This window comes from Streptococcus infantis, from assembly GCF_047463655.1.
Taxonomy (GTDB): Bacteria; Bacillota; Bacilli; order Lactobacillales; family Streptococcaceae; genus Streptococcus; species Streptococcus infantis_Z.
The window spans coordinates 115226-230568 of the sequence record NZ_JASHDM010000002.1; the positions used below are offsets into that span (position 1 = coordinate 115226).

115 protein-coding genes, 4 pseudogenes and 2 other annotated features (1 of these 121 cut by a window edge) are annotated in these 115343 nt (G+C 40.1%); of the genes and pseudogenes, 17 read left to right on the plus strand and 102 right to left on the minus strand.

Annotated elements, in window-relative coordinates:
• Positions 1-405: the beginning of a hypothetical protein gene (locus tag QM877_RS02870; RefSeq protein ID WP_414275777.1), read on the minus strand. Its footprint begins 1206 nt before the window's first position; the window shows 405 of its 1611 coding nt (coding positions 1-405); it begins with the start codon at positions 403-405; its stop codon lies off the left edge, out of view.
• A 157-nt stretch (positions 406-562) separates the two neighbouring features.
• On the opposite strand from QM877_RS02870, the gene QM877_RS02875 reads away from it, so the two are divergent.
• Positions 563-1753 (plus strand): cation diffusion facilitator family transporter, encoded by a 1191-nt coding sequence (locus tag QM877_RS02875; RefSeq protein ID WP_414317521.1) that lies wholly within the window; start codon positions 563-565, stop codon positions 1751-1753.
• A 40-nt stretch (positions 1754-1793) separates the two neighbouring features.
• On the opposite strand, the gene scrK is transcribed toward QM877_RS02875, so the two are convergent.
• Together scrK and QM877_RS02885 are read right to left on the minus strand one after the other, a co-directional pair.
• On the minus strand, positions 1794-2681 hold the full coding sequence (gene scrK, locus QM877_RS02880; RefSeq protein ID WP_414317522.1) for a fructokinase ScrK: 888 nt from the start codon (positions 2679-2681) through the stop codon (positions 1794-1796).
• Between the two features lie 307 nt (positions 2682-2988).
• Positions 2989-4872, minus strand: a complete 1884-nt coding sequence (locus tag QM877_RS02885; RefSeq protein WP_414317523.1) for a sucrose-specific PTS transporter subunit IIBC — start codon at positions 4870-4872, stop codon at positions 2989-2991.
• Between the two features lie 363 nt (positions 4873-5235).
• Between QM877_RS02885 and QM877_RS02890 the strand changes: the two genes are divergently transcribed.
• Both QM877_RS02890 and QM877_RS02895 read left to right on the plus strand, forming a co-directional pair.
• Positions 5236-6690 (plus strand): sucrose-6-phosphate hydrolase, encoded by a 1455-nt coding sequence (locus QM877_RS02890; RefSeq protein ID WP_414317524.1) that lies wholly within the window; start codon positions 5236-5238, stop codon positions 6688-6690.
• Entirely contained in the window at positions 6671-7636 is a 966-nt protein-coding gene (locus QM877_RS02895) for a LacI family DNA-binding transcriptional regulator (RefSeq protein WP_414317525.1), read from the plus strand. The genes QM877_RS02890 and QM877_RS02895 overlap by 20 nt, the downstream gene beginning before the upstream one ends.
• 244 nt (positions 7637-7880) lie before the next feature.
• On the opposite strand, the gene QM877_RS02900 is transcribed toward QM877_RS02895, so the two are convergent.
• The 26 genes from QM877_RS02900 to QM877_RS03025 all read right to left on the minus strand — a co-directional run bounded on the left by QM877_RS02900 (position 7881) and on the right by QM877_RS03025 (position 30969).
• Positions 7881-8072 carry a hypothetical protein gene (locus QM877_RS02900; protein ID WP_414317526.1) on the minus strand — a complete coding sequence of 64 codons (192 nt, stop codon included), beginning with the start codon at positions 8070-8072 and terminating at the stop codon, positions 7881-7883.
• Positions 8073-8308: 236 nt separating this feature from the next.
• Positions 8309-9583, minus strand: a complete 1275-nt coding sequence (locus tag QM877_RS02905; protein ID WP_414317527.1) for a hydroxymethylglutaryl-CoA reductase, degradative — start codon at positions 9581-9583, stop codon at positions 8309-8311.
• Positions 9583-10755, minus strand: a complete 1173-nt coding sequence (locus QM877_RS02910; RefSeq protein ID WP_414317528.1) for a hydroxymethylglutaryl-CoA synthase — start codon at positions 10753-10755, stop codon at positions 9583-9585. Before QM877_RS02910 ends, QM877_RS02905 begins: the two co-directional genes overlap by 1 nt.
• A gap of 176 nt (positions 10756-10931) precedes the next feature.
• Positions 10932-11381: a threonine/serine exporter family protein gene (locus QM877_RS02915; protein ID WP_049503410.1), complete on the minus strand. Its 450-nt coding sequence runs from the start codon at positions 11379-11381 to the stop codon at positions 10932-10934.
• Between the two features lies 1 nt (position 11382).
• On the minus strand, positions 11383-12141 hold the full coding sequence (locus QM877_RS02920) for a threonine/serine exporter family protein (protein WP_281335347.1): 759 nt from the start codon (positions 12139-12141) through the stop codon (positions 11383-11385).
• Between the two features lie 88 nt (positions 12142-12229).
• A complete protein-coding gene (gene pknB, locus QM877_RS02925) occupies positions 12230-14113 on the minus strand; it encodes a Stk1 family PASTA domain-containing Ser/Thr kinase (protein WP_414317529.1) in 1884 nt (627 codons plus the stop codon).
• Positions 14110-14850 carry a Stp1/IreP family PP2C-type Ser/Thr phosphatase gene (locus QM877_RS02930; protein ID WP_414317530.1) on the minus strand — a complete coding sequence of 247 codons (741 nt, stop codon included), beginning with the start codon at positions 14848-14850 and terminating at the stop codon, positions 14110-14112. Before QM877_RS02930 ends, pknB begins: the two co-directional genes overlap by 4 nt.
• A gap of 15 nt (positions 14851-14865) precedes the next feature.
• The gene (rsmB, locus tag QM877_RS02935) at positions 14866-16179 is read right to left on the minus strand and encodes a 16S rRNA (cytosine(967)-C(5))-methyltransferase RsmB (protein WP_414317531.1); all 1314 of its coding nucleotides are present in this window, start codon (positions 16177-16179) and stop codon (positions 14866-14868) included.
• A complete protein-coding gene (gene fmt, locus QM877_RS02940) occupies positions 16172-17107 on the minus strand; it encodes a methionyl-tRNA formyltransferase (RefSeq protein ID WP_414317532.1) in 936 nt (311 codons plus the stop codon). Before fmt ends, rsmB begins: the two co-directional genes overlap by 8 nt.
• Positions 17108-17119: 12 nt before the next feature.
• The gene (locus tag QM877_RS02945; protein WP_414317533.1) at positions 17120-19510 is read right to left on the minus strand and encodes a primosomal protein N'; all 2391 of its coding nucleotides are present in this window, start codon (positions 19508-19510) and stop codon (positions 17120-17122) included.
• A gap of 84 nt (positions 19511-19594) precedes the next feature.
• Entirely contained in the window at positions 19595-19909 is a 315-nt protein-coding gene (rpoZ, locus tag QM877_RS02950) for a DNA-directed RNA polymerase subunit omega (protein WP_006146546.1), read from the minus strand.
• 24 nt (positions 19910-19933) lie between these two features.
• Complete coding sequence (gene gmk, locus QM877_RS02955) at positions 19934-20560, minus strand: guanylate kinase (protein WP_000775049.1); 627 nt, start codon at positions 20558-20560, stop codon at positions 19934-19936.
• Between the two features lie 136 nt (positions 20561-20696).
• Positions 20697-22310, minus strand: coding sequence for a ribonuclease Y (locus tag QM877_RS02960; protein WP_414317534.1), 1614 nt, complete (start codon positions 22308-22310; stop codon positions 20697-20699).
• A gap of 216 nt (positions 22311-22526) precedes the next feature.
• Positions 22527-22781 (minus strand): Txe/YoeB family addiction module toxin, encoded by a 255-nt coding sequence (locus QM877_RS02965; protein WP_414317535.1) that lies wholly within the window; start codon positions 22779-22781, stop codon positions 22527-22529.
• A 3-nt stretch (positions 22782-22784) separates the two neighbouring features.
• Complete coding sequence (locus QM877_RS02970; RefSeq protein WP_373075837.1) at positions 22785-23039, minus strand: type II toxin-antitoxin system Phd/YefM family antitoxin; 255 nt, start codon at positions 23037-23039, stop codon at positions 22785-22787.
• A 133-nt stretch (positions 23040-23172) separates the two neighbouring features.
• Positions 23173-24270, minus strand: coding sequence for a nucleotidyltransferase (locus QM877_RS02975; protein WP_414317536.1), 1098 nt, complete (start codon positions 24268-24270; stop codon positions 23173-23175).
• Positions 24271-24279: 9 nt separating this feature from the next.
• The gene (locus QM877_RS02980) at positions 24280-25020 is read right to left on the minus strand and encodes a class I SAM-dependent DNA methyltransferase (protein ID WP_414317537.1); all 741 of its coding nucleotides are present in this window, start codon (positions 25018-25020) and stop codon (positions 24280-24282) included.
• Between the two features lie 109 nt (positions 25021-25129).
• On the minus strand, positions 25130-25483 hold the full coding sequence (rsfS, locus tag QM877_RS02985; RefSeq protein ID WP_414317538.1) for a ribosome silencing factor: 354 nt from the start codon (positions 25481-25483) through the stop codon (positions 25130-25132).
• Between the two features lie 12 nt (positions 25484-25495).
• Complete coding sequence (locus tag QM877_RS02990) at positions 25496-25996, minus strand: cysteine hydrolase family protein (protein WP_075229324.1); 501 nt, start codon at positions 25994-25996, stop codon at positions 25496-25498.
• A complete protein-coding gene (gene yqeK / locus QM877_RS02995; RefSeq protein ID WP_414317539.1) occupies positions 25997-26590 on the minus strand; it encodes a bis(5'-nucleosyl)-tetraphosphatase (symmetrical) YqeK in 594 nt (197 codons plus the stop codon).
• A complete protein-coding gene (locus QM877_RS03000) occupies positions 26590-27219 on the minus strand; it encodes a nicotinate-nucleotide adenylyltransferase (protein ID WP_004251404.1) in 630 nt (209 codons plus the stop codon). Before QM877_RS03000 ends, yqeK begins: the two co-directional genes overlap by 1 nt.
• 48 nt (positions 27220-27267) lie before the next feature.
• Complete coding sequence (gene yhbY / locus QM877_RS03005; RefSeq protein ID WP_000060171.1) at positions 27268-27579, minus strand: ribosome assembly RNA-binding protein YhbY; 312 nt, start codon at positions 27577-27579, stop codon at positions 27268-27270.
• A 213-nt stretch (positions 27580-27792) separates the two neighbouring features.
• The gene (gene yqeH / locus QM877_RS03010) at positions 27793-28899 is read right to left on the minus strand and encodes a ribosome biogenesis GTPase YqeH (protein WP_414317540.1); all 1107 of its coding nucleotides are present in this window, start codon (positions 28897-28899) and stop codon (positions 27793-27795) included.
• Between the two features lie 2 nt (positions 28900-28901).
• Positions 28902-29429, minus strand: coding sequence for a YqeG family HAD IIIA-type phosphatase (locus QM877_RS03015; RefSeq protein WP_414317541.1), 528 nt, complete (start codon positions 29427-29429; stop codon positions 28902-28904).
• A gap of 16 nt (positions 29430-29445) precedes the next feature.
• Complete coding sequence (locus QM877_RS03020; RefSeq protein WP_414317542.1) at positions 29446-30351, minus strand: magnesium transporter CorA family protein; 906 nt, start codon at positions 30349-30351, stop codon at positions 29446-29448.
• Between the two features lie 51 nt (positions 30352-30402).
• Positions 30403-30969 carry a mechanosensitive ion channel family protein gene (locus tag QM877_RS03025; protein ID WP_049549263.1) on the minus strand — a complete coding sequence of 189 codons (567 nt, stop codon included), beginning with the start codon at positions 30967-30969 and terminating at the stop codon, positions 30403-30405.
• 150 nt (positions 30970-31119) lie between these two features.
• Between QM877_RS03025 and sstT the strand changes: the two genes are divergently transcribed.
• Positions 31120-32325 (plus strand): serine/threonine transporter SstT, encoded by a 1206-nt coding sequence (gene sstT, locus QM877_RS03030; RefSeq protein WP_049549262.1) that lies wholly within the window; start codon positions 31120-31122, stop codon positions 32323-32325.
• Positions 32326-32389: 64 nt separating this feature from the next.
• The gene (locus tag QM877_RS03035) at positions 32390-33364 is read left to right on the plus strand and encodes an aromatic acid exporter family protein (RefSeq protein ID WP_414317543.1); all 975 of its coding nucleotides are present in this window, start codon (positions 32390-32392) and stop codon (positions 33362-33364) included.
• Positions 33365-33509: 145 nt separating this feature from the next.
• On the opposite strand, the gene QM877_RS03040 is transcribed toward QM877_RS03035, so the two are convergent.
• From QM877_RS03040 to typA, 3 genes are all read right to left on the minus strand, one after another.
• Complete coding sequence (locus QM877_RS03040) at positions 33510-39638, minus strand: G5 domain-containing protein (protein ID WP_414317544.1); 6129 nt, start codon at positions 39636-39638, stop codon at positions 33510-33512.
• Between the two features lie 367 nt (positions 39639-40005).
• Entirely contained in the window at positions 40006-40251 is a 246-nt protein-coding gene (locus tag QM877_RS03045) for a DUF3165 family protein (protein WP_414317545.1), read from the minus strand.
• 19 nt (positions 40252-40270) lie between these two features.
• Positions 40271-42112 carry a translational GTPase TypA gene (gene typA / locus QM877_RS03050; RefSeq protein WP_060956097.1) on the minus strand — a complete coding sequence of 614 codons (1842 nt, stop codon included), beginning with the start codon at positions 42110-42112 and terminating at the stop codon, positions 40271-40273.
• A gap of 161 nt (positions 42113-42273) precedes the next feature.
• Here typA and QM877_RS03055 point away from each other — a divergent pair, with 161 nt between their 5' ends.
• Entirely contained in the window at positions 42274-42999 is a 726-nt protein-coding gene (locus QM877_RS03055) for a pseudouridine synthase (RefSeq protein ID WP_414317546.1), read from the plus strand.
• Between the two features lie 180 nt (positions 43000-43179).
• Here QM877_RS03055 and QM877_RS03060 read toward each other — a convergent pair whose 3' ends face one another.
• From QM877_RS03060 to QM877_RS03085, 6 genes are all read right to left on the minus strand, one after another.
• Positions 43180-43563 carry a rhodanese-like domain-containing protein gene (locus QM877_RS03060; RefSeq protein ID WP_414317547.1) on the minus strand — a complete coding sequence of 128 codons (384 nt, stop codon included), beginning with the start codon at positions 43561-43563 and terminating at the stop codon, positions 43180-43182.
• Between the two features lie 5 nt (positions 43564-43568).
• Positions 43569-43793, minus strand: a complete 225-nt coding sequence (locus QM877_RS03065) for a YqgQ family protein (protein ID WP_000646475.1) — start codon at positions 43791-43793, stop codon at positions 43569-43571.
• 49 nt (positions 43794-43842) lie between these two features.
• On the minus strand, positions 43843-44310 hold the full coding sequence (locus QM877_RS03070) for an ECF transporter S component (RefSeq protein ID WP_414317548.1): 468 nt from the start codon (positions 44308-44310) through the stop codon (positions 43843-43845).
• Positions 44288-45061 (minus strand): bifunctional hydroxymethylpyrimidine kinase/phosphomethylpyrimidine kinase, encoded by a 774-nt coding sequence (locus QM877_RS03075; RefSeq protein ID WP_414317549.1) that lies wholly within the window; start codon positions 45059-45061, stop codon positions 44288-44290. Before QM877_RS03075 ends, QM877_RS03070 begins: the two co-directional genes overlap by 23 nt.
• Complete coding sequence (truA, locus tag QM877_RS03080; protein WP_316108489.1) at positions 45051-45800, minus strand: tRNA pseudouridine(38-40) synthase TruA; 750 nt, start codon at positions 45798-45800, stop codon at positions 45051-45053. The genes QM877_RS03075 and truA overlap by 11 nt, the downstream gene beginning before the upstream one ends.
• Before the next feature lie 85 nt (positions 45801-45885).
• Positions 45886-46341, minus strand: a complete 456-nt coding sequence (locus tag QM877_RS03085; protein ID WP_414317631.1) for a GNAT family N-acetyltransferase — start codon at positions 46339-46341, stop codon at positions 45886-45888.
• Positions 46342-46411: 70 nt separating this feature from the next.
• On the opposite strand from QM877_RS03085, the gene QM877_RS03090 reads away from it, so the two are divergent.
• Positions 46412-47074, plus strand: a complete 663-nt coding sequence (locus QM877_RS03090) for a prepilin peptidase (RefSeq protein WP_414317550.1) — start codon at positions 46412-46414, stop codon at positions 47072-47074.
• On the opposite strand, the gene trpA is transcribed toward QM877_RS03090, so the two are convergent.
• From trpA to QM877_RS03160, 14 genes are all read right to left on the minus strand, one after another.
• Positions 47043-47825, minus strand: coding sequence for a tryptophan synthase subunit alpha (trpA, locus tag QM877_RS03095; RefSeq protein WP_414317551.1), 783 nt, complete (start codon positions 47823-47825; stop codon positions 47043-47045). The genes QM877_RS03090 and trpA overlap by 32 nt on opposite strands.
• On the minus strand, positions 47818-49041 hold the full coding sequence (gene trpB / locus QM877_RS03100) for a tryptophan synthase subunit beta (RefSeq protein ID WP_084925140.1): 1224 nt from the start codon (positions 49039-49041) through the stop codon (positions 47818-47820). The genes trpA and trpB (QM877_RS03100) overlap by 8 nt, the downstream gene beginning before the upstream one ends.
• Positions 49019-49618: a phosphoribosylanthranilate isomerase gene (locus tag QM877_RS03105; RefSeq protein ID WP_414317552.1), complete on the minus strand. Its 600-nt coding sequence runs from the start codon at positions 49616-49618 to the stop codon at positions 49019-49021. The genes trpB (QM877_RS03100) and QM877_RS03105 overlap by 23 nt, the downstream gene beginning before the upstream one ends.
• Positions 49605-50372 carry an indole-3-glycerol phosphate synthase TrpC gene (trpC, locus tag QM877_RS03110; protein WP_414317553.1) on the minus strand — a complete coding sequence of 256 codons (768 nt, stop codon included), beginning with the start codon at positions 50370-50372 and terminating at the stop codon, positions 49605-49607. Before trpC ends, QM877_RS03105 begins: the two co-directional genes overlap by 14 nt.
• Positions 50369-51373 (minus strand): anthranilate phosphoribosyltransferase, encoded by a 1005-nt coding sequence (gene trpD / locus QM877_RS03115; protein WP_414317554.1) that lies wholly within the window; start codon positions 51371-51373, stop codon positions 50369-50371. The genes trpC and trpD overlap by 4 nt, the downstream gene beginning before the upstream one ends.
• 10 nt (positions 51374-51383) lie before the next feature.
• Entirely contained in the window at positions 51384-51950 is a 567-nt protein-coding gene (locus QM877_RS03120; protein WP_414317555.1) for an aminodeoxychorismate/anthranilate synthase component II, read from the minus strand.
• On the minus strand, positions 51947-53308 hold the full coding sequence (gene trpE, locus QM877_RS03125) for an anthranilate synthase component I (protein ID WP_414317556.1): 1362 nt from the start codon (positions 53306-53308) through the stop codon (positions 51947-51949). The genes QM877_RS03120 and trpE overlap by 4 nt, the downstream gene beginning before the upstream one ends.
• A 71-nt stretch (positions 53309-53379) precedes the next feature.
• Positions 53380-53612 (minus strand) — a binding site (T-box leader).
• On the minus strand, positions 53603-54781 hold the full coding sequence (gene trpB / locus QM877_RS03130; RefSeq protein ID WP_004251478.1) for a tryptophan synthase subunit beta: 1179 nt from the start codon (positions 54779-54781) through the stop codon (positions 53603-53605). (Overlaps the previous feature by 10 nt.)
• Positions 54782-54967: 186 nt before the next feature.
• Positions 54968-55198, minus strand: a binding site (T-box leader).
• A gap of 60 nt (positions 55199-55258) precedes the next feature.
• Complete coding sequence (locus tag QM877_RS03135; RefSeq protein WP_414317557.1) at positions 55259-56485, minus strand: DegT/DnrJ/EryC1/StrS family aminotransferase; 1227 nt, start codon at positions 56483-56485, stop codon at positions 55259-55261.
• 39 nt (positions 56486-56524) lie between these two features.
• Positions 56525-57217: a sugar transferase gene (locus tag QM877_RS03140; protein ID WP_414317558.1), complete on the minus strand. Its 693-nt coding sequence runs from the start codon at positions 57215-57217 to the stop codon at positions 56525-56527.
• Positions 57218-57322: 105 nt separating this feature from the next.
• Positions 57323-59065: an ABC transporter ATP-binding protein gene (locus tag QM877_RS03145; protein ID WP_414317559.1), complete on the minus strand. Its 1743-nt coding sequence runs from the start codon at positions 59063-59065 to the stop codon at positions 57323-57325.
• Entirely contained in the window at positions 59055-60800 is a 1746-nt protein-coding gene (locus tag QM877_RS03150) for an ABC transporter ATP-binding protein (protein ID WP_414317560.1), read from the minus strand. The genes QM877_RS03145 and QM877_RS03150 overlap by 11 nt, the downstream gene beginning before the upstream one ends.
• 54 nt (positions 60801-60854) lie before the next feature.
• Positions 60855-61490: a DUF421 domain-containing protein gene (locus QM877_RS03155; protein ID WP_414311393.1), complete on the minus strand. Its 636-nt coding sequence runs from the start codon at positions 61488-61490 to the stop codon at positions 60855-60857.
• Positions 61487-61942 (minus strand): DUF3290 family protein, encoded by a 456-nt coding sequence (locus tag QM877_RS03160; protein WP_414311394.1) that lies wholly within the window; start codon positions 61940-61942, stop codon positions 61487-61489. Before QM877_RS03160 ends, QM877_RS03155 begins: the two co-directional genes overlap by 4 nt.
• Before the next feature lie 132 nt (positions 61943-62074).
• On the opposite strand from QM877_RS03160, the gene QM877_RS03165 reads away from it, so the two are divergent.
• Both QM877_RS03165 and QM877_RS03170 read left to right on the plus strand, forming a co-directional pair.
• The gene (locus QM877_RS03165; RefSeq protein ID WP_414317561.1) at positions 62075-62902 is read left to right on the plus strand and encodes an exodeoxyribonuclease III; all 828 of its coding nucleotides are present in this window, start codon (positions 62075-62077) and stop codon (positions 62900-62902) included.
• A gap of 11 nt (positions 62903-62913) precedes the next feature.
• Positions 62914-63300, plus strand: a complete 387-nt coding sequence (locus QM877_RS03170) for a bleomycin resistance protein (RefSeq protein ID WP_414317562.1) — start codon at positions 62914-62916, stop codon at positions 63298-63300.
• Positions 63301-63362: 62 nt separating this feature from the next.
• Here the strand turns inward: QM877_RS03170 and QM877_RS03175 are convergent, their stop codons facing one another.
• The 3 genes from QM877_RS03175 to QM877_RS03185 form a co-directional block, all read right to left on the minus strand.
• A complete protein-coding gene (locus QM877_RS03175; protein WP_045763132.1) occupies positions 63363-63767 on the minus strand; it encodes a PaaI family thioesterase in 405 nt (134 codons plus the stop codon).
• 69 nt (positions 63768-63836) lie between these two features.
• The gene (locus QM877_RS03180; protein ID WP_414317563.1) at positions 63837-65318 is read right to left on the minus strand and encodes a UDP-glucose--hexose-1-phosphate uridylyltransferase; all 1482 of its coding nucleotides are present in this window, start codon (positions 65316-65318) and stop codon (positions 63837-63839) included.
• Between the two features lie 18 nt (positions 65319-65336).
• Complete coding sequence (locus QM877_RS03185) at positions 65337-66515, minus strand: galactokinase (protein ID WP_414317564.1); 1179 nt, start codon at positions 66513-66515, stop codon at positions 65337-65339.
• Positions 66516-66682: 167 nt separating this feature from the next.
• Between QM877_RS03185 and QM877_RS03190 the strand changes: the two are divergent.
• Together QM877_RS03190 and QM877_RS03195 are read left to right on the plus strand one after the other, a co-directional pair.
• A pseudogene (locus tag QM877_RS03190) lies at positions 66683-67689 on the plus strand (LacI family DNA-binding transcriptional regulator).
• A 65-nt stretch (positions 67690-67754) separates the two neighbouring features.
• Positions 67755-67880 carry a hypothetical protein gene (locus tag QM877_RS03195; protein WP_414317565.1) on the plus strand — a complete coding sequence of 42 codons (126 nt, stop codon included), beginning with the start codon at positions 67755-67757 and terminating at the stop codon, positions 67878-67880.
• 18 nt (positions 67881-67898) lie between these two features.
• On the opposite strand, the gene QM877_RS03200 is transcribed toward QM877_RS03195, so the two are convergent.
• The 3 genes from QM877_RS03200 to QM877_RS03210 all read right to left on the minus strand — a co-directional run bounded on the left by QM877_RS03200 (position 67899) and on the right by QM877_RS03210 (position 70991).
• Positions 67899-68936 (minus strand): zinc-binding dehydrogenase, encoded by a 1038-nt coding sequence (locus QM877_RS03200; RefSeq protein WP_414317566.1) that lies wholly within the window; start codon positions 68934-68936, stop codon positions 67899-67901.
• A 198-nt stretch (positions 68937-69134) separates the two neighbouring features.
• Complete coding sequence (locus QM877_RS03205; protein WP_414317567.1) at positions 69135-69977, minus strand: aldo/keto reductase; 843 nt, start codon at positions 69975-69977, stop codon at positions 69135-69137.
• 123 nt (positions 69978-70100) lie between these two features.
• Positions 70101-70991 carry a cation diffusion facilitator family transporter gene (locus QM877_RS03210; RefSeq protein ID WP_414317568.1) on the minus strand — a complete coding sequence of 297 codons (891 nt, stop codon included), beginning with the start codon at positions 70989-70991 and terminating at the stop codon, positions 70101-70103.
• Between the two features lie 281 nt (positions 70992-71272).
• On the opposite strand from QM877_RS03210, the gene QM877_RS03215 reads away from it, so the two are divergent.
• Together QM877_RS03215 and QM877_RS03220 are read left to right on the plus strand one after the other, a co-directional pair.
• A complete protein-coding gene (locus tag QM877_RS03215) occupies positions 71273-71818 on the plus strand; it encodes a TetR/AcrR family transcriptional regulator (RefSeq protein ID WP_414317569.1) in 546 nt (181 codons plus the stop codon).
• 32 nt (positions 71819-71850) lie between these two features.
• Complete coding sequence (locus tag QM877_RS03220) at positions 71851-72213, plus strand: glucuronide permease (RefSeq protein ID WP_414317570.1); 363 nt, start codon at positions 71851-71853, stop codon at positions 72211-72213.
• 66 nt (positions 72214-72279) lie between these two features.
• Here the strand turns inward: QM877_RS03220 and QM877_RS03225 are convergent, their stop codons facing one another.
• The 5 genes from QM877_RS03225 to QM877_RS03245 form a co-directional block, all read right to left on the minus strand.
• Positions 72280-73800, minus strand: coding sequence for an ABC transporter permease/substrate-binding protein (locus QM877_RS03225; RefSeq protein WP_414317571.1), 1521 nt, complete (start codon positions 73798-73800; stop codon positions 72280-72282).
• Positions 73793-74521 carry an ABC transporter ATP-binding protein gene (locus QM877_RS03230; protein WP_281335692.1) on the minus strand — a complete coding sequence of 243 codons (729 nt, stop codon included), beginning with the start codon at positions 74519-74521 and terminating at the stop codon, positions 73793-73795. The genes QM877_RS03225 and QM877_RS03230 overlap by 8 nt, the downstream gene beginning before the upstream one ends.
• Positions 74514-75368: an SDR family oxidoreductase gene (locus QM877_RS03235; RefSeq protein WP_281335693.1), complete on the minus strand. Its 855-nt coding sequence runs from the start codon at positions 75366-75368 to the stop codon at positions 74514-74516. The genes QM877_RS03230 and QM877_RS03235 overlap by 8 nt, the downstream gene beginning before the upstream one ends.
• An 18-nt stretch (positions 75369-75386) precedes the next feature.
• The gene (locus QM877_RS03240; protein ID WP_414317572.1) at positions 75387-75836 is read right to left on the minus strand and encodes a MarR family winged helix-turn-helix transcriptional regulator; all 450 of its coding nucleotides are present in this window, start codon (positions 75834-75836) and stop codon (positions 75387-75389) included.
• 690 nt (positions 75837-76526) lie between these two features.
• Positions 76527-77039 carry a GNAT family N-acetyltransferase gene (locus tag QM877_RS03245; protein WP_414317573.1) on the minus strand — a complete coding sequence of 171 codons (513 nt, stop codon included), beginning with the start codon at positions 77037-77039 and terminating at the stop codon, positions 76527-76529.
• A gap of 143 nt (positions 77040-77182) precedes the next feature.
• On the opposite strand from QM877_RS03245, the pseudogene QM877_RS03250 reads away from it, so the two are divergent.
• Positions 77183-77407 (plus strand): annotated as a pseudogene (locus tag QM877_RS03250) (hypothetical protein); the annotation flags it as partial.
• A 39-nt stretch (positions 77408-77446) separates the two neighbouring features.
• Here QM877_RS03250 and QM877_RS03255 read toward each other — a convergent pair.
• The 26 genes and pseudogenes from QM877_RS03255 to QM877_RS03380 form a co-directional block, all read right to left on the minus strand.
• Entirely contained in the window at positions 77447-78010 is a 564-nt protein-coding gene (locus QM877_RS03255; RefSeq protein ID WP_414317574.1) for a hypothetical protein, read from the minus strand.
• Between the two features lie 62 nt (positions 78011-78072).
• Positions 78073-78333 carry a hypothetical protein gene (locus tag QM877_RS03260; protein ID WP_414317575.1) on the minus strand — a complete coding sequence of 87 codons (261 nt, stop codon included), beginning with the start codon at positions 78331-78333 and terminating at the stop codon, positions 78073-78075.
• 111 nt (positions 78334-78444) lie between these two features.
• On the minus strand, positions 78445-78762 hold the full coding sequence (locus QM877_RS03265) for a hypothetical protein (RefSeq protein ID WP_414317576.1): 318 nt from the start codon (positions 78760-78762) through the stop codon (positions 78445-78447).
• 250 nt (positions 78763-79012) lie between these two features.
• Positions 79013-79480: a hypothetical protein gene (locus tag QM877_RS03270; protein ID WP_414317577.1), complete on the minus strand. Its 468-nt coding sequence runs from the start codon at positions 79478-79480 to the stop codon at positions 79013-79015.
• A gap of 198 nt (positions 79481-79678) precedes the next feature.
• Complete coding sequence (locus QM877_RS03275) at positions 79679-80218, minus strand: T6SS immunity protein Tdi1 domain-containing protein (RefSeq protein WP_414317578.1); 540 nt, start codon at positions 80216-80218, stop codon at positions 79679-79681.
• 167 nt (positions 80219-80385) lie between these two features.
• Positions 80386-80919, minus strand: coding sequence for a T6SS immunity protein Tdi1 domain-containing protein (locus QM877_RS03280; protein WP_414317579.1), 534 nt, complete (start codon positions 80917-80919; stop codon positions 80386-80388).
• A 356-nt stretch (positions 80920-81275) separates the two neighbouring features.
• Positions 81276-81662 (minus strand): hypothetical protein, encoded by a 387-nt coding sequence (locus tag QM877_RS03285; RefSeq protein WP_414317580.1) that lies wholly within the window; start codon positions 81660-81662, stop codon positions 81276-81278.
• A 92-nt stretch (positions 81663-81754) separates the two neighbouring features.
• On the minus strand, positions 81755-82183 hold the full coding sequence (locus QM877_RS03290) for a hypothetical protein (protein WP_414317581.1): 429 nt from the start codon (positions 82181-82183) through the stop codon (positions 81755-81757).
• A gap of 106 nt (positions 82184-82289) precedes the next feature.
• The gene (locus tag QM877_RS03295; protein WP_414317582.1) at positions 82290-82634 is read right to left on the minus strand and encodes a hypothetical protein; all 345 of its coding nucleotides are present in this window, start codon (positions 82632-82634) and stop codon (positions 82290-82292) included.
• Between the two features lie 41 nt (positions 82635-82675).
• Complete coding sequence (locus QM877_RS03300; protein ID WP_414317583.1) at positions 82676-82996, minus strand: DUF6881 domain-containing protein; 321 nt, start codon at positions 82994-82996, stop codon at positions 82676-82678.
• 169 nt (positions 82997-83165) lie between these two features.
• The gene (locus tag QM877_RS03305) at positions 83166-83528 is read right to left on the minus strand and encodes a hypothetical protein (protein WP_414317584.1); all 363 of its coding nucleotides are present in this window, start codon (positions 83526-83528) and stop codon (positions 83166-83168) included.
• Positions 83529-83643: 115 nt separating this feature from the next.
• On the minus strand, positions 83644-84120 hold the full coding sequence (locus QM877_RS03310) for a hypothetical protein (protein ID WP_414317585.1): 477 nt from the start codon (positions 84118-84120) through the stop codon (positions 83644-83646).
• A gap of 161 nt (positions 84121-84281) precedes the next feature.
• Complete coding sequence (locus QM877_RS03315; RefSeq protein WP_414317586.1) at positions 84282-84401, minus strand: Imm70 family immunity protein; 120 nt, start codon at positions 84399-84401, stop codon at positions 84282-84284.
• A gap of 325 nt (positions 84402-84726) precedes the next feature.
• Positions 84727-85200 carry a hypothetical protein gene (locus QM877_RS03320; protein WP_414317587.1) on the minus strand — a complete coding sequence of 158 codons (474 nt, stop codon included), beginning with the start codon at positions 85198-85200 and terminating at the stop codon, positions 84727-84729.
• 277 nt (positions 85201-85477) lie between these two features.
• The gene (locus QM877_RS03325; protein ID WP_414317588.1) at positions 85478-86176 is read right to left on the minus strand and encodes a hypothetical protein; all 699 of its coding nucleotides are present in this window, start codon (positions 86174-86176) and stop codon (positions 85478-85480) included.
• 430 nt (positions 86177-86606) lie between these two features.
• Positions 86607-86735 carry a hypothetical protein gene (locus tag QM877_RS03330; RefSeq protein WP_414317589.1) on the minus strand — a complete coding sequence of 43 codons (129 nt, stop codon included), beginning with the start codon at positions 86733-86735 and terminating at the stop codon, positions 86607-86609.
• A 172-nt stretch (positions 86736-86907) separates the two neighbouring features.
• Complete coding sequence (locus tag QM877_RS03335; protein WP_414317590.1) at positions 86908-87378, minus strand: hypothetical protein; 471 nt, start codon at positions 87376-87378, stop codon at positions 86908-86910.
• 1 nt (position 87379) lies between these two features.
• A pseudogene (locus tag QM877_RS03340) lies at positions 87380-87616 on the minus strand (polymorphic toxin type 44 domain-containing protein); the annotation flags it as partial.
• 272 nt (positions 87617-87888) lie between these two features.
• A complete protein-coding gene (locus QM877_RS03345) occupies positions 87889-88296 on the minus strand; it encodes a hypothetical protein (RefSeq protein WP_414317591.1) in 408 nt (135 codons plus the stop codon).
• An 8-nt stretch (positions 88297-88304) separates the two neighbouring features.
• On the minus strand, positions 88305-88466 hold the full coding sequence (locus QM877_RS03350) for a TipC family immunity protein (protein WP_414317592.1): 162 nt from the start codon (positions 88464-88466) through the stop codon (positions 88305-88307).
• 16 nt (positions 88467-88482) lie between these two features.
• Positions 88483-89094, minus strand: coding sequence for a TipC family immunity protein (locus QM877_RS03355; RefSeq protein ID WP_414317593.1), 612 nt, complete (start codon positions 89092-89094; stop codon positions 88483-88485).
• 198 nt (positions 89095-89292) lie between these two features.
• Positions 89293-89721, minus strand: a complete 429-nt coding sequence (locus tag QM877_RS03360; RefSeq protein WP_414317594.1) for a hypothetical protein — start codon at positions 89719-89721, stop codon at positions 89293-89295.
• Positions 89722-90073: 352 nt separating this feature from the next.
• Positions 90074-90457 (minus strand): hypothetical protein, encoded by a 384-nt coding sequence (locus QM877_RS03365; protein ID WP_414317595.1) that lies wholly within the window; start codon positions 90455-90457, stop codon positions 90074-90076.
• Positions 90458-90809: 352 nt separating this feature from the next.
• Entirely contained in the window at positions 90810-91355 is a 546-nt protein-coding gene (locus QM877_RS03370) for a T6SS immunity protein Tdi1 domain-containing protein (protein ID WP_414317596.1), read from the minus strand.
• A 173-nt stretch (positions 91356-91528) separates the two neighbouring features.
• Positions 91529-91732 carry a hypothetical protein gene (locus QM877_RS03375; RefSeq protein WP_414317597.1) on the minus strand — a complete coding sequence of 68 codons (204 nt, stop codon included), beginning with the start codon at positions 91730-91732 and terminating at the stop codon, positions 91529-91531.
• 25 nt (positions 91733-91757) lie between these two features.
• Positions 91758-92165 (minus strand): hypothetical protein, encoded by a 408-nt coding sequence (locus tag QM877_RS03380; RefSeq protein WP_414317598.1) that lies wholly within the window; start codon positions 92163-92165, stop codon positions 91758-91760.
• Between the two features lie 643 nt (positions 92166-92808).
• Here QM877_RS03380 and QM877_RS03385 point away from each other — a divergent pair.
• Together QM877_RS03385 and xerC are read left to right on the plus strand one after the other, a co-directional pair.
• Positions 92809-94017 carry an ATP-binding protein gene (locus QM877_RS03385; RefSeq protein ID WP_414317599.1) on the plus strand — a complete coding sequence of 403 codons (1209 nt, stop codon included), beginning with the start codon at positions 92809-92811 and terminating at the stop codon, positions 94015-94017.
• 463 nt (positions 94018-94480) lie between these two features.
• Positions 94481-94855 (plus strand): annotated as a pseudogene (gene xerC, locus QM877_RS03390) (site-specific integrase); the annotation flags it as partial.
• A 107-nt stretch (positions 94856-94962) separates the two neighbouring features.
• On the opposite strand, the gene rpsI reads toward xerC, so the two are convergent.
• The 8 genes from rpsI to pbp2b all read right to left on the minus strand — a co-directional run bounded on the left by rpsI (position 94963) and on the right by pbp2b (position 102714).
• Positions 94963-95355, minus strand: coding sequence for a 30S ribosomal protein S9 (rpsI, locus tag QM877_RS03395; protein ID WP_000075973.1), 393 nt, complete (start codon positions 95353-95355; stop codon positions 94963-94965).
• Positions 95356-95373: 18 nt separating this feature from the next.
• Positions 95374-95820 (minus strand): 50S ribosomal protein L13, encoded by a 447-nt coding sequence (gene rplM, locus QM877_RS03400; protein WP_001044622.1) that lies wholly within the window; start codon positions 95818-95820, stop codon positions 95374-95376.
• A gap of 159 nt (positions 95821-95979) precedes the next feature.
• On the minus strand, positions 95980-96687 hold the full coding sequence (locus QM877_RS03405; protein ID WP_045762676.1) for a TIGR02206 family membrane protein: 708 nt from the start codon (positions 96685-96687) through the stop codon (positions 95980-95982).
• A 120-nt stretch (positions 96688-96807) separates the two neighbouring features.
• Positions 96808-97419: an NUDIX hydrolase gene (locus QM877_RS03410; protein ID WP_414317600.1), complete on the minus strand. Its 612-nt coding sequence runs from the start codon at positions 97417-97419 to the stop codon at positions 96808-96810.
• Entirely contained in the window at positions 97406-98779 is a 1374-nt protein-coding gene (locus QM877_RS03415) for a UDP-N-acetylmuramoyl-tripeptide--D-alanyl-D-alanine ligase (protein ID WP_414317601.1), read from the minus strand. The genes QM877_RS03410 and QM877_RS03415 overlap by 14 nt, the downstream gene beginning before the upstream one ends.
• A gap of 53 nt (positions 98780-98832) precedes the next feature.
• The gene (locus tag QM877_RS03420; RefSeq protein WP_414317602.1) at positions 98833-99876 is read right to left on the minus strand and encodes a D-alanine--D-alanine ligase; all 1044 of its coding nucleotides are present in this window, start codon (positions 99874-99876) and stop codon (positions 98833-98835) included.
• Between the two features lie 173 nt (positions 99877-100049).
• On the minus strand, positions 100050-100646 hold the full coding sequence (gene recR, locus QM877_RS03425) for a recombination mediator RecR (RefSeq protein WP_251938494.1): 597 nt from the start codon (positions 100644-100646) through the stop codon (positions 100050-100052).
• Between the two features lie 10 nt (positions 100647-100656).
• Positions 100657-102714, minus strand: a complete 2058-nt coding sequence (gene pbp2b, locus QM877_RS03430) for a penicillin-binding protein PBP2B (RefSeq protein ID WP_414317603.1) — start codon at positions 102712-102714, stop codon at positions 100657-100659.
• A 175-nt stretch (positions 102715-102889) separates the two neighbouring features.
• Between pbp2b and QM877_RS03435 the strand changes: the two genes are divergently transcribed.
• Positions 102890-103735, plus strand: a complete 846-nt coding sequence (locus tag QM877_RS03435; RefSeq protein ID WP_414317604.1) for a MurR/RpiR family transcriptional regulator — start codon at positions 102890-102892, stop codon at positions 103733-103735.
• Positions 103736-104200: 465 nt separating this feature from the next.
• On the opposite strand, the gene QM877_RS03440 is transcribed toward QM877_RS03435, so the two are convergent.
• The 5 genes from QM877_RS03440 to QM877_RS03460 all read right to left on the minus strand — a co-directional run bounded on the left by QM877_RS03440 (position 104201) and on the right by QM877_RS03460 (position 115059).
• The gene (locus tag QM877_RS03440) at positions 104201-111631 is read right to left on the minus strand and encodes an SIALI-17 repeat-containing surface protein (RefSeq protein ID WP_414317605.1); all 7431 of its coding nucleotides are present in this window, start codon (positions 111629-111631) and stop codon (positions 104201-104203) included.
• A 322-nt stretch (positions 111632-111953) separates the two neighbouring features.
• Positions 111954-112838 carry an ROK family protein gene (locus tag QM877_RS03445; RefSeq protein WP_414317606.1) on the minus strand — a complete coding sequence of 295 codons (885 nt, stop codon included), beginning with the start codon at positions 112836-112838 and terminating at the stop codon, positions 111954-111956.
• A gap of 15 nt (positions 112839-112853) precedes the next feature.
• A complete protein-coding gene (locus QM877_RS03450; RefSeq protein ID WP_016466210.1) occupies positions 112854-113771 on the minus strand; it encodes a dihydrodipicolinate synthase family protein in 918 nt (305 codons plus the stop codon).
• Between the two features lie 164 nt (positions 113772-113935).
• On the minus strand, positions 113936-114586 hold the full coding sequence (locus QM877_RS03455) for a DUF624 domain-containing protein (protein WP_414317607.1): 651 nt from the start codon (positions 114584-114586) through the stop codon (positions 113936-113938).
• Between the two features lie 20 nt (positions 114587-114606).
• Positions 114607-115059, minus strand: a complete 453-nt coding sequence (locus QM877_RS03460) for a YhcH/YjgK/YiaL family protein (RefSeq protein WP_414317608.1) — start codon at positions 115057-115059, stop codon at positions 114607-114609.
• Positions 115060-115343: the final 284 nt, after the last annotated feature.

Below are 115343 nucleotides of genomic sequence, written 5' to 3' on the forward strand. Positions count from 1 at the left end.
AAGTATCCCTGCTGTAGACAACAAATAAGCAATTACTGAAAACGAGAAATACTTCATCAAAATCATTTGAAGTATAACAAGTAGGGGAAGAACAAAATAAAGTTTCTTCCTGAAAAAAGAATCCAAGTATACACTAAAGCTCAAGCAAAAACTAAGGGCTAGGAAAATAAAATAAACATTCCAAGTTGTAAACAATTGCTGAAGGAATACTAAAGCAGATGACAACATAATCCCAATGTAAGGGAGCAACATATTATCACCAGATAGTATGGTTTGATTGACCATGATATCATCTACGACTGGATATTCAAAGCCTTTCATCAATCTATATCCATAAAAAATAAAAAATGGTAGCACAATCAAACCAATGCGAATCATTCTATCTGTGATTTGTTTTTGGGTCATGGAAAACTCTCTCTAAAATTATGATTACTTTATATTCTATCATATTTCAATCAAAAAATCTGTTGAATCAATGCAAATCTCCCCAACCACTCCATTTGAATTTTCCTTGGAAAACCAGTATAATGAAAGAATACTAAAATGCTAGAAGGGGAGTTAGATGAATCAATCGGTTTCAAACTTAAAATTGGCTGAGCGTGGTGCCATTATCAGCATTTTGACTTATCTTTTCTTGTCTGCAGCTAAGCTAGCAACCGGACACTTGCTCCATTCATCCAGTTTGGTGGCAGATGGTTTTAACAACGTTTCAGATATCATTGGAAATGTTGCCCTCCTCATAGGGATTCGATTGGCCCGACAGCCAGCAGATAGAGACCATCGTTTCGGTCACTGGAAAATCGAGGACTTGGCAAGTCTTATCACCTCTATCATCATGTTCTATGTTAGTTTTGATGTCTTGCGAGATACCATTCAAAAGATTATCAGTCGCGAAGAAACTGTGATTGACCCACTTGGAGCGATTTTGGGAGTGGTTTCTGCAGTGATTATGTTTGGAGTCTATCTCTACAACACTCACCTCAGCAAACAATCCAAATCTAAGGCACTGAAAGCAGCTGCCAAGGACAATCTATCAGATGCCGTCACCTCACTTGGAACCACCATCGCCATCCTAGCCAGCAGTTTTAACTTCCCTCTCGTGGACAAATTGGTTGCCATCGTTATCACCTTCTTTATCCTCAAGACTGCCTATGATATCTTTATTGAGTCATCCTTCAGTCTTTCAGATGGTTTTGATGAACATTTGTTGGAAGATTACCAAAAGGCTATCATGGAAATCCCTAAGATTAGCAAAGTCAAATCACAACGCGGTCGTACTTATGGTAGCAACATTTATCTGGATATTACTCTCGAGATGAACCCGGATCTATCTGTTTTTGAGAGTCACGAAATTGCTGATCAGGTCGAATCCATGCTGACAGAACGCTTTGGTGTCTTTGATACAGACATTCATATCGAACCAGCACCGATTCCTGAAGATGAAATTCTAGATAATGTCTATAAAAAATTGCTCATGAGAGAGCAACTAATTGACCAAGGAAATCAATTGGAAGAGTTACTGGCTGAAGATTTCATTTATATTCGCCAAGACGGACTAGAACTAGACAAGGAAGCCTATAAGGAGGAAAAAGAATTAACCTCTGCTATCAAGGAACTTCACTTAACGTCCATTAGTCAGAAGACAAAACTCATCCGCTATCAGATAGGTGATACTATTCATACAAGTATCTGGCGCAGACATGAAACTTGGCAAAATATATTCCATCAGGAAACGAAAATTGAAAAAGACTAAAGAAAGAGGCCGGGACAAATCTCGACCTCATTTTTTATACTTATTTTGCAACGCTCTTAGCAAGAACGAAGTTTCCAAGTGTAGCCGAACCATTACCTGCAACAGCTGGTGTTACGATATAGTCACGTACATCTGGAACTGGTAGGTACCCATTGAGAAGAGATGTGAATTTCTCACGTACACGGTCAAGCATGTGTTGCTGGGCCATAACCCCACCACCAAATACGATAACGTCTGGTCGGAAAGTTACAGTTGCGTTTACAGCTGCTTGAGCGATATAGTAGGCTTGAACATCCCATACAGGACTGTTGAGTTCGATGTTCTCCCCACGAACACCTGTACGAGCTTCCAAACTTGGACCAGCTGCATAGCCTTCCAGACATCCCTTATGGAAAGGACAAACACCCTTAAACTCTTTTTCAATATCCATTGGGTGTCTAGCCACATAGTAGTGCCCCATTTCAGGGTGTCCCACACCACCGATAAACTCACCACGTTGGATAACACCAGCTCCGATACCTGTACCGATTGTATAGTAAACCAAGTTTTCGATACGGCCACCAGCATTATTACGAGCAACTACCTCACCGTAGGCAGAACTGTTTACGTCTGTTGTGAAGTACATTGGCACGTTTAGAGCGCGACGAAGAGCACCAAGCAAATCAACATTTGCCCAGTGAGGTTTCGGTGTAGTTGTAATAAAACCATAAGTTTTTGAGTTTTTGTCGATATCAATTGGACCAAATGATCCAATCGCAAGGCCTGCAAGATTATCAAATTTTGAAAAGAACTCGATAGTTTTATCGATTGTCTCGATAGGAGTTGTTGTTGGGAATTGTGTTTTTTCTACAATATTAAAGTTTTCATCACCGACAGCACAGACAAATTTTGTACCGCCCGCTTCCAAGCTTCCGTATAGTTTTGTCATGATTAACCTCTTGTATTTATTTTCTTTATTATAGCATATTTCCAGACTGAAAATTGCTCAATATTTTAGATTTTCCTCTGTAAATTTTACCATTCAATCAAAAACGAACAAACATGACATTTGTTCGTTTTTTGATCTATTAAATCGAAAGTAGTGTACTCAATGAAAATCAAAGAACAAACTAGGAATCGAGCTGCAGGTTGCTCAAAGCACAGCTTTGAGGTTGTAGATAGAACTGACGAAGTCAGTAACACATACATACGGCAAAGCAAGTATGACGCAGTTTGAATTTGATTTTCGAAGAGTATTAAGCTTTAACTTCGATGATTGCATCTCCCTTAGCAACTGATCCAGAAGCAACTGGATTTACTGAAACAAAGTCCGCAGTGTTTGTCACGATAACCATTGTTGTGTTATCAAGACCTACAGCAGCAATCTTAGCTGAGTCAAATGTTCCAAGAACATCTCCAGCTTTAACCTTGTCACCTTGAGCAACTTTTTGGTCAAATCCTTCACCGTTCATTGAAACAGTGTCGATACCCACGTGGATCAAGATTTCAGCTCCGTTTGCAGTTTTCAAACCATAAGCATGTCCTGTTGGGAAGACGATTGTCACTTCAGCATCAGCTGGTGCATAAACAACATCTTGACTAGGTTTTACAGCGATACCTTGTCCCATAGCTCCACTTGAGAAGACTGGGTCATTAACATCTGAAAGGGCAACTACGTCACCAACGATTGGTGTTTGGATGACACCTTCGCTAGGTGCAACAACAGTACCAGTTACTGCTTCGTCAGCCAAACGTTCAGTTGTAGCTTCTGAAGCCACTTCTGCTTCATCTTCATAACCAAACATGTAAGTAAGAGCAAAACCAAGAGCGAATGATACAGCTACCATAAGAAGGTATTGTGGAAGTTGTCCGTTACCAATGTAAAGCATTGTACCTGGGATGATTGTGATACCATTACCAGTACCAGCAAGACCAAGGATAGATGCCAATCCACCACCGATTGCACCAGCGATCAATGAAAGGAAGAATGGTTTACGGAAACGCAAGTTAACCCCAAAGATAGCAGGCTCAGTAATACCTAGGAAGGCAGAAAGAGCAGCTGGGAAAGCAAGTGTTTTAAGTTTTGGATTTTTAGTTTTAACACCAACGGCTACTGTTGCAGCACCTTGAGCAGTCATGGCAGCTGTGATGATAGCGTTGAATGGGTTAACATGGTCAGCAGCAAGCAATTGAACTTCAAGCAAGTTGAAGATGTGGTGAACACCTGATACGACGATAACTTGGTGAACTCCACCAATCAAGAAACCACCAAGACCAAATGGCAAGTTAAGGATAGCTTTTGTTCCAAGAAGGATATAGTTTTCAACAACGTGGAAGACTGGTCCGATAACAAACAAACCAAGAATTGACATTACGAGGAGTGTTACGAATGGTGTTACCAAGAGGTCAAGAACATCTGGAACAACCTTACGAACAGCTTTTTCAAATTTAGCTCCGACAACCCCGATGATGAAGGCTGGAAGAACTGAACCTTGCAAACCAACAACTGGGATAAATCCGAAGAAATTCATAGCAGTTACTTCACCGCCAGAAGCAACAGCCCAGGCATTTGGAAGTGAACCAGATACGAGCATCATACCAAGAACGATACCAACGGCTGGGTTACCACCGAATACACGGAAGGTTGACCAAACAACCAAACCTGGCAAGATGATAAAGGCTGTGTCAGTCAAAATTTGAGTGTAAGTTGTCACATCTTCAGGAAGTGTCATTCCAAGAGCATTCAAGAGCCCACGAACACCCATGAAGAGACCAGTTGCTACGATAACTGGAATGATTGGAACAAAGACGTCACCAAAAGTACGGATGGCACGTTGGAACCAATTTCCTTGTTTAGCAGCTTCTGCCTTCATCTCATCCTTAGATGTCGTTGGCAAACCAAGAGCTACGACTTCATCGTACATCTTGTTAACTGTACCAGTACCAAAGATGATTTGGTATTGACCTGAGTTAAAGAAAGCACCTTGAACTTTTTCCAAGTTCTCGATAGCATCTTTGTTGATCTTCGCTTCATCTTTCACCATAACACGAAGACGAGTCGCACAGTGGGCTACACTGTTAACGTTCTCACGTCCACCTAAGGCTTCGATGACTTTTTTTGCAATTTCTGTATTGGTCATTTGCAAAAATCTCCTTATAAAAAAATTTGTTCTTGTTTGAAAGCGATTTTACTCGCCTCACGAATATTATTTTATCACGTTTAAAAAATATGTCAAGCGTTTTGCAGAAAAAATTTTGCTATTTTTTATTTTTTGATTGTTTTTGCTATTTTTTTCATCAACACAGCCATAAAACCCTCTAAAATCAAGGTTTTTACTTTAAAGTTTTCAAAAACTTCCATATTTTCATCATTTTTCATAAAATTACGTTCCTAGATTCTGTCAATCGTTTGACATTTTTTTCTTTAATTTAGTGTAAAAGACTTGCTTTTTTATAAGGAAACGTTTACTATTAAGATAGTAGAATTTATGGAGGAAATAGAAATGGAATGGACTACTGAACGTCGTTACAGACGTTATGAAGATTGGACACAAGAAGAAAGAAAAGAAATCCAAGAAAAGATGGCGCAATCCCCATGGCATGTCAGCTATCACATTGAACCAAAGGAAGGACTTCTCAACGATCCAAACGGTTTTTCTTATTTTGATGGTAAGTGGATTGTCTTTTACCAAAACTTCCCCTTTGGAGCAGCCCACGGCTTGAAATCTTGGGTTCAACTTGAGAGTGACGATTTGGTGCACTTTACTGAAACAGGTGTTAAAATCTTACCTGATACTCCACTGGATAGCCACGGCGCTTACTCAGGATCTGCTATGCAGTTTGATGATCAATTGTTCCTATTCTATACAGGAAATGTCCGTGATGAAAATTGGGTACGCCACCCTTATCAGATTGGTGCCTTGATGGATAAGGATGGAAATATTAAAAAGATTGATAAGGTCTTGATTGATCAACCTGCTGATGCTACTGACCACTTCCGCGATCCACAGATTTTTAACTTTAAAGGACAATACTACGCTATCGTTGGTGGTCAAGACTCGGAGAAAAAAGGTTTTGTCCGTCTCTACAAAGCGGTCGATAACGATTATACAAACTGGCAAGAAGTTGGTGATTTGGACTTTAACAACGACCGTACCGCTTATATGATGGAGTGTCCGAACCTCGTCTTTGTTGGAGAACAGCCCGTCCTTCTCTACTGCCCACAAGGTTTGGATAAAAAGGTTCTTGACTATGACAACATCTATCCAAATATGTATAAAATCGGTACTTCCTTTGATCCTGAAAATGCTCGTATGGTAGACGTTTCTGAACTTCACAATCTTGATTATGGGTTTGAAGCATACGCTACTCAGGCCTTCAATGCTCCTGATGGACGTGCCCTAGCAGTTAGCTGGCTTGGTTTGCCAGATGTGTCTTATCCATCTGATCGTTTTGATCACCAAGGGACTTTCTCATTGGTCAAGGAACTTACCATTAAAGATGGCAAACTCTATCAGTATCCTGTAGCTGCTATCAAAGAACTCCGTGCTTCACAAGAGGAATTTTCAAATCGTTCTGAAACCAAAAACACCTACGAGCTCGAGCTTAACTTAGCAGCTAATAGTCAAAGTGAAATCGTTCTTCTTGCTGACAAAGATGGCAAAGGACTCTCTATCAATTTTGACCTTGTCAATGGTCAAGTTACTGTTGACCGCAGTCAAGCAGGTGAGCAATATGCTCAAGAATTTGGAACTACTCGCTCATGTTCAATTGACAACCAAGCTACTACTGTAAATATCTTCATCGATAATTCAGTCTTTGAAATTTTCATCAATAAAGGAGAAAAAGTATTTTCTGGTCGTGTCTTCCCTCACAAAGATCAAAATGGAATCCTCATTAAATCTGGAAACCCAACTGGAACTTACTACGAATTAGAATATGGTCGCAAAACTAACTGATGTCGCAAAATTAGCTGGTGTCAGCCCAACTACTGTCTCACGTGTTATCAATAAAAAGGGCTACCTGTCAGAAAAAACCATTCAAAAGGTCAATGACGCTATGCGTGAACTGGGCTATAAACCCAATAACTTAGCTCGAAGTCTTCAAGGAAAATCAGCCAAGTTAATTGGGTTGATTTTCCCAAAAATCAGCCATGTTTTCTATGCTGAATTGATTGACAAACTGGAGCACGAACTCTTCAAAAACGGCTATAAGACCATCATCTGTAATAGTGAGCACGATTCGGAAAAAGAACGTGAATATCTTGAAATGCTAGAAGCTAATCAAGTGGACGGCATTATCTCTGGTAGCCATAACTTAGGGATTGAAGACTACAATCGCGTAACAGCTCCTATCATTTCTTTTGACCGAAACCTATCACCAGACATTCCTGTCGTTTCCTCTGATAACTATGCTGGTGGAGTCCTTGCAGCTCAAACTTTAGCGAAAACTGGAGCTAAGTCTGTCATTATGATTACAGGTAATGATAACTCCAATTCTCCAACTGGACTTCGCCATGCAGGATTTGCTTCTATCTTCCCCAACGCTCCCATTATCAATGTTTCCAGTGACTTTTCACCCCTTCGAAAAGAAATGGAAATCAAAAATATCTTGACTAAGCAAAAACCAGATGCTATTTTCGCATCAGACGATTTAACAGCCATCTTGGTTATGAAGATTGCTCAGGAACTTGGTATCTCTGTTCCAGAACAACTTAAGGTTATCGGTTATGATGGAACTTATTTCATTGAGAATTTCTACCCTCACCTCACTACCATTAAACAACCCTTGGAAGAAATTGCTCGCCTGACAGTTGATTTACTACTTCAAAAAATCGAAGGAAAAGAAGTTGCCACGACTGGTTATTTCTTACCAGTCAGCCTCTTACCAGGTAAAAGTATTTAAACAAAAAGAGTCTGAGACAAAATAGTTCTCAGACTCTTAATTTAGTATACTATCAATAAATAATATTATAGAAGCAATAATAACTATAATTTTACCTATTTGGATAAGCTTATTTTGAGATTTAAATATATTTTCTAACAAAAATATTTGGATCACACACATTATAGGAATTAAATTTTTTGAAATTGAGAAGTACCCAAACAAATAGACTATAAATAATAAAAATAAAACTATATTGTATTTCTTATTCAAAACAGTTATCACCAATTGCCTTAATTCCCAAAATAGTAGACCCCATGTCAACTACAGCATATCCAAATTTTGTAGCTGAAGCCACCTCATTAGCATGAACAACTGAAACACCTTCTGTAAGTGCTATATTCAATATTACTGTACTAAGTAATGCAACACTTACCATTTTTATTTTTTTATTCATAATCAAAAATCCTCCTCTCTATATTTTTTTGATTACCAATCTTAATAATTTACAGTTATATTATAATAAAAATCAAAGCGTTATCAATGCATACATCTTGGTTTTTTGAACAAAAATAGAAAAACTGTCAAACACTGTCGTTGAATTAAGAAACTCAAATACGATTCTGTATTTGAGTTTCTTTTATTTGAAAAAACAGTAAAAAGCGCTAAAAATCAAACCAGTATGAGTTTTTCTTATGATCTTAAATGTTTCAATAGCGTTTGCGCTTTTTCTAAATTAAAAGTTTTTTCAGCAATCAAGCTTTCTACCAACTTAGGTACTTCAGCCTCTGTGGCTCCTGCTAGAAGAGCCAAGGATTTTGCTTGTAGTTTCATATGTCCATGCTGAATCCCTGTGCTGACAAGAGCTTTAAGAGCTGCAAAGTTTTGTGCAAGACCAATTGACACGATAATTTGGGCCAATTCCTTAGCTGATGGATGACCTAGCAACTCATGGCTAAGAACTACACGAGGATTAAGACCAATTGATCCACCCTTGGTAGCAACTGGCATCGGCATGGTCATCTCTCCAATTAGTTCTTCAGTTTCCAAATCCATAGTCCAACGACTGAGACCTCGATAAGCACCATCATGACTGGCATAGGCATGCGCTCCTGCTTCGATGGCACGCCAATCATTTCCAGTAGCAATCAAGAGAGCATCTATTCCATTAAAGATTCCTTTGTTATGGGTAGCTGCTCGATAAGGATCAGCCTGAGCAAACTGACTGGCCAAAACCATTTTTTCTGCTAGTTCACGAGCCTCATCCTTCTGGCGACTCAAATAACGAAAGGCAATACGACAGGTGGCAGTTACTAGAGAATCTGTTGCATAGTTGGATAGAATCCCCATTAAACTTTGCCCTTGACTTAGAGCCTCTAAACTTGGTTTTAAAGCTTCAAGCATGGTATTGAGCATATTAGCTCCCATGGCTTCCTGAGTATCGACATGGAGGTAAACCACTAAAAAGTCAGACTCACCAGAAATTTTTTCAACTGTTAGCTCTCTCGCTCCACCACCACGTTTGACAATAGAAGGATAGGCTTGGTTTGCTTGTTCGAGTAAATCCGTTTTTTGACTTAGAATGGCCTGACGAGCTTTATCCCTATCTGGGACTTGATAGAGAGCCACTTGACCGATCATTTGGCGTTGGTGAACCTGAGCAGTAAAACCGCCTGCTCTTTTGATAATTTTGCTAGCAAAACTGGCTGCAGCAACTACAGATGGTTCTTCGGTCACATAGGGAACGGTATACTCCTGACCATTTACCAGAACTTCTGGAACTACTGAGTAAGGAAGCGAGAAGGTCCCCACCACATTTTCACTCAATTGGTCCGCAACTGCTAGACTGAGATTTTCATTTTTCCCCAAACTTTCTTGGGCTTCCATAGAAGTCAGCGCTTGAGACTGGACTAACTCTAGGCGCTCTCGGGCTGATTTTTTAGCAAATCCATTCCAATTTTTTTTCATTATTTTTCAACCTTGCTGTAGCGACGTTGGTGGTCTACAATCTCAACCAGAGCATAGTCTTGTCCTTCATAGCCTGACATAGTTGCAGAACCAGACTCATCCAATTTCGCTTCTTCAAAAAAGATTCGCTCATAGTCTGCAACACTTAAAGTTTGGCGTTGATCTAATAACTCTAGGCGGTTAGTCAACAATTGTTTCTCATAACCTTGAACCAATTCCACACTAAAGAACTCAGATACAGCACCACTACCATAGCTGTAGAGGGCAATCTTATCACCTGCTTTGAGACTATCAGAATTTTCAAGAAGAGACAAGAGACCTAAGAAGAGTGAACCTGTATAGATATTTCCAACTTTTTGGCTATAAATAATAGATTCATCAAAGTGCTTTTGAAGCAAGTCCTTTTTCTCTTGAGGCAAGGATTTGTCTAGGATTTTTTTCAATCCTTTGAGAGCTAGCTTCGGATATGGCAAGTGGAAACATACAGCCTCAAAATCGTCCAAGTTACAGTCATAACGCTTTTGGTACTCTTCCCAAGTCGTTTTTAAGCTATCAAGATACTGCTGTGTTGAGTAAACTCCATTTACAAATGGTGTTGTCGAGTAATTTGGACGCCAAAAGTCCATGATATCACGAGTCTGTGCAACGTTATCGTTGTTGAAGGCCATAACACGTGGATTTTGGCTAATCAACATAGCAACACAGCCTGCACCTTGAGTTGGTTCTCCAGGAGTTTCAACACCATACCTTGCAATATCACTGGCTAGTACCAAAACTTTTGATTTTGGAGAATTTTCTACGTGTAACTTAGCATAGTGAAGGGCCGCTGTTGCACCATAGCAAGCTTCCTTGATTTCAAAACTACGAGCAAATGGTTGAATCCCAAGCAAACCGTGTACAAAGACAGCTGCAGCTTTACTCTGGTCAATCCCAGACTCTGTCGCTACAATAACCATATCAATCTCTTGCTTATCTTCTTCAGTCAGGATAGAATTTCCTGCACTGGTAGCCAAGGTAACAATATCCTCTGTCAAAGGAGCAATACTCAATTCTTTTAAAAGGAGTCCTTTACTCAATTTTTCAGGATCAATTCCTCGGGTTTCTGCTAAATCTTGTAATTTCAAAACGTATTGACTGGTCGCAAAACCAATCTTATCAATACCGATTGTCATATTTACCTCTATTTTTATCATTCATTGTAAAAAATCGTTCACCTCTATTTTATCACAATTGAGGTCAAATGAGCGAAAAAAGACTTGATTCACCAAATCAAGTTCATTTTTAAAACCTTATCTCATTTTTAGGTTAGTCCAACAAACAGAACTTTAGGGCTACAAAAAATCGAGTCTTAGCTAGCTCGATTCTTTTTGAGATAATGATACAATTTCAACAAAACTGTCCCACTGGCCATTCCAATAGAGATAACGAGAGCTAGCATCATGACTAACATGGCACTAGAAATGGCATGACCGTAGTCACCTGTAACGAAGAAGGATGTGGTTCGGTAAGATAGATAACCTGGTACTAGTGGTGCCAGAATGGCTAGGGCAAAAACCACTGCTGGCGTTTTGTAGAGAATACTCATAATCTGGCTGACACAAGAACCAATCACCGCAGCAATAAAGGTTGCCAAAATAACATTGGTTGGTTCCTTGAGTATCAGATAGAGTAGCCAGATAGACATTCCTAAAACTCCACCAGGGATAAGCATGGAACGCTGGACATTTAAAACGATTAAAAAGGTAATAATGGCAAGCAAACTTGCCAGAGCTTGCAATAAAAATGTTGTTAGTGTCATATTAGTTCATGAGTAAGAGGGCGACTGATGTTCCAGCCCCTAAGGCAAGGGTGATCAGCAAGGATTCAAACATCTTGCTCATACCAGAGTTAATGTGATTGGTCATAATATCTCGAACAGCATTAGTCAGGGCAATTCCAGGTACAAAAGGCATAACCGCACCCGCAATCACCAAATCAGCTGTCGACGGCAAGCCAGAATAGCGCGCCCAAAATTGTGCAATCAAACCAAAGACAAGTGCTCCTGCGAAAGCAGTCATAAAAGGGATACGAATAAACTTCTCTACATAGAGAGAGCAAGTAAAAGCAAACAAGGTCGCCACTCCTGCTCCGATGGCATCATAGACATTCCCACCAAACATGATTGAAAAGAAAGGAGCACTGAGGGTCGCTGCAGCAGTTAGTTGAACATTAGTGTAGGGAGATGCCTTGGCATTCAATTCCTTTAGTTGGATAAAGGCTGTCTCCAGATCCAGCTGTCCTGATACAAGCTGCCGTGAAATCTGATTGACATCACATACCTTCTCAATATTATAAGCTGAGGAGGTCACTCGCTTCATACGAGAGATATTTGTATTTTCAATGGAGAAAAAAATGGCTGCGGGCATGGCTAAAACATTACAATCCATAATACCCTGTGAATGAGCAATCCGAATCATAGTATCTTCAACACGATAAATCTCAGAACCATTACGGAGTAAAATCGTTCCTGCCAGCATGATGACATCAATAACTGCATTCAGTTTTTTTGATTCTTCCATGTTTCCCTCCTTTTTCAAACTCCATTTTATTTTATCATAATTTCGGAGGAAAAAAAATCTTTGCCACAAAAACTGTGACAAAGATTATTTAGTTATCAGTGTTATGTTCGTCCGCATGAGTTTGCGTAGACGAAGATGGAGTCGATGAACTTTGAGATGGCACCGTATTATCTGCCCTGTTAGAGTTACGCTGGCTCGAAGATGGAACAGAAGAAGATGATGGTGGAGTTTTTGGTTTATAAATAGAGATCTTTATACGTGTCGTACTTAGATCAACTTTCGCACCTGGTTTTGGACTTTGATCGACAACAGTTCCTTCAGCAGTGCCCTCAGGAGCTGTCGATACCTCTACTACTTCGATATTGGCTTCCTTGACACCAACAATTTGAATTAAGTTATTCTTTGTAAATTCAAGACTTGAGCCAATATAACTTGGCATGGTCACGGTTGTCACCTTTTTAGCAACAGTCAAAACGATAGAAGTTGCCTTGCTAAGATCATAGGTTGTACCTTCTGCTAGGCTCTGTTTTAAAATCACACCTGGTTCTGATTCACTGGACTCTTCTTCTTCAATCTTAATCAGATTTTCAGGAACTTTTTTCCCTTTCAATTCTGCAATAACATCAGTAGATTTGCGTCCAATATAGTTTCCAATCTTAAATGATTGTTTACCTGAAGATATGATTAGATTAACTTTAGACCCTTCTTTGCGAGCTGAGCCAGCATCTGGATCTGTTCGGATAACCCGACCTTCCTCTACGGTATCACTAGCTTCCGTTTTTTCCTCACCAATTTCAAAATTCGCTTTTTTCAGATTTTCTTTTGCTTCAGCGACAGTTTGACCTGCAACTTTTGGAATCTCAACAGTAGTTGGTGTTCTGGATAAAATCCACACCAAAGAAGCGGCAACCAGTACGAAACTTGCTAGTAGAACCAGATAACGTGCTTTAAAATGACGTTTTTTCACTGGTTTTTCCACGGATTTTTTAGCACTTACTTCTGGGCTAGCTTTAGTTGCCTGATGGCTATCTGTCTGTGGTTGCACCTTAGGAATGGAGGTCAAGGTTGTTTGAGGAACCTTTGGCAATGTCTTTGTGTCCGCCTTAGTAGCGTCATCAAAAACACGTTTAGGTTCATTTCTGCGGTTATAAGATAGACTACTAGACAAATCAACATACATCTCTGAAACCGACTTGTATCGATCCGTAAGCTTTTTAGCAGTTGCTTTGATGACCACATTCTCCAAAGCTTGGGGAACAGATGGATTTTCAGCTATAACCGAAGGAAGTGGTTTTTGAAAATGCTGGAGGGCAATGGTTACTGCACTATCGCCATCATAAGGGATATGCCCTGTCAGCATCTCGTAGAAAATAATCCCCATGGCATAGATGTCACTCTGCACAGTTGCCTTAGAGCCACGAGCCTGCTCAGGTGACAAGTAGTGGACAGAACCCAACATAGAGTTGGTCTGAGTCAGACTGGTCTCTGCAAAGGCTACAGCAATCCCAAAGTCCGTCACCTTAGCCGTTCCATCAGGAGTTAAAAGAATATTTTGAGGTTTTAAGTCACGATGGACAATACCTTTAGTGTGCGCCAAGCGCATCGCTAAGAGAATCTGACCCATGATACGGACAGCTTCTTCATTTGAGAGGGGATAGTGTTCTTTGATATAGCGCTTGAGATCAAGACCAGCTACATATTCCATAGCTAGGTACTGTTGACCGTCCTCTTCGCCGATATCCGTTATCCGAACGATATGGGGATGATCTAAGTCAGCCATTGCACGCGCTTCACGCTGAAAACGAGCAACAGCAATCGGGTCAGTCTGGTAGTTAGTCCTCAGGACCTTTACAGCTACCTCTTCCCCGTCTAAAATCAAATCCTTGGCTAGGTAGACATCTGCCATACCTCCACGGCCAATTTGTTTGATAATCCGATACCGCCCGGCAAAAATCTTGCCGATTTGGATCATAGTGCCGCCTCCTCCTTAATCGAAACAAGGGCAACTGTAATATTATCAAGCCCTCCGGCATTGTTGGCAAAGCGTACTAAAGTGGCTGCCTTATCATCAAGCGAAATATCGCTTGTCACAATATCATAGATCTCACTGCCTGAAATCATATTGGTTAGACCGTCGCTATTCATGACCAGATAGTCTCCAGCTTCCAAGCTAACAATTCCAAAGTCAGGTTGAATTTCGTCTTTTTGTCCGATAGATTGGGTGATAATATTCTTTTGTGGATGTGCTTCAGCTTCTTCAGGTGTCAATTGACCTGCCTTGAGCAATTCATTGACCAAAGAATGATCACTGGTCAATTGATGGTATTCTTCACCACGAATCAGACCGATTCTAGAATCTCCGATATGGGCATAAATTGCCTGATTTCCGATAACTGCAAGAGCTTCGAGGGTTGTCCCCATTCCCTTGTAGGCTTCATCTCGTCCTAGTTGATAAATCTTTTGATTTTCAACTTCTAGATGGTGGGCAAACCATTCGCGAACTTCATTAACGGTGTCGATCTGCGTATCAACCCAGGCAACACCTAAGTCCGTAACTGCCATCTCACTGGCAATATTTCCTGCGCGATGACCTCCCATCCCATCAGCCAAGATGATCATCGTGCGACCAGCACGATTGACAAAAAGATTGACATAGTCTTGATTATTTGTACGCTTCTGACCCACATCTGTTAATAATGAAATCTCCATTGTGTCAGTTCCTTCCTAATTGGATATCTTACGAAATTGGCTGATGAAGAATCCATCACTTCCGTATAATTCCGGAGTAATAAGGATACAGCCATCTTTTAGAATATCCTTGCATTCGTGTTCTAGTTTAACCTGCTCGAACTCGGGATGACTTTCTAAAAATGCTTGAACCACTTTAAAGTTCTCTTCCGAGACAATAGTGCAGGTACTATAGGTTATTATACCACCTTTTCGTAGTGTTTGACAAACACTACCTAATATTTCCAGCTGAATTTCCTGTAATGACGCGAAATCTGCCGTTTCTTTATTGTATTTGATATCTGGTTTTCGACGCAATAGACCAATACCTGAACAAGGAGCGTCAACTAAAATCTTATCAAATTGATCCTTGCCAAAAAACTCATGCACCTTTCTGGCATCCAATTTTTGTGTTTGGACACGGTCTGCTACGCCTAAACGCTGAGCATTTTCTTGAATCAAAGTGAGTTTATGGTCATAGAGATCTAGAGCCGTTACCTGACCTGTCGTCAGATAGGATGCCATATGGGCGGTCTTTCCGCCAGGAGCTGCACAAGCATCTAAAACCTGCTCGTCGCCTTGTAGCTCTAGTGTCGGTGCAACCAACTGACTAGACTCATCCTGGATAGTAATAAGTCCTTCTGAAAAGAAGTCATGACTAGCAAAATGCCCCTGTTCCTTAACCAGACCAGCAGGAGATAAAAGAGAATCACTTGCACCAAGCAGAGCTTTAATCTGCTCTTTTCGGCTCAAATCTGTTACGCGAATACTGGCTTTATTCCGTTGCAAAAGACTTTCAAAAATAGCTTGAGCTCGCTCTTCTCCATACTCTTCCTTGAGTTTCGAAATCAACCAAACTGGAAGAGAATAGGCAATGGAATCGCGCTTATTTTTACGTTTGATACTTGCAATATCTGGCAAACCTTCTCGCAAGATACGGCGAAGAACTGCATTGACAAGTTTTTCGCTACCCTTCTTACGAGATTTTGCAATTTCCACCGCTTCATTGACCACTGCATGGTCAGGAAGCTTATCCAAGTATTGGAGTTGATAGACGCTCATGAGAAGCAGAACATAGAGCCAGCTATCTAGCTTATCTCTATCCTCAATAAAGTGAGAAATGTACCACTCCAATGTAAGTTTTCGAGCTACAGTTCCATACACAAGCTCTGTTACCAAGCCCTTATCTGTCAGAGATAGCTGACTTGCTTTTAAGTGTTTATTTAAGGCGATATTGGAGTAAGCTTGTTGGATAAAGACATCCTCCAATACCTCTAGGGCTAAACTTCTAGCCGTTTCTACTTTAGTCACCAAATCGTTCTCCTACTGCCAAAGTTCGTCCCACACCGTTGAGGAAGGAAGCAATATCCATCTTAGGTTTTCCTGCTGGTTGAACCTGTTTGAAAGATAGAGCACCCTCTGCTGTTGCGACGATCATTTCTTTCTTACCGATGGAGAGTATCTCCCCCGGATTACCCTTCCCTTCTACAGGTAGAGCTTCATAGATTTTGAAGCGTTCTCCCTTGAGGAAGGTATGAGCAACTGGCCATGGATTCATCCCACGGATTTGGTTAAAGAGTTGACGATTGGTCTTGTTCCAGTCCAACTTTTCTTCCTCAGGTTTGATATTTGGTGAGAAAGTTACTTGACTTGGGTCTTGTGGTTCTGGTTGAATCTCGCCAGCAATGTATGCAGGCAAAGTATCCAAAAGCAGATCACGACCAACAATTGCCAATTTTTCAAACAAGGTCCCAACATTGTCCTCATCAGTAATGGGAATACTGCGACGAGAAATCATATCTCCTGCATCCATTTCCTTGACCATTTCCATAATGGTTACTCCTGCCTCCTCATCACCCTGAATCAAGGCATAATGGATAGGAGCACCACCACGGTGTTTAGGAAGGAGGGAAGCATGAACATTGACTGCAAAATCCATGCTATCAAGGAGTTTACTTGGGAGAAATTGCCCAAAGGCGGCTGTCACAATCCCATCAGCACCCAAATTCATGATAGCTTCCATTTCTGGACTACCCGATAATTTTTCTGGTTGGTAGATAGGAAGTCCTGCCTCTTTTGCTGCTTGTTTAACTGGGGTTTCTTGTATGACTTTTTTACGCCCAACTGCGCGATCTGGTTGTGTTACAACAGCTAGAATCTCGTAGCGGTCATCTGACAAAAGCCCCTTTAAAACAGTCGCTGAAAATTCAGGCGTTCCCATAAATATTAGTTTTGTCATATCTTCTCCTTCTTATAAAAATTGTTGCGGTTCGTGGTCAATACTGAGACGAAGTTCACTATTTTCCCGTTCTTGAGTTAGAGCCAAGACCTGGTTAAGGGTTGAACCCAGCTCATCTTCTAAACGGTATTTAATTAAAATCTGATAATGATAGAGGTTATGAGTACGAGCGATAGGTTTGGGCGTTGGGCCAAGAATTATACTAGCATCCGACAAACCTGACCGCAATATTTCCATGACTTGATAAGCACGTTTAAGAACTTCTTCTTCTTTCTTATGAGACAAGGTAATCCCAATAGTGAAATAATAAGGCGGGTAACCTAACTGACGTCTGATTCCCATTTCGTAGGAATAAAAACCTTCGTAGTCCTGATCCTTGGCAAAACGAATGGCATAATGCTGAGGATTATAGGACTGAATCAAGACTTGACCTGCCTTTTCAGCTCGACCTGCTCGTCCTGCTACCTGGGTCAAGAGTTGGAAGGTTCTTTCAGAAGAACGGAAGTCAGGCAGATTCAAGGCTGTATCCGCATTGAGAACACCAACCAAGGTCACATTTGGAAAATCCAAGCCCTTGGCAATCATCTGGGTTCCTAGCAATATGTCCGCTTCACCATTGCCAAATTGCTCAAGTAAAGCTTGGTGACTACCCTTTTTACGAGTTGTATCCACATCCATGCGTAGAATACGTGCCTCTGGAAAGAGTTCAGCCAGCTCGTCATAAGCCTTCTGAGTCCCTGTTCCATAGTAACGAATACTGCGACTCTGACAGTTTGGACAGACATGAGGAATTTCTTTGGAAAAACCACAATAATGACAGTTCATCGTCTTGGTATCCATGTGGAGCGTCAAGGAAATATCACAATTAGGGCAGGTATCCACGGTCCCACATTCCCGGCACATGACAAAACTAGAATAGCCACGGCGGTTGAGCATGAGAACCACTTGCTCTTTCTTATCCAATCGATCTTGTATTGCCTCAATCAGTGGTGGTGTAAAGTTGGACGTTTCATTCTGCCCGATATAATCACGGAAGTCAATCAGTTGAACCTCAGGAATACTTGCTAAAGGATTGGCCCGTTGCGTCAGGCGTAGATGTTGATAAACACCCTTACCAGCACGCGCACGACTTTCTAAACTCGGCGTTGCAGAACCAAGGACTAATGCTGCTTGATTGTACTGTGCTCGTAAACCAGCCACATCCCTAGCATGATAACGCGGATTGCTGTCTTGCTTGTAGCTAGCCTCGTGCTCTTCATCGATAATGATAACACCTAGATTTTTCAAAGGTGCAAAAATAGCAGACCTGGCCCCAACCACTACCTGGGCTTCTCCACGCTCCACCTTGCGCCATTCATCGTACTTTTCACCATTTGACAAGCCAGAGTGGAGAATGGCTACTTTGTCACCGAAACGAGCAATAAAGCGCTCTGTCATTTGAGGTGTCAGAGAGATTTCCGGAACTAGAACAATCGCTGTTTTTCCCATATCCAGGGCACCTTGGATAATCTGCAGGTAAACCTCAGTTTTCCCACTTCCTGTAATTCCTTGAAGCAGAAAGGGAGGATATTGCTTCCCAATCGCTCCAACAACTGCCTCACAGGCTACTTTTTGCTCTTGATTTAACTCTAAGGCTTGATTTGACTCGATTCCTTCAAAGTAAGCAGCTGAACGTTGAACTTCCTTCTGAAGAATCGTCAAAGCACCCTGTTCCACAAAGAAATTGACTTGCTCCCGTGAGTAATGTTCTAACAAAGTAGCCAAAGGAGTGCTTTCTGGATGTGCTAATAAATAATCTCGCAGTTCCAATTTCTTCTTAGCACGGTTTGAGATTTCTAGCTGTTCTAACTGTTCAAGATGAACTTCAACCCAAGACTGTGTTTTGACCTTCTTCTGATCCACAGCCTGATACTCTAGCTTCAAGATCCCTTTTCGGGTCAAACGCATCATCTCAGCTTGCTTTTCTAGGTCAAGAGATGAAAATGCTAGAGACTCCTGCGAACCAAACAAACGGTCTCTATCTTTCTGACTCAAGCCTTCCAGAGGATAGAGGATTTTATCATAGCTAGAATTCAAAAATCCAGGAAGCATGGCTTTTAAGATAGAAATTTTGTATGAGAAGACTGATTTACGTAGTTCCTCTGCTAGCCAGAGTTGTTCCTCTGTTAAAACAGGAGAAAAGTCCAGCACCTCGGCAATTTCTTTTAAGTCCTCGTCTGCCATTTCCGATTCTTGTTCCATTCCAAGAACAATCCCCTGAATCAAGCGATTGGCCTTCCCAAAAGGTACATGAACTCGCATGCCAACTTCCAGCATCTCTTCAAATTCCTCTGGAATCTTGTAGCTATAGGGCTGGTCTGTCTGCATCAAGGGAACATCCACAATGATTTTTGCAATAGCCATATCCTCACCTCCTTCTCTTCTTAAATCCTTTTAATTGATTGAGTATTCTTGCAATAGAAAAAATAAGATTGAGTCCCCCCAACCTTAAATTTTTTCACCTTCTTCTTTTTCTTTCGCGATTTGCTCTTTAATTTTCTTTTCTTCTTCTTCTTTCAATCGTCTTTCTTCTTCGATGCGACGACGAACAGCTTCGCGTTTTCCTTCTGGATCTGGGTGGATGGTTACATTCCCTGATTCAATTTCTTCCAAGGCACGAAGAGTTGATTTTTCAGATTTGAATTCTTGAGTTGCAGGTGCTCCAGCTTCTAATTCGTGGGCACGCTTTGCTTCCAAGATGACAAGTGAATATTTTGATGGTACCTTATCAAGCAAGGTATCAATAGAGGGTTTTAACATCATTTGTTTGTACCTGTTTTCTAAATTTTATCGAATAGTCGGAGACTTTGGTAGCATATCCTGATAGTGACCAATCACGCGGTCTACACGGAAATGTTCAGCTTCAATGACACGTTTCACACGCTCGGCAGCTAGAGGAACATGGTCATTGACAATAGCATAGTCATACTCACGCATCAAAGCAATTTCTTCCTTGGCTTTTTCGATACGCTGAGCAATCACTTCTGCGCTATCTGTACCACGGCCTACGAGACGGTCTTGCAATTCTTCCAAATCTGGTGGTGTCAAAAAGATAAAGACAGCATCTGGAACTTTTTTCTTAACCTGGAGAGCTCCTTGCACTTCAATTTCAAGAAAGACATCGATTCCCTTATCAAGCGTTTCATTAACATAAGTCAGAGGAGTTCCATAGTAGTTACCCACATACTCTGCATACTCTAACATCTGCCCTTGACGGATCAACTCTTCAAATTCCTCCCGTGTACGGAAGAAATAATCAACACCATCTACTTCACCTGGACGTTGTGCCCGCGTTGTCATAGATACAGAATATTGAAATTGATTTTCAGAACTCTCAAAAATTTCTCGTCTAACCGTTCCTTTTCCAACTCCTGAAGGACCTGAAAAAACGATTAGTAAGCCTCGGTCTGCCATTATGTCTCCTTTAGATAGTTTGTGAAATGACTTGAAAATTTCTGTAAGATTATATGTCTAAAGCCATTTCTGCACACTACAATCTTTCTATCTAGTGTAACAAAAAAGCAGTAATTTTTCAACTGCTCTTTCTTATTTATTTTGCATAATCAACTGCACGAAGTTCACGAATCACGGTTACCTTGATATTTCCTGGGTAATCGAGATTGTTTTCGATTTTCTCACGAACTTTATGAGCCAAGATTGTGACCTTATCATCTTTGATTTGACCTGGGTTTACCATGATGCGGATTTCGCGACCAGCTTGAAGGGCAAAGCTATTTTGAACACCTTCAAAGCTATTAGCAATTTCCTCTAAATCATGGAGACGTTTGATGTAGCTTTCAAGTGATTCGCTACGAGCTCCTGGACGAGCAGCACTCAAGGCATCCGCCGCGGCAACGATAACTGCAATCACACTCTCAGGTTCTACATCACCATGGTGACTAGCGATGGTATTGATCACAACTGGGTGTTCCTTATACTTGCGAGCCAATTCTGTACCAATCTCAACGTGGCTGCCTTCTACCTCACGGTCAATGGCTTTCCCGATATCGTGGAGGAATCCCGCACGACGAGCAAGGGTAGCATTTTCACCAAGTTCGCTAGCCATGATACCAACCAACTTAGCCACTTCAATCGAGTGACGCAAGACATTTTGTCCGTATGACGTACGGAACTGCAAGCGACCCATGATCTTCATCAAGTCAGGGTGAAGGTTCGGTGCACCAATTTCATAGGCTGCAGCTTCACCATATTCACGAATCTTGTTATCAATCTCTTGACGATTTTTCTCAACCAACTCTTCGATACGAGCTGGGTGAATACGTCCATCCTTAAGCAAGGTTTCCATCGTCATACGGGCAATCTCGCGACGGATAGGATCAAAACCTGACAAGGTTACCACTTCTGGCGTATCATCAATGATGACATCAACCCCTGTCAAACTTTCAAAAGTACGGATGTTACGCCCTTCACGACCAATGATGCGACCTTTCATGGTATCATCAGGCAGATGAACCGTAGAGTTGGTAGACTCAGCCACATACTCACCAGCAATTCTCTGCATGGCTTGAGCCAAGATATCCTTAGCCAGCTTATCTGAACGTTCCTTAACTTCTTGCTCAGCCTCACGAATACGACCAGCAATTTCCTTAGTCAAGTTTTCCTCTGTCTGAGCCAAGATAATGTCTTTTGCTTCCGACTGAGTTAGAGTTCCGATACGTTCTAGTTCAGCTTGCTTTTGATTCTCAATTTCTTCTAGTTGTTCTTCACGTACATCAAGGTTTTTTGCTCTATCAGAAATACTTTGTTCTTTTTGTTCAAGTGTTTTTTCTTTGTTCGTCAAATTGTCATCTTTACGATCAAGGCTCGTAGCTCTCTCCGTCAAACGACTTTCGATTTGCTTGAGTTCTTGACGTTCTGACTTAAATTCAGCGTCCACTTCTTCACGGTATTTTCTGGCTTCCTCTTTAGCCTCCAATAGTGCTTCTTTTTTAAGAGACTTGCTTTCGCTCTTAGCTTCATTGAGTAATAAATCCGCTTCGCGCTCTGCTTGTCCTCGTAAATTAGTTGCTTCTTGTTCAGCATTTAAAAGCATCAACTCCGCAGCCTCTTGTGATGATTTCATCTTGACTGAGATGCTGACATATCCAATGACTAAACCAATGATGACGGCAAAAACAACAATCGCAATTGTCATGATTTCCATGTTTTTACCTCATTAAATTTGTTAATCCGAATGAATTACATTCTTATACATTTTACCATAAAAATTGATTTTTAACAAACCTTAATTTGAAGTTGTTTTGCTTATTTCGGCGATTAAAATCCTTATTTCCCCTGATAAACTAGGCTATTGTTACTAACCAAATTTTTTAAGAATTTTTTTACACACAAATTAGAAAAAGCCCACCTCTCAGTAGACTTAGTAGTGATCTTTGACGGACAAGAAAGCCACGCTATCCCCATCTATCATATAAATCAAGCGATTTTCTGCATCAATGCGACGTGACCAAGCTCCTTGGTAGTCATATTTGAGTGGTTCTGGTTTACCAATTCCTGTAAATGGATCACGTTGAATATCCTTGATTAGTTTGTTGATTCTTTTTAATGTTTTCTTATCTTGGTTTTGCCAGTAGCAATAATCTGCCCAGGCATCTTCTGTAAACTTGAGCAGCATCCATTACTCCTCAATATTATGAACTTTGGCCTGCCCTGCTCGAACTTGAGCCATCCCTCGCAAAACCTTGTCAGAAAGCTCCTTGTTTTGAGCAACCCTCAGCGTTTCTTGAATACTATCCCACTCACTCCTTGAAAGAACTACAATGTCCTCGTCAGGATTTTTATTGACCACAGTCAAAGGTTCAAACTCATCGTTTACCTTCTTCATATAGTCCTTTAAATGATTTCGGAATGTTGAGTAAAGAACTGCTTCCATAACCATACCTCGTTTTACCTCTTTTCCACTATTATACACGAAAAGAAAAAAGTTGTCAGGAACTTGTACAAGATTTTTTCTTTTCTATCTAGTTATTCGAAAAAAACTAAAAAAAGCCTACCTTTCAGTAGACTTAGTTTGATTCTATTCTAATGGGTACTCTGCCGAAATTCTGCTCTTCTATACTTGGATTTCCCAGTTGGTAAATCTGGTCTGCCTTTTGGGTCATGGCATCCCAGGGTTCTTTGCCGATGCGGCTAACTAGCTGGACTTGGACTTTCAAGGATTTAAGATGTTGTCTGCCTTTTTCAGTGAAACCAAGGACATGAATGGCTTCTGGCAAGTCACTTTCTCTGGCCTGTACCAGGATATAGGTCAAGAGGCGTCTGACACGCGCTTTGGTGTAGCGTTTGGTAGCCACTAACTCAACCAATTCCTCTACAGATTGGGCTGTTTTGATGGCTTCCTTAATGCGCACAGCCATCTCTTGATTAACCTGATAGATAGTAGTTAGTTCTGGATTTGACAAGATTTGATAGCGAAGCAAAGAAAAATAATCTTCCCAGTTTACCTTACCAGCATTTTCAAAGGGCTCAACAGATGGCATAAAGCGGTCTAAGAAGTCTTGGTCCTTCTGGTGCTGACGAAGAGCTGTCGCTGAAGCAAAGCCCACATCTTTATCCACAGAATGGTAACCTGCCCCCCGACGCTGAATCGGGTGCAACTTGATGTTTCGTCCCGCAACTGCCTTGGCATAGGCGAGAGCAAGGACATGATTAGGCGTATTGCCTGAAAAATCAAGACCTGCAAATTCCTTCCACATAGCTTGCGTTTTCTGAGGGTAAGAAAGAGAATCAGGTAAATTATCCACAAATTTCTCCATCTCTTGACCACGTTCTGAGTATAGGTCTGCAATTTTCTGGTAATCTAGAACTTCCTCTGTCCCAAAAGCTAGGCTGTCAATTCCTAACTGTGCCAAGATATCTACTGCTCCTTGTCCAAAGAAATCCGCCGCTTGAACACTGACTAAAAAAGGTAATTCTACTACCAGATCTGCCCCATTTTCCAGCGCCATCTGAGCCCGTGTCCACTTGTCCACGATAGCAGGCTCCCCACGCTGCATAAAATTCCCAGACATGGCAACGATTTTCAACCCATCTGCCTGTTCCAGCAGGTATTTGTGGCCATTATGAAAAGGATTGAACTCCGCGATAATACCTGTAATGGTCATGATATTCTCCTACTTCTGTGCCACAAAAAACCAACGGGTGCTAGTTTCTGTAGGCTCCTTATCCTCGAAGTCTGCAAAGAGTTTGAAGGACTTAAAACCAGCCTGTTCCAGCAAAATATCATAGGTCAAGACCTCGTATGTACGCTCCTCATGTACCTCATCATGACGGCTAAAGGAACCATCTGCCTCCTTGATAAAGAAGGTCAGTTCATGCACGATGGAGTGAGGAGCATCGTCCTCATAGGTATCCCAAAGCATGGCAAAGTCTTCGGCATTTTCATGGTAGGAATAGTCTGGGAAGACCTCATCTGTCTGGTAAGTCGAATGCACATCAAAGATAAAAACACCATCTTCATTGAGGGCATTATAGACTTCTTTAAAAACGTCCCCAACTTCCACCTCATCCTGCATGTAACAGATTGAATCGGAATAGCAGGTCACAAAGTCGTATTGACCAGCCTTGGACAAATCCAGCATATTGCCTTCCATAAAATCAATCTTTTGCTTGGCGGAAGTTGCTCTCTTCTCAGCAATCTTCAACATATCTGCGCTCAAGTCCAGTCCAGTCACATCAAAACCAGCCTGAGAAAAGCGCACAGACTGGATCCCTGTCCCGCAAGCAAGCTCCAATAGTTTCTTTCTGTCCTTGGTTTTAGGTAAATGACGCAGAGAAAAGTCCGTCCATTTGTCGTATAAACTATCATCCATGACCGCATCATAAACCGCCGCAAAAGTTTCATAAGTTGCCATAATCATGATACCAAGAGCCCCATGGTAAACACCACTAGCCCTTACCTTTCTAACAATTTTCTTCTAAAATAAGCAAAGAAACCCAGTTGACTACAACTGAGTTCATCTTCTACGCCAGAGTTTCAGATAAGTCTACAGAATCCGCCTCATGCCATAGTTTTTCGAGGTTATAGTGGGCACGCATTTCTTCTGAGAAGATATGCACTACGACACTACCGAGGTCTAATAGGACCCAGCCTCCAGCTGCATCGCCTTCAACATGGCTACCTTTAAAGCCAGCTTCAGCTACTTTTTCACGGATATTGTCAGCGATAGCATCCAACTGACGGCTATTCATAGAGCTAGTAATAACAAAATAGTCTGTCACACTGGTCAAATCTTGTACGTCAAGTGCGAGGATATCCTCCGCACGTTTCTCATCAGCCGCTTTCACGACTAGTTCTAGTAATTCTTTTTCGTTCATTTAATCCTCTTTCTAGAAAATATGTTTGTAATCTAGGACATCTGCAAAGCGCCCCTCCCAAATGCCCTCATAGAATTTATTTATCGTTTCAGCTGGAATGTCTTTCCCATCAAACGTTGTGCAAGTTCCTTCTGGAATAATAAGCTGATAGCCATATTCAAAAGCAACCTTGACAGAGGTATCCACACAATATTCAGTCTGCATACCACATAAAACTAATTTTTCAATTCCCTGTTTATCCAAGTATTCTCTTAAGCCAGTTTCTTTGAAAATACTATTATACTTCTTCTGAAAGACCTTTTCATCAGGTTTTCGATTTAAAAGCTCAGATAACTGCCAATCTTCTGATATTTGGGCTTCAGGGTTCTCAATATGTTGAACATAGATAATTTCGATATTCTTACTTCTAGCTTGGTTTTGTAAATAAGAAATTTTTTCCAATAGACTATCTGTCTTAAAACCTGTTTCCACTAAAATATTTTGTACATCAATAATGATAAAAGCAGTCTTCATTTAATTCTCTTTCAAATAGTGCACATAGGCGTTATAGGTTTCAAGGGTTTGGGGATAGATAGGCAATCCCTGGCGAGCCAAATGTTCCACAGTGCGAGCTGTTTCATAAGCTACTGCCTTATTGAGTGACAAACTTGCAATCTCACGCGCCTGGTCCACACCTGGAAAGGCACGATTGTGCTCGATATAGTCTGCGACGTAGATAACCTTGTCTAGGTCCGTCATCTGACTTGCTCCGACTGTATGAATTTCGATAGCCCGTAAAATTTCAGGATCTTGCAAGTTTAAATCTTCCTGAATCTTGTAAATGCCGACCATGCCATGCCAGACATTATTGCCCCAGTTTTTAAGGTCTGGATCTAGTTGATATCGATCAATCAAGTCTAGAAACTCTTGATCTGATAGCTTTTTAGCATAGTCATGAAGGAGACCTGCCAAACCAGCCTTCTCAACATCCACACCAAAGCACTGAGCCAATTCTATGGCTGCACGCTCTACACCCAGACAATGGGTTAGACGTTTTTCAGGTAGGAGCTCTGCCATTTTTTCCAACAATTCTTCACGCGAACAGTTGATATAGTCTTGGTATGCCATCAGTAAAGCCCTTCTTTCTCAATATAGTCTAGTACAGGCTTAGGTAGGAGAAAGTTAGGGGTGCGTCCTTGAGCAATGAAATCACGCACCATACTGGATGAAATATCCATGAGAGGCACATCCACCCAGATGACTGGATAAGAAGTCCCTGCCTTGTAGCGTGGGCGTTGAACTCCTACAAACTGAACTAGGTCTACCAGTTCATCAATTCTATACCATTTGGGTAAATAGTCTACCATGTCAGCGCCGATGATAAAGTAATAATCGGTATCTGGATTTTTCTCTGTCAAAATCTTCATGGTGTCGTAGGTGTAGGAAATCCCCTTACGCTCTAGCTCGATTGTCTCAATAGCTAAACCTTCGATTCCATCGATAGCCAATTCAAGCATCTTGAGGCGGTGGTGTTCAGAAATGGTTTCCTTTTTGTCTACGTGAGGTGGTTGGTATTCAGGCATAAGCAGAACTTGATCCAATCCCAACTGTTGGCGCACTTGGTCTGCCACGATAAGGTGGGCATTGTGAACAGGGTTAAAATTTCCCCCTAAGATTCCAACTTGCTTACGTTTTTTATCCTTGATTTCTGGCTCTAACTCCACTTTTGTAAAGGGAGTTAATAATTCGATTGCCATAGGCTAATCTCCTTTAGTCTTCTGTAAAAACAGTTTGGGAGTATATTTTTAGATTTCTTTAACTTTTTTAGAAATCTTACGATTTTCTTTCTTGCTTGATTGTTTATACAAAATCAAGATACGACCGATTTTTTGGACTGTATCCACACCGATTTCTTCTTCCAAGATTTCAGCTACTTCGTGGATGTTTTCATCTGTGTTTTGCAAGAGAGTGACCTTGATCAATTCACGAGCATCAAGTGCCTGACGAACGCTGGTTTTGATTTGGTCGTTGAGTCCATTTTTCCCGATTTGGATGATGGGCTTGAGGGTGTGTGCCTGACTGTTGAGGAAGGCACGTTGTTTCGATGTTAATGACATAATTCATTTAAGAGAGTTTCTTTTTATACTTTTCTGAAGTGGTGACGGACGTCAGCAAAGTCCTCTGGACTTTCATGACTAAAATTTGAGCCTAAGGTCTCAAATTTTCCGCAGTTGGTACAATCACTTGTACCAATTAACACCACGGCGAAAAGTATCTTCTATGGGCTCGCCATGCTCGCCTTTATAAAGATAACTCTTTCCTTTCTGTGTTTAAATAATTGCTTTTCGTGTGACGACGGCGACGCCTTCTGGTGCCCAGACGGCTACTTTTGCAGTTCCTGTTACACGGATCCAACCTAGTCCTGAGATAACGAGGTCTGTCTTATCCTTGATAGTAAAGACATGTTGGACCAGTTTTGGAAAAACTTCTTTTTCCTTGCTATTTGGTGGTGTTAGAAGGGTTCCCAGGTGCTTATCATAAAAGTCGCTAGCGCCTTCAAGCTTGGTACGATGCAATTTGAGTTCATTGTCAAAGAAGGCTGTGAAACCTTGCTTTTCTCCTGATATGAAATCAAAGCGTCCGAGACCACCTAAAAACAGGGTTTGTTCAGGATTTAGCTGATAGGTTTTAGGCTTGATTTCCTTTTTGGGGCTGACATACTTGAGGTTTTTAGCCGTCAAATAATGGGCCATCTGATGACGGTGGATAATCCCCGGTGTATCGTAGATATAAGATCCGTCATCAAGCGGAATCTCGATTTTATCCAATGTTGTCCCTGGGAAACGCGAAGTCGTAATGACATTTTGGTCACCCGTGATTTCTTGGATAATGGCATTGATTAGAGTTGATTTTCCAACGTTGGTTACACCGACCACATAGACATCACGGCCCTTACGGTAGTGCTCGATCTTGTCAATGACTTCCTTAATGGCATGCTTATTTTGCGCTGAAGTCAAGACGACATCGACTGGACGAAGACCCTCCTCATGGGCACGTTCCATGAGCCATTGGCTAATTTTACCAGGCTTAACAGACTTAGGAAGGATGTCTTTTTTATTTCCAACCAAGAGCACATCATTACCTGACACAAAGCGGGGCAATCCTGGGATGACTGATCCATTGAAGTCAAAGATATCAATAACGTTAACTACCAAGGCATCACTGTCCCCCACCTCGTGCAGAAGTTTGAGGAAATCATCATCTGTCAACTGGACATCTGTGATTTCATTGTAGTAGCGCAGACGGAAACAGCGTTGACAATAGACTTCTCCAGTTTCCAAACCTTTTTCAAGTGCTGACTGAGGTGTAAAACCTAAACCAGTCTTATCTTCCGTCTGAATGGTTGCTCCACAACCAATACAGAGAATTTCTTCCATAATTAGATTCCTTTTTTATAAGTAATAGGGCCGTACTTTTCAGCGATTTTTCTCATCATACGACGCTCACGCGCTCGGTTGATCTGAGTTTTAATAGAGTCGTGTTGAACCAAGGGTTTGACCAAAATCGAGCGAATGCCTGCTCGATGGGCTGCTCGAATATCGGTCATGAGCTGGTCGCCAACCATGACCACTTGGTCTTTTTCATAGTGGAAATGTTTCATGGCACGGTTAATTCCTAAAGTAAAGGGCTTCAGTGCCCAGTAAACATAGTCAATGTCAAATTTTTCAACTGCTCGTTTGACACGTTTGGGAGTATTGTTAGACACCACGATGATACGAATACCAGCATCACGAAGGTCATGTAACCACTGCTTCATCTCTGGAGTCCCGTCAGGGTTATTCCAAGCAATGAGAGTATTATCTAAATCCACCAAAACAGCTTTTATTCCTTGTTTTTGCAGGCTTTCTACTGTCAAATCATAAACTGCTTCCACAGCAAAATCTGGCATGTAATTTTCAATCGCCATTCTGGCTCCTTCTCTTTTATTTTCTAGTAATTTTCTTCAGCCATTGAGATAAGGCTGCCCATAAAATCAAGCTAGCCATTAAGATATAAATCCAAGCATTTGGCTCTTCTGTAAATGGTAGAGGAACATTCATTCCGAAGAAACCTGTAATAACCGCAAGTACTGCTAGTAAGACGGAGATAATAGTCAAAATTGACAAACTATCATTCAGGTTATTGTTTAGGATGTTGTTGTAAGAAGAAGAGAGTTGTTGTAAGACTTGAGAAATCAAGTCTGTCATAGACACCAACTGATGGGCTTCAATCATGGCATCATCAAACTGCTCTCGTTCGACATCATTAAATCTCCGATAAAGAGCATGACCCTGGATATGTTCCAAGAGGAGTCGATTTTGTTTTGCCGCTGCTGTCAAGTAAACCATACCTGTCTCCAAGTCAGAGAGGGCGAAGAGATTTTTCTTTGTTGTAGTTTGACGTAGCAAGGCACTAATTTCGTCCTTACTTTTATCCATCTCTTCAATGACAGGATAATAAGCGTTACTGATAATCTCTAAACCAGCAAAGAGAAACTTGTAAATAGAAAGCGACTCATGGCTATCCAGATAAGCTAACATCTGATCAATGACATAAGCATTCTTATGGTTGCTGATGGTAATCATTCGTTTGTTTTCAACGATAAAGGTCATGGGAATCGCTTCATAGTAATCCTTGTCCTTTTCTAAATCCAGAACATTGTAGATAAAGGTCACAGTCCCATTCTCACGGTTGTAATCCATATGGGCACGTTCATTTTTATCCAGCGCATATTCGATGGTTTCCTTATCTAATCCGTAGATTTCAGATAAATCTTCAAGATTTTTAATTTTTTCTACATCTAGGTTGATCCAAACACAACCATTTCCTAATTGCTCATCTAAAAACATCGTTTCTCCTTTACCAAACTCATTCTATTGTACCATAAAAGAGGTAAAATTTCAGTTCTCTTCTTTTCTTGAAAAATTGCTAACCACAGTAATATTGCGGTTAGGAACAAAGTGAAGGGCTTGGTCGTCACTTCTCAGTTGAGTCGTTCGAATTCCGACACTAACTACTTTTCCTGATACAGTAATAGGCCCATTGGTCAAAATAACTTCATCTCCTACATCCAACTGACGTTCAAAGAGAATAAAGAAGCCGTTGATGACGTCTGATAGAAAACCTTGTGCCCCCATACCGATAGCCACCCCAGCAATTCCTGCACCTGCAAGCAAGCTAGAAACAGGTAACCCTAAGATAGACAAGATACAGTAAATCAAGAAGAAATAAAGGATATAGTTAAAAATATTTTCAAGCAAACGAGAGATAGTCTTTTGTCTACCAGCATCTCGATTTGAAAATTTAAGTGATGGTTTGACAATCTTTCGTACAGCAACATGGAGGAACTTTTTAGCTATATAAGATAGAAGGATAAGAAGTAGAAGAGAAATCACCTTGGTCAAGAGATTTTCTAAAACAGTTGTTAGATCTAATTTATCCAGATAACGTTGAAAAAATTCTTGCATATAAAACTCCTTTTCTATCCATTATACCATAAATCCTTCCCAGCCATCCTTTTCATAAATATTCATTTATTCTAATAAAATCTATGAGACACTTGCTTTTCAAGTATATTTATACTATAATCATAAACAATACACAAAAAGGAGACCTTTATGAAAAGAATTATTCGTGCTTGGAACAAAACAAATCTGATCAAACGGATCGGAATCGGAATGACCTTGGGGGCTATTCTAGGTCTACTCGTTCCTAATCTAACTGGCATCGGTTTATTGGGAGATTTATTTGTAGGAGGACTAAAGGCCATCGCCCCTATCCTGGTTTTTGCTTTAGTCGCTAACGCCCTTTCCCAACACCAGAAAGGTCAAGATAGCAATATGAAAAAAGTCATTTTCCTCTATTTGCTGGGGACCTTTGCTGCGGCTCTTATAGCAGTTTTGGCTAGCTTTCTCTTCCCTGTTCAGATGGTCTTGAGTAGCGCTAGCACAGAAGTTACTCCTCCAGACGGTATCGGACAAGTGCTCAGCAATCTTCTGCTAAAAATAGTAGATAATCCTGTCAATGCCATCATCGAAGCTAACTATATCGGAATTTTGTCTTGGGCTATCGTCTTTGGGATTGCCATGCGAGAAGCTAGCAAAAATAGCAAGGAGCTACTCAAAACAATGGCCAGTGTGACTTCAAAAATTGTCGAATGGATCATCAACCTTGCGCCCTTTGGTATCCTCGGGTTAGTCTTCAAAACCATCTCAGACCAAGGTATCGCTAGTTTAGCAAATTACGGAATCTTACTCGGACTTTTGATTGCCACTATGGTTTTCGTTGCCCTAGTGATCAATCCTCTGATTGCTTTTCTCTTTATCAAGAAAAATCCTTATCCACTTGTTTGGAAATGTTTGCGTATCAGCGGAGTCACAGCCTTTTTCACCCGAAGTTCCGCTGCTAATATCCCTGTTAATATGAAACTCTGTGAGGATCTAGGTCTTAATCCAGATACCTATTCTGTCTCTATCCCCTTGGGATCAACCATCAATATGGCTGGAGCTGCTGTTACCATCAACATCTTAACCCTAGCTGCTGTCAATACCCTTGGAATCTCAGTTGATTTTGCAACAGCCTTTGTACTCAGTATCGTTGCAGCCATCTCTGCCTGCGGTGCTTCAGGAATTGCTGGAGGTTCTCTCCTACTTATCCCAGTTGCTTGCAGTCTCTTTGGGATTACCAATGATATCGCTATGCAGGTTGTGGGTGTCGGATTTGTCATCGGTGTTATCCAAGACTCTTGCGAAACAGCCCTCAACTCCTCAACAGATGTCCTCTTTACAGCAGTAGCTGAATTTTCCTCTGCTCGCAATAAATAATCAAGGCAAGCCTATTTAGGGCTTGTTTTGTCTGGTTTCTATCATTCATTTTAGGAAATGTCTCATGTCTATCACCCAACGTACTTTTAAACTCGTTCTGGCAACCTGTTTGGCCTGTGTTCTAGCCTACTTTCTAGATTTATCCTCAGCAGTGTCCGCTGGTATCATTGCTCTATTGAGCTTATCGGATACCCGTCGAAGCACCATTAAGCTAGCTCGTAATCGTTTATTTTCAACTCTTCTTGCTCTTTTCATTGGTGTCCTTTCCTTTCACCTGACTGGCTACCATATCCGGAGTTTCGGTCTCTATTTGGCCCTCTATGTTCCTCTTGCCTACAAATTCGGCTGGGAAATTGGGATTACCCCTAGTAGTGTCTTGGTCAGTCATCTCTTGGTTCAAGAGTCTATATCACCAGATCTGCTTGTGAATGAGCTCCTCCTATTTCTTATTGGTACGGGATTTGCCTTGACTGTCAACCTCTACATGCCTTCTCGACAAGAAGAAATCCATCTCTATCATCTCAAGGTGGAAGAAAAACTAAAACACATCCTGCAACGTTTTGAATATTATCTTGGAAAGGGCGATGGCCGCAACCGTGCACAACTTGTTGAAGAACTGGACCAATTCCTCGAAGAAGCGCTCAAACTCGTCTACCTTGATCACTCTGACCACCTCTTCCACCAAACCGATTACCATATCCACTATTTTGAAATGAGACAGAGACAGAGTCGCATTCTTCGCAATATGGCCCAGCAAATCAATACCTGTAATCTAGCAGCAAGCGAAAGCCTAATCCTTGCCCAGCTATTTGCTAAAATTGCGGATCAACTCAGTCAGACCAATCCAGCCAACGATCTATTAAATGATATTGAAAGCTACCTGCAGGTATTTCGCAATCGTAACCTCCCTAAAACAAGGGAAGAATTTGAAACGCGCGCAACCTTACTTCAACTCCTGCGCGAATTGGAAAACTTTATTCAACTGAAAGTTGACTTCTATCAACGCTATTCTGAAGAAAAAAGCAATCTATCATCATAAACAAAACACCTTTTGAACTGCGAAAACTTGCAATTCAAAAGGTGTTTTTCTGTCTCAAACCTAGCTAACTAGTGAATCATGCTTACAGAATATCAACATTGGCATGAACTCCTATGAAACTCACATTGATAGACTGATCTTGCTCTTAAGCAGAATAAATAGAATTTCTAAACTCATCTGATTCCTTGAGATATGCTTTGTATATAGCTTTTTTCAACTTCTGAACAGGAGTTTCAATGAAACGGTATTGTTTTTGACTGATATTTCCTGCTTTAATCTGAGCAAGTTCTTCTTTTACCGCTTCTTCCATCAATTGCTTCATTCGTTCAGGACTGGAAATCACTTCCTGCTTACCTTTGTAGTCAATGGTAATCGGTTTTAACTTACTGATATTCGCAATCCGTTCATCCATTTGTTCCTTCTTGAATTGGGCATAGGTCTTACCAGCTAAGATCTTTTCAAAGATGTATCGGTCTGACAAGGGGCGATTCTCTTTTTCAGCATCTTGCTTGTACTGATTAGAGACATAAGGAACGAAACCTTCGTAATAGCCAAGTCCTGCCATGAGTTCAAAGGCTTGTTTTCTAAAGCTGATATCACCACTCATTCCCTTATCATTTTCGTTGACACCATAAATCGTATCAAACATATCAACGGTATAATAACCATTGGCATCTACTTTCCCTGTAGCCGTAAATCCTTTAATGATATAGCGATTTACCACGATATGATTGTCAATCAAACTATGAACATCTCCTAGCTTGCTAGCATCTGCCTCTGTTAAAGCCTTGATTTCCTCGCTCTGGTGGCTTGGTTTGACAGATGGATTTGGATAAGAAACAGGAGTTCTTGAACCACTTGTCGCACTCGGCAAAAGTTGCTTGAAGTAGACTGCCTTATCCGCTGCTGACAATCCTCGACTTGCCTCAGCTTCTAGATAATCTAAAGTATAGAGAACATCGAAACTACCGTGCATATATTCTTTCAAATCTGCGGCTGATTTAAAGCGCTCAGGTGTCTTGTTGTAGAAACTGTCTTTGTCACTCTCATCATAGACAAAGTTCAAATTAAAGTAGCTATCTGTTTCAGGAGTGTAGGAGTTTTCAAAGATTCCACGTGCATAGAATTCTGCTCCAGTACCATCTCGTCGACCATAATTATTAAAGAGGACTGTGCGATCCAACAAGTGAGTCATTTCATGAGAATAGGTTGCTGACCCTCGATCGTCCAAAACCCTATCAATAAAGTAGCGCACACCAGCACCATTTGCCTCAGCACCTACTGATTGAGGCGGAGAATACATGCCTAGCGGAGACACGAAGTCCTTGACTCCCTTATCCGCCTCTGAACCAAACTCCTTAGACCAGGTTTCCTTGATGCCTGCATTTTGCTTGCTAGTATACTTTTTCATAGTATCCACAATCAAACGGTTGGTTACTAATTTTGATTGATTGTCTTTTTTAGTGATTCTATAAAGCGTATCAACATAAGCAGCCTGACGCTCAGCCGTCAATTCAACCAGAGCCTTCACTTTTTCCAATTCAGCCTTATATTGAGCAGGATTGCTTTGAGCCAGTGAGGTATCCATATAAGTTCCGATATTTCCGTAGGAAACAGTTGCCATATTAGTAATAGCATAGATGCTCGGTTCCTTGATGTTTACTAGGCCTAGAAGGGTAGCCATGTTATATTGTTTGCGATTCTCAATCTGTTGGGGTTCTGCCCCGTACTTGGCAGGATCAGAGGTCAACTTCGTGTAGAGACTGACATTTTCATCTGTCTTCTCTTTGGATTTCTTCTCAACAACGATGGCTTTTGTAGCATCCTTCAGCCAAGTATCACCATCCATGTTTGTAAAGGTTGTTCGGTTATAGTCAAGGAAGTCTAATAGGCTTGACTTGTCTGTTACTTTTCCAAAGTATGTTTCAAATGTTCGAGGACTATTGACCAGTTTCATCTCATCATAGCTCATTGAACCTAGAGATGTTAGCCACTCTAGTGATGTCACCTTCTTACCAAAGGAACTTGGATTGTAGGCAAGAATATCACGGATGTTGGTCTTGCCAAAATCAATATTGTAGAAACGATTGATATAGGTTAAACCTAGGAGAATCTTTTCCTTATTAGCTTCTAAATCTGCCTGAACCTTAGCTCTGCTTTCCGCTGTGTTCCCAAGCACACTCAAGGTATGGGCTACAACTTTTTTCAGGTCTGTATCTAGGGTCTTTTTCGTTTCTTCAAGTGTGTCTTTAATAGATAATCTTTCTAGATATTCTTTGCGAAGGACTTCTTTAACCTCTTCATCTGTAATAGCAGGATTTGTCTTTTTAAGTTCAATCTTCTTACTAATCATATCTCGCCCCAGAATATTTGGCCTGAGGGCATTTGTCACATAAGCATTGGAAAGCAGGTCCACAGCCTTCATTCCTTGGCTAGCTGGTCTTACATCAATAGCATTTTCTAACTCCGTATTCACTGGAAGAAGATGAGGTTTGGTTTCTTTGGTACCCACCAAGATGACCTTTGGTTTCATTGCTTTTGTCACAGTACTTGTTTCCGTGTGTGATAGCAATTCACCTGTTTGAGAATTTACTTCATAAACTCTGGTAGTGGTGGTCTCGCCAGGATCGCCCTGGCTTTCTACTTTTTCAAGATCCTTATCAAGTGTTGGATCCTGACGACGTTCCTCCTTGATTGGAATTGGTGTCACAATGGTTTGGACATTTCCGACCTTCACTACCTTATCAATCGGAGCTGTTACTTCTTTTTGGTGATCTCTTTCTGTAACCTGACCTGTCTGAGCATCTACTTGATAGGTGGTAGTCGTTTTTCCGATTCCTTCCTTACCTGGAACAGCAACTTTTTCTATTTGATAAGGAAGTGTCGGGTCCACTTCATAAACCGTATTATTTGCGATGACCCTTGTTTCTACACTTGGTTTGGTCCCAACTAGAACAACCTCATCTACCTTTTCCACCAGAGTTTTTGATGTACTAACCTCTGTAATTTGTCCACTTGTTTGATCTCTTGTATATCGGGTAGTGGTTTCTACTTGTCCATTGACCCCATGTGTTTTCGTCTTTCTAGAACCGACCTCTTGGCTGTCATCTGCTTGATAGATTGTTTTGTAGGAGATTGTTTGGGTTTCAATCTTAGGTTCTGGAACTGGCGCCGGTTCTACCTTAGTGCCTACTGCTATGATTTCGGTAACTGGCTCTAAAGTTACAGTATTGGATTTGACCTGGCGGTCTTCCTTACCATCTACAGTCGTCACTTCCGTTAAGATAGTGCGCTCACCTGCAACCCCTGCTCTGATGACACGTGTTTGCCCCTTGAGTAAGTCCGGATCGTCCTGATGAATAGTGTCATAGGCAACGGCTTCTGTCGCAACTTCAAGCTCTGGCTTCACTTGGACCAAGCTCGGAGTACCTTCACTTGGGGTCGAGGTGGACTCTACCTTAGTGCCTACTGCGATAATTTCGGTAACTGGCTCCACAGTTACAGTATTGGATTTGACCTGGCGGACCTCCTCGCCATTGTCAATCGTGACCTCAGTTAAGATTGTACGCTCACCTGCTACGCCTGCTCTGATGACACGTGTTTGACCCTTAAGCAAGTCCGGATCGTCCTGATGAATAGTGTCATAGGCAACGGCTTCTGTCGCAACTTCAAGCTCTGGCTTCACTTGGACCAAGCTCGGAGTACCTTCACTTGGGGTCGAGGTGGACTCTACCTTAGTGCCTACTGCTATGATTTCGGTAACTGGCTCCAAAGTCACAGTGTTGGATCTGACTTGGCGGTCTTCCTTGCCATCTACAGTCGTCACCTCGGTTAAGATCGTGCGCTCACCTGCTACGCCTGCTTGGATAAGGCGGGTTTCACCCTTGAGTAAGTCTGGATCGTCTTGATGAATAGCATCATAAGCAACGTTTTCTGTCGCAACTTCAAGCTCTGGTTTCACCTCGACCAAGCTTGGTATACCTTCGCTTGGAATTGAAGTGGATTCTACCTTAGTGCCTACTGTGATGATTTCTGATACAGGGGAGTTGGTGACTTCATTAGAGACCTGCTTGCGATTTTCCTTGCCATCGACAGTTGTCACCTCGGTTAAGATGGTACGCTCACCGGCTACTCCTGCTCTGATGACACGGGTTTGACCCTTAAGCAAGTCTGGATCGTCCTGATGAAGAGTGTCATAGGCAACTGCTTCTGTCGTAACTTCCAATTCTGGTTTATCTTCAACAAGACTTGGAGCACCTTCGCTTGGAATTGAGGTGGATTCTACCTTAGTGCCTACTGCGATAATTTCGGTAACGGGCGCGGTCGTAACTTCATTAGAGACCTGCTTGCGAGTTTCCTTGCCATCGACAATTGTCACCTCGGTTAAAATAGTGCCCTCGCCTGCAACGCCTGCTCGGATAAGGCGGATTTGACCCTTAAGCAAGTCTGGATCGTCCTGATGTATTGTATCATAGGCAACGGCTTCTGTCGTAACTTCAAGCTCTGGCTTCTCCTTGACCAAGCTCGGAGCACCTTCACTTGGAGTTGAGGTGGACTCTACCTTAGTGCCTACTGCGATAATTTCAGAAATTGGTTCCAAGGTTACAGTGTTGGATTTGACTTGGCGGTCTTCCTTGCCATCTACAGTCGTCACTTCCGTTAAAATAGTACGCTCACCTGCGACGCCTGCTCGAACAACACGAGTTTGACCCTTAAGTAAGTCTGGATCGTCCTGATGAATAGTGTCATAGGCAATGGCTTCTGTCGTAACTTCAAGCTCTGGCTTTTCTTGGATCAAGCTTGGAGAACCTTCGCTTGGGGTTGAGGTGGATTCCACCTTAGTGCCTACTGCGATGATTTCGGTAATTGGCTCCAAAGTCACAGTATTGGATCTGACTTGGCGGTCTTCCTTGCCATCTACAGTCCTCACCTCGGTTAAAATAGTGTGCTCACCTGCAACCCCTGCTCGGATAAGGCGGGTTTCACCCTTAAGCAAGTCTGGATCGTCCTGATAAATAGTGTCATAGGCGATGGTCTCTGTCGCAACTTCAAGCACTGGCTTCACCTCGACCAAGCTCGGAGTACCTTCGCTTGGGGTTGAGGTGGATTCTACCTTAGTGCCTACTGCGATGATTTCAGTAACTGGCGCCACAGTTACAGTATTGGATTTGACTTGGCGGTCTTCCTTGCCATCGACTGTCGTCACTTCCGTTAAAATAGTACGCTCACCTGCTACGCCTGCTCTGATGACACGAGTTTGACCCTTAAGCAAGTCCGGATCATCCTGATGAATAGTGTCATAGGCAACGTCTTCTGTCGTAACCTCAAGTTCTGGCTTCACCTCTACCAAGTTTGAAGTTCCTTCACTTGGAGTTGAGGTGGACTCTACCTTAGTGCCTACTGCGATGATTTCAGTAACTGGCTCCACAGTTACAGTGTTGGATTTGACTTGGCGGTCTTCCTTGCCATCGTCAATCGTGACCTTAGTTAAGATTGTACGCTCACCTGCAACCCCTGCTTGAATGACACGTGTTTGACCCTTAAGCAAGTCTGGATCATCCTGATAAATAGTATCATAAGCAATGGCTTCTGTCGTAACTTCAAGCTCTGGCTTCACCTCGACCAAGCTCGGAGTACCTTCGCTTGGGGTTGAGGTGGATTCTACCTTCTCTGCTTGTGGAGAATGAGGTTTTGTATTTTCATTTCTAGAAACTTCTCCATTTCTCTTTACAAAATAATAGCCTGTAAATTCATAACCCTCAATCTTTTCTGGACTAGGCAAAAATTCTCCTGCAACTGTTTTGACAAGAGCTGGACGAAGCTCTACTAAGTTCTCCAAGGCAGAAACTGATAGTGCAGTACCACCTACAGCCAAAACTGTCACTAGAAAGAGAGAGGCGCCTTTTCTCTTTTTAATGAGAGTGAGCGAAACTAACAAGATACCTGTACCTAAGACAGGTAGGATAGCATTTGAAAACAAGCCAGTATCAGGTAACTTAGTAGCAGACTTACGGTAGACGAAGTAATAATCCTGACCTTCCTCCACTTGGATAGCATTCTCTTCAAACCAACGTAGTTCAGCCTTCAAAGATTCAGGAAGATCTTTATCTTCCACATAGTGTGACACTAGCTGAGGAATTCTTTCCTCTGCAAGCACGGCATTTCCACCTGTGCCTACAAAAAACAAACTCGTTCCCAATAAGACGGAACAAGTTCCTACTGCATACTTTCTCAAAGAAAAGCGTTGTTTTGCTTTAAAATGATGTTGTTTCATGATAAACTCCAATTTCGTATCTATTCCTCTTCCCAGTATATCAAAAATAGTAAACGCCTACAAAGGATTTGAATAATAAAATTGCCATATCTAACTTCTTTATCCAATTTTGAAAGAAAAGCAACCGTATTCTTTGTAAACATTCACAATAAGAACGTGATTTCCTCCCAGAAGTTCTTCTATTATCTGCTACTTAATAAAAATCTAGTGAATGAAAGTAGGAGGCCGATGAAGCTTAAAGAGCCTAAATTTCTAGATTATACAAAGCAAAAACCACAAGTAAACTCAGTTTTACTGACTTCACTTGTGGTAGTTATGTTTTATCAAAATATTTACCGAATCCTAATAGAACTCCAAAGCCACATACCTATCTCTTTTTCACCGATATTAGGGAGATATCTCGTAAACTAAAGTACGTGAGGACCAGCATAGCTACTGTAATAAAGAATTCTGTTGGTAGCTGAAAGATTTGCAGGATGGACAACATAAGCAAAATCACGAGGGCAACAAGTCCAAAGACTAATATTACAACATTGACCGTCCCCTTGATACTTTGAGGTGTCGCAAATATATAGAGTAAGAGTAATAAAATCCCTATGATTAAATAGACCATTTTCTGCTCTTTCTAGCTCTCATTCAGCTGATTTTTTCTTTTTGTTTGCTTTCTCACGCTCTGCCTTGTTAAGGATTTGTTTACGCAAACGAATAGATTCAGGCGTTACTTCCATGTATTCATCGTCGTTCAAGAACTCAAGTGATTCTTCAAGAGTCAAGATACGAGGAGTCTTAATAACCGCTGTTTGGTCCTTAGTTGCTGAACGAACGTTGGTCATTTGTTTCGCTTTCGTAATATTAACAGTCAAGTCATTTTCACGAGAGTTTTCACCGATAATCATTCCTTCGTAAACCTCAGTACCTGGGTTAACAAAGATTGTTCCACGTTCTTCGATAGACATGATAGAGTAAGTCGTTGCCTTACCAGTATCGATAGAAACAAGTGCACCACGGTGACGTCCACCGATTTCACCTGGAATCAATGGCAAGTATTGGTCGAAGGTATGGTTCATGATACCGTAACCACGAGTCATTGACAAGAACTCAGTTGAGTATCCAATCAAACCACGGGCTGGAACAAGGAAAACCAAACGAGTTTGACCATTACCAGTTGAAATCATATCCAACATTTCACCTTTACGTTCAGAAAGACTTTGGATAACAGATCCTTGGTACTCTTCTGGTGTGTCGATTTGAACACGTTCAAATGGTTCACATTTAACACCATCGATTTCTTTTACGATAACTTCTGGACGAGATACTTGAAGTTCATATCCTTCACGACGCATGGTTTCGATAAGGATTGACAAGTGCAATTCTCCACGTCCTGAAACAGTCCATTTATCTGGTGAATCAGTTGGGTCAACACGAAGAGAAACGTCTGTTTGCAATTCTGCTTGAAGGCGCTCTTCAACCTTACGTGAAGTGACCCATTTACCTTCTTTACCAGCAAATGGTGAATTATTAACTAAGAAAGTCATTTGAAGAGTCGGCTCATCAATGTGTAGGATTGGAAGTGCTTCAACTGCGTCTGTAGGAGTAATGGTTTCTCCGACGAAGATATCTTCCATACCTGATACGGCAATCAAGTCACCAGCTTTGGCTTCTTGGATTTCACGACGTTCCAAACCAAAGAAACCGAAAAGTTTTGTGACACGGAAGTTCTTAGTTGTACCGTCCAATTTAGAAAGGGTAACTTGGTCCCCAACCTTTACACTACCACGGAAGACACGTCCGATACCGATACGACCTACGAAGTCGTTGTAGTCAAGAAGTGACACTTGGAATTGAAGTGGCTCATCTGAGTTATCAACTGGAGCTGGGATGTGATCGATAATGGTATCAAAGATTGGCGCCATAGTCTTTTCTTGGTCTGCTGGATCATCTGACAATGAAGAAGTTCCGTTGATTGCTGATGCATAGACAACTGGGAAGTCAAGTTGATCATCATCCGCACCAAGCTCGATGAAGAGTTCCAAAACCTCATCTACTACTTCTGCTGGACGAGCTGATGGCTTATCGATTTTGTTAACCACAACGATAGGAACAAGGTCTTGTTCCAAGGCTTTTTTCAATACGAAACGAGTCTGTGGCATAGTTCCTTCGTAAGCATCTACGACCAAAACGACACCATCAACCATTTTCATGATACGCTCAACTTCTCCACCGAAGTCCGCGTGTCCTGGTGTATCCATGATATTGATACGAGTTCCGTTGTAGGCAACGGCTGTATTTTTCGCAAGGATAGTGATCCCACGCTCTTTTTCGATATCGTTTGAGTCCATAGCACGCTCTGCCAACTCTGTACGCGCGTCAAGAGTTTCAGATTGTTTCAACAATTCGTCAACGAGGGTCGTTTTCCCGTGGTCGACGTGGGCAATAATCGCGATATTACGGATATCTTCTCTTAATTTTGTCATGATTTCCTCTATTGTATTCAAAAATTTATTTTCTAACTGAACGATTATACCACAATTTTAAGCAAATGACTTAATTCAAGTAAGTGTAAATGTTTTCACTATGCTTTTCTTTTCACATCAAGCCTTTTCAAAGCAAACAACTTGTGATAAGATAAGCTGGTATGCGTTTAGATAATTTATTAGCCCAGGAAAAAATCAGTCGAAAAGCCATGAAACAGGCTCTCCTAAAAAAAGAAATCTTAGTAGATAGAGTCCCTGCTACTTCCCTTGCACAGAATGTTGATACTGGATTACAAGAGTTGATTTTTCAGGGTAGAAAAATCCAAGGATATGAACACACCTACCTCATGCTACACAAGCCAAACGGAGTCGTAACTGCAAGCAAGGATAAAAAACTCCCAACTGTCATGGACCTTCTTCCTCAGCATCTCCAGTCTGACCAACTCTACGCCATCGGCCGTCTGGATCGGGATACGACGGGTCTCCTCCTCTTAACGGATAATGGTCCCCTAGGTTTTCAACTCCTCCATCCTCAGTATCATGTCGATAAAACTTACCAAGTAGAGGTCAATGGGCCACTGACTCCCGACCATATCCAAGAGTTTAAAGATGGGATTGTCTTTCTTGATGGAACTATCTGTAAACCTGCTCAACTTGAGATTTTATCCTCAAGTCCTAGTCTCAGCCAAGCCACCATTACCATCTCTGAGGGGAAATTTCATCAGGTAAAAAAAATGTTCCTCTCTGTTGGTGTCAAGGTTACCGCTCTCAAACGCACCCATTTTGGCCCTTGGAGTCTTGATGACAATCTCCAAGAAGGCGACTATCGACATCTAAACTCACAAGAATTGGCAATCATTCTTGACTTTCTTAGAAAAAGTGGTTAAAAAATGAGGTTGGGACAAAAGATCCCGACCTCACTTTTTATTAGCAATCAAACTTTGACGCGGTTGCTGATTGAACTTTTTGTTCGTCTTTTAGACTCCAAAAAGCTCCTAATCATCCTCGCGGGGCTGGGACTACGAAATCGAGACTTTGTCTATCGATTTCTGTCCCACCGCCATTTCTTATTTTTCAACTTTCACTTTCCCTGTCCAAGAATCCAATCCGTAAGAGAGGATATAGATTTCTGAGAAACCTTGTTTTTTCAAGAAAAGTGCTGCATTTGTGACACGTTGCGCACGTTGGTTTTCATAGAGAAGGACAGGTTTATCCTTGCGAAGAGCTGCAAGACTTGTCTTCAATTGGTTTGAAGGAATATTACGAGCTCCGAGGATGTGTTTTTTGTGGAAGTCAGCTGGATCACGCAAGTCAATTAACTGACCTGTACGAATCAAAGACTCAAACTCTGCATTGTCTACAATTTTCGCTGCACGACGAATGCGAAGATAGTTATATCCCATCCAAGCCAACATCGCTACAATAAGTCCCCATAATACCCAAGTTCCCATATTACCTAATCTCCATTTTTTTCTAAATAGTCTAATTCTAGTTTGTGCTCTCTGCGAAGAACAGCTTCTGCTTCAAGATAATCCAGCTTGTCCATCAAGCCTGCATCATAGATTCGAGATAGCTCGATCTTCATCAGCTCAATGTCATAGAGACGTTTTCCCATGTAGACAATGATACCAAACTGTTTGAGAAATTGTTGCACATCATAGAGTGTTTTCATAGCTTTCATTTTAGCAAATAATCAGAGTTTTTTCAATAGTTCCCATGGAAGACTATTTTTACTGCTTACTAATTTTCTTGATACTCCGATATAGAAGATACCCAACAATCATTCCAACAAAATTCTGCAACAAATTGTGAGGAATATCTGTTAGGGCTGCCCCCCAACCTTTCATCCAAGAAGTCGCACATGCATATCCAGCTACCATGAGAAAAGTTGCCAAAACTAATCCAAGCCACTGCCATTTTCCTTTAAAACCTGCAAAGTAACCCTGCAAGCCATGGAAAAGCAAGCTGAAGAACATCCAATGAGGATAACCTGAGATTAGGTCAATAATGAAACCTCCTAGACCTCCGACAATAGCTCCTTCCCGTTTTCCATAATAAAAAGCAGTAAAGAAAATACCAGCATCTAGTAGAGTTAAGATTCCTGTTTGGGTTGGGATTTTGACAATATAACCTAAAACTACCGATAGGGCAGTTAGTATTGATAATAGGGCGATTTTACTTGTTTTGGTTTGCTTCATACTGTCTCACTCCATATTGATCTGCTTGTGCAATGGCACGGTAAACAAAGGCTTTGGAAGTTTCAATTGCTGGTAATAGTTCCTCTCCCTTGACTAACTGACTAGCAATACTTGATGCAAAGGTACATCCTGCACCAGCATTTTGTCCTTGGATAACTGGATTTTCAAGAATAGTGAAATTCTCCCCATCATAAAAGACATCCACAGCCTTATCCTGACTGAGGCGATTTCCACCCTTGATAATCACTGCTGGTGCACCCAAGTCATGTAATTTCTGCGCTGCAGCCTTCATATCTTTCAGACTTTCAATCTTTTGGTCTGCAAGCAACTCTGCCTCAGGAAGATTCGGAGTAATCACTGATACATAAGGGAAAAAGCGAATCAACTCTTGACAGAGCTCACTGACTGCAACGTCGTGCGTTTCCTTACAAACCAATACAGGGTCCAAGACTACTGGAACTCCTTCACGTTCCTTGATAAAATTCAAGGCTTTCTCAGCAACACCGACTGTCGGCAAGAGACCAATCTTAATCCCTCCAAAGTCTATACTCTTGAGGCTATCCAACTGTTGTTGAAAAATAGTTTCATCAGTTGGAAAGACTTCAAAGCCATTTTCTGTCAAAGCAGTCAAGCAGGTCATGGCTACAAATCCATGCAAACCATTCAAAGTATAGGTGGCAAGGTCAGCAGCTAATCCACCACCACTAAAAATATCATTTCCTGAAAGTGCTAAAATACGATTATTCTTCATAACGAATCTCCTTCAAATACAAACCATTGGGTGCTGCAGTTGGACCTGCCAACTGTCTGTCTTTTTTCTCCAAGATGAGGTCAATCTGTTCAATCGGCATACGGTTGTTGCCAATTTTCAGCAAGGTTCCAACCATATTTCGAATCTGCTTATAGAGAAAACCATTGCCAGAGAAAGTAAAGGTCAAAAACTGACCTGTTTCATCAACCCTAAGACTGGCTTCCGTAATCGTCCTAACCTTATCCTCTACACTAGTACCTGATGCTGTAAAACCAGTAAAGTCATGTGTTCCCTCTAGTTTTTTTACAGCAAGCTGCATCCGCTCCACATCTAGCGGATAGGGATAATGCGTCGCATAATGGCGGCGCATAGGATTTTTAGGACGTCCTCTATCCACGATAAACTCGTAGGTCTTGCTATGCTTGGCATAACGGCAATGAAAATCGTCAGCCACTATCTCAATCGAAATCACATCGATATCTTCAGGACTTTGGGTATCAAGAGCAAAGCGAAGTTTTTCCTCATCCATCTGATAGGGAAGATCAAAGTGGATAACCTGTCCTAAAGCATGAACGCCACTGTCCGTTCGCCCAGCGCCATGGATGGTAATGGCCTGTCCTTTATTTAATTTGGTTAAAGTTTTTTCAATTTCCTCTTGGACACTACGCGCGTGAGGTTGCCGCTGAAAACCAGCAAAAGCGTAGCCATCATAAGAAATTATAGCTTTATATCTAGTCATGTATCTATTTTATCAAGAAAATTTCTCTGCAACAAGCTTGGGATTTGAGAATTGTACGGGGACAGTTCTCAGTGTCATCTAGTCTTTACCTAGATTTTCTCATTATATATTTACGTTCTGGAACTTCAATGGTTTGAACGATTTCAAATCCTTCTTTTTGGTAGAGGTCTCTAGCTATTTGATTTGACTCAAAAACCGTTAGGGAAATACTCTCTATTTCTTCATTTTCAAACATTTCTTGAAGAAAGTATTGAAAAGCTTTTCTACCTAATCCTTTCCCCTGCTTATGTGGAGCTATGAGAAATCTTCCGATATGAAGATTTTTATCTTCTAGTTTGATTTTCTGGATGACGCCTACAAACTCTTCTCCAACAAAAATGGAAAAAATTCCTTCCAGTTTTTGTAAGGATTGAGCAATTAAGGGATAAGAAATTTTTGGCCCCATCCATTGCTTCTGAAAACTTTCTCCCAAAGCATTAGACCACTGACAAATAAGTCGGGCATTTTCTAACTGAAGTCCTTTTTCAAAGTGAATTTTCATATTTGTTCCTAAAACTTCTCCTATATCCAACTATTATACTCTTTCTCTTATTTTTTCCGAATAAATAAGTATGATTCATCTTTACTTTTTTCTTGTTGGAACGATTCTTGCTTCCTTTCTAGGTTTGGTCATTGATCGTTTCCCTGAGCAATCCATCGTCTTTCCTGCTAGCCACTGTGATTCTTGCCAGACCCGTTTGAGACCACTGGATTTGATTCCGATTGTGTCACAGATATTCAATCGCTTTCGCTGCCGCTACTGCAAGGTCCACTATCCTGTTTGGTATGCTTTCTTTGAGTTGTGCTTAGGACTGCTCTTTCTAGCTTTTTCTTGCAGTTTTTTAACGTTGGGGCAAGTCATCCTGGTTACTGCTGGCTTGACTTTGAGCATCTATGACCTTCGTCATCAGGAATATCCCTTGCTGGTCTGGCTAGTTTTTCACTTAATCCTCATGGTTTGCTCTAGTTGGAATCTAATCATGGCTTTCTTCCTATTTCTTGGAATCATTGCTCATTTCATCGATATTCGCATAGGAGCCGGTGATTTTCTCTTTCTAGCCTCTTGTGCGCTCGTCTTTAGCATAACGGAGATACTCATCTTGGTGCAATTTGCTTCCACAACTGGCATTCTAGCCTTTCTCCTACTAAAGAAAAAGGAAAGACTTCCTTTTGTGCCTTTCCTCTTACTTGCTGCTTGCGTGATTATTTTTGGTAAGCTACTGCTTCTCGGATAAAGCCAGCGATTTCTGCTACTTGTCCTTCATGTAGAGCCTTAACAATCTTGGAACCGACGATGACGCCGTCTGATACTGCATTGAAGCGTTCCACATCAGCCTGTGTGGATACACCAAAACCTGTCAAAACTGGAATGTCAGCCACTTGATGAAGTTGAGACAAGTGCTTGTCCAAATCATCTCGATAATTTCCTGATTTCCCTGTCATCCCATTGATAGCAACGGCATAGACAAAACCTTCAGCTCCCTCAATGAGTTCTTTTTGACGGTCAATTCCTGTCGTCAAGCTGACTAAAGGAATCAAAGCAATGTCTGTACCTGCCAAAAAGGGCTCTACAAAGTTGGCATGTTCATGAGGGAGGTCTGGAATAATCAAACCTTTAACAGCTGTATCAGCAAGATCTTTAACAAATTTCTCAACACCGTATTGAAAGAGGGGGTTAAAGTAAGTCATGATGACAAGCGGAATTTCTGTTTCAATGGTTTTCAAGGTTTCGACTAGAGCTTGAGTAGAGGTCCCATGGGCTAGGCTACGCAAGCCTGCTTCTTCAATGACAGGTCCATCTGCAACAGGATCTGAAAAGGGAATACCCACTTCAATGGCTGAAACACCCAAATCTTCTAAAAAGTGAATTGTTTCACCGAGACCATTCAAACCTTTTTCGTGGTCTCCAGCCATGATATAGGGAACAAAAATTCCCTTTCCAGTTGCTTTAATAGCGTTCAGTTTTTCTGTTAGTGTCTTAGGCATGAGCTTCTCCCTTCTTTGCTGCGTCTGCTTCCAAGCGGTCTTTAACTTGAACTACATCCTTGTCTCCGCGACCTGATAGACAGACAATCATAGACTTGTCTGGACCAAGTTCTTTGGCTAATTTCACCGCAAAGGCGATAGCGTGACTAGATTCCAAAGCTGGGATAATCCCTTCCACACGTGACAAGAGTTGGAAACCTTCCAAGGCTTCCTCATCTGTCACAGGAACATAGGTCGCACGCTTGATATCGTGGTAATGAGAATGTTCTGGACCGATACCTGGGTAGTCTAAACCTGCCGAGATAGAAAAGGCTTCTAAGATTTGTCCATGAGCATCTTGGAGCACATCCATGAGCGAACCGTGGAGAACACCTGGTCTACCCTTGGTCAAGGTTGCTGCATGATGCTCTGTATCCACACCTAGTCCTGCTGCTTCAGCTCCATACATAGCCACTGACTCATCTTCCACAAATGGATGGAAAAGCCCGATAGCATTCGAACCACCACCAACACAGGCTACTAGGGCGTCTGGCAAATCTTGCCCTGTCAAGTCACGGTACTGTTGTTTAGCTTCGCGTCCGATGACACTTTGGAAGTCACGCACAATTTCTGGGAAAGGGTGGGGTCCTAAGGCAGAACCAAGGATATAGTGAGTGTCATCGATATTTGCCACCCAAGAACGAAGGGCTGCATTGACTGCATCCTTGAGCACGCGCGAACCATCTGTTACAGCTTCCACCTTGGCTCCCAAAAGTTCCATTCGGAAGACATTGAGGGCTTGGCGTTTAACATCTTCCTCACCCATATAGATAGTACATTCCATGTTGAAAAGGGCCGCAGCAGTCGCAGTTGCCACACCATGTTGACCGGCACCTGTTTCAGCAATAATTTTCTTTTTGCCCATGCGTTTAGCGAGAAGAACTTGGCCCAAGGCATTGTTAATCTTGTGTGCACCTGTATGGTTGAGGTCTTCACGTTTGAGGTAAATCTTGGCTCCGCCGATATGCTGGGTCAAGTTTTTTGCGTAGTAAAGAGGAGTTTCACGTCCCACATACTGGCGCAAAAGTTGGTTTAATTCCTCTTGGAAACTTGGATCTGCCTGACTTTCACGATAAGCCTTTTCCAACTCCAAAACTGCTGTCATCAATGTTTCTGGGACGAAACGTCCGCCGAATTTTCCGTAAAATCCATCTTTATTTGGTTCTTGATATGCCATGCTTAACCCTCTCTATAAATCTTCTAATTTTTTCATGATCTTTTTGTCCGTTTGATTCTACTCCACTTGATACATCTACTGCAAAGGGAGTAAAGTGTTGAATTGCTTCTTCTACATTATCCTCATTGAGCCCGCCTGCGATGAAGAAAGGCTGAGATAGTTCTGTCGTATCCAGTTGCCCCCAGTCAAAGGTTTGACCACTCCCTGCCACAGGTGCATCAAAGAGGAGATAATCTGCCTGAGAATTGGGTACATGACCATCTCCATCCACCTGAACAGCCTGAATGCTGGCACAAGGCAGATTCTCAAACAAATCATTCGACACTCGACCGTGAACCTGTACCAAATCCAAGCCAACCTTGTCAATCGCTTCTAGTAATTCTTCCCGACTTGGTGAAACAAATACCCCAACTTTTTGAATATGGCTAGGAATGAGCTTTGCCAACTCGGCAGCCTGGGCCAAGGTCACCTGTCTTTTGCTAGGAGCAAATACAAAACCAATATAGTCTGCTCCAGCCGACACAGCTGTTTCTACCACTCCTTTGGTCGATAATCCACAAATCTTAACCTTTGTCAATCTGCAACTCCTTGATTCTCTGGGCGACATCTTCTGCTTGCATGAGGGCTGTTCCTACCAAAATTCCGTTAAAGTAGGGGGCAACTCGTTTCGCATCTTCTTCTGTAAAAATAGCAGATTCAGAAATGTAGAAGCAATCGTCCTTAAAGTATTGGGCCAAGTCTACACTGGTCTGCAAGTCAACTTCAAAGGTAGTCAAATTACGATTATTCACACCGATAATTTGAGCTCCCAGGCGGTGAGCAACTTCAAGCTCAGCCAGATTATGAGTTTCCACCAACACTTCTAGTCCAAGCTCTGTCGCATAGTCATACAGTTCCTTGAGGCGTTCTTCTGATAAAGCCGCTACGATGAGCAAGATAACTGTTGCACCTGCATTGCGAGCACGGATGACTTGCTTTTCATCAATAATAAAATCCTTATTCAGTGTCGGTATCTGTACCTGACTGGAAATCTCACGAAGATAATCCAAATGACCTTTAAAGAAAACCTCGTCTGTCAGAACAGAAATCATAACTGCTCCGTTAGTCTCATAAGTCTGGGCCTGTTGAACAATATCTACATCAAGATTAATATCCCCTAGACTTGGGCTTGCCTTCTTGACCTCCGCAATGATTTGCAGACGTTCTTGATGGTTTTTCAAATATTCAGCCAAACGATAGCTTTCTCGCAAGGGCTGAAGTTCCTCTCGTTCCATCTTTTCAACTTCACGCGCCTTCTGCTCTAAGATACGTGACAAAAATTCCTGACTCATCTTTGATACTCCTGTAATAGTCTGAGTTTTTCAAGGGCCTTACCACTAGCAATCACTTGGCGTGCCATTTCAACTCCGTCCTTGATACTGTCTGCTTTACCATTGGCGTAGAATCCTAGACCTGCATTTAAGACTGTTGTTTCCAAGAATGGACTTGGTTCGTTATTAAGAACACTGATAAGGATGGCTGCATTCTCATGAGCATTTCCACCACGAATATCCTCAATAGCAATGCGTTCCATTCCCAAATCCTCTGGAGTGAAGCTTGACAAAGTGATTTCTCCATTTTCAAGAAGGGCAATGCTGGTAGTTCCATTCAAACCAGCTTCATCCAATCCTTCTGGACCAGCTACTACGATAGCACGTTTGCGACCCATGTTTTTCAAAACTTGAGCTGTACTTTCTAGAAGTTCTGGACGACTGATTCCTAGAAGCTGTGTTTCCAAGACCATTGGGTGAATCAGTGGGCCTGTCAAATTCATGATGGTTGGAATTCCTAACTCCAAACGTGCTGGCATAATATATTTCATAGCTGGGTGCATGTTTTTGGCAAAGAGAAAGACGATTCCTGTTTGGTCAAATACCTTACCCAATTGTGATGGCTTGAGGTCAATATTGATTCCCAAAGCTTGCAAGACATCTGCTGAACCAGATTTAGAAGAAATAGAACGATTTCCATGTTTGGCCATATGAATGCCGCCACCAGCCAAGACAAAGGCTGCAGTTGTTGAGATGTTAAAGCTAAATGACTTATCTCCACCTGTACCACAGTTATCCATAGCATCTTGAATGTTTGTTGGAATGTGTTGAGCATGTCCTCTCATGACTTGAGCGAGGGCTGTTCTTTCTTCAGGTGTTTCTCCCTTCATCTTGAGGGCTAAAAGGAGTGAAGCGATTTGTGCTTCTGTCACTCGCCCTGTTACGATGCGTTCGATCACATCTGTCATTTCAACACTTGATAAATCTTCAAAGTTCGCTAATTTTTCAATAATTTCTTTCATTTTGTGTTCCTCACTTTACAACTTTCTCGATAAAATTCTGAATAGAAGATAGACCATCTGGTGTTCCTATACTTTCTGGATGATACTGCAAGCCATAAATCGGCAAGTTTTTGTGTTGAATTCCCATAATGGCTTGGTCATCTGTCGAACGAGCTGTCACTTCAAACTCTTCTGGCATCTCTTCAATTAAAATACTGTGGTAACGCATGACTGGACGATTATCCTCGATTCCTTGATAGAGAACGGAAGGAGTCTCAAATCGAATCTGGCTTTGTTTACCGTGCATAACTTTAGGAGCCAAGCCTAACTTGCCACCAAAGACTTCTGCGATGGCTTGGTGCCCTAAACAAATCCCTAGAATCGGTTTCTTACCTGCAAAATCACGAATCATTTCTTCCATTTTCCCAGCATCAGCTGGCCAACCTGGTCCAGGAGAAAAGACAAGTCCATCTGCCTTTGTAGCTTCTTCATAAAGGTTTGGATCATCATTTCTCAAAACCTGAACTTCTGCGAAATTCCCGATATATTGAGCCAGGTTATAGGTAAATGAATCATAATTGTCAATCAATAAAATCATGGTCTTAGTTCTCCCATTCTAGTCATAGATTTAGCTTTGTTAATCGTTTCTTGGTATTCGTTCTGAGCGATGGAATCATAAACAATTCCTGCACCAGCCTGTACGTAGGCTGTTTTATTTTTAAGAATCATGGTTCGAATAGCAATGGCGAAATCCATATCTCCAGTTGCTGATAAGTAACCGATAGCTCCTGCATAGACGCCTCGTTTCTCTGTTTCTAGTTCATAGATGCGCTCCATGGCCCGAATCTTTGGTGCCCCCGATACTGTTCCTGCAGGAAGAGTCGCTTTCAAGGCATCCATAGCAGTCAGTTCTGGTAACAATCGTCCTTTAACCACGCTGGTCAAATGCATGACATAGCGGAAAAGTTCGACTTCCATATACTTGGTTACTTGGACACTTGCTGTTTCAGCAATTCTACCGATATCATTGCGTCCTAGGTCCACTAGCATTCGGTGTTCTGCCGTTTCCTTTTCATCAGAAAGTAGATCACTTGCAAGTGCTGCATCTTCCTCATCATTGGTACCTCTAGGTCGCGTACCTGCAATCGGATTGGTTGTCACGATGCCATTTTTGACGGACACCAAGCTCTCAGGACTGGCTCCGATGATTTGATAATCTCCAAAATCATAAAAGTAGAGGTAATTTGATGGATTTGTCACTCGAAGGTTTCTGTAAAAGTCAAAAGGATTTCCAGTTACCTCTGCGGAGAAGCGTTGACTGAGTACGCACTGGAACATATCTCCATTACGAATCAAGTCGCGAGCTGTTTCTACCATTTCTTCAAATTTCTGAGGAGCGATATGTGGTCTAAACTGAAGTGGAGAAAGGTCCAAATCTTCAAATTCATTTGGAGCAGGGATTTTCAACTCCTCTAAAACTTGATCCAAAGCTGCTTCTAGTTCTTCATTGCTTCGATCACTGTAAAGAGCATCCTCGATGATATGAATTTTTTCTTTCTTGTGGTCAAATACCATATAACTCTCGTAAACAAAGAAATGCATATCTGGCGTCCCAATCGTATCCTCAGGAAGCTGGCCAATTTCTTCATAAAGAGAAATCATGTCGTAACCAACAAAGCCAATCGCTCCACCACCAAAAGGTAGGTCTGAATGGTGCTGACTCTTATAAGTTACTTCATAAAGGAAATCCAAAGGATCACGATTAATCACTTGCCCATTTTGATAAAGGACTCCATTTTCGAACTTAATTTCAAAAACTGGGTTATAGGCTAAGATAGAAAATCGAGCATTTTCTTTTTCTCTTGGGATACTTTCAAGTATGACCTTGTATTCTCCGTTCAAACGCATATAAGCCAAGATTGGTGATAAAACATCTCCATGAATGATTCGTTCCATTGTAATTTCCCTTTCAGTTCTTCTTAAATTCCGTGTTGATTCTACAAAAAATCCCCACGCAAAATAACTTGCGTGAGGACGAAATTCGCGGTGCCACCTCAATTATAGGATTTCTCCTATCTCTCATTCCTGTCTCAGATAGCTCCTGTAACAGGCTGTGCGATAAAGGGCACTCCCTTGAGAATTATGTTTTCTTCTCTCATTTTCAGATAGACCCAATCTTACAGCTTTCTCTGCTTGTTTTCAGCAACCACAAGCTCTCTGTGAGAGAAATATCTGTATCTTTTCTATCTTTTATTTTTTAGCTTCAAGATAATCTGCAATAGCAGCTACGTCTTTATCTCCACGACCTGAGACATTGATGATGATAATTTCATCCTTACTTAGTTTTGGCGCACGTTTAACTGCTTCTGCGATAGCGTGTGAGCTTTCAATAGCTGGGATAATTCCTTCAGTCTTGCTAAGTAGAAGCAAGGCTTGGACAGCCTCTTCATCAGTTGCTGCAACATACTCTACACGACCAGAGTCTTTAAAGAAGGCATGTTCTGGACCAACTCCTGGATAGTCCAAGCCTGCTGAGATAGAGTAAACTGGTGCGAGCTCTCCATCTTCCTTAAAAACTGCATAGGTCTTCATTCCATCTACAATTCCTACACTACCCTTGGTCATTGTTGCTGCGTGTTTATCGGTATCTAAACCGTGACCAGCAGCTTCTACCCCAACCAATTTGACTTCTTCATCAGCTACATACTGTGAAAAAGCTCCGATGGCATTGGAACCACCACCTACACAGGCAATAACGTAGTCTGGCAGTCGTCCTTCTTTTTCCAAGATTTGACGACGTGATTCTTCACTGATGACTTTTTGAAATTCATGGACAATCGTTGGATAAGGATGAGGGCCTACAGCAGATCCTAAAACGTAGAAGGCTTCAAGGTCATTCATCCATGCTCCAAAGGCTGCATCAACCGCATCTTTGAGGGTACGAGTACCAGTTTCAACTGCGTGAACAGTTGCTCCCATCATCTCCATGCGGAAGACATTGAGACGTTGACGCTCCACATCTTCTGCTCCCATATAGACATCACATGCCATACCAAACTTGGCTGCAGCAGCCGCAGTCGCAACACCGTGCTGGCCAGCTCCTGTCTCAGCAATTACACGCTTTTTACCCATGCGTTTTGCTAGAAGGATTTGACCCAAAACATTATTAAGTTTGTGAGATCCAAGGTGGTTAAGGTCTTCACGCTTGAGATAAATCTTAGCTCCACCTAGGTGCTCTGTCAAACTTTCTGCAAAATAGAGTGGTGTTTCACGACCTGAATAATCCTTCAAGTAATGGCGAAACTCAGCTAAAAACTCTGGATCATCCTTGTATTTTTCAAAAGTAACTTCCAATTCATCTAGCAAAACCTGAATTGGTTCTGGTACAAAACTACCACCAAATTGTCCGAAATATCCTTTAGTTGTCATAAATTTTTCCTCCTTCTGTATGAATCCGGCTTTTTATTTGCTTTTGGTAGTGAAATGGTCTGGGGGACCATTTCAGCCTTTACTCAAAGAACAAGTGAAACTTGAATATTACTCTAAGTTAACGCCCTAATAAAAGATAAACAAAACGACGGATAGAAAAAAGCCCACACACGGAATTTACTTCCATGTGAGGGCGTTTGTAACGCGGTACCACCTCATTTGTAAAGAGAATATCCCCTTTACATCTCTGCCTTGTCTAACAACAAGTTGCACTGTAAGGTGTGCCTACCGAATTTTCATTGTTTCAAATTCACTTTTAAAATCAGCCCAATTTCACTAGTTCCAACCACCTGTTCGCAGTAACCACAGGCTCCCTGAAGATTAAAAATAATTACTTTTCTGATTTGTTGAGTTAATTATATGTTATTGTTTTTCCTTTGTCAACCGTTTTCATTCATTTTTTACTAATTTTTTTAATTATTTTTGTGAAGCACCTAGAATTTCTTCAGAAACTCTGACAAAAGTCTCAATGATATAGTCTACTTCTTCATCCGTTAATTTCGTGTGAAGCGGTAATGTAATTTCATTTTCAAAGAAAGCATAAGCTCGCGGATAATCTGCCATATCGAAACCAAGATTCTTATAGGCTGTCAAAAGCGGAAGCGGTTTGTAGTGAACGTTACTTGCGATTCCTGCCTTGGCCAATTCTTGGATAATTTGATTGCGTTGTTCGAGACTTGCTCCTTCTACATGGGTGATGTAAAGGTGACGACAAGATTCAACAGCATCTGTCTCATGAGCCAATGGATGGATAGGAGTTCCCGCAAATCCACGGTCATAGCGATCCACGATATCTTTACGACGTTGTAGTAAGCCAGGATAACGGTCCAGCTGAACCAAACCAAGTGAAGCCATGATGTCTGTCATGTTGCACTTGTAGGCTGGTGTTACGATATCGTATTCCCATGAGCCTAGCTGCATCTTGGCAAGAGCATCTTTGGTTTGACCATGAAGGGAAAGGATTTGGAACTCCTTGTACATTTCTTCATCGTCAATCGCTGGATTTGCTTTCCAAGTCGCACTTCCCCCCTCAGCAGTTGTAAAGTTCTTAACTGCGTGGAAAGAGAAGGATGTGAAGTCAGCAATTGAACCAGCTGGTTGCCCTTTGTAGGTTGAACCCAAAGCATGGGCACTATCAGATACAATCACAATACGGTTAAAGGCCTTTTGCCACTTGCTAGTAGCTGTAAAGAGATCACGTTTTTTCTCAACAACTTGGAACAAACGGTCATAGTCACAGATAATCCCTGCAAGTTCAACTGGGATGATGACTTTAGTCTTCTCAGTAATAGCTTGCTCAAGCTTATCATAGTCCATTTCAAAGGTATCACCTTGGATATCAACCATCACTGGTGTCGCACCTACGTGAGTAATGACACTACATGATGCTGTATAAGTCATAGCTGGAACGATGACTTCGTCACCAGGCCCTACTTCAAGCACGCGCAAAATCAATTCAAGAGCTGCTGTTGCAGAGTTGAGGCAGACTGTCTTAGGCGTTTGAGTGTAGACGGACAGACGACGCTCTAGTTCTTTTGTCTTTGGACCTGTTGTGATCCAACCAGAACGAAGGGTATCGGCTACCTCAGCAATTTCAGCTTCGGTAGTATCGGGTGGTGAAAATGGAATATTATACTTTGTCATTGATTTACTCCTTTTACTGTATTCACTCTTGTGACTACTTTATTTTAAAACTTCAACTACAGTCTGGAACATGATCTTGATATCTCCGAAGAAATTAAAATCACGTAGGTAGGCTAGGTTATAGTGCATCTTTTCTGGAAGGACTCTTTCGACATAAGCCTGGTCAACAGTCATACCTTTTGCAGTCATTTGACTGATAATGGCATCCTCGTCCTTATAGTTAATGCTGGCAAGCGATGTAATCCCAGCAGGCAAGAGCAAGGTAGCCATCATTTCAGGGCTATACTGCTCTGTGTAGCGTGGTACTTCTGGACGAGTTCCCACAAAGGACATCTCTCCTTTGAGAACATTGACCAATTGTGGAAGTTCATCCAAACGAACACGGCGAATGAAATTTCCAACTTTAGTGATGCGGCTGTCATTGGCAGAAGTTACTAGACTTCCTTTCTTATCCGCATCGGTCACCATGGTCCGGAATTTCCAAATCTTGAAATGTCGGTTGTACTGGGTTACCCGCACCTGCTTGTAAATAACTGGACCTTTGCTATCTAGCTTGATCCAAATGCTTAGAATCAGAAATACGGGTGAAGTCAAGATTAACAAGACCAAGGCTAGAAACAAGTCTAGACAACGCTTGAGAATCAGTGAACCTTTTCTTCCAGAGACGAGCTGGTAGTATGATTTTACCTCGCTCAATTGCATCTCCTGAGGTAGTTCATCCCATTTCAGCATGCACATTCTCCTCTGTTTTTTAATATGTAATCTTTAAACATTCTACATTATACCACAAAATGAAAGAGGCGGTGCAAGAAATCTGTATTTTAAAGGAATTCTTCCTTAGGATAGAGCTCCTGCTTGTAAACTATACATCTTGTGATAGGTACCTCCCAGGGCTAAAAGTTCCTCGTGTGTGCCGCTCTCGATAATTCGTCCCTTGTCTAGAACATAGATACAGTTAGCATCCTGAATGGTAGAAAGACGATGGGCGATGGCAATGGTCGTCCGGCCCTGTCTCATCTTGGCTAGGGAATTTTGGACCAAGGCTTCTGTTTCAGAGTCAATATTGGCTGTTGCTTCATCCAAAATCAGAATTTTCGGTTGACTGGCAACGGTTCTAGCAAAGGCAAGAAGCTGACGTTGCCCAGTTGAAAAACTCGAACCACGCTCAGACACAGGGGCATCATAGCCTAAGGGAAGATTCTGAATGAAAGAATCTGCATCTACAAATTCTGCCGCAGCCTTAACCTGGTCATCGCTGATATCTTGGTACATAGCGATATTGGACTTGATGGTCCCATGATAGAGGAAAGGTTCCTGTAGGACCAGACCGATATTTTTTCTCAACTCCTCTTGACTATACTTACGAATATCCACACCATCAAGGAGAACTCGACCAGACTGAAATTCATAAAAGCGCATGAGAACATTGATGATAGAAGATTTCCCAGAGCCAGTATGTCCGACAAAGGCGATGGTTTCACCTTTATTGACTGTAAAGGAAATATCATCGAGAATTTGGTGTTTTCCATCATAAGAGAAGGACACATGCTCAAAGCGAATATTCCCTTCTTGAATCTCGGCTTGGCCATTTTCTTGGACCGGTTCATAGTTGGACTCATCGATTAGTGCAAAGACGCGACCTGCTGAAACCATAGATGTCTGAAGGGTAGAAAAATTTTGTGTTACCTCGATGAGAGGATCAAAGAGACGATTGATGTACTGGATAAAGGCATACATGGTTCCTGCTGTTATTCCCATATAAAGACCACGATAACCAAAGTAAGCCATCAAAACTGCATAGCCCAAAAGCTTCAGTAAGCTCATAGCCGGCCGTAAGAAGAGGGAATCTAGGGCAACCGAACGGTTAGCGTAGACCAGATGTTCCTGATTTATCTCATCAAACTCTTCTTGCAGACGTTTTTCTTGATTAAAGGCTTGAATAATGCGAATTCCTTCGATATTTTCTGCCAGCTTGCTGTTAATATCTGACAAGAGACTTCTGGTTTTTTCAATGACCTTGACCGATTTTTTACGGTAGAGATTGAGCAAAAGGAAAATCAAAGGTAGAAAGAGCAATACTAAAGCTGTCAGACGATAGTCCAAAACGAGCATGGTATAAAGGGTTGTCACAAAGATAAAGACTGCTGAGATAAAGCTAGACAAGATCCCTGAGAACATATCACTTATAGTCTCTGTGTCATTGGTCAAACGAGAAACGATGGAACCTGCTGGTGTTTTATCAAAATAAGACATGCCTAGTTTTTCCATATTGGCAAAGGCATCACGTCGAATGTCTCTAACAATGCTGTAGGACACACGCGCAAAGAGGAGGTTCCCTACATATTGGACAATGGTTTGAAGGATGTAAAGACCATAGTAGGCTAGCAAAACTGTAATGGCAAGCTGGTTGATATTATGCAGATACTGGTCGATAAAGTGCGAAGCTACCAAGGGGATGATACTCTTGATAACAGTCGTCGTAAGGAGAAAAGCTAAGGCTAAAAAGGTTAGGAGACCATAGGGCTTTAGATAGGACAACAAGCGTTTCAATACAGTCCATTGTTCTTGTTTATTGCGCATCTTCTTCTCCTTTCATTTCTAACTGTTGAGACTGGTAGGTTTGTGCGTACCAACCATCCAAGGCGAGTAAGTCTTCATGTCTGCCTCGTTCAATGATGCGGCCATTTTGCATGACCAAAATCAAATCCGCATGGACAACTGCACTGAGTCGATGGGCTGTGATAATGGTCGTTTTATCTTTGCGAGTTTCCTTGAGATTATCGATAATAGCGAACTCTGTCTTGGCATCTACAGCTGACAAGGAATCATCTAAAATCAAGATATCAGGATTTAAAATCATAGCCCGACTCATGGCCAGACGTTGCTTTTGTCCACCAGATAGACTGACACCTTTTTCACCAATAACCGTATCAAATCCCTGGGGCATGGCTTGAATGTCTTGATAGACTTGAGACAACTTGGTTGCTTCTTCTACTTTTGAGAAAGGCAGGTCAGGATTCCCAAATCGAATATTGTCTAGGATAGAGCTAGCAAAGAGAAATTGGTCCTGTGGGACGTATCCCATCAAACTACGCAAGTCAGCTAGTCGATAGTCACGAATGTCATGCCCATTTAGATAAATGGCTCCTTGATCAACGTCATACTCACGTAGGAGCAACTTAATCAAAGCTGTTTTCCCTGAACCAGTCTGCCCAACCAAGCCCAGAGTTTGCCCTTTTTCGAGGCTAAAATGAATATCTTTCAGTGTCTCTTCGTCTTCAAAGGCAAAACGATCAATGGCATAGTCTAAGTGCCCATTTTCAATCCCGTCAAGTGGAGATTCTGGATCTTTAACAGGTGACTCTTGGGACAAAAGGCTCTCAATTCGTTGATACGAAACCTTCCCTCTTTGAGTAATATTAAAGAGGAAACCAATCGCCATCAAGGGCCAGACCAACATATCCAAGTATGAGATAAAGGTGACCAGATTTCCGACAGTTACCTGTCCTGCTTGCACCATAAAGGCACCGACCAAGAGAGTTAAGGCATAGGAAGAACCAACAAAGAGCAAAACCATAGGGTCAAAGAGACTATCATATTTCATGGTTTGCAGATTCTTTTGGAAGGTCAAATCATTAACTTCCTGGAAAGATGCCAATTCATCAGACTGATAGCCAAAGGACTTGGTTACCTTTATACCTGATACAGACTCCTGAACCTTATTATTAAGTTCAGAAAAGGCTGCTTGTGATTCTCCGAAAGCCTTATGGGTCTTTCTCCCCAGACGACTAGTCCCATAGGCCATAAACGGCAAAGGTAGAATGGCAACCAAGGTCATCTGCCAAGAAATGCTAAAGAACATAGTCAAGAGAGTCACCAAGGCTGTGATAGAGGCATCCACTGCCATCATGACACCACCACCTGCTAGACGAGTCAGAGCATTGATATCATTGGTTGCGTGAGCCATCAAATCCCCAGTCCGATAACTCTGATAAAAAGCGGGAGACATCCTTGTAAAATGTTCAAATAGTCTTGAACGCATGATTTGTCCAAGTCGGTAGGAAGTCCCTAGGATATACATGCGCCAAACGTAACGCAGATAGTACATTCCGAAAGCTGCCAGCAGGAGATAAAAGAGATGAAGCAGGAGCTCATCTTGTGTTAATCGTCCCGAAGTGATGGCATCGATCACGCGCCCCATAACCATAGGTGGGATGAGGTTTAGTACAGAAACTAAGACCAAAGCTACAATTCCAACTAGGTAACGACGTTTTTCTAACTTAAAAAACCACCAGAGTTTTTGGATGATAGACATAAAATTCCTTTCTAATGACAAATGGAAACCTGAGGCGACTACCTCAGGTTTTTCCTATTCATAGGTGACGACGCTTAGTTGACCCTTATCATACTCAGCGATAAAAATATTGGCCACATTATCATACCCTTGCTTATTCAGATGATCTAAGAGCCATTCTTCCGTTAAGCTGAGAGTATCGAGGACATCCGACTGAATGACACCATCTGTGATGACAGGAAACTTAGGATTTTCATCTCCATTTTGTACTACAATTAGCTGACCGTTTTGCTCTCGTACAGCACGCTTGACTTCTTTAAGCTGGAAGATACCTTGGCTACGAAGTTTAAGGGCTACGTCAGAAGCTGATAAGCCAACAGAACGGCAGGCTTCTGGATCAATTTCCCCATTTTTGATGAGTAGGGTTGGTTTCCCGTCAATCATTTGTTTTACAAAGCCGACGTTATTCGTAAGCCACTTGAGAAGTAAAACCAAGATTGTCCACATAATCAAGATAACTGCATACTGAAGGATAGTAATAGAGCTATTATAGATTACCCCACCGATGATTCCCCCAAGAACATAGTTTTGGATTTGGTCAATTGCTGAGTTGGGCGCTAGATTTCCCTTCCCTGTCATGTTGATAACAAAGACAAGAGATACAAGACCTAAAGCCAGTTTAATAAGAATCTCGATATAGTTAAATGTCATTTGTTTGCCTCCACTAATTCAATGTCACTTGTTTGATACAAGTCAAGTTTTTCCAAGAGATATTTATCCGGCTCACTCCCACTTAAAGCACGGTAGAATTTGTCTCCTACCTTGAGAAGTGCACCATCTGTGGCTGCAGAAGTATTGACGTAGACCTCTGATTTATCCACCCCTAAATCCTCAGAAACAACTTCTATAAAATGAAGTGAAGTTTGAAATTGGTTGTTGGAAGCTTGATTTGACTGATAAGTAGATATAATACCGAGAATGACAGCCAGTAAAGCCAAAGACGAGATCATCACCAACTCGCGAAACTTGGTTCCTCGATGGTCGCGGTAAGCCTTAAAAGCAAAAAATCCAGTGATGGCAAGCAAGAATACTCCAAAACCAATCATGACACTATTTTGTTGGCCAATCTGGCTCAAGACATATTCATATGAGTAAAATTTCATTTATTTTCTTTCCTTTACATAAATCATTCTTTATTATAAAGGAATGACCTTGATTTTTCAAACTATACGCTGGGGAAATGTATTCTTTTCTGGTATAATATTGTCTATAATCTGAATGAAAAGGTACATACTATGAAACTGATCTCATGGAACATTGATTCCCTCAATGCAGCGTTGACGAGTGACTCTGCGCGTGCGAAATTGTCTCAAGACGTTCTCCAAACTTTGGTAGCCGAAGATGCTGATATCATTGCTATCCAGGAAACCAAGCTTTCAGCTAAAGGTCCTACTAAAAAACACCTTGAGGTACTGGAAGAACTCTTCCCAGGCTACGAAAACACCTGGCGTTCCTCTCAAGAGCCTGCTCGTAAAGGCTATGCTGGAACCATGTTCCTCTATAAGAAAGAACTCACTCCAACTATCAGCTTCCCAGAAATTGGCGCACCTTCTACTATGGACTTGGAAGGCCGCATCATTACTTTGGAATTTGATAAATGTTTCGTGACTCAGGTCTACACACCAAATGCAGGTGATGGACTCAAACGTTTGGAAGAACGTCAAGTTTGGGACGTCAAATATGCAGAGTACTTGGCTCAACTAGACAAGCAAAAGCCTGTCCTAGCAACCGGAGACTACAACGTTGCCCACAAGGAAATTGACCTTGCCAACCCAGCCAGCAACCGCCGTTCACCAGGATTTACAGACGAAGAACGTGAAGGATTTACAAACCTTTTAGTCAAAGGATTTACTGATACCTTCCGCCATATCCATGGAGACGTTCCAGAGCGCTACACTTGGTGGGCACAACGCAGCAAGACTTCAAAAATCAACAACACAGGCTGGAGAATCGACTACTGGCTCACAAGTAACCGTGTAGCAGACAAGGTTATCAAGTCAGACATGATTGACTCAGGCGCACGCCAAGACCATACACCAATTGTCTTGGAGATTGAATTGTAAGGAGTTTCTTTATGGACTACAATGCAGTTATTCCCGAGTTTATGGTATCGAATCTAGAACAGTCTCGTTCCTTCTACTGTGATTTACTGGGTTTTACCATCGAATACGAGCGCCCAGAAGAAAAATTTCTCTTCCTTTCTCTTGAAGATTGCCAGCTAATGCTAGAGGAAGGGACAAAGGATGAATTAGTTGAACTGACTTACCCATTTGGTCGTGGAGTCAATATCTCCTTTGGCATCAATGATGTCCCTAGACTCTATCAGAAAGTAATCGAGTCTAACTATCCTATTCATCGTCCTTTAACCAAAAGAGAATTTCGTGTTGGCGACCATTATATCTTTCCTCATGAATTTGCAGTTCTAGACCCAGATGGCTATTTTTTAAGATTTAGCGAGTAGAATAACACTACAGTGGAAAAAGAAATATAAAAAAGAGGCTTGAACCTCTTTTTTTATGTTTCTTATATCCTCACCTGTCTATCTTCAGATCGTTGTCCTGTGACAAACATGGTGAAGGTTGCCTTGCAAACATTTCGACCATCTTGGTTGGTGATATCAACATCGACGACACAAGTGGTGCGTCCATGATGGACACATTCTCCTTTGATAGTGAGAATGTCCCCTAGATTTCCAGCTTTCAAGTAGTTAATGGAAGACTGGAGTGTCACCCCGTCTAATCCTAGCGAAATCACCACAAGACCACTGATTTGGTCACAAAGGGTAAACAGATAGCCTCCATGAGCATTCCCATAGTAGTTGAGTGAGGAGTCCACTACTTTTGTCGTTACCACAACGTGGCCATCTCTCATTTTTTCAATTTCGTAGTTTTCAAAGGCAGATATAGCGTCAAAGTGAAAATCTTTCATACGTTCCTCCTGATATTTCAAACGACACTATGATACTACTTTTCAAGACTCTACGCAAGAGAGAAGCACTTATTCGGGCAAAATACCAACCTGCTCCACAAAGCGCATAAAGGCAGCTTGTCCTTCTTCTGTTTGCTTGTAAACTCCTGCATCTTCCAAAACTCGAGCGAAGATTTTTCCAACAGATTCTTGGACGATATTAAGAGCTTGGTCTTTGTCAGTCAATCCAGAATGAGAGTCTTTCAATTCATCTGCCCATTCTTGGTGATAATCTGCTACTGAAACATCCTTTCCGACTAGGTAAGCTGCCACCTGCTCCACTTCTTCCTTCAAGCGTGGTGGCAAGATTGCCAAGCCCATGACCTCTATCAAGCCGATATTTTCCTTCTTGATATGCTGGACATCCTTGTGGGGATGATAGATACCATCTGGATGCTCTGGAGATGTTTGATTGTCCCGCAAGACCAAATCCAACTCAAACTGCCCATCTCGCTTACGGGCTATCGGTGTAATGGTATGGTGCGGTGTTCCATCGCTTTCTGCCAAGACCTGTATACTTGGGTCAGAATACTGACGCCAAGCCAGCAAGATTTTTTCCGCTAAGTCCGTCAAATCATCTTTCGAATCTGAAGTTAGTCGAATCACTGACATAGGCCATTGAACAATCCCTGCTTTGACAGTTTTAAAACCTGCAAAGGTAACGCTTTTCTGAATAGGAGCTACTTCCATTGGGAAAACATGTCGCCCACCTTGATAATGATCGTGGGTCAGGATGGAGCCACCCACGATTGGTAAATCAGCATTTGAACCAGCAAAGTAGCCTGGAAACTGCTCCACAATCGCTAACAAACGTTCAAAACTTTGGCGACTAATAGCCATAGGACGATGCTTGCTATCTAGGAAAATACAGTGCTCATTAAAGTAAGCGTAAGGCGAATACTGGAAGCCCCACTCCTGCCCAGAAATATCAAAACGAATAATACGGTGATTGCTTCTAGCTGGATGGTTGACACGACCATGGTAACCTTCATTTTCCATACAGAGCTGACATTGAGGATAGTTACTCGACTTAACCAACTTAGCTGCCGCTATCTCTTTTGGATCCTTTTCAGGCTTAGAGAGATTGATGGTAATCTCTAATTCACCGTAGTCAGACGGAACACGATAAGCAATATTCTTTGCGATAGCCTTGAGTTTGATGTAGTCATTCTTCTGACTGAGTTGGTAGAAGTTCGCAATCGCCTGCTCTGGTGACTGGGCATAGGTATCCCAAAAGTCACGATTAAGCTGACTTGGACAAGGGGTTACCAAGTCCATGAGGTCAGCTCCTAGTATCTCACGCGCAGTCTGACTATCTTCAATCGTTTCCAATCGAACGGCTTCCTCGACAAGATGGTCTTTGAGATCAATCAAGTTTTCCTGGTCAGTCTCAACTTCAAGAACTCCATCTCCCACTAGTGCTAAAACACGATTGGTCAGATAGATCCGATCCAACTCTTCAAAGCTACTTTCTGCAATGACTTTGGTCACAAATGTTTCTACTAAGGTCACTAGAAAACCTCCTTTTGACTATTTAAGGATGCGAGTTCCACCTGCCACTTCAGCGATATAGAAACTTGGAGCGTAACCAACGATTTCTTCATAGTGCTTGCCTACAGCTTCTTTAAAGGACTCAACAGCATCCTTTTGAACCAAGGCGATTGCACAACCACCAAAACCTGCTCCTGTCATACGAGCACCGAGAACACCTTCTTGAGCCCAAGCTGTATGAACAAGGGTATCTAATTCCAAGCCAGTTACTTCGTAATCGTGCTCAAGTGAAACATGAGAAGCATTCATCAAACGACCAAACTTGTCCAAATCTCCTGCTTGAAGAGCCGCTTGTGCTTTAAGTGTACGTTGGTTTTCAAGAACGGCATGGCGAGCACGTTTCAAGCGATTTTCGTCTTTGATGAGGTAACTGAATTCATCAAAAGTCCATTCATCCAATTCACCCAAGGTTTGAATGTCCAAGGCCACTTGGAGTTCTTCTACTGCTTTTTCACATTCAGCACGACGTTCATTGTATTTAGAGTCTGCAAGTTCACGGCGTTTGTTGGTATTCATGATAACAACGACATTGTCTTTCAAATCAAGTGGAACCAAGTCGTACTCTAAAGTATTTGTATCAAGGTAAATAGCACGTTGGTCTGCCCCCATACCGATAGCAAATTGGTCCATAATACCAGAGTTAACACCAATAAAGTTATTCTCTGTCAATTTTCCGATTTTTACTAAATCTAAACGGTCCAATTTTAGGTCAAAAAGATATTCTGCCACAACACCAGTCAAAAGTTCTAAGGATGCAGAAGATGACAAACCAGCACCATTTGGGATATTCCCAAAGACATAGAAATCAAAACCTTTATCAATCACATGGTCAGCTTCTTGCAAGAAATGAAGAACACCTTTTGGATAGTTGGTCCAGTTGTGCTCTTTTTCAAACATAAGGTCAGCTAGAGGAACTTCGATAATTCCTTTATCCTCAAAGTTTGCTGAGTAGAAACGCAAAACTTGATCATCGCGCTTGCGTGCAGCTCCGTAAGTTCCTAGTGAAATAGCTGCTGGGAAAACATGCCCACCGTTGTAGTCAGTATGCTCCCCAATCAAGTTGATACGGCCTGGTGAAAAGAAGGTTTGATCTGCTTCTTGACCAAAAACAGCAAGAAAGTCCTTGCGAAGTGCATCAGCAGTAAGATGTTGTGTCATATGAATTCTCCTTTGACAATTGTTAGGTAAAAAAACTTAACCTGTAATCGTTTTCTTCTATTGTACCCAAGGGTTTTGCTTTGGTCAACATTTTTACCTATATTTTACTAAACTATAGGTAAAAAGAAACAAAAATATGCTATAATAACCTAAAAAGGAGGGGAATTATGGCTACACTCAAAGATATCGCTCAGCTAGCCTCTGTCTCGATCGCAACTGTATCCCGCGTTCTCAATCGCGATCAGAGTCTATCTGTGACAGAAGAAACCAGACATCGTATTTTAACCGTTGCCGAAGAACTAGGCTATACCAAACATCTCAAAACAGGTGAATCACATAAACTCAAAGAGAAAATCGCTATCATCCAGTGGGTCAGTGAACAGGGAGAGTTAGAAGATCTCTACTACTACCAGATTCGCCTAGGAATTGAAAATAGAGCCCAAGAATTAGATTACGACATCTTGCGATATTTTAATGACCAGCCTTTTACGCTTAGCGAAGAAGTGATTGGGATTCTTTGTATTGGAAAATTTAGCAAGCACAGATTGCATCATTTGAAGAATATCACAAACCCCTAGTATTTTTAGACAGTGATACGATTGCTCTTGGTCATACCTGTGTCATTACAGATTTTAATAATGCTGTTAGACAGGTTGTTGATTACTTTACAGATCATGATCGTAAAAAGATTGGTATCCTATCCGGTCTTGAAACTACTACTGACCATGAAGAAGTCATCGCAGATAAGCGTTTAGATTACTTTATATCCTATACGCAAGAAAAAGGAATTTATAACGAAGAATTCATTTTCCAAGGCTCATTTACTGCCCAATCTGGATATGATTTGATGAAAGAAGCTATTGAAAAATTAGGCGATAAACTTCCACAGGCCTTTTTTGCTGCCAGTGATAGCTTGGCCATTGGTGCCCTTCGCGCCCTTCAAGAAGCCAGCATCAGCATTCCCGAGCGCGTCAGCATTATTTCCTTTAATGATACCATTCTAACCAAGCAAGTGTTTCCTCCACTTTCTAGTATTACCGTCTACACCGAAGAAATGGGACGAACAGGAATGGATATTCTGAACAGAGAAGTCCTTCACGGCCGTAAAATCCCAAGCCTCACCATGCTAGGAACCAAACTGACTTTAAGAGAAAGTACTTCGCATGAAGGATAATAGTTAAACATAAAAAATCCTAATAGAGATTTCAGTACTCTATTAGGATTTTCTTTTTATACTCAATGAAAATCAAAGAGCAAACTAAGAAGCTAGCCGCAGGTTGCTCAAAGCACTGCTTTAAGGTTGTAGATAAGACTGACGATGTCAGTTACCTATATCTACGGCAAGGTGAAGCTGACGTGGTTTGAAGAGATTTTCGAAGAGTATTAATCCATCACAATCATAGACTTGATAGTCTTGCGTTCATCCATGTCTTTATAGGCTTGATCAATCTCGTCCAGAGTATAGCTATCAGTAAAGACACGACCCGGATTGATATCACCGTCAAGAACTGCTTTTAATAAAACTTGTTTATCATAAGTAGTCACTGATGCTGCTCCACCTGCCACTGAGATATTTTGAGCAAAGGTCGAACCAAGCGCACGGTTATTGTAGTGAGGCACACCGACAAATCCCATGCGTCCTCCATTATGGAGTACACCGAGAGCTTGGTTGACGGCTGCTTCTGTACCGACACATTCGAGAGCTGCATCTGCTCCACCACCAAGAATTTCTCGCACCTTGGCAATGCCTTCTTCACCACGTTCAGCTACGACTGCTGTCGCACCTGACTCCAAAGCCATCTGTTGACGGTCTTCGTGGCGACTCATGAGGACGATTTGCGATGCTCCACGCATCTTAGCTGCAATGACAGCACATTGGCCAACAGCCCCATCCCCGATAACTACCACTTTGTCACCTGGTTTAACATGAGCCACACGCGCAGCATGGTAGCCCGTCGGCATAACATCTGCCAAAGTCAAGAAGGATTTGAGCATGGCTTCAGTATAATCGGATGGCTGTCCAGGGATTTTTACGAGTGCCCAGTTTGCATATTCAAAACGCATGTATTCTGCCTGCACTCCATCAGACCAGTTGGTCCCAATATGGCGATCACATGTCCCATCATAGCCAGCGCGACAGGCGTCACACTCGCCACAGCCATGGGTGAAAGGCGCAATGACAAAATCTCCTGGTTTGACCGTTGTAATAGCATCTCCGATTTCTTCGACGATTCCAATAGCTTCGTGACCGCTATTTTGATGCCCCTTTTCAATGTCTGGATTACGGTAGCTCCAGAGGTCTGATCCACAAACACAGGTACGGACAATCCGGAGAACGACATCATCCGGCGCCTCAATTTGCGGACGCTCCACTTCGACAAGACCAACTTGCCCTGCTTTTGTATAGACTGTTTTCTTCATAAGAACAACCTACTTTCTATTGCTTACTTACCTTTAGTATACACTTTTACGAGTCAAATAACATGCAAGATGATAGTAAAAGTTTCCACCAAACAAAAATGACTCCTAAGAACTCAAGCTTCTTATGAAAGGCTAGAAGATTTTACCTGCTACTATAATAATCAGACTAGTTGGTTTTCATCAGCTGGTCTCCTTTACTTAGCCTAAAAATGAGATAAATCTTTCAGCTGTTTCTGGTTCTTGGTGATCATGAAAGAGTGTACGTCCTTGGTCCAATCCTTCTATGTTCTTCATTTCATCTTCTGTTAACTCAAAGTCAAGAATATCAAAGTTCTCTTGCATCCGTTCTTTACGAACAGACTTAGGAATAACAACCACGTCACTTTGAAGTAAGAAACGTAGAGCTACTTGCGCTACTGATTTGCCATACTTTTCTCCAATTTCCTTCAACAAAGGAGTATTAAAGAAGTCATTTTTTCCTTCCGCAAAAGGCCCCCAAGATTCAATCTGGCAATTGTATTTTTCCAAATACTTTTTGGCTTCTTTTTGTTGATAGAAAACATGTGTTTCTATCTGATTAACAGCCGGTTTAATTTCCACAAAATGTTGAAGATCAATGAATCTATTAGGCGAAAAGTTAGATACCCCGATGGCACGAACCTTCCCATCCTTGTACGCTTCTTCCATAGCTCTATAAGTCCCATAATAATCACCGAAAGGTTGGTGAACCAGCAAAAGATCAATATAATCTGTTTGTAGTTTTTTCAAGGATTCTTCGATAGATGCTTTGGCCTTTTCATAACCAGCATTCGAAATCCAAACCTTGGTCGTGATAAAGAATTCTTCACGTGGAATACCTGACTCTTGGACAGCCTCTCCCACACCTGCTTCATTCCCATAAATTTGAGCAGTATCAAAGGAACGATAACCAACCTCGATAGCCTCAAGAACTGCTCGCTTTGTTTCATCTACTGGAGTCTGAAATACTCCAAATCCAAGTTGTGGCATTTTGATATTGTTGTTTAAGGTTTTGTAAAACATTTCATGGTCTCCTTGTTTCTTTTGATGATTCTAGTTTACACTCAATTTAAAGATTTGTATACTAGCAAATGAAAAATAGCATATATAGGAGAAAAAAACAGTATCAACCTTTCCAAAACTTCTCTAGTGTTCGTGACCTTTTATGCCCCCAATATCTTCAAGGCAGCGTTTGTGTTGATTATGATTCATTGGACTAGTATCCACTTCAATAGTAATATTGTGAACTCCACTTTGTCTTAATTGACTGCGAATAGCTTCTTTGCATTCTTCCATTCGTGTCAAATCCTCTAAGCATAGATGAACAATTGCATTATTTTCTAGACCATCCATGGACCAAATACTCAGTTGATTGATACTCTTGACATTTTCTAGTGATAATAAATCCTGCTCTAGCTTTTCACTATCAAGCCCTTCAGGAACCGCATCGAGAAATATCTTAAGTGCAGACCAAAAACGAGGAATGGCTTTTGACAAGATAAAGAAGGAAATGACAAGTGATAAGAGAGGATCTAAGATATACCAATCCGTAAATCGTAGAATAATTGCCATCAGGATTACTGCTATCCAACCCAGGGTATCTTCCAGAAAATGCAGGCTAAGGATAGACTCATTCTTTGTTTTTCCTTTACGAACCACTAAACTCGCTAGCACATTTATACCAACCGCAATAATTCCAAGCCAGAGGATTCCTTCATCATTGATAGGTTGTGGATGAAATAGTTTCCTTATATTTTCCAAAATGACTAGAGCAGATCCTGTCATGAGAATCACAGCCGTTATCAAAGCTCCTAGAAGGCTAAATCGTTTGTAACCCAAGGTGTAATGACTATCCTCTTCACGATTGGAAATTGTTTCAAGAAAGGCTGATAGCCCAATTGCAATAGCATCTCCTAAGTCATGGACAGAGTCCGCAAGAACAGCACTAGAACCAAATACTCCGCCTGCAATAAACTCAACAATGGCGTAACTCAAATTTAAGAAAAAAGCCAGCCAAATAGCACGTTTTGAACTCATTTTTCCACCTTCCTTTGCTATAATGGGAGTAGGATAGAATAAATTTTATAAAAAAATTTTCCTAGTCCCACCCCTGCAAGGCTGACTAGATGCTCTTCGAGCTAAATAGCGAAAGAAGATCCCAATCAGCTACTGCGTCAAACATATATTTCTATAAATATTCTGAGAAATGAGACTATTATCTCTTCTCTTCATTGTTATTATCCAATAAAATAAAAAGAAAGGATAGGAGCAAACTGTTCGGATTGTAAGTTACTGAACAATTGATTCAAATTGTCTATATGAGTACTCAAGATCGTCGTATTACCAAGACTCGGAAAGCTATCTATACTGCTTTTTTACAATTACTAAATCAAAAAGATTATGAATCCATCACGGTCCAAGAGATCATCGACCTAGCCAACGTTGGACGTTCAACCTTCTACAGTCATTATGAAAGTAAGGAATTACTCCTAGACGAGCTCTGTCGCTATCTCTTTCATCATCTTTTTGAACGCGAGGAAAATATAACTACAGAGGGTTATTTGGCTCATATCTTTTCACATTTTAAGAAAAATCAAGACCATGTCACCAGCCTTCTTTTTTCAAAAAATGACTACTTCCTTCGTCAATTGCAAAAAGAATTGGAACACCATGTTTATCCCATGGTTGCAGAGAACTTGCAAGTTTCCTATCCTAAGATTCCAGCCTCCTACCTCAAACATTTTGTTGTCAGCAATTTTATTGAAACACTGACTTGGTGGTTAAAAAAAGGAAAATCTTATAAGGAAGACCAAGTAGTGAGATTTTACTTAGATGTCATGGAAATGACAAACAAACAAAAATAAATCATCATTATTCTAGCTAGAGAGGAAATCTTATGAACTTCGTTATTATTCTTGCTATTTTTTTAGCCTTCTTACTTCTTGCTTTTCCTCTTCATCATTTATTGGCTAGCCTTTCAGAATTAAGAAAAGGCAGGAATCCCCTAGGAAATCAGCTTCTCCTTATCGGAAGTATCCTTGCTACCTTATCTATCTTCCTCTACTTCTTTGCTACCTTATCTATCTTCTGCTACTTCTTTTTGCCGATTGTCGCACTATCTATTTGGCTGATTGGCTGTGGTTTGATTTGCTTCGGAGCCTATTGGAATGACAAACAGAAAGGAACCTTTAAAAAGTCTCACCATATCATCAGAATTACATTTGCTATAGTATTGACACTTATACTACTTTTATTCTAATACAAAAACCCCATCTTATCTAAAAAGCAAGATGGGGTTTTTGTTAGTATAAAGTAATTTCTATATTTATTTTTGAAGTATTCCTTCTTGAAGGAGAAATTCACGCGCTACTGTTTCTGCCGACTTGCCTTCCACACCAACCTGATAGTTGAACTGACTCATCTGGCTCTCGGTGATTTTACCAGCTAGTTTATTGAGAACTGCTTCCAACTCAGGATGTTTTTTGAGTAATTCAGCTTTCATGAGTGGTGCACCTTGATATGGCGGGAAGAGTTGTTTATCATCCTCCAAAACCACTAAATCATAGCGAGCAATTTCAGCATCTGTTGAGTAAGCATCTGTAATTTGAATGTCCCCTGACTGGATGGCTTGGTAGCGAAGAGCTGGCTCCATGGTTGCCACATTGAGATTCAATTCATAAACAGACTGCAAGCCCTTGTTTCCATCCTCACGGTCATTAAACTCTAGAGTGAATCCCGCCTTGAGCTGTCCTTCTACTTTTTTCAAGTCTGAAATCGTCTTAAGCCCATATTCTTGCGCAATTTTTTTAGGAACTGCTATAGCATAAGTGTTTTGATAAGCCATGGGTTTAAGAAAGGCTAGTTGATCCTGTTTGGCAATGCCGTCACGAGCCACCTCGTAAACCTTTTCCGGGTCATGCCCAATTTGTGGCGATGGTTGGAGGAGACTCTCTGTCACTGTTCCAGAAAATTCTGGATAGATATCAATGTCCCCTTTTTTCAGCGCTTGATAAAGGAAATCTGTCTTCCCAAAGTTAGGCTTGACCGTCACCGTCATATCAGTATTTTCCTCGATGAGAAGTTTATACATATTCATGAGAATCTCAGGTTCAGGTCCTAACTTCCCAGCAATGACGAGATTGTCTTTCTCATTATGTGGAATAATGCTTGGAGCATAACTAGCTCCCAAACCAAGGAACATGACAGCAAAGGCCGCAACAATTGTACGCAACTTTGCCTTTTCCAACCATTTGAGAATGATATTGAAAAGAATGGCCAAGATAGCCGATGAGATAGCCCCGATTAAAATGAGACTGGTATTCCGACGATCAATTCCCAAAAGGATAAAAGATCCCAATCCTCCAGCTCCAACAAGAGCGGCTAAAGTCGCTGTCCCAATGATCATAACGGTTGCTGTACGAACCCCCGATACAATGACGGGCATGGCCAGTGGAATTTCAAACTTCTTAAGTCGCTCCCACTTGGTCATCCCAAAAGCAATCCCTGCCTCCTCAAGACTAGGATCAATGCCGTTCAAGGCTGTGATTGTATTTTCCAAAATCGGGAAAATAGCGTAAATGACAAGGGCTGTGAGGGCTGGTAAGGTTCCAATTCCCATGAAAGGAATAAAGAGACCCAGCAAAGCCATTGAGGGAATGGTCTGGAAGATACCCGCAACTTGTAGCACCCAGTTCGCCACTTTTTTGTGGCTATTTAGATAAACCGCCAGTGGAATGGTCAGAAAAATAGCAACCAATAAGGTCAAAAGCGATAATTGTAAGTGTTGCCCAAGAGCGGTTAACCATTCCCCAAAACGCTCTTGAAAGGTTGAAATCAAATTAGACATGAAGGCTACCTCCAAACAAGTTTGCTACAAAGTCTGTCGCAGGCGCTTGTAAAATTGTTTCAGGTTCTGCGACCTGGCGAATTTCTCCATCCTGCAAAACTGCAATCCGATCGCCCAATTTTAAAGCCTCGTCCGTATCATGGGTAACGAAGATGGTCGTCATCCCGAATTCTTTGTGCAATTCTTTAGTGAGAGCTTGCAACTGCTTGCGAGAGATAGCATCCAAGGCTGAAAAAGGTTCGTCCATCAATAAAATTTTTGGTTCCCCAATGATGGCTCGTACAATCCCAATCCGTTGTTGCTCCCCACCTGATAACTCGCTTGGTAAACGATGGGCATACTCTGCAGCAGGGAGACCAACCTTGTTCAAGAGTTCTTCGGTTTTAGAGGTGATTTGTTCCTTACTCCAGCCCTTCATCTCAGGAATGAGAGCAATATTTTCCGCAACTGTCAAGTTAGGAAATAGGGCAATAGCTTGAAGGACATAGCCGGTACTGAGACGTAACTCCCGTTCATCATAGTCCTTGATCCGTTTTCCATCCATATAGATATTGCCATCAGTCGGCTCCAAGAGACGGTTCACCATCTTGATCATGGTGGTCTTTCCAGATCCTGAAGGACCCACTAGCACCATGAATTCTCCATTTTCAATGCGGAGATTGACATCTTTTAAAATGTTTTTATCCGTGTAGCGCAATGCTACATGTTTGTATTCAATCATGTTTTTCCTCAATAAGTTTTCTATCTCTAAGAATATCCAATAGGCTACTTGCCGGATGCCCTAGAACTTTTTCGATATCTGTTGAAACCCCAGCTTGTTCGCCAGCTTTAATCGCTGTATAGGTACTAACCCAGGCATCGTACTCCCAAGTTTGTGCTGGCCATTTTTTCCGTGACTCATAGGCTTCTTCGACTGATTCATCTACATACATGATGGCCTTACCGGTCTCTTTTGAGAGAAGCTCTACGATTTTTTTCATAGAAAGATTCTCTGGCCCTGTCAGATTCAAGCTTTGATTTGCCCACTCCTTAGGATTAAAAAGAATTTCTGCTGCAACCCTAGATGTATCCTTACGGGCAACAGCTGACACAAGGCCGCTGCCAGCCGGACCACGTACCTCACCATTTTCGAGTGCCATATCAATAAAGAAATCCAAGTAAAAATTATCTCTTAGAAAAGTATAGGTGAACCCTAACTCCTTGATATAGGCTTCCGTCTGGGCATGATCTCGAGACAAGGTGAAAGTTGCCTTCTCATCTGCCCCATAAAAGGAGGTATAAACGATATGCTCTACTCCTGCTAGCTTTGCAGCATCTAAAAAGTCCTTGTGCTCCTTGACACGCTCTGGATTTTCCCTAGCAGAAACCATCAACAAAGTATCGATCCCCTTCAAGGCTTCAACCACCTCTGGAGTATTGGTATAGGACAATCTACGGATTTCCGCAGACGCATAAACTTTTGCACGCTCTGGGCTTCTTGCTAGATGGACAGAAGCGATTCCTTTTTTATCAACAAGATCAGCCACATAGGAGCCTAAGTTCCCTGTTACACCTGTAATTCCGATCATAACTGTTACTTCCTTTCCCTAGATGTCATTTTCTTTAGCTTTTAGATTTGAGATAATACGCTCTTGATAAGCTTCAAATTCTTGGATTTCTTGATCCGAAAAGCTTTGGTAGAAAATTTCACCCAATTCTTTACTAACACGGTCTCCAATTTCTTTTTGCGCCCAACCGAGGTCTGTCAAAGAGATATATTTTTTCCTTTTATCTTGTGTGCAAGGTTGAATCGTGACCAAGCCTTGTTCTTCCAATTTCTTAACCATACTGGTCAATGTATTATTGGCTAGACCCGTCGCAAGAGCGATATCTGTCGCAGTAGCGCACCCCAACTCTTGCTTCCACAAAATCGTTAGAATTTTCCCTTGTTCACTTCTGTATTGAGCATCTGGTTCCTTGCTCAAGAGTTTTTGAAAGATTCGCCCATTCAACAAGCGAATCTGTAGAGCTTGGTAGCCTCCTAACATCTTGTCCATTTTGTCTCCTTTTTGTTCTATATCGAACTTTTTAATTATTGTAACACCCTAAATTACATCTGTCAACTATTTCGATATAGAAATAATAAAAAACTTCCTACCAAAAAGTAGAAAGTCATCATTTTTATAAAATTAAACATGAATTACATCTGAAGCATTCCTCCTAAAGAAACTACTATGGACTAGATAAGGATCATACTTAGAATTTTGGCTAGAAACCAAGCATAAAGGAATGATAAAAATTTTTATAAAATACAGTAAACAAAAGAGTAAGAAAAGACTAAAACTAAGATTCCTTAATTAAAAAAATAAAGATAAAAGAAAATTAAAGCATTTAATAGAATATTAACCCCCGTAGCAAAACTGGCAGATAGAATATTCGTCTTAAGATGAGGATTAAAGAGTTTGACAAGAAACAAAGCTAATAAAGAGATATTATAGATACAAATTGGCTTGAAATCATGACGATAGAAAACTAAAAACAAGAACAAAGAATACTATAGTGGATTGAACTTAGAGTAGTACAATATAGATTCTAAAACATTTTTAGAAATTAATTTGACTCTCCTAATCTCTTTGTTCACATCTTATTTCAATCAACTGTACAAATATCCTTCTATTTTCCATAAAAAAGCAGACGAATGTCTACTGGGAATGTTGAGTTTTGGCAAACGACTGGTAATGACGATGCTATAGGTTCATTATCTCAAATACTGCCGTATGAATCCACTCGTTATTCATTTGAAAGTCATTTTCTATGATTTTACTAAAGGTGAAACCGTTTTTTAACAGCACTCTCTGGGAAACCAGATTGTCCGTTGCCGTCCCTGCGATAATCTTATGTAAACCATAAGTAGTAAAGGCCTTTCCTAAAACGAGTTTAACCGCTTCACTTGCATAACCTAAATTGGTAACATTTTCTCCGATCCTATATCCAAGTTCTGCTGTTTTTCGATCATCCTCTAAGACACTTAAATTGATTCTTCCGACCATAGTACCTTGTGCATCTCTAATAAGATGCATATAGACATCATGATTCTCTTGTTCCCTTAACAATTCCCTTGTAATTTCTTTAAAACCTTCTAAGTCAAAATAGTGAGCTGGTCTAGGAGGCAAACTTCGCTCAAAATACTCCCGATTTTCTTTTTCAAAAGAATAAACATCTATGCTATTTTCTTCAGACATCAACTCTAAACTTATCATTCTAAACCATTTCCTATCATTCTCTAAACTCAAATTTACTCATGTTCACACAAAGTGACATTTACAAAATTTAAAGAGATATCTTAATTTTTTCATATCGTATCTACATTATAACACAACATACTATGAAGAAAAATAATATCCATCAAGGTCCTCATAAATTCCAACATCTTGCTAAACAAGCTGGAACGCCTATGGAAGCTATTTCGGAGGCACTAACACGCAGCGATTCAAGTACAACTCGAATTTATGTCAATGCTCCTGGCAGAACAAATGCATCGCTTATCCTACCATTTAGTCACCGCTCAAACTTTAACTTGACATCTAGAAATTCCAATCGTGGTTTAGCATATTTCAAAGTAAGATGAAGTTTTCAAGGGTGCGACCAGTTATCTTTGTAAAAACATTTAATAAAAGTCACTCGTCCAGAAGGGTACTTGCTTATATTCTTTTAAAGCCAGAGAAAGTTTTCTATTTCCAAATTCAATCTCAAAATAATCGTATAGGTCTTTGCCGTAATAAATAATATCTAAATCCACTACTGATAAAATCGGCATCTCCTGATTCTCATAACTAGGGAGAAAACGATGCCCATATAAGGGGATTAATCGAGGTGCTGATTCTAACATTTTCCTGATTTGTACATTTCTGTCCAACAGTATAGTCGGCTCGTTCCCCCAAGAGGCATCCCACACCAGCTCATCCAAACTGTTCAAAATTCCATCATAGGGAGCAGCTAGGTTCCGTTTTATATATTCTATATTTTCAGCTGAGAAATCTCTCCAGTTATAAAAACCTTCTGAAATAGGCAATAATTGTTGGTAGACTGCCAACCACTGCTCAGGAAATTCAATTCCATATATCATCTCGACTTTTTGTATTTCTTCATCACTTAGACCTGGTTCCAAAGAAATCCCATTCTCGAGCAATAGCGTCTTAATCCTATCGATTTTCAAAAGATCTCCAACCATTTTTCTCCTCCTATGCACTCCCTATTTATGGAGATTAGATCACATGTCACATCTTAGCTAAATTAAAATGACTTCAAAAAATCAGTAACCCCATCATGTAATTGTATATTCTTATTTAAAACTTCCTTACTCTCTTTATCAGATAACTCTAAATTCATATTACGATAGCCATCCAACAATTCCATCATCAAAACCAAAGTATCATAACTAACATTAAAAAGCAGTTCTTCTTTAGTTAAATCACTCTGATGGATATTCATATTTACAGCTTGCTCCTGGATGATTTTTAGTTCTTGGAAAAATAGTGCTTGCTTATCTGTCATGCTTGATCTAGTCTTTCTACTTTTATTATGGGTATGTTGAACTTGCTTATCGCATAGGCTGAAGATTCAAGTTATCAAAATTCTCTCTTTGACAAATGAAGATTGTTCCTGTCATAAGATAAATTTCTTAAATAATTCTGGAATTTCACCTTCCTGTGTAAATAAAGTCTTTACACCAAAATCATTATCGCAAAAAACGATTTCTTGGAAGACATTATCAATTCTCCACTCGATATCTGTATAGAGAATATCATTATTTTCGACACTAACTATTTCAAACCAACCTATTGTCACTCCATAAAAAATAATCTCTTCCAATATCTGAGTTGAATATCCTTTATTTTTAATAAAAAACGAAAATAAAGTCGAAATAATAGCATCTTCTTCAGCTATCGAGAGTAAGAGTTCTCTTAAATCTTCAAAAGTCATTTTATTTACCTCCAGTCAAAGGAATTCTGCCTTCACTTGCAGATAACCTTGTTTTAAATTGACTCAACTACAAGGTTCATCCTAGCACCAAGTCACTATTGCTCAACTACTAACAATCTCCTTTGAGGATTCAAACAAGGTATTGATTTCAAAACTGAGTCCCTATCTAATCAGATATACTTACTGGATAAATGAAATGAGGTACGAATTGCTATCGTTTATCATTAGATATTCTAAAATAGCCATTATACTACTCTTCAAAATTCACCTTTAGCCAAAAAGCTTCTATATCGCCCTTCTCATTTAACGCTGCAATACAATCTGGATAAAACTCAACATACTCTACTGAATCTGATAATTTTTCCTTACCAAAATAAGTATATCCTTTGCTTGGTGAATAATAACTTACCCAACTATCTGATTGTACGAATCGAATACTATCCCCTAAATCTAACTGGCATTCATCCAATAATAGAATAATACTCCCTTTATTCGAGTTAGGAATGAGCACATCTCTTTCTTCTGCTTGTACTATCTGAGGAAAAAATCCAAAAATTTGTACGCACGCATTGTTTTCTGAATCAAATCCAAGTTGGAGTGTGTCAAATAATATGTAGTAATCAGAATTTTTTAGAGGTATGGAATCAAAACTATATTCTTCTGGTCTATAAACTAATCGTCTATAGTTCATATCATATTCTTTTGTAATTTTAAACATATATAATCGCCTTCTAAAGTTAAAATGGGCAATTGGTTTTGTAGCCATATCAAGCACTAACTTAAAATTTCTAGTACTTCATCCAGTATGAGCATCTGAAGTAGCCAGCGATCATCCCTTGACCAAGTATTATCTTTTGAATCATCACCAGCGCTCGTAGGTTTAGTTCCCCTAGATTACTATCCTTGATTCCAACTCCTAAAATCCCACTCCGCCTGTAATCTGGGTAATGAGTTCTAAGTGTTCTTTTATGCCAACCTTGTCAATATTGGTTAGATCCCTTTTTCCTCCAAGTACCAGAAGAGGAACAAAACCAAAGCATTGATTGTAATCCAAGCTCCCATACTCCTTAACCGCTTCTTCATATAAAGGAATATCAAAATAATCCTTTAACAACTCTTCATCCTCTAAATCTTCTAGAAAATAGTACATATCTTCTAAAATAGTGGTGAAATTTTCCTCCTTGTATTCTACAATTCTCAGATAGTCTCTTTCCTCCAGAGTGATAATATCCCCAAATGCAGTTATAAAAACAGGAATAGATAAATCACCTCTAAAATAGGTCTTTTGCACAAATTCTACATATTCTTCTGGATTGATAATTTTTAGATAACCATCAAGTAAAAAGCCCAGTCCATATTGTTTCCACAATTCCACTAATTCATCTGGAACTTTTGAGGCGTACTTTTCAATGACTTCTTCTGGCATAGCTGCAAATTTAGTAAATTGTAAGTTCATTTTTTCTCCTAGTATTCCTTTTAAAGTTTATATAACTCACTATAAGTAAGGTTTTCGCGATTATAGTAGCTAGTTTTAATTATAGTAGCTAGTTTTATTATAAGTTTACGAAAGATTTCTTCAAGTCGATATACTTCAGGGTATTGTACTGTATGATTGAATCTAAATTACCATAATTGAGTCATGAGCGTCCAAAATACATCAAAATCAATTTGTTCAATATTTGAAAGGTCATCCAAACCACCTAAAAATAAAGGTACTTTATAACCAATGCATTGATCATAGGAAGGAGTGATTCCTCCTTGAGAAATATACTCTTTGTAAAAATCTAAAGCAAATAGCTCATCAGGATATTCTGGAATTTCATTATTCAAAAACTCATTAATACCTAGTGGAATCTCTAAAATCTCATGACTTCCTGCATCACACATATATATTTTTGAATCACTAGTATCAGAACTAACAAATATCCTGCCTAACCAATCAAAACCTATAACTCGTATATCATCTGATAATTCAGAAAAGCATGACTGTACTAGTCCTTTAAAGTATTCTAAATTATTAGAATCAACAACCCTAAATAACCCACTACCAAAACTTTCCTTAGAATAGTTCATAATAAAATCAAGATAAATATCTTCTGAACGCTTTACGTAGCCTTTATTCTCTGAGCCAAAAAATTCTAAAAATGAATTAAACATGTCTTTTTCTCCTAATCTTCAATTGTAAACTTCTCAAATACCGTTCCATCTGGATATTTTTGGAACATAAATTCCTATTCACACTTCTATCCAACGGATTGATATTTTAACTATATCATAAATCACTAGTTCAAACAATATAGATTTACGATTCACCTGTATTTTAACTATAACTGCTTCAGTCAAAGCTTGGATTTTTTGCACTGCCTGTGCTCTTTGTTCATCAGTTTAGCCATCTTTAAATTCCAAATTGTTAAACCAGATTCAGCACCTCCAGTCAGCTCCCCAGCGAGCTCATCTCTCTTGATTCCTAGCAAAGTATTACGTTCGCCAATCTTATAATAGCCTATTAGAGTTCAATACTCTTCACAGATAACTTCAATGTCTTTTTCTGAAATAGTTCGATTAGATTTTAGGATAAATTTTTTAATACTATTTATATCCTCATCTGTCAGATATTCCACGCGAAATTCAATGATAAAATCGACGATATCGCTATTTCCTGAAATAATAATCATCGCATCTTCAACAACTCTTCCTACAAATATTTGCCCCACATGCAAATATCCAGTAGCTGGACTCGAAAAATACTGCTCCCACTTTATAGCACTTGAATAATTTAGTTCCTGGTTCTTATAATAAAAGTGAGAAGTAATAATCTGCTGACTAACATCTAATAAGTTCAATAAGCTATCTATCATGGTTACGTCTGCTACTGCTATTCTCAATTCAACACTTAACATCATTTCATTCCTATTTATCAAGACTCGGTAATAAATTACACGTTTTTTCTAGTGCTTCGATCAGTTATTATAACAGTTTAGCTACACTTTAATCATTTTAAAATTTCATTATCCTGCCAAAAGAACTGAGCATCCTTTAACTCAAGATGTTCTATCTGAATATCCCGACAAATAATTGTCATTTGCAGCAATCCTATATCAACCATACACTCCACAAAATCAGGATTGTTCTCATACACTTGCAACGAAATTTCTTGACCATGGTGATGTAATTCTCCTCTAGTCATATCTTTAACGTGTTGATCTTTTCTCCACTGGATGTCTAAAGCATCATTGCTATACTCTACTTTTGCGCACACTAAAAACTTAATTTCCCAGTATTTTTCTTTGTTATGATAATCTTCTATGCACAAAGAAATCTCATCTCCAAAATAGGATATCTTTAAATCTAGTATCCCCATTTCCCAATAATCTAGTTCTTCAAGCTCTTTTTGCTTGGTAGATAAATCAAACAGCAACAAGATTTTTCTCCTTCCTATTTATCCCCAAATAAATCCCTCAGATATTTATAGATGACTATTTTCATCAATAGCACTAAGCTCTACCAAGGTTCAGCCTAACACCAAGTCACCATCCATCTTGAAGATTACACTCCTCAATGTATTCTAACCATGCATCAATATCAGGTAGAACTTCCCTTTGTTCCCATCCTGAATCAGCAAAGTCATGGATGATATGCACTAGAGTACTATCAACATCTTCAAAACAGGCGATATCATCATTATCACCTCTCCTTGCAAATGGATATAATGTTCGCTCAGGATATCTTGTTTGAAGACCTTGAAATCTTCTCACTGTTTCATCGTCATTCATCAAGTACCATACACCAAAATCAACCCTACCATCGGAAACTAAATCCTTTAATGATTGTGGATAGGAAAAAAAAGAATGATTAAATGTAATATTTGACATGAATGTTCCTCCTCTAACTATTGAAAAATGGCAAATACTGGTTACCTTTCTGCCCATCTAGCTAATTTGATACAATAATCCTCGATTAAAGCTTCCGTGTCATACATTTTTAGAATATTTTCAAAATCTATCGCTGATATTTCAGACACATCAAACTCTCCTGTAGCATTTATTGCATCAAAATCACTTGGGTATGGAGCTTCTCCCAACTCCAAGGGTGTCCGATTATCAAAGTAAGCTACATGTCCATCAGGAAATATATCTAATCGTTTTGTTTCAAATCGTTCTGCGTCTATTTCTGAGTACATTATAATCGGATCATAGTCATTCGTATGATTCCAAATTGTTTTATAATACAACATCCAATCCCCCTAATTCCCTAGCTAGCTATCCAGCCAAAATCTTCTTTCTTTAGATACCGCCCATATCATAAGCTAGGCAAGTCTTTCGTTCAATCTACTCAGTGATGACATTATCCACTAAGAAAACTACCATCTCTATGTGGTAATAGTAACAGTCAACTGTACAAGATCATCCATAAAATTTAATTTCCCAAGTAGTACTATCGTATATTTCTACTCTTACTTGCAAAGCTTCTGCACCTTTTTCTATCGTTTCAAATTCAACAGGACTTGTAGAGGAAACAACTATTAAATTATTTATATCCTCTATTTCCTTTGAAAATTTTAAAAGCTCGTCCCAACTCATTTGATAGCCATATTTTGAATTTAAGACTAGATCTTCAAATTCTGACATAGTCAGATTATTGGGAGCTTTTCCTACAGCATCACATTCAAAGATATACCAATCTTCACGATTAGATGGTATTTGGGAAAGAATCTCAAAAAAAGAAATTTTTTTATTATATTTTGACATATTCCCACTTATTTTCATCTCGCATTCTCCAAACCTTCTTTGATAATGTCTATCTACTATTCTTTCATCTATCGCATGGCCTGGCACACAGGTTACTAAGACTTGTTCCGATAGCTACTTTTAAACTGCATGTTTAATGGCTCCCACCTACTAGACTAGTAAACCAATCATCATAAAATTGTTTCTGTTCTGCGACACTGACACAGTTTAAGTTTGGTTTATCTTGGTCAAAAATCTCATAAACATTGTTTAAACTAGCTTGTTTTCCCATTTCCAAGAAATAGGCTTTTTCTCCACCAAAATTCATCTGCATCGGAGAAGGAAATACACACTTGTCAGCTCCATTGCATTGGAGAATCCCGCCTTCCTTTTCCAAATCCAGACGATAATTCGTAAGCGCCTCAAAGAAAGAGTCGGCTTCATAGCGTTTAAAACCCGAATCTCTATCAACATCAAGAATACATAATTCTTCGCTATCTCGAATAAAAATCTGACACGTTTCTATTCTATTCTCATCCTTATAATAAATTGGCAATAAAACTACTCTCATTTCCCACCTCTGCTGATTTTGTGTAAAATCTTTTACTTTAAATTTTTCTATTTCAAACATCCATCTCATAATTTTATTCTGTGCAAACAAGGAAGCCTACCAAGTAGAAATCTCAACACTTTTTCCACAGAACTTACAGGTTCAAAGCCACAAACATTATCATAAGACGATAATTTGCTAAACTCTATACGAATACTCTGTAGTTCGAATAGACAATTCTTTCAATAATATACTGAAAATCTCACTTGATACAATTCAGTCATAAGGATTGGATAAGGACTACCCCAATTTGAATGTTCAAGACGGATAAAGACCGTTAAAAAAAAGAATTCAAAATCCAATTGTCTAATAGATTAAGCCAACCTTTAAGGCAAGTGACATCGTAATCCCTCATCAATTTATTTCAACAGAAAATCTCTTATTCTAAGCTATTATAGCATTCTTTCAAGTAAACTTGTATGGGCTTTTCTAAAATTCATCAAAAAACACCTCATGGTGTGAACCATGAAGCATTTCGAAAGATTGGTGCAGTCGTATTGATTGACCTTTTGAGACAAGTGACTATGTCAGTTTGCAGAACAATTTCATATAGAAACAAGATCTGAGTGCTCCTCTGTATTAAGTGTAAAATAATTTATAAGTTCAATGGAACCTATTCATGTTAGACTAAACAATTTTCATTACCTTAAAGTGCCCCTCTGGATAATTGCCTTGGTAACCAACTGGAATGTAGCCTCCCTCATAAATTAAAAGCAAATCATCATGAAATGCAGACTCTATCCCGAAATCATCTTGCAATAATTTATAGTTTCTAAGAGTACTTACATCAAATAAAATCGAATCTATGCATGTCTGTGGCAAAAAATTTCTCTGTAGGTATTCTTTTAATGTAGGTTCAATAGATTTACGAAAGTAGGCTGCATTTTCATTCCAGATTTTTCCTATTCCAGATCTAACCTGACCTTTGTTCTTAAGTAAAAATTCGCTTCGAAATTCCCAAACAAGCTCTTCCCATTCACTAGATTCTATATGTTGCAATCCTTCAGTCCTATCTAATATTTCTATCTCAAAGGGAATTTCCATATTACCCTCTCTAAAACACTCAAGAATATACTTCATATCCATATATTTTTCTTTCATTTAGAAAAAACCTCATTTCTTTTTAGGTAACAGCATTCTACCTGGTAAATTATTTCTAGAAAATGATTCCATCTCTAATAATCTTGTTCAGCTCTAGCAGCAGACATAACCTCACCAACTTGAGAATCTGTCAAACATGCATCTTTTAATGATTTAGTCGTTAATCATTGTAGTGAGAACTACCGCTATCTTTTCTTACATTGCCAATTAAGGGAACAGTCACACAGTCATTATAACTATAATTTGAAGTTTTTTTCTTCATCATATAGCAGACATATTATAAATATCCAACTCTAAAATTATAGTTCAACATCCATTCTATAGTATAGATTTTTTTATCAGCAGTTCTATAAACATACAGATTCTCATTAGATTTCATCAATTGATCCATATCAACGAAAGCGTCATATATATCTCTCCCTTCCTCACAAAATTGGATTCTTACAAAATCCCGTATTTCAATTCCAAGTGAGTAGTTATCCCCAATTAATAACATTAATAATTCTCCTTTATTGTTCATCCTTAAGCCTGAAAAATAATTATCTTTCGGAATAGATAATTTCTCCCAATTATCAGAAACGATCTTATCTGACGATAAATATTTTGTATGTTCAATATCATAAGCAGTAGGTGATGTATCAATTTGCGGGGAAAAATCAGTTACAATATCTATTATAAAGCAATCACTAATCAATAGGTAACGTTGTATTTCTTGTACTTGATGATTACTTTCTAATTCATAAAGCCCTGCTTCAAGATTTTCTAAATTGTGACCGAAGAAGTGATGTTTATTATATACATAACAATAATCTACATATCCAAAATTAATGAAAGTATGATTATTTTTAGATTTTATAAAAACTATAGTATCCTCATTATCTGAAATAATACCAGATTCAAGCATTAATTCCGCTCCTTTAGAAAAAGAAAATAAAGTTTTAACTTCCATAGATTTACTCTCCATATCTAATTTCATATGAAACTCCTCCTTTTGATTGCCTTATTTGAAATTCCAGTGTAGCTCCTCGTTCACTTGTACTTCCACGCCTAACAACAACATCAGTCCCATCACTTAAAATACCCACATACCCTTTACCAAAGTCAGTATTAATTTCCTTTATATTTTCTAAAAGTAATGAATTAAAATCTTCAAGTGCTTTTTCAAGTTTCCTTAATTTGCTAGCCTTAGTTTACTTGCAATATCAACAGCTAATACTCTTCGAAAATCAAATTCAAACCACGTCAGCTTCGCCTTGCCGTACTCAAGTACAGCCTTCAGGTCGCTTCCTAGTTTGCTCTTTGATTTTCATTGAGTATAACTCTACACCTGCTGTCCAACGATTTGTATCTCCATCCGTTAAAGGATCTTTCCCAGTAACTAAACGTTCTCCATTATTCCATCCTATTCATTCAGCTGCTAAAGTTGGAATCTTAGCCTTATTTTCTTGGTTAAACTTCGCAAATTTTACATTCGATGCATAGGTATTTTCCTCAGGAGTCATTGGGGGAGCCTTTAGATACTCCTCCAATGTCATTTTATCAATTCGCTCTTTCTGATTCGGTCTAAGTTCATGTCTTGCCGCATCTTCATACTTTCTAAAGTCAGCTGTAGATAGGGTTTTGTTTACGCCCTTATCGGAAGCACCAGTTGTTTTGGGATCACAGACATGTTTCTAAGTTTGACTTTTTACTTGATTCCAGACTCTATTAGTTATACTCCACTTCCATTTTAAAAACTATTAATTTATTTGATAAATTTTTCGCTTTAATATTAAAATCAATTTTGGAGTTAAACGTAAAAAGACAAGCTTGAGATGTATCCATAATAATACCTTCGTGATCGACACCAATGCCATTATGAGGATTCTCTAACACAACGATTTTTGTTGTGTCTGTTTCCGAATCGTATGCCCAGTGTTCAACCTGACTTTTCTCAATATTATAATGTATACTATTATCATAGTCAGACCAACTCCTCCCGTATGATAACTTTACCTTACCATCTGTACTTAGACGAGTTAATTGAATATCCTTATAAGAATCTAAGCTTATTGAATTCCCTTTAATTACTATATCTTTTTCAGAGTTTGGCAATAAAATATGATATTCCCTTGTTAGTTCCTTAAAAATCACGACTATTGTTATTAATATCAATAATACAATGTATTTTTTCTTCATCCTATTTGTTTCTCTTTCTAGCCTTATAATTATTGATTCCATCTTGGAGCATGTCAGAATCTCCAGGATTATCAAGGTATGATCTGTTTGGGATATCTTTAATGATTAACCACGCTCCTACTTCTTTATTATTTAGATCAGACCATACCTGCGCTAGTCCAGCAGCCGATTTCAAATAGGCGTCCGTAGATTGTAAATATCCTTTTCCAACATAACCGTATAAATAATTACCCGCATAATCATTCTTGACGCCTCCACACTAATTACCATCTCAGAGAACCTCAATGTTAAAATCTTCCGCTAATATCTGTACAGCATCTTTTTCACTCTGTACTGTTTTCCATCAATATGTAGATAAAAATAACCAGAAAATTTGAACATTAAATATCGTTTCTCTATTTTGTTATTTTTCTGTATACATTCTCCTGATTTTTCCTTATAATTTGTTCGCAATGCTTAGTTGTGTAATACAAACCAGTTTCTCGTTCTTTGATTCTTAGAACAGTTTATCTATAAAACATCATTATCCTGCCAAAAGAAATGGGCATCCTTTAACTCGAGATGTTCTATCTGAATATCACGGCAAACAATTGTTAGATCCATAATACCTAGATCAATTCTGCACTCAACAAAATTTTTATCTTTAGCATGCGGAGTCAACGTGAAATTTTGTGCGGAATAACCGAGTTGGGCCTTTTTCAAACTTTTCACATCATAATCACGCCAATTTTCCCATAAGGCATCTGTTGTATACTCTACTTTGCCACATAAAAGGAAGGTTACGCGCCAATATTTTTTTCGATCATCCTCATACTCAATAATAGTTTCATCGCCAAAATAGGACACATAAAAATTGTAAATAGGTGCATCCCAATAATATGTCAAGTCTAATTCTTTTTGTTTTTGTTCAATATTCATATTTCTATTTAATAATATTCATTCATACTTATCCATGGAATACGGGCATCTGGACTGCTTTTGTTAACAATAAAACTGAGTAGTACAATCTCTACATCCCCAAGATTATCAACTGAGTATCGTTGACTACCATTTTTAAACCAGCGTTCTAGAACGACATCATAGAGCATGAAGTGAGACTTTTTGTTAATCTATTGCGTTTTCGCTAATCATCTTTACATTTCCCCAATTTTCAACTGAAAACTGACTAGGATAGACGGAACGCCAATCTGAAATAAGTTTATTTTTCAAAATATCATTTGCAATTTCAGTGTATACTTTTACATCTAGTTTGTTTTGAGTGATGTATTGTTCGACTGGATACTCTTGCTTATAATCATCTGAATATATCCTTATTTTCTGAATTAGTTGATTTGATTGATGTTGATACATGTATTCAACCTGTAAAATATCTGAGTTGGACAAATCAACATTTATGACAATTAAAACATTCCCATTTTCCAACTCATTATCGGGATAACTAAATGTGTAAAAAATGCCATCAATATTCTTAGGTAAGCTATTTCCCTTGTAGTTTTCCTCGGTTACTCCGTATAGTAAGCCTCTTGTACGTTTTTTTTCCATATTGGGTAAAGACTCTAAAGTAGAAGCTGTTGGAGATAACCAGGGCCCTACAGTATGATGGTACTCGTCATGATAAATTTCTTCAAAAACATTACTATATCGTGACTTTAAAAAAATGAAAGCGAGCGGTAGTAGCATGATTAAAAGCGCCCCTATAGATAAGGTATAAAACATTTTTTATTCATGTATCTGCCTCTTTCTTGTTAATCAATATAATCTTGTAAATCATTCTGACCCTCTTCTAAACTTCGAATAAAATTATAAGAATCTGGATAGTTTTTCTTCAAGTATTCCATGGATTCTGCATCCGTTCGTCTACTACTATAGGATTGTTTATTCGGGCCTAAAGCTATCGTTTTACCGGGAACTAAACTATTGTATCCCAAATATCTCGCAAATACTGGTACTTAATCTACCTATTGTCGGATTCTCCTTATAGGAAGACAAATCCTTCAAAATACTTATTACTTGTGGAAATTTGATTAGCTGTTCCCTATATTTCGAATAGTCAAATGAAGTAAAAGATTGAAGTACTTCTTCAAGTATATTTTTATCATGACAAAGTATTAAGTTCATCAGAATATTAAAAGCATTTGAAGTATCATATCCTTCTATACAATAAGCCAATTTGTACTTATACAAACTACTCTTTTCTTCAAGACAAGCACCAATATCGCACCACTCTCCTTGCTTTAAAGACGGAAGCAAAACATCCATAACATATTCAACATCTGCATCATAAAAAGCATCACCTAAGTAAGGTTGAGATAATACTCTATCTAATTCTTTATAGTAGTCCATACTAAAAAACTTTCCTCCGTTAAGAAAGTAGCTCCCTAACTATCATAATATCTTACAAGTCAACAGTCAAGTCCAGTATCGTCACCCACTTCACCCTTATAGGCAACTAGCTGATATAACTTGTCTGCACTTGTCTTTCTTGTGCTTTAGAGGCTATCGTGACTGGATACGAGAGCTTGTCCATCCTTGGTCTGGCATGTCACAGAGCCTGATATAAAGATAAGCCTCGCATTATTTGAATGATTATTGGGAGACTTTGTGCCTATTGAACAGTAAAAACACTTGAATCAATTTCTTCAAGTGTTCTTTATCTGATAATTCTAATTTGCTAATTGTTTATTGCCTTAAAATCTTATAACTCTTTGATTTCTATGGACTTGCAAACTATATTATATCCATCATAACCATCAAGAATTAAAGCATAATGCTTTAATTCTTGATTCTTGTTCATTTCTTCAAAAAGATTCCTGTTGGCTTCCATTAACTGTAATATAATTGATGAATTAAATATTTCTAAAACTTTATCATAAGCTTCAATTGTGTCTGCCGAAAACAATGCGTTCGTCTTTGAAAAATAGTGGACTTCTTGAAAGATCAATTCAACTTCTGAATAGATATCATCACAGTCATATCCCTTTAAATTGATATAAATAGTTGTACCTGAAAAAGTTATTTGAGGTAACTCAGACAAAAGTGAAGAAAACATTGGAAGAGTGTATATCATTTTATTTTCCATTATTCGTACCCCTCTAGGTCTTACAGTAGAAATAGTTAGTTTATTACGTAGCAGCTGCTCAACAGTAGTTTATTATGCGATGGTTTAGCGATATTATCAGGTACATAGCACTGATCTAGGAACTCCTGCAACTGTTAACGCTTGAGAGGTTCTTGTGTTTTTTCTAACAACGAAGGGGTTATGTTTAACTCTCTCTATCTCAGTTGCAATACCTACCATAGTAGTTAATCCCTGAATTCCTAATAATTTAGGCTCTTTATCCAATAATTCTCCAAGCTCTTTACAGAAAAAGTTACCTTTAAAATGAAGTTGCGACCACATTATCTCAGCTTCACTTTATCATTATTTTTCCTTAGTTCTCAAATCCCACACCGCCTGTAATCTGGGTAATGAGGTCTAAATGTTCTTTTATGCCAACCTTGTCAATATTGACTAAATCCCTTTTTCCTCCCAGTACCAGAAGAGGAAAAAAGCCAAAGCATTGATTGTAATCCAAGCTCCCATACTCCTTAACTGCTTCTTCATAGAAAGGAATATCAAAAAAATCTTCTAAAAAACTATCATCATCTAAAAATTTGATAAAATGATCCATCCGTTGTGTCATCACATCAAAATCATTGTTCGCATAATAAATGATATCAATAAAGCCGTTCTGAGTGTAGATAATTAGATCCCCAAAACAAGTAACAAATAATGGAACTCCATTTGTTCCTCTGAAATATGTAGCTTCTACAAATTCTATATATTCTTCTGGATTGATAATTTTTAGATAACCATCAAGTAAAAATCCCAGTCCATATTGTTGCCACAATTCCACTAATTCATCTGGAACTTTTGAGGCATACTTTTCAATGACTTCTTCTGGCATAGCTGCAAATTTGGTAAATTGTAAGTTCATTTTTTCTCCTAGTATTGTAATTTAACATTTAAGTAAATTTTATTTAAGTCTTCAAAAGGTGTGGTTCTAACGATTTCATCCACAACATTATCTTTAATAGTAATTGCTGTAAAATTTTTAGACTATAGCGAAATTATCGTAGAATCTATCCCAAACTCTAGAAAATTTTATTTTTAACCGAAGTAAAAAAATAAATCTTTACAAAAATCAATCTCCTCTTGAGTTAAATCTCCGTTTTTTTCTTTGTCTAAACTATATAGCACACCTCTCACAGTATTAACAGATTTTGCTTGCTCTAACATTTGTAAACGTATGTCTGGATTATCAATGTATTTAATAATATTACATAATTTTTCTTTAACATCATCATAATTCATATTAGTCACCTATAAGATCCACTTTTTAAAATTCAATTACCGAATTAGTTTTCAATTGTGGATAGCTTCCTTTCCCATATTCGGGATAATAAGATGTGATTGGCTCCAAAACTTTTCCTGTATCTCCGGCTTCCTTAGGAACATACACATTATCCATTATCTGAAGTGTATCAAACTCTCCACGAAGCTTCGCATTACTCCAAGCAGGAGATATTTGATAAGCATCTTGCATCTTACTAGCTAAATCAAATTTAGATAAACCGATGTAACTTCTCGGGACTTCCATAGTCCTCATTGTCTGTTCAGCATACTTAGAATCCATATAACGATAGGCCGTTGATGACAAAATTCTGCCATCAGGCGATACATAAAAATCCGATTTAGATGTAACTTTAGGCGCTGGTAAAGCTAACACAGGATCTGGTGCCGGCAAGGTAAGTGGCTTACTAGTCTACCCAGGCAATGCTAGTTGTTGAACAGGAGTTACATCCTTACGTGGCCTCGTGACTAGTAAATCCCCTGCCGTCAGCTTCGTCATAAACACATCAACCGTAGGAACTCAAACTATTTGGCCACTTAGGCCTTCAGTCACTGCCTTAATAAACTGCCGTCCTGACTATCATAATATCTTTCTCATACATAGTCAAGTTCAGACACCAAAAAGACATCCAAGAGAAAATCCTTGAATATCCGTAAACGTTGACAGCATCTTATTGATTAAGGTTTTGAGGCAATTAACTTTGTCAGTTCACAGTTACATTTATAAGCAACTAAATGTGGCAAGCACAACATATAAAACTTAAAAAATTCGGGTGGTTATCACTTTTTGTTTTTGTAGCTTATGTAGTTGAGAAATACGAACTACTGCATCACAAAGATGATATAGTTTGATAACAAATCTACAGTTTCTTCGTGTCAATGCAATTTTTTCTATCGTCGTTTTCTATCCTGAAGATATTTAAATAGTTCTATATATTATTTCTAAAAAATTGAAAATAATTAAATAAACATAAAATTATTTACAAAAATTTGAAAATAATGTCTATTTGTATTATACTATCTTTGAGGTATTAATTATGAACTATATTAAAAGACCACATTATTTAGATTTTTTAAGAAGACATCGTGACCGACAAATCATCAAAGTTGTGAGCGGAGTGAGACGAGCTGGTAAATCTGTTCTCTTTCAACTCTATAAAGAGGAGTTACTAGCAACTGGGGTAGACGAAAATCAAATCATATCCATCAATTTTGAGGATCTAAGTTATTATGACCTGCGACATTTTCAAACATTATATACTTATATAAAAGAGCGGTTAGTTGAGGAGAAAACATACTATATCTTTTTAGATGAAATTCAACATGTTGAAAAATTTGAACTGGTAGCAGATAGTCTATTCATCCTACCAAATGTTGACCTCTATTTGACTGGATCCAACGCCTACTTTATGAGTAGCCAATTAGCTACAAATTTGACTGGTCGGTATGTTGAGATAGAGGTTCTTCCTTTATCATTTGAAGAATATCTATCAGGTCAATCTCTCACAGAGAATTTGAATACAACAGAAATTTTTAACAATTATCTCTTTAGTGCTTTCCCTTACTTATTACAAACAGCATTTTACGCTGAAAAAATTGACTATCTCAGAGGAATCTATAACTCAATACTGTTAAATGATATTGTCACTAGATTGGGAAATCCAAATCCTACTATTATTGAGCGCATTGTCCGAACCCTTCTCAGCAGTACGGGAAGCCTAATATCGACAAATAAGATTCGCAATACTCTGATCAGCCAAAACGTTTCAATCTCCCATAATACTTTGGAAAATTATTTGACAACTTTGACAGACAGTTTACTTTTTTATTCCGTTCCACGTTTTGATGTAAAAGGTCGAGCATTATTGCAACGTTTAGAAAAATATTATCCCGTTGATTTAGGTTTACGACATCTCTTATTACCAGATCACAAAGAAGATATTGGCCATATCCTAGAAAATATTGTATATCTGGAATTAAGACGTAGATATTCACAAGTATATGTTGGTAATTTAGATAAATATGAGGTTGATTTTGTTGTTGTAACGGATCTTGGCCACTACGCTTATTATCAGGTCAGTGAAACAACACTTGCTCCAGAAACATTAGAAAGAGAACTTAGACCACTAGAAGCTATTAAAGATCAATTCCCAAAATATCTATTAACAATGGATACGATTCAGCCAACAGCCAATTACAATGGTATTGAGAAGAAAAATATCATAGATTGGTTACTAGAAAAGTAGATGAGTATAAATCATACAGCTAACTAGATCTGCAACAGTCTGTTATCAATGATTCTACCCAAGCCCTAACAAGATATAAGGGATTTAAAACACTGACACTTGAAAGATAACATGGAATCTATAACTTCTGGAAGCACTATTATTACTCAAGATGATGAACTTCCATAGAATTAATAAAGCTATGAATCAAACGGAACTATAATTAAAAAGAGACTAAGCAATTAGGCTCTAAAATCCTAGAAGACGCATAAGATCAGGTGTTGAAGAAACTTGATACTATGCGTTTTATTATGGAAATATTTCCTTCATTTTCTCTTGAAATAGGTTTTGCTAGCTTATTTTCTCTATTTCTAATGACCTATACTCTTCGAAAATCTCTTCAAACCACGTCAGCGTCGCCTTACCGTACTCAAGTAAAGCTTGCGGCTAGCTTCCTAGTTTGCTTTTTGATTTTCATTGAGTATTACTTCAACTACTTACCTCTTGGAAAGAACAACAAAAAACTGAGCTGGCAAAATTTGGTATTATTCAATCTAATGAACAATATGTCTTTACTTATATCGATACCAAAGGAAACATCAATAAGCCTTTACACGCCGACTATCTAAACAATAAAATGAAAAGCATTAGAAAGCGACATAAAGAGCTGGCACATGCTACACCTCATAAACTGCGACACACAGGAGCGACACTTGCTAAACAAGCAGGAATGAGCTTAGAAGCCATTTCTGAAGCACTAACGCACAGCGATACAGGTACAACTCAAATTTATGTCAATACTTCTAATGTAGTTCCTATGGCAGTTGGTGAATTTGCTTTAAAGTCTCTAAAACAATAAGGTAAAAATAAGGTGAACTTTGAGGTAAACTTTTTAAAAAAAACACAAAAAAAGCACCCATAAGGTAAACTTTTGAGTGCTTTGAAACGTTGATATAATCGTATTGATTAACGTTTTGAGAATTGTGATGCTTTACGAGCTTTCTTAAGACCTGGTTTCTTACGTTCAACTTTACGTGAGTCACGTGTAAGAAGTCCTGCGCGTTTCAATGAATCGCGGAAGTCTGGGTCTACTTGAAGAAGGGCACGAGCGATACCGTGACGGATAGCTCCTGATTGACCAGCGTATCCACCACCTACAACGTTAACGAAAACGTCGTATGAACCTACAGTTGAAGTAACTGCGAATGGTTGGTTGATTACAAGACGAAGGTCAGCGTGTGGGATGTACTCTTCAACATCTTTTTTGTTAACAGTGATTTTACCAGTTCCTGGAACAAGGCGAACGCGTGCAACAGCGTTTTTACGACGTCCAGTACCTGCATATTGTGCTTGTGACATACTTTATTGTTCCTTTCCTTAGATAAGTCCTGAAATATCAAGAACTTCTGGTTGTTGTGCAGCGTGAGTGTGCTCAGCTCCAACGAATACTTTCAATTTCATACCTTGAGCGCGGCCAAGAGTATTGTGTGGAAGCATACCTTTAACTGATTTCTCGATCAAACGTACTGCATTTTTAGAACGAAGTTCACCAGCAGAGATTGATTTCAATCCACCTGGGTGGTTTGAGTGAGTGTAGTAGATCTTATCAGATGCTTTTTTACCAGTCAATTTAACTTTTTCAGCATTGATAACGATTACGAAGTCACCTGTATCAGTGTGTGGTGTGAATGTTGGTTTGTTTTTTCCGCGAAGTACGCTAGCAACAACTGCTGAAAGGCGTCCAAGAGGTACATCAGTTGCGTCAACAACGTACCATTTGCGTTCTACTTGGCCTGGTTTAGCCATGAATGTAGTTTTGTTCATGATTTCTCCTATATGAATATCGTTTTTGTTTACAGGGCGGATGTTCCGGTCCGCAAGTTATTTGAAAGGTTCCGGGGCCTTACAAATGGGGTAAACAATACCGTCTATTATTGTATCAAAATTCTCAGATAAAAGTCAAGAGATTGGGAAAATATTTTTTTATTTCTGCCAGATTCTCAACCTTTTTTCTTCCTGTTCCTGAAGGATTGTCTGAAAAATTTTAGAGACTAAATAAATGGCACAAGTCAGGAATAGCGTAACCACAAGATAATTAATCAGACGCCCGTGGTCTCCAACCAATGGCGGTTTTGTCAAAAAGCCATAATCTCCACCCGTCATTAGATTAACCACAAAAATCACAGCATTAAGGGAAGATGTGATGATTAGGGTTCGTTTGAAGTCCAATAAGCTAGCATCGTAGTCCTTCAAGAGATAAATCAAGGAATTTCCAAGAAGGGCTAAGTGACCGAAAACAAAGGACAGGATAGCAATGTGGGGGAAGGGATAGGGATCTGGCACTGGATAAATAAAAGCTGCCAAAGTTCCAAAGGTTCCCAGCACAGCAAAATACTGTTTGACTCTAGAGACACCCGGGGTCAAAAGCACTACAAACATAGCCAAACGGCAATGATAAAGGGGTAGACTTTCAGTTAGAGGCATCTGATTTACTAAATACCATCCGTAGAGCAGGATTAGCTGTACCGCCTGTAAAATCTGGAAAAATCGCTGACAGGCCTTTTTCTCACCATAACGATAGGCAAGAAACACAGTCAATGCTAATAAGGTAAATAGACTTCCATACCAAAGAAGGTCAAACTGGGGTGGCTCCGTCGGCTGCGTGCTAAATAAAGCATCCCAAACATTCATGTAACTTTCCTCATTTTCATATAAGCAGGCCCCTTACTCATCTCTATAGAGCCTAGCTTACATTTATTTCATATAATTTTGTGTAAAAGAAACTGTCGATCTTAATATAAAACAAAGCTTCTAATCGACATATTGTTCCCGCTCACCCTGATAGACCTGCCATAGAATTTCCATTTGTTCTTGGGTTATCCGTTTTTCAGATAGGGGAGGGAGATTCTTGATATTAAAAAATTCAAGTTCTGCAATTTCTTGATTTTCTTGAAATTGTCCATCTAATAAGTGACAGTCAAAGACGAACTTGGCATACTGTTTGTTCTGAAGTTGAAAGCGATTGGTATCAAAAACCGCTAATAAAGAGCCTACTTCTGCAGAAAAGCCTGTTTCTTCCTGAACTTCTTTTCGGATATTTTCCTTGGGAGAATATCCTACCTCGCCAAAGCCACCAGGTAATGCCCAAGTATCCTCTCCTTGCCCTCTAACCAGGCAAATCTTCTGATTTTGAACAATCCATGCCCTTACATCCATCAAGGGAGTTGCATAGCTACCTGTTGGTTTTAAAATTGCAGTCAATTCCTCTTGATCGAGCTCCGTTTGATCCTGCAAGACACTCCATAAAATCTGACGTAAATCCTCATAACGTTCACGGTCATAAGGATCCTTGGAATAGGTCAACCCAGTATCAGTGATAGCTAACATTCTCTGAATAGCTTTGGCGAAATCAGTTGTGCTCATTTTCTAGGCTTTCTACTAGCTTGGCTAGATTCATAGAGTTCGAACCTTTAAGCAAAATCTGGTCATGTGCGCCAAGACTCTCCTTAACCTGATTGACCATGGCTTCAAACTGGTCCTCATCGGCTGTTTTCTTGAAGTAGTACACATGGCCAATTGGGAACATTTGACTGGCTAGTTGAGCCAAGTCAGCGATGTCTTCACCGTAGAAAATTACGGTATCAAGGGCATCGGGTGTAATGCTCAAAATCATTTGATTATGAAGTTGAACAGACTGGTCTCCAAGCTCCTTCATATCCGCCAGAACTGCGAGTTTCTTGCCACCTTCATTGGCTGGGATGGCAGAGAAAGTCTCCAAAATCAACTTCATAGCTGTTGGATTGGCATTGTAGACATCTGATAGGATATCCGCACCGTTGGCTGCTTTTTTCCACTCGGTACGATTACGGGTCAATTCAAGATTTTGGAAGGCTTGACGGATTTGCTCTTCAGTCACTCCTTCTTGAAGAGCAACATAAGATGCAATCATAGCATTAGTCGCATTGTACTTACCTGTTACTGGCAAGTCAAGAGCCTGCTCTAAGAAATTGGCCTTGAAGGTTAAGCTATCCTTACGCTCAATCAATTCTGTAATTTCTAGTTCTGCACCTGGACCAAAACGAACCACTTTTTGTTCGGTAGGTAGATAATCCTCAACAATTGGATCAGAGGGCGCCAAAAGTAAGCCACCTTTCTCCATACCATCAGCAATTTGTAATTTCCCTTTAGCGATCTCCGAACGGTCCTTGAAGAAGGCTAAATGAGCTTCTCCTACCAAGGTCACAATAGCTGTTTTTGGATGAGCTAATTCAGATAAGAGATGGATATCTCCTAGGTGATCCTGTCCCATTTCCAAGACCAGCTTTTCAGTATCATCTGGCATATGAAGAACAGTGTAAGGGAGGCCAATCTCGTTATTGTAGTTCCCTTGCGTTTTGTAGGTTTTGTAGCTTGTAGAAAGCAAATGAGCCAACATATCCTTGGTCGTAGTCTTCCCATTTGAACCTGTAACAGCAAAGACATCGACACCAATCTTTTGAAGGTAATAGGCTGCAAGAGCTTGAAAGGCAGTCAAAACATCTTCTACCAAGATATAAGGATGCCCTTCTACTTCTTTCTCTGATAAGGTTAAAGCTGCGCCATTTTCAAAAGCTGTCTCGATAAAGTCATGACCATCACGCGCTCCCTTGAGTGGCACAAATAAATCACCAGCTCCAATCAAACGACTATCAAACTCAGCCTTGACTAGTGGGCTATCCACATAGCTAGTCACATCATTTTTTGCACCGACGACACGCGCAACTTCGTGAATCGTAAGTTTCATATTTACTCCTTTAAAAAGGGGCAAGGAGTCCTTCCCCGCCCTTATAGCTATCTTTACAATAGGTGCGCTTCACGTTTATTAAAGCTTTCTTTAGCAAGGTCAACCAAACGCTCGATTAGTTCTGGATAGCTAATCCCCATATTGTCCCAAAGCAATGGATACATAGACCATTGGGTAAATCCAGGCATAGTGTTAAGCTCGTTTAGGAAAACTTCTCCCTTATCTGTATAGAAGAAATCGCAACGTGATAAACCAAGTCCACCAATAGCACGGAAGGCAGTTTCTGCATTTTTACGCATGACTGCTACCACATCGTCACTAATCTTAGCTGGGATATCCATAGTAATCTTGTTATCGATATACTTGGCATCATAGTCATAGAAGGCTACGTCTTTGACAACTTCACCAGGAAGCGTGCTCTTGACATCATAGTTCCCTAAGAGACCCACTTCGATTTCACGTGCATTGACTCCTTGTTCTACCAAGACACGACTATCATACTTGAAGGCAAGTTCTAAAGCTTGATGGAGTTCTTCTTTATTTTCAGACTTAGAAATCCCTACACTAGAACCCATATTTGATGGCTTGGTAAAGACTGGATAGGTTAATTTGTCTTCAACTTCAGCAATCTTAGAAGTCAAATCATCACCTTCAACAATCGCTACGTAAGGGACTTGGGCAATCCCAGCAGACTCCAAAACACGCTTGGTAGTAATCTTATCCATGGCAAGACTTGAAGACAAGATGTTGCAACCAACATAAGGCATTTTCAAGACTTCTAAGAAACCTTGAACGGAACCGTCTTCTCCCATAGGTCCATGAAGAACTGGAAAGACAACTGCGCCTTCTTCATAGATAGCACTTGGAGCAATTTTCTTGTCCCAATCGATTGTTTCATTGGTCATGAGACGGTCTTCCTGCCCAGGAGTTTGGGTAAATTCTTGGGTTTTGATAAAGTCTCCAGACTGGCTGATAAAGAAGGTTTTTACTGCGAAACGATCATAGTTAACCGCACGCATGACACTCTCAGCTGACAAGATAGACACTTCACGCTCTGCACTGCGTCCACCGTATAATAGAATAATTGTTTGTTTCATATGATTGTCCTATTTCTACTAGAATACTTGCTCTTTAGTATATCACATTTGTCTATTTTTTTAAACTTGAATAGCACAAAACAAGAAAAGAGACTGGAAAAAAATGGTCCAGTCTCTGTGTTCTTAAAATTTTATACCTGCCAGCTAATTATTTAGCGATTTAACCTCATAGACTAAAGCTCTGTACGATTTTCAATGGCCCTTAGGAGTGTTACTTCGTCCGCATACTCGATATCAGCTCCCACTGCTAGACCTCGTGCTAGACGAGTAACCTTGATCCCTGCAGGTTTAAGAAGTCGAGAGATATACATCGAAGTCGCTTCACCATCAGCTGTCGCATTGGTTGCCACGATGACCTCTGAAACCTCGCTATCCATGAGACGAGTCATAAGACTCTTAAGATTGATGTCATCTGGGCTAATGCCATTCATTGGTGAAATCAAGCCGTGCAAGACATGGTATAGTCCATGATATTCTTGGATATTTTCCATAGCCGCTACGTCTCGGCTATCCTCTAATACTAGGATAGTTGTCTGGTCACGACTAGGATCCGTACAGATTGAACATGGATCATCATCCGTTAAACGTCCGCAAATCGAACAATAGGTCAATTCTCGCTTAGCTGCAAGGAGATTTTTGGCAAATTCATTGACATCGTCATCAGACATCCCAATGGTATAAAAGGCCAGTCGGGTCGCTGTCTTGATCCCGATACCTGGAAGTTTAGAATAGCTGTCAATCAACTTAGCAATAGGTGTTGGGTAAAGCATGGCTTCCTTTCTAGTTCATTGGATGGTGTTGGTTGTAAAGATTGATAATATCGCGCGCAATAGATGGACCGACACCGTTGGTTAGGTTGGTATTATGTGGGAAGACAACTGCAACTGCAATCTGAGGGTTATCTGTTGGCGCATAGGCCACGGCATTAGTATTGTTGGCTTTTTGACCACCATTGACGTAACTTTCGGCTGTACCAGTTTTTCCGCTGATAGAGACCGTTGCTCCATTTGAAAAGGCACGACCTGTCGTAAGGGCACTAGTCCCGTGCGATACTTGGTAAAATCCTTGTTGTAGGATGGACATGTCAGATTCGGAAATATTGATTTTATTCATTTCGGTACTAGCTGTTTGCTGAATCAAACTTCCTAAACCACCTTGCTCATTATTATCATAGACTCCCTCTACTATACGAGGAGCCAAGCGAACACCATTATTGGCAATAGTTGCTACATACTGAGCTAGCTGCATCGGGGTATAGTTATCGAACTGTCCAAAGGCGTTATTTAGATAATTCGCCAAATCATAATCTTTAGGGATAAATCCTGTTGACTCTTCTGGTAGATCAATTCCTGTAGAAGCTCCCAGACCGTATTCACCAAAGGTTGAACGTAATTTCGCCATAGCAGACTCAAGATTGCTGGTTCCTACTGTCATATTAGGCTGATAGGTTTGCCCCATGATTCCAAGAGCTGTCTGGACCATGTAGGTATTTGATGAATATTCCAAAGCCTCAACAGCTGTAATCGGGAAGGAACCGTAAGAAAGGGTATACCAAGAATTAATTGGTGCAGAACCTTGAAAGACGATTGGTTGGTCTGTCAAGGTTTGGTTGCCAGATAAGACTCCATTTTCCCAACCTGAACTGATGGTTGCCGCCTTAACAACAGATCCTGGAACAAAGACATTGGTGACAGTTCCGAGTGAGTCTGGATTCAATTCACCAGATTCAAGATTGTGCTTGATTCCTGACATCGCTAGAACAGCTCCTGTCTTAGGATTGAGGGCAACCGCATAGACACCTTCCGAATATTGGGCACCTCCATTAGCAAGCTCAGAATTAAAATAGCTTTTCAAGAGGCTATCCACACTATCCTGGAAGGCCAAATCAATTGTCAGTTTAATGTTTTTACCCTTGCTACCTTCCTCAATGTTTTCTACGCTCTCCATATCTCCATGTTTATCGAGATGGATTTCTTTAACAGTACGTTTCCCTTGTAGGACTTCCTCATACTGTTTCTCAAGGTAAGAGGTTCCAACACGGTCATTGAGAGAATAACCTTTTTTAAGATAGGCATCTACTTCCTCAGCTGGAAGGCCTGATTTTTCACTTGAAACACTTCCTACGATAGAGGCCAGAGAGGTTTCAAGAACCTTGCGATCCCACGAAGTCGAGATGCTAATCCCAGGTAACTCTTTAGAGGCAGAAGCAATTTGAGCGACCTGAGTATCGCTTAAGGGATCCGTTTGGATATTGCCTGTTGCAAAATTTCCAACTGCATTGAGCTGACTAAAGAGATAAATAATCTTCTTTTCATCCTCTGTATAATTAGTTTGGCTAGAGGTAACACTCTCAACAGCATTGTTATAAAGATCCGATTCAGAAAGTTGGTTACCATCTGAGTCAAAACGCTTATCTTTTGGAAGAGCCTCTACCGTTTTTTTATAGACAGCTGGGTCCGCTAGATAATAATCAGCCATCTGACGTTCTGTCAAATTTGGAGAGGAAACTGTTACATACGTTAAAAGTTTAGTAGAAATATCCTTTAAATCTGTAGCCGTCATCTTATTACTTCGTGTGAAAGCCACTACTTGTTTAACGGTATTTTCTACCAAGGGTTTTCCAGCCGCGTCATAGATTTCTCCTCGGGCAGAACCTGTTGTAACCCGCGTCTGACTAGCAGATGCTAACTTAGCTTCATAGAAATCCTTGTTTACGACCTGCATATAGAGCAAGCGACCAATGATGGTCATGAAGAGCAAAATAACGATTGCAAACAACAAATTAAGCCGAGTTGGTATCGAATGGCTATTAAATTTTCTCATACAAGGCAGTCTCATTTCTAATCAAAATCTTACTCTTCATTGTACCATAATTTAAAGAGAAAATTATGGAAAAAGAAAAGACTTTTCCTTTTTATCCAAAAAAACAAAGCAACTGTGGTATAATTAAAGTAAGCGCTATTTTATAGATTTCATTGATAAAAATTTTAACAAATAACTACAAGGGAGGCCCATGAACAAGCAAGATATCTCTACGATTATTGATCTTCACTTTGAAGAAATGACCGATTTAGAGCAAGAGATTGCCCGCTATTTTTTGCAGGCAGATACCATTCATGATGACTTGTCTTCTCAGCAGGTCACTCAAAAACTTCATATTTCTCAGGCCGCTCTCACTCGCTTTGCCAAAAAATGTGGCTTTACGGGTTATCGAGAGTTCATCTTTAAATACCTACAACAAATTGACAACCTTTCAGTCCCACAACAGGATATGAATCCTTTGACCCAAAGAGTCTTGAGGAGCTATACAAACATCCGAGAAATGACACAAGAATTGATTGATGATGACCAACTGGAGCGCATTGCCCAAATGATTGATCAATCAGAACGCGTCTATTTTTTTGGTACTGGAAGTTCTGGACTCGTTGCGCGTGAGATGAAATTGCGTTTCATGAGACTTGGAGTCGTTTGTGAGGCTTTGACAGATCCAGATGGTTTCGCCTGGACAACCAGTATCATCGATGAAAAATGTTTGGTCTTTGGTTTCTCCCTTTCAGGAACAACTCCATCCATCATCGACAGTCTACTAGACGCTCAAGATACGGGGGCTAAAACTATTCTTTTTACTAGCACGCCTAGCAAGGAAACTCAGGAATTTACAGAAACTGTACTGGTAGCAAGTCAGAGTCAGGCTTCCTATATCCAACGCATTTCTGCCCAACTTCCTATGTTGATCTTAATTGATCTACTCTATGCTTATTTCCTAGAAATTGACCGTGAGAGTAAAGAAAAAATCTTTAACAGTTATTGGGAAAATAAAAAACTAAATGGCTATCGTAGAAATAGAAGATCTAGATAAGCCTTCATCCCTTTCAAGCGAATAATCATATGAGTAACCAGCGATTAAAGTCGCTGGTTTTTATACTCTTCGAAAATCTCTTCAAACCACGTCAGCTTCACCTTGGATTATATATGTGACTGACTTCGTCAGTTTTATCTGCAACCTCAAAGCTATGCTTTGAGCAACCTGAGGCTAGCTTCCTAGTTTGCTCTTTGATTTTCATTGAGTATTAGTTTGCTCAAGTCCTATAACTGATGACTTATGCACATAGAACTCTACACCTGATTCTTGATATAAAAAAGCGAACAAGACGGAATTCTGACTCTCAGAAAACTCGTTTTGCTCGCTTTTTATAATTGAGATTAGTTATTATTTTCAATCTCCAGAGTTTGGACAACTATTACAGCAGTTTCTTTAATATTCTGCAATAACTTCCCACGAAATCTATACTTTCTCAAAAGTGTTTCTTGAGTTTGACAGATTCTATTCGTCTTCTTTTTTCTTTCCCATTGCAGCTAAGCCAAGAAGTGCTCCTACAGCTCCCAAGTTTGCAAGGGTAGCAGTTTCTTTTGCGCCTGTTTCAGGGAGAATGTCTTGACGATTTGCAGATGCTTGATAAGTCTTGTCTTGTGACATAGGCTGAGCTACATGTGACTGCTCATCCTTGTATTCTGGGAGCTCATGGACAGTTGCCTCTGCTCCATTGACACCACCTGTGAACTCTGGATCTTCTTCACGAATAACTGCTTCTGAGCCATTTACTCCACCTGTGAACTCTGGATCTTCTCCACGAATAACTGCTTCTGAGCCATTTACTCCACCAGTAAATTCAGGAAGTTCATGACTAGCTGCTTCTGTTCCATTGGCACCACCTGTGAACTCTGGAGCTTCTTCACGAATAACTGCTTCTGAACCAGTCACACCACCAGTAAACTCTGGAAGTTCATGGCTAGCTGCATCTATTCCATTGACACCACCTGTGAACTCTGGATCTTCTTCACGAATAACTGCTTCTGAACCAGTCACACCACCAGTAAACTCTGGAAGTTCATGACTAGATGCATCTATTCCATTGACACCATCTGTGAACTCTGGTACTTCATGGATAGCTGGATCTGTTTTACCTGATTCAACTTTCTTAGTTCCGACTAACACAATCTCATCTCGTGGCGCTTCCACAACTTCGCGAAGTTTTTCAGTACGGCTTCCATCCAATGCTACTTCTATGCTGACGCGTTCTTTGCCTTCACGACCGGCCTGAGCTACTCGAGTTTCACCTTCTGACAGAGTTGGGTCATCTTGCTTAACTGTCTTGAAGCCGAGAGCTTTTTCAACAATTTCAAGACTTGGCTGACTAAAGTTCAATTCTTTAACACCTTCACCTGGCACAGATGTTCCTTCAAAAGTACCAACTTCTATGACACGATCTTGAGCTTCTTCACGTTCAACCTTAACTGTCTTACGTGTGTCTCCATCTACTTCTACATAAGTCGTTATTTGACCTACTTTGCCCTCTGAAACAACTTGTTCCTTGCCTTTGGCTAGGAAAGCATTCTCGCGACGAACAGTATTAAAGGCGATTGATTCTGTCGTTACTTCAAGGCTTGGTTGCGTTTGAATTAAGACATTATCTCCTTCAGTCGGAAGATTTGAATGTTTTACTTCCTCTTTCGGAGTCGCTTGAAGCTGGTTGATAGAAGTTAGAGCTGCTTGCAAGGCTTTGTCTACTGCATCCTGAGTTTTGGCTGCTTCGATCGCTGCGATGGCTTGTTCTGATAACTCGACTAGTTTCTTCTTAGCTTCTTTATCATTGTCTAGTTCCTTAGTCTTGTTTTGAATAGCCTCTGCCAAACTTGCCATGGCCTTATCATAGTCAATCTTAGACTCTTCTGGTTTGCTTGGTTCTTCTGGTTTTGGATCCTCTTTTGGAGTCGCTTGAAGCTGATTAATACCAGCTAGAGCATTTTCCAAAGCCTTATCTACTGCATCCTGAGTCTTAGCTTCTTGGATAGCTGTAAGAGCTTGTTCTGATAACTCAACTAGTTTCTTCTTAGCTTCTTTATCGCTACCTAGTTCCTTGCTCTTGTTTTGAATAGCCTCTGCCAGACTTGCCATAGCCTTGTCGTAGTCGATGGTTGGCTCTTCTGGTTTGCTTGGTTCTTCTGGTTTTGGTTCCTCTTTCGGAGTTGCTTGAAGTTGATTGATAGCAGCTAAACCAGTTGCCAAAGCCTTATCTACTGCATCCTGAGTCTTGGCTTCTTGGATAGCGATAAGGGCTTTCTCTCCAAGTTCAACCAGTTTTTCCTGTGCAGCTACATCATCGACAAGTTCAGCAGCTTTTTTCTCGACTGCTGCAGCCAATTCTGCAATCGCCTTATGGCGGTCAACTTTAGACTCTTCTGGTTTGCTTGGTTCTTCTGGTTTTGGATCCTCTTTTGGGGTCGCTTGAAGTTGATTAATACCAGCTAGAGCATTTTCCAAAGCCTTATCTACTGCATCCTGAGTTTTGGCTGCTTCGATCGCTGCGATAGCTTGTTCTGATAACTCGACTAGTTTCTTCTTAGCTTCCTTATCATCACCTAGTTCCTTGGTCTTGTTTTGAATAGCCTCTGCCAAACTTGCCATGGCCTTATCATAGTCAATCTTAGGCTCTTCTGGTTGGGCTGGTGGCTCTGGTGTTGGTTCCTCTTTTGGAGTCGCTTGAAGCTGGTTGATAGAAGTTAAAGCTGCTTGCAGAGCTTTATCTACCGCATCCTGAGTTTTGGCTGCTTCGATAGCTGCGATGGCTTGTTCGGATAACTCAACTAGTTTTTTCTTAGCTTCCTTATCATCACCTAGTTCCTTAGTCTTGTTTTGAATAGCCTCTGCCAAACTTGCCATGGCCTTATCATAGTCAATCTTAGACTCTTCTGGTTTGCTTGGTTCTTCTGGTTTTGGATCCTCTTTTGGAGTCGCTTGAAGCTGATTAATACCAGCTAGAGCATTTTCCAAAGCCTTATCTACCGCATCCTGAGTCTTAGCTTCCTGGATAGCAGTAAGAGCTTGTTCGGCCAACTCAACTAATTTCTTCTTAGCTTCCTTATCATCGCCAAGTTCTTTAGTCTTTCTTTCAATCGCTTCTGCCAGACTTGCCATAGCCTTGTCGTAGTTTGGCTCCTCTGGCTGTTCTGGTGTCGGTGTGTCATCTGAACCGTAGTTGTCTTCCTTATCAAGAATAGCTTGTAAGGTTGTGGCTGTCAGCATCAACTCTTGCACATCGACAGTGCTTGCTGAAAGTTGTTCTGATAATTTGTCCAAGTTTGACTTGAAGGCTTGACGCGCCTCTGGAGTGTTTTTCAAGGCTGTTTGGTCAAATTTAGCCAATTCATCCTTCCAGTTCTTCATAGCTTGAACTAATTCTTCTTTGGTATAAAGAGCGCTATCTTCACCACGAGTGATGAACTGGTCAACTTGGATACCAATATTTCTAGAGGTATCATTTCGTTTTGGATCCAATTGCAAGGTTACAGCATGCCAACCTTCTTCTAGCCCAGTCAAACGAACAAGAGTCTGATCGCCTTGACGTGTAGCTGCTGTACCACTGAAGTACTTCTTGCCATTGACATCAGAGGCATTCCCTTGACCATCTTGATACTCAAGTTCTTTACCATCCAGAGTTACCTTGTAGATACCATGTCCAGGATCAACAAAACCTTTGATTTCAAGACCTGTACCGTAGAAGTAGGCTGTTACGCTAGCATTTTTCTTTTGCTCTTCAGTCAAACGACCAAATGATGCCCAAGACTCAGTGTTTTGGTATTTGCCAGAAGAATTGGTTTCATGGTGCCAACCTGGGCTATAGTCAAGTTGACTGGCCTGATCATCGTGACTTACTTGATCTTTTTGAAGCAATTCAGCCTTCATTACTCGAACAGTTGCTTCAGTTGCAAATCCAAGCAAGGCATCGTCTGAAGCGCTAGTCATTTTCACTTTAAAGTCAAAGATTGAATCAGCTTGTTCAGTAAAGTCAATTGTAGGAATTGTCAAAGTCTTTTCTGTTTCACCATCTTGGAAGGTCAAATCAGCCGTTGTATCTTTATATACCTTACCGTGAACCCCTGTTCCTGGCTCAGTCACGACATGAACTGTCGCAGCTCCCTTGCTACCACCAACACGTTTGATGGTTACAGTAACTGGTTGGCCTTTTTGAACTTCATAGCTTGTTTCTTTCAACTCAAACATACCTTTACCAGCATTGTTGAGCGTGTAGATACCTTCAGTTGCAATAGCTTTGCCAGTTTTGTTAACGAGTTTGATGGTATGTTCACCTGGAGCCAAGTCATCTGTTTCATAAACCATCTGGCTACGTTTACGAGCTGCATTATTGGTTTGAACATCTGCAACCTTTTGCCCATCAACGTAAACTGACATTTCGCCGTGGTTTGGATCCACTGTAGATACGACATAAGCCTTAGTTCCGTTGAAACGGTATGTTACGCTTGCATCTTTTTGGTTAGTCCACATAGATGTTCCGCGGATACCTTCAGATTCGTCATACCAAGTTGTATTTTCTTTATCTGCTGTTGTATTTGAATGGTAGTCCAATCCAAGAGGGTAACCATCTGTCTTCTCGATACTGCTTGGTGTCTTATAAACAGAGAAGTTTGTCAAAATAGGAGTCGCTTGCGCACCAGTAATAGTCACACGAATCTTTTGTGCTTCTACTGGTTGACCTTGGATAAGGCGACGATAACCAACAGTTGAGCCTTCACCGTATGGTACCCAACGGCCATTGAGTTCAACTTCAACCTTGAATCCAGAGATACGCTGACCTTTAGCGATATCTTCTTTGAGTTCAATCACGTCAAAGCGTCTCTTTTGACCAAGATCTACAGTAAATTCACCTGTCTTAGCATCATTTGCTAATGCCCAGCTAGTATCATCCTTACCATCTGTTAGGTGGCTTGCTTGATACAAGTGATTCTTACGAGTAGAGCTTGCAGTTACAGTTGCACCCTTAGCAAAGTCAGTCGCATACATTTGATCCAAGGTTGCTCGAAATTCTTTCAAACGAGCGACATCTGCATCTGCGAATTTACCTTCTTTATTTGGTGGAATGTTGAGTAGAAGTGGCGTTCCACGACCAACAGACTTGAAGTAGATATCCATCAAATCTTTGATTGATTTTGGTTGTTGATTGTCATGATAGAACCAACCTGAACGGATAGAAACGTCTGCTTCACCAACTGAATACATATCCCCTTCTGGATCTCCATGGTTAAGATATTCATTCTTCACATCATCAGTGATTTTAGCTTTCTTGACCTTATGCCAAACTGGATCTCCAGCGATACCACGTTCATTACCGATCCAACGGACACTTGTCGGTTGAGCAGAGAAGATAGCGATATCTCCTTCAGCTTCCTTGATGTACTTGAACCACTCATCAAAGGTATAAGTTACTTTTTGAGCTCCGCTACCACGCGCACCATCCATCCATACTTCGATGAATTTACCATTGTTTCCGTATTTAGGATTTCCAAGGATTTCCTTGAGTTGGTTGAGATAGTATTCATTGTACTCTTTCTCAGTTGCAACATGATATTTAGGATGGTTGGCATCCCATGGTGATAAGTAAACACCCATATTCATGTCATACTTAGTCGCTGATTTAGAGATTTCTTCGAGAAGGTCTCCCTTACCATCTTTCCATGGACTAGCAGCGACAGTATGTTTTGTGTACTTAGATGGGTAAATTACAAATCCATCGTGGTGTTTTACAACCATGATTGTTCGTTTGAAGCCAGCATCCTTCAAAGTCTTAATCCACTGGTCTGTATCAAGGTTAGTTGGGTTAAAGTTTTGAGGATTTTCTCTACCGTTCCCCCACTCAGAGTTGGTATAAGTATTCATACCATAGTGGATGAAGGCCGCCAATTCTTCCTTGTGGTAGTCCAATTGAGCCTTGCTTGGAAGTGGTCCGTAAGCAGCAATTTCTGTTTCTTCATCTTTTGGATCAACTACTGGAGTGACTGGTGTTACTGGTTTTGGATCTTCAATCTTTTCGTATTCAAAAATGACTTGATTCACTCCCTTATGTTGGATGGTTGCTTCTAAGCTTGCATTGACTGCACGATATCCTGCAATTTCTTTGGCTTGGAATCGATGAACAAAGGAAACTTCATATTCTTTACCTTCATTATTGTCCACAGTTGCAGTTGCCAATTCTTGATCTGTACCTTTCAAGCGGTAACGAATGTCGAAGGAACCTTTATTGACTTTATAAACAACCTTGATGACGCGAGTTCCTGCAGGAGCCTTGCTCACAACGCTATAATCATCTCCCCAAGCATCTTTTAATTGCTTGTTGACAGCTTTGCCATCAATTGAGACAATCTCATATTTGTCTTTGTTCTTCTTGTAGAAGTCAGTCTTCTCAATTTCTGTTTTATAGTTATAGTCAAATTGAGCTCCAACTTCTGTCTTTTCAACAAAAGTATCGTTTTCTTTGACTGGATTATCTTTCTGGTCTACGTGTTCGATAACAACTCGTCCATATTCAACACCTTCAAGGAGAGTTGCTACACCACTTTCATCGAAGGAATATTTGTTTTCACCGATAACAGCTGTCTTATTTCGAAGCATTTCTCCCTCTGGAGTGAAGTAATAACGATTGCCGTTATCGCCTTGATACCAACCTTTGACACCGTACTTGTCAATGATTTCTTTGACCCATGCCAATTGTTCTGGTGAGAGGACAAGCCCTCCTCCAAAGCGATCTTTTTCAGCAATGTTTGCATTATCAACAGTTCCACGTTGGTGGATCCCAATGACCTTACCATCACCGTTGATAATCCCACCACCAGAAAGACCAGACACAGAAGTCAAACGATAGGTAACACCCACTGTTCCCTTATCATCATACTTTTCAGTACCTTTAACAACACCGTCCGCCTTATACAATTGACCTGGAACAATTGGTTCCTTCAATTCTGGAGACGTTGAATCAGTAGGGTAACCGATGGTGCTAACAGGTTCTCCAGCTTTGTATTCTCGATGTTCTGCTAAAGGAGTAAAGGTAGCTGCCTTATTTGGACTTGCAATTGAAAGTGGAACTGGAGCTACAACCAAGGCTAGGTCATTCTTATAGCCTTCACCGAATTTTTCTTTATTCCAGAAATGAATATCCTTTTCCTTGAACAAAACAGTATTTCCTGAGCTTGGCAAAGAATTATTCTTAGCAGTATTTGAACCTACATTGTAATAGAACTTAGCCGTGTCACCACCACGGATAGAGCCAGCATTAGTATCCGCATCCTTGACCAAGAAGTTGTGGGCCACTGTCAAGATGACATTAGGAGCAACAAAGATACCTGAACCTGAGTTAAGGTATCGCTGACTACCGCCATTGGCCAAAGGTGAGCTAAAGATTGAATAAACCATAGTAGCAGATGTAGCTGGTTGACCTTCATAATTGATATGCTTAAGGTCTTGTCCGCCATTGATAATGGCTCTATTTTCTTTTTCGCCTTCAGATGGAGCTGCTTCTGTAGGTTTCAAAATGCTCTTAGTCTCTACTTGTGGGCTATCTTTTTCTGATACAATAGCTGCAGTATCGACTTTTTTCACTGGTGTATCAGGATAAGCACGATCAGAAATTTCTTCAGGGAGTAAATCGCCTGATTCTTCTACTGTATTTTCTGCGAGAGGAGCTGGTTTTTCAGCTACTTCTTTGACAGCGTCTAGAGTTTCCGGGCTTTTATCTGCCACTTCTTTTGCTTGACTTTCTACTTCAAGTTTTGGTTCTGTTACGATTTCATTAGCCGAAACATTACCAGACGCAAAAAAAGCAAGACCGACTGCTACAGAAGCAACACCAACAGTCAGTTTACGAATACTAAATATTCGACCTTTTTCTAAAAAATATTGTTTCATCAAATACTCCTAATCTTCTAGAGCAGTCAGCTACTGCCCGAGCCCAGTGTTATCTGGCGACAATTTTGGTTTGATTCCCTAGCTTAAAATTCTTTCCCTGAGCTATTTATTTTTGGGCAAGCTCTTATGAGGAAATCGCTTACATTTTTTGAAAATAAAATAAGGCTCAAACTAGCAAAAATTTTACCTAGAGTTTCTGCAGTATAATAAATATACTATATTATCCTGAAAAATGCAAGGGCTTCCAAAGTTTTAACTGGATTTTTACTAAATACTTTTGCCACTATTTACCACTAAAAAAACCTAAATTGGCAAGGCCAACTTAGGATTGTTTTGTTTTGAAGTGATAGTAAGCTCCAAGCATACCCGCAGTATTTTGATGACGCGCAAACTCTAATCTTGTTTTTTCCGCTAAACTTGGAACAAGCGCATCTTTCAGAGCTGTACGAATTTTCGGTTTCAAAATCGCTTCCTGCCCCATAATACCACCACCTAGTATAACAACCTCTGGATTGACAACATAACAAATGTTAGCAAGACCTTTCCCAAGATAGTCTACCATACGGTCAATTCCCTCCATACAGAGTTTATTGCCTTCTGTAGCTTCTTTGAAAATTCTACGACCATTCCAATGGGCTACTTCTTCACCATGAGCCTTGGCTACATACTCGACCAAGGCAGTTGTAGAAGCTAAATCTTGGAAAGCCCCATCTTGCATATGCATATAGCCAACTTCACAGGCAGAATTACTAAATCCATGGAAAATCTGGCCGTCAATGATTAAGCAACCGCCGATACCTGTTCCGATGGTCAAACATAGCGTTATTCCTGCACCTTTTCCAGATCCAGAAACAGCTTCTGCTAGCCCTGCACAGTTGACATCATTTTCAATTTCACAAGGAACTTGGAAACTTTCTTCAATTTCTTTCTTAAATTGAGTCCCTGCATAGTTCGGGATCTGTGGACCAGCATAGAAAATCTCACCCTTATCAGGATCAACCATTCCCGCTGAGGAAATCGCCACACCTGCCACCGGTCCTTTTTCTAGATAGCTAGCGACAATATCTTTTGTTTTCTGTAAGATATGTGGACCGCCCTTATGTGCCTCAGTCGCTACTTCGTGAGACTCAACAAGTTGTCCATCTTGGTCAATCAAACCATATTTGATATTAGTTCCACCAATATCAATTGCAACGTAATTAGTCATAAAGCCTCCTGTTGATTAGAGGAAACGCTCCTTAGTTTCACGAATCAATTGAGCAGCTGCTTCTACAACTGGACGATCTTCTTCGGTCACTGGTGTAAGTGGAGAACGAACTGATCCGATATTAAGTCCTTCATTGATTTTCAAGACTTCCTTGATAACGCCGTACATGTTTCCATGTGCAGCAGTCAATTTACCAATGATAGCATTGATTGCATATTGCAATTCACGCGCTGTTTCTAGGTCTTTGTCCGCAATCAATTGGTTGAGTTTCAAGAAGAGTTCTGGCATAGCACCATAAGTACCACCGATACCAGCTTTAGCACCCATGAGACGTCCACCTAGGAATTGTTCATCTGGACCATTAAAGACGATATGATCATCACCACCAAGACTAACAAAAGTTTGGATATCTTGAACTGGCATTGAAGAGTTTTTAACACCGATAACACGTGGGTTCTTCAACATTTCTGTGTAAAGGCTTGGAGTCAAAGCAACACCTGCCAATTGAGGAATGTTATAGATAACATAGTCTGTGTTTGGTGCTGCTGCACTGATATCGTTCCAGTATTTGGCTACTGAGTATTCAGGCAAACGGAAGTAAATTGGTGGGATTGTTGCAATAGCATCAACACCCAAGCTTTCTGCATGACGAGCAAGTTCGATACTGTCTTTAGTATTGTTGCAAGCTACGTGAGCAATAATTGTCAATTTACCTTTAGCAACTGCCATGACTTCTTCCAAGATCAATTTGCGGTCTTCTACGCTTTGGTAGATACATTCACCTGAAGAACCGTTGACATAAAGTCCTTGAACACCTTTATCAATAAAGTATTGCACCAAGGCACGAGTACGTTCTGGGCTTACTTCGCCCGCATCATCATAACATGCGTAGAAGGCAGGAATGACGCCTTCATATTTTTTTAAATCTGACATAGATTTCTCCTAAGATTTCTTATTATCTGCTCTGGGCAGATGATTTTTTACTATTTTAGTATACACCTTGTGAAAAGCGCTTTCAATACATCTAGACCACTTAGATTTTAATTTCTATTCATCTTCCATAGCTTTTCATGTTTGAAAGTAGTTTCATATCATTTTCAATCTGCTTGATATTTAGCAAACAATTTTTCCATTAATCCAGCTTGGCAAAAGGCAAGAAGGCCAAAGCCAAAAAGTAGAAATGCTGAACCACCAAGTACTAGAGTAAAGCCTGATAGATAGAGAAGCATCATGATTAATAAAATAATCGCAAGCATCAAGAAGAACCACACGAAGTTAAAGCTGACCAGGAGCAAGCCCTTTTGAAGAACTTCTTTCCAAGTTAAGTCATAGCGTGCTGCAATTGGATAGCTAGCCAACATCACTAGGGTTAAAAATATCAGAATTCCCAAGCAAATGGCTTTAATGAGCTGGAAGCCTAGGCTGGTTTGCCCCCAGAATAGAGATAAATCAACAACGCTAATCAGAAAAATTCCTAGTTCCAACAAACCTAACTGGAGGCCTAATTTCAAATTTTGCTTAAAGGCTCTCATATACGTTCTAAAAACAGGAACACGACGGCTACTCTTAACTTCAAAGATTGTCTGATAGAGACTAATTTTTGCTACTCCGATTGTCACAATAGGCAAACAAGACACAACAAAAAGTAGGTTAACCGTCACGATATCTAAAACTTTCTCACAAAATCGCATAAGAAAGTTATCCGTATCAAATGCCGCTTTTATCAATCCAGATCCTTTATGTGCCATTGTTTGCTCCTCCTAACTGACTAATCGATTAAAATTTTAAATAAGTATTTGCGAACTTTATCTTCCATACCTGCATAGCCATTAGGCTGATGAGGTTCACCTGGGAAAAAGACTGCAAAATTGTGATAACCCAATAAAAGTGGGTATTGTTCATGACAATGGACAAAGCCGATATCGCTAGCTTCGTCAAAGGCTACAGCCTCGTCTTTTACACGAGAACCATAGCTAGAGTACTCATGCCCTTCAACTAACAAATGCAAATCTGCATAGTTTTTATGATGCTCAAAGCGATCATTTTCTTCTTGGTTAAGAACATTTTCTTGCACAACTAGAAAGACCTTATCTCCATCAATCTCGTATTTGCCTAACTCAAAGCTATCTTTACGATGCTCATAGAGATAATCGATAGCCTTATCGAGATTTGGATGAATTCCTTTGTAAAAAGTGATATTTTTTAAATCATCAAAAATCATAGTAATTTCCTTCGCTTCTGATGCTTATTTCCAATTTGATTTATCTTTTTATAATTTCCCTTAAATAGTGAGGACGGAAGGTAAAATTATCCAGCGGATGATTTTAGAAAACCATGAAATGAAAGACCTAATTTTTGAGCTCCTCGCTCATTCATTTCTAGACTCAGGCTAAAATAGTTCCCCGAACTATTTTACTCTCAAAAATTCCGTCCAAGATAAGTACAACATACTTATCTTGGATACCACTAGGATGGGAAATAACTATTCTAAATAGTATCTAAAAA

Excerpts from the sequence above, each read along its gene's own strand:
- QM877_RS03205 (WP_414317567.1), bottom strand. The coding sequence starts at position 69,977 with ATGTTTTACAAAACCTTAAACAACAATATCAAAATGCCACAACTTGGA.
- QM877_RS02990 (WP_075229324.1), bottom strand. The coding sequence starts at position 25,996 with ATGAAGACTGCTTTTATCATTATTGATGTACAAAATATTTTAGTGGAA.
- QM877_RS03345 (WP_414317591.1), bottom strand. The coding sequence starts at position 88,296 with ATGAATATTGAACAAAAACAAAAAGAATTAGACTTGACATATTATTGG.
- QM877_RS02945 (WP_414317533.1), bottom strand. The coding sequence starts at position 19,510 with ATGGCTATTGCAAAAATCATTGTGGATGTTCCCTTGATGCAGACAGAC.
- QM877_RS03260 (WP_414317575.1), bottom strand. The coding sequence starts at position 78,333 with ATGACAGATAAGCAAGCACTATTTTTCCAAGAACTAAAAATCATCCAG.
- QM877_RS03085 (WP_414317631.1), bottom strand. The coding sequence starts at position 46,341 with ATGAAAATTCACTTTGAAAAAGGACTTCAGTTAGAAAATGCCCGACTT.
- yqeK (WP_414317539.1), bottom strand. The coding sequence starts at position 26,590 with ATGGCATACCAAGACTATATCAACTGTTCGCGTGAAGAATTGTTGGAA.
- QM877_RS02930 (WP_414317530.1), bottom strand. The coding sequence starts at position 14,850 with ATGGAGATTTCATTATTAACAGATGTGGGTCAGAAGCGTACAAATAAT.
- QM877_RS03265 (WP_414317576.1), bottom strand. The coding sequence starts at position 78,762 with ATGACTTTTGAAGATTTAAGAGAACTCTTACTCTCGATAGCTGAAGAA.
- QM877_RS03350 (WP_414317592.1), bottom strand. The coding sequence starts at position 88,466 with ATGCTCTATGATGTCGTTCTAGAACGCTGGTTTAAAAATGGTAGTCAA.
- recR (WP_251938494.1), bottom strand. The coding sequence starts at position 100,646 with ATGCTTTACCCAACACCTATTGCTAAGTTGATTGACAGCTATTCTAAA.
- QM877_RS02915 (WP_049503410.1), bottom strand. The coding sequence starts at position 11,381 with ATGACACTAACAACATTTTTATTGCAAGCTCTGGCAAGTTTGCTTGCC.
- QM877_RS02900 (WP_414317526.1), bottom strand. The coding sequence starts at position 8,072 with ATGAATAAAAAAATAAAAATGGTAAGTGTTGCATTACTTAGTACAGTA.
- QM877_RS03200 (WP_414317566.1), bottom strand. The coding sequence starts at position 68,936 with ATGAAGAAAACAGTCTATACAAAAGCAGGGCAAGTTGGTCTTGTCGAA.
- rpoZ (WP_006146546.1), bottom strand. The coding sequence starts at position 19,909 with ATGATGTTAAAACCCTCTATTGATACCTTGCTTGATAAGGTACCATCA.
- QM877_RS03310 (WP_414317585.1), bottom strand. The coding sequence starts at position 84,120 with ATGTTTGAAATAGAAAAATTTAAAGTAAAAGATTTTACACAAAATCAG.
- QM877_RS03020 (WP_414317542.1), bottom strand. The coding sequence starts at position 30,351 with ATGTTTTTAGATGAGCAATTAGGAAATGGTTGTGTTTGGATCAACCTA.
- QM877_RS03335 (WP_414317590.1), bottom strand. The coding sequence starts at position 87,378 with ATGAAGAAAAAATACATTGTATTATTGATATTAATAACAATAGTCGTG.
- QM877_RS03355 (WP_414317593.1), bottom strand. The coding sequence starts at position 89,094 with ATGTTTTATACCTTATCTATAGGGGCGCTTTTAATCATGCTACTACCG.
- pbp2b (WP_414317603.1), bottom strand. The coding sequence starts at position 102,714 with ATGAGACTGCCTTGTATGAGAAAATTTAATAGCCATTCGATACCAACT.
- QM877_RS03070 (WP_414317548.1), bottom strand. The coding sequence starts at position 44,310 with ATGAAGCAAACCAAAACAAGTAAAATCGCCCTATTATCAATACTAACT.
- QM877_RS03185 (WP_414317564.1), bottom strand. The coding sequence starts at position 66,515 with ATGACACAACATCTTACTGCTGATGCACTTCGCAAGGACTTTCTTGCT.
- QM877_RS03275 (WP_414317578.1), bottom strand. The coding sequence starts at position 80,218 with ATGAACTTACAATTTACTAAATTTGCAGCTATGCCAGAAGAAGTCATT.
- QM877_RS03295 (WP_414317582.1), bottom strand. The coding sequence starts at position 82,634 with ATGTCAAATATTACATTTAATCATTCTTTTTTTTCCTATCCACAATCA.
- trpB (WP_084925140.1), bottom strand. The coding sequence starts at position 49,041 with ATGGCATATCAAGAACCAAATAAAGATGGATTTTACGGAAAATTCGGC.
- QM877_RS03450 (WP_016466210.1), bottom strand. The coding sequence starts at position 113,771 with ATGTCAGATTTAAAAAAATATGAAGGCGTCATTCCTGCCTTCTACGCA.
- QM877_RS03000 (WP_004251404.1), bottom strand. The coding sequence starts at position 27,219 with ATGGCAATCGAATTATTAACTCCCTTTACAAAAGTGGAGTTAGAGCCA.
- QM877_RS03225 (WP_414317571.1), bottom strand. The coding sequence starts at position 73,800 with ATGTCTAATTTGATTTCAACCTTTCAAGAGCGTTTTGGGGAATGGTTA.
- QM877_RS02975 (WP_414317536.1), bottom strand. The coding sequence starts at position 24,270 with ATGACCATTACAGGTATTATCGCGGAGTTCAATCCTTTTCATAATGGC.
- QM877_RS03235 (WP_281335693.1), bottom strand. The coding sequence starts at position 75,368 with ATGATCGGAATTACAGGTGTAACAGGGAACTTAGGCTCCTATGTGGCT.
- QM877_RS03170 (WP_414317562.1), top strand. The coding sequence starts at position 62,914 with ATGGACTACAATGCAGTTATTCCCGAGTTTATGGTATCGAATCTAGAA.
- QM877_RS03405 (WP_045762676.1), bottom strand. The coding sequence starts at position 96,687 with ATGAATGTTTGGGATGCTTTATTTAGCACGCAGCCGACGGAGCCACCC.
- QM877_RS03195 (WP_414317565.1), top strand. The coding sequence starts at position 67,755 with ATGAAAATCAAAGAGCAAACTAAGAAGCTAGCCGCAGGTTGCTCAAAG.
- QM877_RS02895 (WP_414317525.1), top strand. The coding sequence starts at position 6,671 with ATGGTCGCAAAACTAACTGATGTCGCAAAATTAGCTGGTGTCAGCCCA.
- QM877_RS03155 (WP_414311393.1), bottom strand. The coding sequence starts at position 61,490 with ATGACATTTAACTATATCGAGATTCTTATTAAACTGGCTTTAGGTCTT.
- QM877_RS03420 (WP_414317602.1), bottom strand. The coding sequence starts at position 99,876 with ATGAAACAAACAATTATTCTATTATACGGTGGACGCAGTGCAGAGCGT.
- rplM (WP_001044622.1), bottom strand. The coding sequence starts at position 95,820 with ATGAACAAAACTACATTCATGGCTAAACCAGGCCAAGTAGAACGCAAA.
- QM877_RS03370 (WP_414317596.1), bottom strand. The coding sequence starts at position 91,355 with ATGAACTTACAATTTACCAAATTTGCAGCTATGCCAGAAGAAGTCATT.
- pknB (WP_414317529.1), bottom strand. The coding sequence starts at position 14,113 with ATGATCCAAATCGGCAAGATTTTTGCCGGGCGGTATCGGATTATCAAA.
- trpA (WP_414317551.1), bottom strand. The coding sequence starts at position 47,825 with ATGCCTAAGACACTAACAGAAAAACTGAACGCTATTAAAGCAACTGGA.
- QM877_RS03285 (WP_414317580.1), bottom strand. The coding sequence starts at position 81,662 with ATGTTAAGTGTTGAATTGAGAATAGCAGTAGCAGACGTAACCATGATA.
- rsfS (WP_414317538.1), bottom strand. The coding sequence starts at position 25,483 with ATGAACGAAAAAGAATTACTAGAACTAGTCGTGAAAGCGGCTGATGAG.
- trpB (WP_004251478.1), bottom strand. The coding sequence starts at position 54,781 with ATGACAACTAAAGGATATTTCGGACAATTTGGTGGTAGTTTTGTACCA.
- QM877_RS03375 (WP_414317597.1), bottom strand. The coding sequence starts at position 91,732 with ATGAATTATGATGATGTTAAAGAAAAATTATGTAATATTATTAAATAC.
- QM877_RS02965 (WP_414317535.1), bottom strand. The coding sequence starts at position 22,781 with ATGCTGCTCAAGTTTACAGAAGATGCCTGGGCAGATTATTGCTACTGG.
- QM877_RS03140 (WP_414317558.1), bottom strand. The coding sequence starts at position 57,217 with ATGCTGAAATGGGATGAACTACCTCAGGAGATGCAATTGAGCGAGGTA.
- QM877_RS03300 (WP_414317583.1), bottom strand. The coding sequence starts at position 82,996 with ATGTTGTATTATAAAACAATTTGGAATCATACGAATGACTATGATCCG.
- trpC (WP_414317553.1), bottom strand. The coding sequence starts at position 50,372 with ATGAGTCAGGAATTTTTGTCACGTATCTTAGAGCAGAAGGCGCGTGAA.
- QM877_RS03245 (WP_414317573.1), bottom strand. The coding sequence starts at position 77,039 with ATGATAAGTTTAGAGTTGATGTCTGAAGAAAATAGCATAGATGTTTAT.
- QM877_RS03065 (WP_000646475.1), bottom strand. The coding sequence starts at position 43,793 with ATGAAAGCTATGAAAACACTCTATGATGTGCAACAATTTCTCAAACAG.
- yqeH (WP_414317540.1), bottom strand. The coding sequence starts at position 28,899 with ATGGAAGAAATTCTCTGTATTGGTTGTGGAGCAACCATTCAGACGGAA.
- QM877_RS03230 (WP_281335692.1), bottom strand. The coding sequence starts at position 74,521 with ATGATTGAATACAAACATGTAGCATTGCGCTACACGGATAAAAACATT.
- QM877_RS03365 (WP_414317595.1), bottom strand. The coding sequence starts at position 90,457 with ATGGAAAATAAAATGATATACACTCTTCCAATGTTTTCTTCACTTTTG.
- QM877_RS03325 (WP_414317588.1), bottom strand. The coding sequence starts at position 86,176 with ATGAAATTAGATATGGAGAGTAAATCTATGGAAGTTAAAACTTTATTT.
- QM877_RS03460 (WP_414317608.1), bottom strand. The coding sequence starts at position 115,059 with ATGATTTTTGATGATTTAAAAAATATCACTTTTTACAAAGGAATTCAT.
- QM877_RS03015 (WP_414317541.1), bottom strand. The coding sequence starts at position 29,429 with ATGGCGATTGAAAATTACATGCCAGATTTTGCTGTGGAAGCAGTTTAT.
- fmt (WP_414317532.1), bottom strand. The coding sequence starts at position 17,107 with ATGACAAAACTAATATTTATGGGAACGCCTGAATTTTCAGCGACTGTT.
- QM877_RS03415 (WP_414317601.1), bottom strand. The coding sequence starts at position 98,779 with ATGAAACTTACGATTCACGAAGTTGCGCGTGTCGTCGGTGCAAAAAAT.
- QM877_RS03280 (WP_414317579.1), bottom strand. The coding sequence starts at position 80,919 with ATGTTTAATTCATTTTTAGAATTTTTTGGCTCAGAGAATAAAGGCTAC.
- QM877_RS03150 (WP_414317560.1), bottom strand. The coding sequence starts at position 60,800 with ATGTCTATCATCCAAAAACTCTGGTGGTTTTTTAAGTTAGAAAAACGT.
- yhbY (WP_000060171.1), bottom strand. The coding sequence starts at position 27,579 with ATGTCATTAACATCGAAACAACGTGCCTTCCTCAACAGTCAGGCACAC.
- QM877_RS03120 (WP_414317555.1), bottom strand. The coding sequence starts at position 51,950 with ATGATTTTATTGATTGACAATTATGATTCATTTACCTATAACCTGGCT.
- QM877_RS03025 (WP_049549263.1), bottom strand. The coding sequence starts at position 30,969 with ATGCAAGAATTTTTTCAACGTTATCTGGATAAATTAGATCTAACAACT.
- scrK (WP_414317522.1), bottom strand. The coding sequence starts at position 2,681 with ATGACAAAACTATACGGAAGCTTGGAAGCGGGCGGTACAAAATTTGTC.
- QM877_RS02885 (WP_414317523.1), bottom strand. The coding sequence starts at position 4,872 with ATGACCAATACAGAAATTGCAAAAAAAGTCATCGAAGCCTTAGGTGGA.
- QM877_RS02890 (WP_414317524.1), top strand. The coding sequence starts at position 5,236 with ATGGAATGGACTACTGAACGTCGTTACAGACGTTATGAAGATTGGACA.
- QM877_RS03060 (WP_414317547.1), bottom strand. The coding sequence starts at position 43,563 with ATGGGAACTTGGGTATTATGGGGACTTATTGTAGCGATGTTGGCTTGG.
- QM877_RS02910 (WP_414317528.1), bottom strand. The coding sequence starts at position 10,755 with ATGACAATCGGTATTGATAAGATTGGTTTTGCGACCAGTCAATACGTT.
- QM877_RS03160 (WP_414311394.1), bottom strand. The coding sequence starts at position 61,942 with ATGAAATTTTACTCATATGAATATGTCTTGAGCCAGATTGGCCAACAA.
- QM877_RS03090 (WP_414317550.1), top strand. The coding sequence starts at position 46,412 with ATGATTCATCTTTACTTTTTTCTTGTTGGAACGATTCTTGCTTCCTTT.
- QM877_RS03410 (WP_414317600.1), bottom strand. The coding sequence starts at position 97,419 with ATGAGCACAACTGATTTCGCCAAAGCTATTCAGAGAATGTTAGCTATC.
- sstT (WP_049549262.1), top strand. The coding sequence starts at position 31,120 with ATGAAAAGAATTATTCGTGCTTGGAACAAAACAAATCTGATCAAACGG.
- QM877_RS03040 (WP_414317544.1), bottom strand. The coding sequence starts at position 39,638 with ATGAAACAACATCATTTTAAAGCAAAACAACGCTTTTCTTTGAGAAAG.
- QM877_RS03320 (WP_414317587.1), bottom strand. The coding sequence starts at position 85,200 with ATGAAAGAAAAATATATGGATATGAAGTATATTCTTGAGTGTTTTAGA.
- trpE (WP_414317556.1), bottom strand. The coding sequence starts at position 53,308 with ATGGAACGAATCATTCATGGAGATGTTTTATCACCAATCTTGGCTTAT.
- QM877_RS02905 (WP_414317527.1), bottom strand. The coding sequence starts at position 9,583 with ATGAAAAAAAATTGGAATGGATTTGCTAAAAAATCAGCCCGAGAGCGC.
- QM877_RS03455 (WP_414317607.1), bottom strand. The coding sequence starts at position 114,586 with ATGGCACATAAAGGATCTGGATTGATAAAAGCGGCATTTGATACGGAT.
- rpsI (WP_000075973.1), bottom strand. The coding sequence starts at position 95,355 with ATGTCACAAGCACAATATGCAGGTACTGGACGTCGTAAAAACGCTGTT.
- QM877_RS03035 (WP_414317543.1), top strand. The coding sequence starts at position 32,390 with ATGTCTATCACCCAACGTACTTTTAAACTCGTTCTGGCAACCTGTTTG.
- QM877_RS03135 (WP_414317557.1), bottom strand. The coding sequence starts at position 56,485 with ATGACAAAGTATAATATTCCATTTTCACCACCCGATACTACCGAAGCT.
- truA (WP_316108489.1), bottom strand. The coding sequence starts at position 45,800 with ATGACTAGATATAAAGCTATAATTTCTTATGATGGCTACGCTTTTGCT.
- QM877_RS03255 (WP_414317574.1), bottom strand. The coding sequence starts at position 78,010 with ATGGTTGGAGATCTTTTGAAAATCGATAGGATTAAGACGCTATTGCTC.
- QM877_RS03435 (WP_414317604.1), top strand. The coding sequence starts at position 102,890 with ATGAACAAGCAAGATATCTCTACGATTATTGATCTTCACTTTGAAGAA.
- gmk (WP_000775049.1), bottom strand. The coding sequence starts at position 20,560 with ATGGCAGACCGAGGCTTACTAATCGTTTTTTCAGGTCCTTCAGGAGTT.
- QM877_RS02875 (WP_414317521.1), top strand. The coding sequence starts at position 563 with ATGAATCAATCGGTTTCAAACTTAAAATTGGCTGAGCGTGGTGCCATT.
- QM877_RS03240 (WP_414317572.1), bottom strand. The coding sequence starts at position 75,836 with ATGGACAAGATGTTAGGAGGCTACCAAGCTCTACAGATTCGCTTGTTG.
- trpD (WP_414317554.1), bottom strand. The coding sequence starts at position 51,373 with ATGAAAGAAATTATTGAAAAATTAGCGAACTTTGAAGATTTATCAAGT.
- QM877_RS03075 (WP_414317549.1), bottom strand. The coding sequence starts at position 45,061 with ATGAAGAATAATCGTATTTTAGCACTTTCAGGAAATGATATTTTTAGT.
- QM877_RS03175 (WP_045763132.1), bottom strand. The coding sequence starts at position 63,767 with ATGAAAGATTTTCACTTTGACGCTATATCTGCCTTTGAAAACTACGAA.
- QM877_RS03220 (WP_414317570.1), top strand. The coding sequence starts at position 71,851 with ATGAACTTCGTTATTATTCTTGCTATTTTTTTAGCCTTCTTACTTCTT.
- QM877_RS03165 (WP_414317561.1), top strand. The coding sequence starts at position 62,075 with ATGAAACTGATCTCATGGAACATTGATTCCCTCAATGCAGCGTTGACG.
- QM877_RS03445 (WP_414317606.1), bottom strand. The coding sequence starts at position 112,838 with ATGACTAATTACGTTGCAATTGATATTGGTGGAACTAATATCAAATAT.
- QM877_RS03360 (WP_414317594.1), bottom strand. The coding sequence starts at position 89,721 with ATGGACTACTATAAAGAATTAGATAGAGTATTATCTCAACCTTACTTA.
- QM877_RS03440 (WP_414317605.1), bottom strand. The coding sequence starts at position 111,631 with ATGAAACAATATTTTTTAGAAAAAGGTCGAATATTTAGTATTCGTAAA.
- QM877_RS03145 (WP_414317559.1), bottom strand. The coding sequence starts at position 59,065 with ATGCGCAATAAACAAGAACAATGGACTGTATTGAAACGCTTGTTGTCC.
- QM877_RS03305 (WP_414317584.1), bottom strand. The coding sequence starts at position 83,528 with ATGAAAATAAGTGGGAATATGTCAAAATATAATAAAAAAATTTCTTTT.
- QM877_RS03385 (WP_414317599.1), top strand. The coding sequence starts at position 92,809 with ATGAACTATATTAAAAGACCACATTATTTAGATTTTTTAAGAAGACAT.
- QM877_RS02970 (WP_373075837.1), bottom strand. The coding sequence starts at position 23,039 with ATGGAAGCAGTTCTTTACTCAACATTCCGAAATCATTTAAAGGACTAT.
- QM877_RS03055 (WP_414317546.1), top strand. The coding sequence starts at position 42,274 with ATGCGTTTAGATAATTTATTAGCCCAGGAAAAAATCAGTCGAAAAGCC.
- QM877_RS02920 (WP_281335347.1), bottom strand. The coding sequence starts at position 12,141 with ATGGAAGAATCAAAAAAACTGAATGCAGTTATTGATGTCATCATGCTG.
- QM877_RS03330 (WP_414317589.1), bottom strand. The coding sequence starts at position 86,735 with ATGACATTGGAGGAGTATCTAAAGGCTCCCCCAATGACTCCTGAGGAA.
- QM877_RS02980 (WP_414317537.1), bottom strand. The coding sequence starts at position 25,020 with ATGGCAACTTATGAAACTTTTGCGGCGGTTTATGATGCGGTCATGGAT.
- QM877_RS02960 (WP_414317534.1), bottom strand. The coding sequence starts at position 22,310 with ATGGAAATCATGACAATTGCGATTGTTGTTTTTGCCGTCATCATTGGT.
- QM877_RS03270 (WP_414317577.1), bottom strand. The coding sequence starts at position 79,480 with ATGTTTAAAATTACAAAAGAATATGATATGAACTATAGACGATTAGTT.
- typA (WP_060956097.1), bottom strand. The coding sequence starts at position 42,112 with ATGACAAAATTAAGAGAAGATATCCGTAATATCGCGATTATTGCCCAC.
- QM877_RS03215 (WP_414317569.1), top strand. The coding sequence starts at position 71,273 with ATGAGTACTCAAGATCGTCGTATTACCAAGACTCGGAAAGCTATCTAT.
- QM877_RS03045 (WP_414317545.1), bottom strand. The coding sequence starts at position 40,251 with ATGGTCTATTTAATCATAGGGATTTTATTACTCTTACTCTATATATTT.
- QM877_RS03210 (WP_414317568.1), bottom strand. The coding sequence starts at position 70,991 with ATGAGTTCAAAACGTGCTATTTGGCTGGCTTTTTTCTTAAATTTGAGT.